Source organism: Micromonospora polyrhachis (assembly GCF_014203835.1).
Classification (GTDB): domain Bacteria; phylum Actinomycetota; class Actinomycetes; order Mycobacteriales; family Micromonosporaceae; genus Micromonospora_H; species Micromonospora_H polyrhachis.
In genome coordinates, this window is the sequence record NZ_JACHJW010000001.1 from 346,029 (window position 1) to 461,371 (window position 115,343).

A 115,343-nucleotide genomic window follows, 5' to 3' on the forward strand; every position below is an offset into this window, starting at 1 on the left:
CTCGCCGTCGCCGGGTCCGACCATGGCGGCAAACTCCAGGACGACCGGCAGCAGGTCGGGTAGTTCGCCGTCGGCGAGCCGCAGCCCGTGTGCGCGGTACCGCTGTTTGAGCACGAGCAGTGCCATGCCTCGCTTGCGGGTGTCGCCGTGCAGGTAGTAGGTGAGGTAGAGACCGCTGCGGCGGCGCAGGTCGAAGGTCTGTACGTACTCCCGCTGGACGTCGATCAGCGGGGCGGCCAGCAGCCAGTCGAGGAACTCCCCGACCTGGGCGCGTACCGTCGGGTCTTCGAGGTCGGCGGCGGCCGCGCGCAGCTCCCGACCGGCGTCCAGCAGCTCCGCGTCGGGGTAGCCGAGCAGCAGCGAGACCAGACTGAAGCTCCGGGCCCGGTCGGCCGGGGTTGTGGCGATCATGAGTGTCCCCGCAGCGGGTTGAGTGCGAGCCCGCGCCGGCCGTCGGTACGCCGGAACAGGCCGGAATCCGCGTTGGTGCCCCCGTTGAGGTGGAACTGCTCGCTCATCCCCGGGCCGCCCTCGCAGTCCAGCGAGCAGTCGCCGTGTGCGGCGGCCTGCGCCTCCAGGGCGGCGGCGTCCTTGGCGTGTGCGGCCGGGATCACGTACCGCTCGTCGTACTTAGCGATCGCCAGCAGGCGATACATCTCCTCGACCTGGTCGGCGGTCATACCGATGCCGTCCAGCAGCTCCTGTGCGACGGTGCCGTCGAGGGTGCGGGCCCGCATGTAGGAGCGCATCGCGGCAAGCTTCATCAGCACACCGGCGGCCACCTCGGCGTCGCCCGCAGTGAAGAGTTCGGCCAGGTACTCGACCGGGATGCGCAGCTCACGGATGGTGTGGAAGACGTCGTCGGCGTCGGCGTCGTCGCGGCCCGCCTGACCGACGGCATCCAGCACCGGCGACAGCGGTGGCACGTACCAGACCATCGGCAGGGTGCGGTACTCCGGGTGCAGCGGCAGCGCGATGCGGTACTCGGAGATCAGCTTCCAGATCGGGGAGCGCTTCGCCGCGTCGATCCACTCGTCCGGCATGCCAGCGTCCCGGGCGGCGCGCTCCACGGCCGGGTCGTGCGGGTCGAGGAAGACCGCACGCTGGGCGTCCAGCAGGTCGTGCTCGTCCTCGACGGAGGCGGCGGCGAGCACCGCGTCCTCGTCGTAGAAGACGATGCCCAGATACCGCAGGCGGCCGACGCAGGTCTCCGAGCAGATGGTCGGCTGCCCCGCCTCGATGCGCGGGTAGCACAGGGTGCACTTCTCCGCCTTGCCCGTGGCGTGATTGACGTAGACCTTCTTGTACGGGCAGGCCGACACGCACATCCGCCACCCACGGCAGCGGTCCTGGTCGACCAGGACGATGCCGTCCTCCTCGCGCTTGTACATGGCGCCGGAGGGGCAGGCGGAGACGCAGGCCGGGTTGAGGCAGTGCTCGCAGATGCGAGGTAGGTAGAACATGAAGGTCTTCTCGAACTCGAACTTGACCTTCGCGGCGGCCTCGGCGGGCATCTTCGCCAGGTTCGGGTCACCGTCGGCGCGCTCGTGCGCCCCACCGAGCGAGTCCTCCCAGTTGGCACCCCAGGTGACTGCCATCGGCTCACCGGTCAGCGCCGAGTACGGCCGCTTCACCGGGGTGTCCTTCAGACCGGCCGGGGCGTTGACCAGGATGTCCTTGTCGAAGGTGGCCGGCTCGTAGTAGTCGTCGATGGTCGGCAGATCCGGGTTGGCGAAGATGCGGCTGAGGCGCTTGGCCCGGCCGCCGGAGCGCAGCACCAGACGGCCCTTCCCGTCCAGCCGCCAGCCGCCCCGCCAGCGTTCCTGGTCCTCGTAGTGCTTCGGGTAGCCGATGCCTGGCTTCGTCTCGACGTTGTTGAACCAGACGTACTCGGTGCCCTCCCGGTTGGTCCAGGTCTGCTTACACGTCACCGAGCAGGTGTGGCACCCGATGCACTTGTCCAGGTTCATCACCATTGCTACCTGGGCACGGATTTTCATCAGTACTCCACCTCCTGCGTGCGACGGCGGATCACGGTGATCTCGTCGCGCTGGCTGCCGATCGGGCCGTAGTAGTTGAAGGCATACGTGAACTGGGCGTGTCCACCCGCGAGGTGGGTGGGCTTGACCAGCAGCCGGGTCATCGAGTTGTGATAGCCGCCACGCCGGCCGCTCTTCTCCGCCTTGGGCACGTTGACCGTGCGTTCCGGCGAGTGGTACTGGAAGACCGTGCCCTCGGGCATCCGGTGGCTGACCACCGCCCGGGCGACGATGACACCGTTGCGGTTGTGCGCCTCGACCCAGTCGTTGTCGCGTACGCCGACCTTCTCGGCGTCCTCGACGCTCATCCAGACCACCGGGCCGCCCCGCGACAGCGCCAACATCAACTCGTTGTCGTGGTACATCGAGTGGATCGACCACTTCGCGTGCGGGGTGAGGAAGCGTACGGTCACTCCGCCGTCGACGACCTCCCCCGGCTTACCGAAGTTGCGCGCCACGTTCAGCGGCGGCCGGAAGGCCGGCAGCTGCTCGCCCAGCTCCGCCACCCAGTCGTGTTCGAGGAAGAAGTGCTGCCGACCGGTGATCGTGTGCCAGGGCTTGAGCCGCTCGACGTTGAGGGTGAACGGCGAGTAGCGACGTCCCCCCTTCTCCGACCCCGACCATTCCGGGCTGGTGAAGACCGGCTGCGGTGCCCGCTGCGTGTCCGGGTACGTGATCCGGTCGTTCTCGTGCCCGGCGATCAGGTCGGCGAACGCCTGGCCGGTCTGCTTCTCCAGGACCTCGAAGCCGGCCGCCGACACCCGGCCGTTGGTGGTGCCGGAGAGCGCCAGGATCGCCTCGCACATGCGGTCGGCGGTGGCCAGCGACGGCCGTCCTGCGCACGGCCCGTCGGGGATGACCCCGTTCTGGTGCCGCAGGTACTCCAGCTCGGCGGTGACGTTGACGGTCAGCGCCTTGGTGGTGGTGCCCAGCTTGTCGAGCAGCGGGCCGACCGCGCGCATCCTCGCACCGATCTGCGTGTAGTCCCGCTCGATCTCGACGAGCTTCGGCATGGTGGAGCCGGGTACCGGCTCGCACTCGCCCGCCTTCCAGTCCCGCACCCGGCCGCTCGGCGTGGCCAACTCGTCGGGAGTGTCGTGCTGCAGCGGCGCGGCCAGCACGTCGCGGCGCACCCCCAGGTGGGTCACGGCCAGCTCGCTGACCTTGTCGGCCAGGGCCAGGAAGGTGTCGTAGTCGGTGTGCGCGTCAGCGGGCGGCTCGACCGCCGGGCTGAACGCGTGCACGAACGGGTGCATGTCCGTGGTGGAGATGTCGTGCTTCTCGTACCAGGTGGCAGCGGGCAACACCACGTCGGAGTGCAGGCCGCTGTTGGTCATCCGGAAGTCGATCGAGGTGAGCAGATCGAGCTTGCCCGTCGGCGCCTCCTCACGCCAGGCCACGTCGCGGGGACGTTGGTCCGGCTCGCACTCGGTCGCGCTGGCCAACCAATCCACGCCGAGCAGGTGCCGCATGAAGTACTCGTTGCCCTTGCCCGAAGAGCCGAGCAGGTTGGCCCGCCACAGGGTCAGGCAGCGCGGGAAGTTCGCCGGGTCGTCCGGGTCCTCGGCCACACCCCGCAGCCGGCCGGCCTTCAGCTCGGCGACGATGTGCTGCTGCACGCTCACCCCGGCCGCCGCCGCCTCGTCGGTCAGATCGAGGGGGTTGCGGTTGAAGGCGGGATGGCCGGGGCTCCAGCCCATCCGCTGCGCGGCGGCAATGGTGTCGGCGAAGGTCATGCCGGTCAGCCGACCGGTGCCCAGCGGCGAGGCGAGTTCGTCGGCCGGGACCGGCTCGTACCGCCACTGGTCCGTGTGCAGGTACCAGAACGGGGTGCTGGCCTGGAACCGCGGCGGCCGGTGCCAGTCGAGGGCGAAGGACATGTGCTGTTGGCCGGTGATCGGCCGAGCCTTCTCCTGCCCGACGTAGTGCGCCCAGCCGCCGCCGTTGACGCCCTGGCAACCGGTCAGGGTGACCAGCGAGATGAAGGCGCGGTAGGTCATGTCGGAGTGGAACCACTGGTTCGCACCGGCACCCAGCACGATCATCGAGCGACCCTCGCTGCGCTCGGCGTTGCGGGCGAACTCCCGGCCGATACGGGCGGCCAGCTCGGCCGGAACGCCGGTGATGCGCTCCTGCCAGGCCGGGGTGTTCGGGGCGTCCGCGTCGTCGTACCCGGTGGGCCAGTCGCCCGGCAGGTCGCCGCTGCGCACGCCGTACTGCGCCATGAGCAGGTCGTAGACCGAGGTGACCAGGTGCTCGCCGACGCGCCTGACCGGCACGCCGCGGCGCATGGTGGCTCCGCCCTCCGTCTCGCCGACGTCGAAGCGGGCCAGGTCGACCTCCACCGCTTCGTCGCTGTGGCCAAGCAGCCCCAGCGCCGGGACCACGTCACCGAGGTCGAGGTTCCAGCTGCCCGCGTTGGCCTCGCCGTAACGGAAGCCGAGCGACCCGTTGGGCACCACCAGTTCTCCGGTGCGCTCGTCGACCAGCACGGTCTTGTGCGTGCCGTTCGCCTCGCCCAGGTCGGCGGCGGTCAGGAAGCGGTCCGCGGTCCAGGCGCCGGTCGCGGTCTCGCGGAGGGTGACCAGGAAGGGCAGGTCGGTGTACCGGCGGACGTAGTTGGTGAAGTACGGCACCTGCCGGTCCCGGAAGAACTCGGCCAGCACGACGTGCCCCATCGCCATCGCCAGCGCGCCGTCGGTACCCGGGTGCGGTGCCAGCCAGTCGTCGGCGAACTTGACGTTGTCGGCATAGTCCGGGCTCACCGCGACGACCTTCGTGCCCTTGTACCGGGCCTCCGCCAGGAAGTGCGCATCCGGCGTACGCGTCACCGGGATGTTCGAGCCCCACATCATCAGGTACGTGGCGTTCCACCAGTCGCCGGCCTCGGGCACGTCGGTCTGGTCACCCCAGATCTGCGGGGAGGCGATGGGCAGGTCGGCGTACCAGTCGTAGAAGCTCAGCAGGGTGCCGCCGAGCAGGGCGTGGTAGCGGGTGCCGGCGGCGAAGGAGGCCATCGACATCGCGGGGATCGGCGAGAAGCCCACGACCCGGTCCGGACCGTACTTCTTCGTGGTGTAGACGTGGGCGGCGGCGACCATGGTGGTCACCTCGTCCCAGGTGGCGCGAACGAAGCCGCCGCGCCCCCGCTGGGTCTTGTAGGAGCGCGCCTTGAGCGGGGTCTCCACGATGTCGGCCCAGGCCAGCACCGGGTCGCCCAGGCGCCGGAGCCCCTCACGGAACATCTCGGCCAGCACACCCCGCACGTACGGGTGCCGGACCCGGGAGGGCGAATACTCGTACCAGGAGAACGAGGCACCGCGCGGGCAGCCACGCGGCTCGTAGTCCGGCGAATCCGGCCCGGTCGTCGGGTAGTCGGTCGCCTGATGCTCCCAGGTGATCAACCCGTCCTTCACGAAGACGTTCCAGGAGCAGGAACCGGTGCAGTTGACCCCGTGGGTCGACCGGACCACCCGGTCATAACGCCAGCGGTCCCGGTAGAACGCGTCCCACGCGTTGCCGTCCATCTGGTGCAGGGTGCGCCCGTGGTCGCCGACGGTCTCGCGGGTCAGGAAACGCCGCGTGGCCAGCAGTGGTGCCACGCCGGGAACCTGATCCATCGCGGGCGTCCGGGCTGCGTCCGACGGGCGTTGTGCTGACACGGCGGTCTCCTACGTGGCAACGGCGACGACCGGTCGGGTCGTCGGTGCCAGGCAGGTGGCACACCCCCATAGTCCTCAGGTAATGGATGGTTTTCGGGTGCCCTTGGCCCTCTATCGGGTGGGACCAAGGCCCCGATTCGGGCGGGTACTTCCGGACCAGGCGGATCGGCCGCCTAACCTGCCCTGCCCCGACCCTGGCGTAATGGGTCGGGTTGCGCGGTCGTACGCCCTCCTGAGCTTGGCGTCCCGTTCGTCCCCGGTCGTCGCAATCTTGCCTCGTCGCAGCCCAAGACCTGATCCGATACGTCCGCGTACGCAGGACGGCACGAGGTGTGCCTGGCGATCGGAGGCAAAGGCCAGTGCGGAACAACACCCGCCGCCGGCATTCCACCCTGGGCTACCTCAGCCCCGCCGTCTACGAAGCCACCGTCTATCCCAGCGACTCAACCAGCAGGATAGCGTGAAACCACCCCATCGTCCGCGCACCCGATGTCTCAGGTCACCAGACCGCGCCGGTGGGCGTAGACCACCGCCTGCACGCGGTCGCGCAGGTCGAGTCGTTCGTGGCTCTGGCCCGAGTGATCCGCTTGCCGGGTGGCTGACAATTGAGCGGTGATGGACACTGTCGCGCTGCCGGCCGACCCCGGCGCGTTCTCGTTGGCCGTTCCACCGCTGTTCGCCGCGCTGGCTCCGGCGCGGAGCATCCTCATCGCCGGCGCGGGTGGGGGGTTCGACGTGTACGCCGGCCTACCCCTGGCGTTCGCCCTGTGGAGCGGTGGCGCACAGGTGTACCTGGCCAGTCTGTCCTTCTCGGAGCTCGAGTTGCTCGACCGGGACGCGTGGGTGGCGGAGTCCGTCGCGGCGGTACGGCCGGACACCGGCAGCCCGGACTGGTACTTCCCCGAACGGACGCTCGCCCGGTGGCTGGCGGCTCAGGAACTGCCGTCGACCGTGTACGCCTTTCCGCCACTCGGTGTCCAGCCGTTACGGGCGGCCTACCGGCACCTGGTCGAGCAACTCGACATCGACGCGGTGGTGTTGGTCGATGGCGGCACGGACGTTCTGCTACGCGGCGACGAAAGCGATCTCGGCACCCCCGTGGAGGACATCACCAGCCTGGCGGCCGTGGCCAAGCTGGACGTGCCGGTCAAGCTGGTGACCAGCCTCGGCTTCGGCATCGACGCCTACGACGGCGTCAACCACGTCCAGGTGCTGGAAAACCTCGCCGCACTCGACCGCGACGGCGGCTACCTCGGTGCCCTGTCCATCCCCGGTGCCAGCCGGGAGGCGACGTTGTACCGCGATGCTGTCGCCGACGCCCAGGCCACCACCCCGGACCGGCCGAGCATCGTCCAAGGTCAGATCGCCGCCGCCACCAGCGGTGCGTTCGGAGACATCCGGTCCACCCGACGCACCGGCAGCGGTGATCTGTTCGTCAACCCGCTCATGGCGATCTACTTCACCGTCGACCTCGACAAACTCGCCGCCCGATGCCTGTATCTCGACCGCATCGAGAACACCGTCGGCCGGCGACAGGTCATCACCCGCATCCACGCGTTCCGCGACGAACTCCACAGCTCACGCGTCCCCCGGGCGTTCCCCCACTGAACACCCGGTCGGCGGGAAATCTGGAATGCCGCTTACCGATCGAATCCCATCCGGGCGTGCCGGACCCCCTGTCACATCGCCCGCCGGCCGGTCGCCGCCCGCGTCGGATCAGCCGGTGCCGTCAGGGATGCGGCCCATCGGGCGGATCCTCAGGCGCAACCCGTGGTCGTGTAAGAGAAGTCTGGGCTTCCCCCGACCACAGCACCTCCGGCTTCAGCTGTCCGATAAGCAGTTCGCCGAGATGCGCGCCGCCCTGGTCGAGATCATTGGCGTCGAGTGCCATGTGATCGAGGCCTGATCCCAGCCTGCGTGTGCGAGCAGACTCCGTCCGAAGGACGCCAGCAGGCCCGGCGCAGGCGGGCCACACAGGGCAGACATGACCGAGGCAGTATGGCGGTGCCCGTGGCGATGAGCCTGCGGCTTGTCGACGGGCAGGTCGTCGCGGCGTTGAGTTCGCGGCGCCACCTCCCCAGAGAGGAATCCGACATGACCATGGGCAAGGGACTTCTTGAGGGCAAGGTCGCCTGGGTGACGGGGGCCGGCCAAGGCGTGGGAGCGGCGGTCGCCGAAGGCCTGGCGGAGGCCGGCGCGGCCGTGATCCTCCAGTCGCGCCGGATGGACGCGCTGCAGGCGGTACGGGACCGAATCGTGGCTGCTGGTGGCACGGCGGACATCGTCGTCGGTGACGTCACCGACGAGTCCACTGCCGACGCCGTCGTGGCGTTAGCCCGGCAACGATGGGGTCGCCTCGACATCCTGGTGAACAACGCCGGGATCAGTCCCGCGCTGCGGCGCAGCGAGCAGCTGAGCGTCGCAGACTGGCAGCAGGTGATCGACACCAACCTGTCCGGGGTCTTCATCTGCTCCCGCGCCGCCGGGGCGTTCATGATCCAGCAGGGCGCGGGCAGCATCGTCAACATGTCATCGGTTCATGGCCAGGTTGGCTTTCCTCGACTGGCCGCGTACAGCGCCAGCAAGGGCGGGGTCGAGCAGCTCACCCGGACGTTGGCGCTGGAGTGGGCGGCCGCCGGCGTACGCGTGAACGCGGTGGCACCCGGCTACCTGGAGACGCAGATGACGGAGGGACTACGCAGCCACGACCAGTGGTCGAAACGGTTGCGCGAGCGGATCCCGATGGGCCGGTTCGGCCTGCCGAGTGAGGTTGTCGGCGCTGTCGCGTTCTTGGCGTCGGACGCTGCCAGCTACGTCACCGGCAGCATCCTGCATGTGGATGGTGGTTGGACCGCCCAATGACGACCAACCCACCTCGTTAATCGGCGTTCGTTCGCCGATCACGCGCGTAATGCAGCTAAGCATGCATTCCTAATCACTTCTTCCCAGAAAGTTAACCCTCGTTTACAGTGCTGCTATGGGCGGCGGCGCCCTCGACGACACCACGATGAGGGGTACGCCGGCCTCGACCCGAACCACCGCCAGGCCCGGTCACGGTTGAAGGAGTACCTCATGGACCCTGCCGACCAATACGCCAAAGCAGCTGCCGCCCTGACCATTCCCGCCCTCCTACACCGAAACGCCACCGAGTTCGCCGACCTGCCGGCGCTGACCATGCTCGGTCGTAGCGACACCCGCACGTGGGCCGAGCTACGCGATGAGGTTGTCGAGCTATCCGACGGCCTGGCCGAGATCGGCCTGGAGCCGGGCAGCCGTATGCTGATCATGATGTCGAGCCGGCCGGAACACTGGCTGATCGACCTCGCCGCGGTCCATCTGGGTGCGGTGCCCGCCACGGTCTACCCGACGTTGAGCGACGATCAGTTGCGGTACGTGGCGCTACACAGCGCCGCCCAGGTACTTGTGCTGGAAGGCCTCACCGAGTTGGCCCGCTGGCGCTCGATCCTGCCTGACCTGCCCCACCTGCGCCGGATCGTGCTGGTAGACGAGGGCGAGGCCAGCGATCTGACCCCGGAGACCGTGTCGCTGGCCCACGTGCGCTCCGTCGGCCAGGCTGCGCACCGGGCCGACCCGGACGCCGTTGAGCGGCGCTGGCACGCGATCCGACCCGAGCAACCGGTGACGTTGCTGTACACCTCGGGGACGACCGGTGATCCGAAGGGCGTCGTGCTCAGCCACCACAACGTGGTCTATCAGGCCGTGGTCCTGGAGGCCACCGTGTCCGTACCCGACCATGCGCCCTCGGTGGCCTATCTGCCGCTGGCCCACATCGCCGAGCGGATGTTGGGCATCTACAACACCATCTACCGCGCCGGGCACGTGACCATCTGCCCTGACCCCGCCCAGCTCATCCCGGCCCTGCGCGCGGTCGGTCCCGCCTCGTTCTTCGGCGTACCACGGGTCTGGGAGAAGATGGCGGCCGGCGTCCAGGCCCATCTGGCCACCGCGGAACCGGCGGTGCAGGCTGCCTTGAGCGCCGCGAGCACCGTGGCCCTGACGGTGTACGAGCTGCGCGCGGCGGGCCAGCCCGTGCCCGACGAGTTGGCCGATCGGTTGACGCAGGCCGAAGCCACGGTGCTGCGACCGCTCCAGTCCACGCTGGGCCTGCAGAACATGGTCTGGGCCGGCAGCGGTGCCGCCCCGATTCCGGTCGACGTCCTGCGGTTCCTGGCTGGGCTCGGCGTCTACGTGCTGGAGGTGTGGGGCATGACCGAAACCACCGGTACCGCCACCATCAACACCCCGCTGCGGTTCCGCACCGGGACCGTCGGTCGGGCCAACCCCGGCATGCAGGTGCGCCTCGCCGGCGACGGCGAGATCCTCGTACGCGGGCCGTTGGTCTGCTCCGGGTATCTGACCAGCGACGGCAGCATCGAGCCGGTCACCGACGCGGACGGCTGGCTGGCCACCGGCGACGTCGGCACGATCGACGACGACGGCTTCCTGACCATCACCGACCGCAAGAAGGAACTCATCATCAACTCCAGCGGTAAGAACATCTCGCCGGCGCACATCGAGGGGCTGCTTCGGGCGCATCCCCTCATCGGTCAGGCGGTCGCGATCGGCGACCGGCGGCCGTACGTCACGGCGCTGATCGTGCTGGATGACGAGGTCGCGCCGCAGTGGGCGCGGGCGCGCGGCATCAGCGACGCGCAACTGCCCGGTCTGGCCTCGGATCCGCTGATACTCGCCGAGATCCAGGCCGCTGTCGACGCCGCCAACACCAAGCTCGCCCGGCCCGAGCAGGTCAAGACCTTCGAGGTGCTGCCGTCGAGCTGGACGCCGGAGTCAGGCGAGCTGACCCCCACGTTGAAGCTGCGACGCCGGGTCATCGTCGATCGTTACCGCGAGAGCATCGACGGCCTTTACGGCGGATAGCCGCCGCAGCATCCGGCGTTCCGGGTCATGGTTGGTGCCGTGCCGCCGGGCTCTCTCTCCTCGTGCCCATCCTGGAGTACGGTTCACAGGCCCAGCGACCGGCCGATCACCTCTTTCATGATCTCCGTGGTGCCGCCGTAGATGGTTTGCACGCGGGCGTCCAGATACGCCCTGGCTACCGGGTACTCGCGCATGTAGCCGTAGCCGCCGTGCAACTGCAGGCAGCGATCGACGGTGCGCTGCTGCAGCTCGGTGCACCACCACTTCGCCATCGCCGCTGTCTCCGCCGTGAGGGTGGGCTCGACCAGGCACTGGTCGACGAAGACGCGGCCGAGGCGCAGTTCGGTGGCGAGTTCGGCCAGCACGAAGCGGTTGTGCTGGAAGCTGCCGATGGGGCGGCCGAATGCCTGGCGCTGTTTGCAGTAGTCGAGGGTTTGTTCGAACACCGCCTCGGCACCGGCGAGTGCCGCGACGGCGATCGACAGCCGCTCGAAGGGAAGGTTGCGCATCAGGTAGGCGAAGCCCTGGCCCGCCACGCCAAGGAGATTGGCTGCGGGCACCCGGACGTCGGCGAAGAACAACTCGGCCGTGTCCTGCGCCTTCTGCCCGATCTTGTCGAGGTTGCGGCCCCGCTCGAAGCCAGCCATGCCCCGCTCGACCACCAGCAGGCTGATCCCCCGGTGCCCCGCTGCCGGGTCGGTCCGGGCCACGACGATGACCAGGTCGGCCAGGATGCCGTTGCTGATGAAGGTCTTCTGCCCGTTGAGGAGGTAGCTGTCCCCGTCGCGCACCGCGGTGGTCGTGATGCCCTGCAGGTCGCTGCCGGCACCGGGTTCGGACATGGCGATCGCGGTGATGGCATCGCCGGAACAGAAGCCCGGCAGCCACCGCTGTTTCTGCTCGTCGTTGGTCAGCTCGGTGAGATACGGCCCGATGATGTCGTTGTGCAGACCGAACGCCGGGCCGCTGGCACCCGCTCGGGCCAGTTCCTCGGTCAGGACGGCGTTGAAGCGCCGGTCCGTCACCCCGCCGCCGCCGTAGCGTTCGTCGACGAAGAAGCCCAGCAGGCCGGCGGCGCCGGCCGCGCGCCACACGTGGCGGTCGACGATGCCGTCGACTTCCCAGCGGTCGTGGTGCGGTGCGATCTCCTTGTCGATGAAAGCGCGTACCAGTTCAGCGAACGCGAGGTGGTCGGCGGAGAAGATGGTGCGGTTCGCCATGTGCGTCATCTCCCTACTGCACGGATCCCTACCGGGCCAGGTCCTTCACGGTGGCGATGAGGTGTCGCGGCTCGGCACCCAGCGGCGTGACGTTGAGGATCGTGACGCCAGCGTCGCGATAGGCCTGGACGCGGTCTCGCACGTAGCTCTGCGGCCCGATCAGGCTGGTGCGCTCCAGCAGTTCCGCCGGCACGGCGGCGGCCGCCTCCGCCTTCCGGCCGGCCAGGTAGAGATCCTGGATACGGTCCGCCTCGGCGGCGTAGCCGTAGCGGCACAGCAGGTCGTGGTAGAAGTTACGGCCCTTGGCGCCCATGCCCCCGACGTACAGGGCGATCTGCGGCCGGGCGAGGTCGCGCAGGCCGGTGACGTCCGGGCCGATGGCCAGGGGGCCACCGGCCACGACCTCGAGCGGTCCCAGGTCGTCCGGCCGCCTACCCCGGCCGGCTGCCAGTGCCGCGCCCCAGACATCGGCCGCGCGCTCGGGTACGTAGAGAAATGGCAGCCATCCGTCGGCGAGTTCAGCGGTCATCCGCACGTTCTTGTCGCCGAGGCTCGCCACGTAGATCGGGATGCGGTCGCGGACCGGGCGGGTGAGGATCTTCAGCGGTTTACCGAGGCCAGTGCCTTCCCCGGCGGGCAGTGGCAGCCGGTAGATGTCATCGTGGACCAGCGTCTCGCGTCGCCACACCTGCCGGCAGATCCGGATCACCTCGCGAGTCCGGGCGAGCGGCCGGTCGTAGGCGACGCCGTGCCATCCCTCGATCACCTGCGGTCCGGACGCGCCCAGGCCGAGAATGGCGCGGCCACCGGAGATCGCGTCCAGGCCGGCTGCGGTCTGTGCCAGCAGCGCCGGGGTACGGGAGTAGATGGGCAGGATGGCGGAGCCGATCTGCAGCCGGGTCGTCCTCGCGGCGAGGTAGCCCATGATGGTCGGCGCGTCGAAGCCGTAGGCCTCCGACACCCAGACCACGTCGAGGCCGTCCTGTTCCCAGGCGGCCACGGCGTCCGCGCCGGTCCTGGGATCCGTGGCGTAGGCCAGCGGTGTCGCGATACGCATCAGCGAGCCCTTTCGGTCTGGCTGACGGCGCCGTTGCCCAGCCACCGTCGCAGGTGTGTGCCGAGGCCCCACTCGGTGAGTACGGTCTCGGTGTCCGCGCCCGGCAGCGGCGGACTGCCGACGATCGCCCCCGGGGTCTGCGACAGGCGGGGCGCCACCGCAGGCTGCCGGACGCCGAAGTGCTCCTCGAAGGTCGCGCGCGCCACCAGGTGTGGATGGCGCTGCGCCTCGGCGAGCGACAGTACCGGTGCCACACAGGCATCGGTGCCCTCGAAGAGCGTGGTCCACTCGTCGCGGGTGCGGTTGGCGAAGACCTCCGCGAAGCGCGTGCGGAGCACCGGCCATCCGGTGACATCATGCTGGGCCGGCAGGTCCTCGTCGGTCAGCCCGAGCAGCCGCAGCAGTTCGGCGTAGAACCGGGGTTCCAGTGCGCCGACCGCCATGTGTCCGCCATCGGCGGTGACGTAGACGTCGTAGAACGGTGCCCCGCCGTCGAGCAGGTTGCGGCCGCGTTCGGCCTGCCAGATGCCGTCGGCCAGGAGACCGGCGAACATCGTGGTGAGATGGGCCGTGCCGTCGACGATGGCGGCGTCGACGACCTGCCCGCGGCCGGTGGTCCGGGCCACGTGCAGCGCCGCCAGGCAGCCGACGACGAGGTAGAGCGCGCCACCGCCGAAGTCACCGACGAGGTTGAGTGGGATCTGCGGCGGGCCGTCCGGGCGGCCGATCGGGTGCAGCGCCCCGGCGACGGCGATGTAGCCGATGTCGTGACCGGCCGCGTCGGCCAGCGGTCCGTGCTGTCCCCAGCCGGTCATCCGTCCGTAGACGAGGCCCGGGTTGCGCTCCAGCGCGGGCTGTGGCCCGATGCCGAGCCGTTCGGCCACCCCGGGGCGCCAGCCCTCGATCACGATCGCGGCCTGGTCAACCAGTCCGAGGACCACCTCGGCCCCGTCGGGGTGTTTGAGGTCCACGACGATCGACCGTTTGCCCCGGTTGAGCAGGTCCCGCCTCGGGTCGCCGGTCGGCAGCGCGCCCGGCTCGGGTCGGTCGACCCGGACGACGTCGGCTCCCAGGTCGGCCAGGAGCATCGCCGCGAACGGGCCGGGGCCGATCCCGGCGAGTTCCACGACCCGGACCCCGGCCAGCGGGCCGCTCATGCGCCGCCCCGCGCCGCGAAGCGGGGAGCGCGTCCCTGGGCCCGGCTGGCGAGGGCCTCGGCGAAGTCGGCCCCGGCCAGGGATGCGGCCATGAGTTGGGTGGCCTCGGCAGCCGCCTCGGCGGCCCCGGTCTCCAGACCCGACCAGACCTGCCGCCGGATCACCGCGATGGACGCCGGCGAGCAGTACGCGGCGAGATCGGCGGCGTAGGCCTGTGCCTCGACCAACACCTCGTCGCAGGGGAGCACTCGCTGGACCAGTCCGATCCGGAGCGCCTCCACCGCGTCGATCTTGCGGCCGGACACCAGCAGATCCAGCGCGTTGCCGACACCGACCAGCCGGGGCAGCAGCCAGGCGCTGCCGTACTCGGCGATGAGGCCGAGCCGGCTGAACGCGGCGGCCAGGCGGGCCTGCGCCGCCAGGAAGCGCACGTCGGCATAGAGGGCGTGGACCAGGCCGAGGCCGGCGGCACCGCCGTTGACCGCCGCGACGATCGGCGTTTCCAGCGTCATCGGCAAATGTGGTTCGAAGCCGAACTCGTCCAGCAGTCGGTCGCGGTGCCGCTCGTCGAGTAGCGCCTGCAGCGCCTCCGGGTCGGCACCCACGCAGAACCAGTCGCCGACGCCGGTCACCACGATGGCCCGTACCTGCGGATCCGCGTCGGCAGCCACCAACGCCGCGTAGTAGTCACGGAACATGTCCAGCGTCATCGCGTTTCGCTGGTCGGGCCGGTCGAACCAGATCGTACGGACGCCGGCGCGGGTCGCGGCCCGCAAGCCACAACCAGCCGGTTCGGCCGCAAGCATGGATAAGCTCATCGGCGCGTCCTTTGCAGAATTTGACATTTGATAGTCTTGTCCTCGTGGTGGGACGGAGCAAGGTCCAGGACGTTTCTCATCCTCAGCTGTCCGAGACGGTGGCAAGCCTGTTGCGCGATCGGATCATGTCCGGCCAACTGCGTCCCGGGGAGCGGATCCGGCTCGAAGACGTCGCCCAGGAGACCGGCCTGAGTATCACGCCGGTGCGTGAGGCCCTGCTGATGCTGCGCGCGGAGGACATGGTCGAGCTGCAGCCACGCCGCGGCCACGTGGTCGCGCCGCTGTCCAAACAGGACATCCTGGACGTGTTCGGCCTCCAGGGCGACATCGCCGGCGAGCTTGCCGCCCGGGTCGCCGTCAGCATCACCCCCGCCCAGCTCGACGACCTGCGGCAGCAGCACGAGCGGCTGCGCCGGGCCGCCCAGGCCAGGCAGATCAGCCGGGTCGAGCAGCTCGAGTTCGAGTTCCACCGCAGCATCAACCGGCTGGCCGACGCGCGCAAGCTGTCCTGGCTGCTGCGAGCAGCGACGCGCTACACCCCGTCGCGGTTCTACGCGGCCGATCCGGAGTGGCGGGCGGACATGGTCGCCGATCACGAGGCCCTGCTTGGCGCGCTCGAGGCCCGTGACCCGGCCGCCGTCCGCCCGATCGTGGCCCGCCACTTCACCGACGGTGCCGAGCGGTTGGTCAAGCATCTCGATGGCCTGGGCGTGTGGAGCGGGTGAGTCACCGGCGACCATGACGCCACTTGAACATCGCCAGCGAGGCCCCCATAGCGGCAGCGGACGGCTGCAACGTCATCACATCGATCGGCGGACGGAACCGCTGCCAGGTGACCGACCGGGGCCGGCTGAACTCGCGCAGACCGTCCGCGCCGTGGACCCGCCCGAAGCCCGAGTCGCCGACTCCGCCGAAGGGCAGTGCCGGCACACCGGCATACCCGAGCACCGAGTTGACCGACACCGCGCCCGCCCGTAGCCGTGCGGCGAGCGCCAGTCCGTGGCGGCGATGTCGCGTGAAGATCGAGCCGGAGAGCCCGTAGTTGGTGGTGTTCGCCCGGTGCAGCGCCTCGTCGGTGTCGGCCACCGGGTTGACCACCAGCACCGGACCGAACGTCTCCTCGGTGACCGCCGTGCTGTCCTCGGGCACGTCGGCCAACAGAACCGGCTCGACGAACGGGGGCCGCACCGAACTCGCGTCACCGACCACCGCCCGGGCACCCCGGTCGATCGCGTCGGTGATGTGGCTCAGCACGATGTCGGGCTGGGCCGGGGTGCTCATCGGCCCGTACGGCGCATCCGGCTCGGCACCCGGCCGGACCTGCCGCACCAGCTCGGCCAGCTTGGCCACGAACGGCTCGTACACGGCCTGCTCGACGTAGACGCGCTCGACTCCGGCACACGTCTGTCCGGCGTTGCCCAGGCCGCCGAAGACGGCCGCTTGGGCGGCTGCATCGAGATCGGCGTCGGCCGTGACGATGAGCGCGTCCTTGCCCCCGCCCTCGATCACGACGGGGGTCAGGCGCTCGGCGCAGGCGGCCATGACCGCACGCCCCGTGGCGGCCGACCCGGTGAACGCGATCTTGTCGACCGGCGCGCGACACAGCGCGGCTCCGGTCGTGCCATCACCGGTCACGACCTGCAGAACCGGTCGATCGGGAAGTAACTCACTCCAGCGCTGCGCCAGCCACACCCCGACGCCGGGGGTGAACTCGCTGGGCTTGAACACCACCGCGTTGCCGGCGGCCAGCGCGTGCGATATCGCTCCCATCGGCGTGTAGACGGGGTAGTTCCACGGTCCGATCACGCCGACGACGCCGTACGGCACGTACTCCACCGAGCTGGCCTGGTTGAACGCGAGCAGCCCGGAGGCCACCGTCCGCCGTCTCAGTACGCGGCGGGCGTGCCGGGCGGCCCAGTCCAGGTGCTCGATGGCGAGCATCACCTCCAGCTGGGCCCCCGCGACCGTCTTACCGGTCTCGCTCCGGATGAGTTCGGCCAGCTCGTCGATGCGGCGCGCGACGAGCGTCTTGTACGCGAGCAGATGACGTCGGCGCTGCCGGGCGTCCAGACCGGTCCACCAGCCGGCCGCATCCCGCGCCTGTCGGACGGCGGCGTGTACCGCGGCTTCGTCGGCGATGTCGTAGTCAGTACGGGACTCACCGGTTATCGGGTCGACGTTGCGAAGCCGACGAGGGTGCTCAACCAGGGATGTCATCGGCAGCCTCCTGACATTTGATATTCGATACTCTAGCCTTGCTGTCAATCCCTTTGCGACACTCGCTGGAGGTACGGCCATGGAATGGAGCGACGAACAACGATCACTGGTCGCGGCAGTGCGGGACTTCTGCCGCCGTGAGGCCGGGACCCGTGAGCAGCGGCAGAAGCTCACCGACGGCGGACGGGAACCGCACAGCCCTGAGCTGTACCGCAAGATGGCCGAACTCGGCTGGCTAGGCCTGTCGCTACCGGAGGAGTTCGGCGGCGGAGGTGCCGGCATGGTGGAGCTGTGCCTCTTTCTGGAGGAAACCGGCAAGGCGCTGGTGCCGATCGGCGGCTTCACCACGTCGATCATCGTCGCCGCCACCTACGAGCGGTTCGGTTCGTCGGAGCAGAAGAAGCTCATCCTGAGCGGGGTGGCCCGGGGCGTCGTCGAGGCGGTCGCGATGTCCGAGCCCGAGGCCGGCTCGGACGTGGCCAACCTGAGCTGCCGCGCCGAACGCCGGGGCGACGAGTTCGTCATAACCGGCCAGAAGACCTGGTGTTCCAACGCCCATCTCGCCGAGCACATCCTGCTCGTCGCCCGCACGTCAGGCCGCGCTGGCGACCACACCGGCCTGACCATGTTCCTGGTCCCCACCACGACGCCCGGACTGACCATCTCCGGTATCGAGACCATGGGCGGCCGCGAGGTCAACGACCTCTACTTCGCCGACTGCGTGTTGCCTGCCGACGCCGTGGTCGGCCAGATCGACCAGGGCTGGCGGCAGCTGATGGCCGGGCTCAACATGGAGCGGCTGATCCTCGCCAGCGCGATGCTCGGCACCGCCCAGCGAGCCTTCGACGACGTCGTGGAGTACGTCAAGAACCGGCGCCAGTTCCGCCGGCCAATCGGATCGTTCCAGGTGATCCGGCACCGCCTTGCCGACCTGGCCACCGAGATCGAGTGCGCCCGGCTACTGGTCTACCAGACCGCCGCCCAGGTGGACCGATCACCGAACACGATGCTGCCCCGGGAGACTTCGATGGCGAAACTCAAGGCCACCGAGACCGCCCGCCGAGTCACCCTGGACGCGATGCAGATGATGGGCGGCTACGGATACGCGACCGAGTTCGGCATGGAGCGCCTGGTCCGTGCCTCGGTTGTGTCCACCGTCTACGGCGGCACCAGCGAGATCCAACGCGAGATCATCGCGAAGACCTACGGACTGTCCGAACAGTTGCAGTGAGGTGCTGTCGGCGAACACGTTTGCCGCCTGGATGCCCGGCCGGCGAGTGTGCCGAACACTCGCCGGCCGTACTGCTCTGAAGAATGACGACGTCGGTCGTCAGAGGCCGACCGCTCTATTCGAACCGCTCGCCCCGGTCGGCCATGGCCAGCAGCAGCGGGGGCGGGCTGAACCGGTCACCGTAGCGCTCCGCGAGCACCCGCGCGTGGGCGACGAAGCCCGGCAGGCCGCCCTCGTACTGGTTGATGTACTGGAGAACACCACCGGTCCAGCTCGGATAGCCGATGCCGAGGATCGAGCCGACATTGGCGTCGACCACCGAGGCCAGCACGCCCTCTTCGAGGCATCGCACCGACTCGATCGCCTCGATGAAGAGCATCCGCTCCTTGAGGTCATCGAAGGGCGTGGCGAGGTTCGTACCGCCGAAACTGTCCCGCAGGCCCGGCCAGAGCCCGACCCGCTTGCCGTCGCGGTAGTCGTAGAAGCCGGCGCCGCCCGAGCGTCCGGGTCTGCCGTAGTCGTCGATCATCCGGTCGATGACCGCGTCGGCGGCGTGGGGCTGCCAGGTGCCGCCGGCAGCCACCGTCGCTGCGGCCGTCTCCTGTCGGATCCGGCGCGGCAGGGTGAGGGTGAGCTCGTCCATCAACGCGAGGACCGGTGCGGGGTATCCGGCCTGGCTACTGGCCTGCTCGATCGTGCTCGCCGGGATCCCTTCGGCCAGCATCGCCACGCCCTCGTTGGTGAACGTGCCGATGACCCGGCTGGTGAAGAAGCCGCGGCTGTCGTTGACGACGATGGGCGTCTTGCGTAGCCGCCGTACGAGGCCCAGGGCCCGCTGCAGCGTGGCCTCGTTGGTCCGCTCGCCGCGAATCACCTCGACCAACGGCATCTTGTCCACCGGTGAGAAGAAGTGCAGTCCGATGAACTCCTCCGGCCTACTGATGCCCTCGGCCAGTACGGTGATGGGCAGGGTGGACGTGTTGGAGGCGATGAGCGCGTCCGGCGCGACCTGCTCGATCTCCGCGTACACCTTGTGCTTGAGCGCGGGATCCTCGAAGACGGCCTCGATGGCCAGGTCGACGCCGGCCAGGTCGGCCAGGTCCCCGGTCGGCTGGATCCGGGCCAGGATCGCGTCGCGCTCCTCAGGAGTGGTCACGCCCCGGGCGACAGCCTTGTCCAGCAGGCCCACCGAGTAGGCCTTACCCCGCAGCGCCCCCTCGACGGTGACGTCTTTGAGCACGACCCGCATCCCGGCCCGGGCGCACACATAGGCTATGGCGGCCCCCATCATGCCCGCGCCGATGACAGCCACCCGCCGCACCGGTGGATGGCCCGTGCCGATGTCGCGCGAGCCGGCGGTCTGCACGTCGAAGAAGAGTGCCTTGATCATGTTCTTGGAGATCTGCCCGGTGGCCAGCTCCGTGAAGTACCGCCCCTCGATGGTGAGGGCGGTGTCCAGGTCGACCTGCGCACCTTCCACGGCAGCGGCGAGGATGCTGCGCGGGGCGGGATAGGGCGCACCCTTGAGCTGCTTGCGCAGAGTGGCGGACATCGCCGCCAGCTGGGCGGCGAGCGCCGGAGTGGACGGGGTTCCGCCGGGGATCTTGTAGCCCCTACGGTCGTATGGCTGCGTCGCGTCGGGGTTGGCGACGATCCAGGCTCGGGCGGCGTCCATCATGCCCGCCTCATCGGCGGCGATCTCGTCGACCATTCCGTGCGCGAGTGCGTCCTGCGGTCTGCGCCGCTGGCCCCGTAGCAGCCAGCCGACCAGCGCGTCGGCCACGCCCAGCAGCCGGACGGTGCGCACCACGCCGCCGCAACCTGGCAGCAGGCCAAGGGTGACCTCGGGAAAGCCGATCTCGATGGCCGGGTTGTCGAGCACGATGCGGTGGTGGCACCCCAGGGCCAGCTCCAGTCCCCCACCGAGGGCCGACCCGTTGATGGCGGCCACGACCGGACGACCGAGCGTCTCCAGCCGGCGTACGGCGTTCTTGAGTAGACGTGTCTCGGCCGCAGATGTCTCGACGTCGGCCGGCGTCAGCCGCAGCAGGGCGGCCAGGTCGCCGCCGGCGAAGAACGTCTTCTTGGCGGAGGTGACGATCACGCCGGTGATCCGGTCGCGCTCGGCTTCGAGCCGATCCACGGTCGCCACGAGGCTCGCTCCGAACTCCTCGTTCATCACGTTTGCCGAACGCCCGGGGTGGTCGAGGGTGAGCAGGACGAGGCCGTCATCGCCGTACTCCCACCGGATTGTGTTGACCATTCGTGACTCCTCAGATTCGTTCGATGACGGTCGCGATGCCCATGCCGCCACCTACGCAGAGCGTGGCGAGCCCGTAGCGACCACCGCGACGCTCCAGTTCGTCGACGAGCGTGCCGAGGATCATGGCTCCGGTGGCCCCCAGCGGGTGCCCCATCGCGATCGCACCGCCGTTGACGTTGACGACGTCCAGGCTCAGGCCCAGGTCAGCGACGAACCGCAGGACCACGGCTGCGAACGCCTCGTTGATCTCCACCAGGTCGAGGTCCTCGACACCGAGGCCCGCCTTTGCCAGCGCCTTTCGAGCGGCCGGAGCCGGGCCGGTGAGCATGATCGTCGGATCGGCACCGCTGAGTGCGGTGGCGACGACGCGGGCCCGTGGGGTGAGACCGGCGACGGCACCAACCGCCTCGCTGCCGACGGCCACCAACGAGGCACCATCGACGATGCCGGACGAATTGCCCGCCGTGTGAACATGGTTGATGCGCTCGATCCAGTGGTACTTCTGGAGCGCGACCGCGTCGAAGCCGGCCTTCTCCCCCAGGGCGGCGAAAGAGGGACGAAGCGCCGCGAGCCCCTCCGCGGTCGAGCCCAGCCGGATGTGCTCGTCGCAGTCGAGGACGGTCAGTCCGTTGCGGTCCCGTACAGGTACGACCGAGCGGTTGAAGTAGCCGTTGGCCCACGCCTTCGCCGCTCGGGCCTGCGACTGCAGCGCGTAGCTGTCGACCACGTCGCGGTCGTGGCCGTCGAGGGTCGCGATGAGGTCCGCGCTGACGCCCTGCGGTACGAAGCCGGTGTGCAGGTTGGTCTCCGGATCCAGCGCCCACGCCCCGCCGTCAGACCCCATCGACACCCGGGACATCGACTCGACGCCGCCCGCGAGCACGAGATCCTCCCAGCCCGAACGCACCTTCTGCGCGGCGATGTTCACCGCCTCCAGACCCGAGGCACAGAACCGGTTGAGCTGGACGCCGGCCACCGTGTCGGGCAGACCGGCGACGAGGGCAGCCGTCTTGGCGATGTCGGCACCCTGGTCGCCCAGCGGGGTCACCACCCCGAGCACGATGTCGTCGATCAGCGCCGGATCCAGGCCCGGCATGCGCCGTAAGGTCTCCTCGATCAGACCGGCGACGAGTGAAACCGGTTTGACCCCGTGCAGCGCGCCGTTCGGCTTCCCCCTGCCGCGCGGTGTGCGCAGGGCATCGTAGATGAACGCCTCGGTCGTCATGGCCAAGCTCCTCGCAGCTCACCGAATGCGAATCCAGCCTAACTTTCGTTGAGCTCGCGGTTGCTTGTCAAGGAGCCTCCGCACCCGAAGCCCGCTGGCCGCCTTCGGCTCCGCCCGCGCATGGCGAGCGAGAAGGTCGACGGTCGCCGCGCCCCTCTCGCGAGGTGGCGCTAACGTGTAGGGGTGCGACCAGCAGCGAGCGGCGGGGGCCCCGTAACGACGAAGCGGCCGAAAGACCGCAAGGACCGCATTGCGCTGGCCGGCGCCGAGCTGTTCTGCGAGCGGGGCTATCACGGGGTCTCCGTCGACGAGATAGCCGCCGTCGTCGGCATCAGCGGCCCGGCGGTGTACCGGCACTTCCCGAACAAGTACGCGATCCTCGTGCACGCCACCCGGGAGGTCGTCGGCGCCCTACTCGCCGCGACTGCCGACCCGCAGGCGACCACCACCCAGGACATCCTGGACGAACTGCTCACCGCGCTGGCCGGCGTCGCCGTGAGCAAACGGCGCGTCGCCGGGCTGTACCAGTGGGAGGGCCGCTACCTCACCCCCGAGCACCAGCGGGAGTTCGTCGCCACCCTGGACACGCTGGTCGGACGCCTCGTCGGGCCGCTGCGCGAGCTACGGCCCGACCTGACCGCCGGGCAGGCAGCGCTGCTGGTGGACGCGGCGCTCAGCGCCTTCGGCAGCGTGTCCACGCATCGCGCGACGGCAACCGGTACGGAGCAACTGCTCACCCGGGTCGCCTGGACCCTGCTGCGGACCGAGGCACCCCAGTTGCCGCCACAGCGGCACGCGACCCCAGCTACCACGCCGGTACGGCCGGCGTCGCGCCGGGAACTGCTGCTGAGCGAGGCGATCCGCCTGTTCCACCGCCACGGCTACCACGCCGTCGCCGTCGAGGACATCGGGCGTGCGGCCGGCATGCAGGCCTCCAGCGTCTACCGGTACTTCCCCAGCAAGGCCGACCTGCTCGCGGCCGCCTACTACCGCGCCACCGACCGCCTCACCGGCGCCACGACTGCCGCGATCGCCGAGGCGAGCGACCCGGCCGATGCCCTACGCCGGGTCGTGCAGGCCTACGTCGCCTACGCGTTCGGCCAGAGCGACCTCGTCGCGGTCTACCTCGCGGAGAACAACAACCTGCCCGACGAGGACCGCCACCAACTACGCGGGGCGCAGCGCTCGCACGTCGAGGAATGGGTACGACTCGTCGGTACGGTGCGACCAAACCTGCCGGTCGCCGACGCCCGTGTGCTCGTGCACGCCGCACTCAACGTCGTCACCGACATCGGTCGGCTTGGCCGATTCGACCGCACCTCAGGCTACGACGCCCAGACGGCCCGCCTCGCCCTGGCGGTGTTGCGGGCCTGACCAGCGACCGAGCGTACGGGCTCCGCGACTTCGAGGGCTTCGATCGTGCTGTGATTGACTAGCAGGCATGGTCTTGTGTCCGCCCACGTCGACCCGGGTGATCCGGTGACCACCGGGCCGACCGTGGCCGCACGACCGCGTAACCGCAAGCAGGCCATCGTCGAAGCAGCCGGCCAGGTGTTCAGCGAGCGCGGCTACCACGCGGCGTCCATGGAGGAGATCGCCACCGCCGTGGGTATCAGCGCGGCAGCGCTGTACCGGCACTTCCCGAACAAGTACGCGCTGTTCGCCGCGTGCGCCAACATCATCGTGGACAAGCTTGTCGCAGCTGTCGATGAGTGGCCGCCCGAGGCGGCCCTGCGGGATGTGCTCCTCGCCCTCACCCGGGTCACTGTCGCGCACCGCGCCTCGGGCGGCCTCTACCGATGGGAGGCCCGCTACCTCGAGCGCGAGGATCGCCGGCTGCTTCGGACGAAGTTCGCGTACGTCGTGGGGCGGGTGACCGACCCGGTACGGCGCGAGTACCCACTGCCCGACGAGCGCCTGCGGGCCGTAGCGGCCCTCGGTGTGATCGGTTCCGTCACGATGCACCACACCTCGATCGCCCAACGCCGGATCGAGGATCTGTTGCTGGCATCCGCCATGCGCGTGGTCGCCACCGATCCGGCGGCGGCTGCGGGCACTTCGCGCCTGGTCGAACTGCCCGCCCAGCCCGTGCCACGCACGCGACGCGCCGAGATCCTGGCGGCGGCCATCCCGTTGTTCGCGCGGGACGGCTTCGGCAACGTTACGAACGCACAGATCGGTCAGGCGGTCGGGCTTGCCCCATCCGCGATCTATCGCCATTACCCCGGCAAGGTCGACATCCTGGTGGCCGCCTGTCTACAGGCGGCGGGACTGCTCGCCCAGGCTGTGGACCGAAGCCTTCATCAGGCTGCCGATCCACGTCAGGCCGTGGTCGCACTGGCGGCGGCGTACGTGGCCTATTGTTTCGAGCACAACGCGCTCACCAGTGTCGCCGAAGCCGAGGTCGCCAGCCTTCCGGCCGACCTGCGGCGCCCGTTGATCCACGCGCAGCGTGAGCACATCGCGGTCTGGGAGCAGCAGTTGCGGACGGTGCGTCCGGAGCTGGACCCGCGACAGGCCCGGCTGCTGGTTCATGCGGGGTTCGGTGTGGTGGTCGAGGCCGGACGCGCCCTGCGCTGGCAGGACGCCCCCGGCCACCGAGACGCGGTAACCGCCTTGGTCACCGGTGCGCTGACCCTGTGAACCGGATACCGACTCAGCTGCCGGGCCGGTTTCTGGTCGGAATGGTGATGGGGGTTTGGGTCGGCGAGCTGCCGTTGTTGAGGAACAGCATCGCCAGGCCGCGCACGAACCGGTCGAACATGGTGAAGGTCCCCGGCATGATCGGCGACGTCCCTTCGCGGAACGCGATGTACGCCGGCCAACCAACCTCGATCACGCCACGCGAGACGGGATGACGCGGCAGCCTCAGCCAGTCGCCGATCTGGTCGCTGAGCAGATAACGGGAGAACTCACGTTGGAATCCCTTGGTGACACCCAGGTCGACCGATGAGGTCAGGCTCAACAGGATGTCGGCCAGGTCGATGCCCTCCCGCGTCGGAGCGAGGAGCGGTGTCAACACGTACTCCGACTGTTCGTCTGCGGCGGCCCAGGTCGCGGGGATGAACTCGTCCCGCACGCCGAGCAGGTGCAGCGCCACCTGCCACATGTGCAGGTAGGCCTCCTCTTCCGCGGTCGACATCCGGAGGCCGTAGTTACGCCACTCGCGCAGCTTGCGGCGCACGTACGTGCCCAAACTGTGGAAGGTGATCAGGATGTCGCCGTTGCTGATGGGGATCGGGTGGTCCGTCACCGCCTGCCACGCCGGCGACTGGGGCAACAGGTGTCGTACCGCGGCATGCGTCAGACGCGTCTTGTGCGAGGTGACCATGAAGTAGCCCGTGGGCTTGAAGGCGTCGGGCGTGTTCAGGTCGTAGCCGTACGTGAAGGTCTTGGCCGCGCGCGCCTTCATGTCGGCACCGCCCTCGGACCAGTAGACGTTCCGAGCCTCCCGCGGGATCACCGTGCTCATGATTCCGCTGCCCAGGCCGTACAGCAGGAACAGGTACATACTCATCCGCTTGTTGAACTTCGCGGCGCGGTCCAGCTTGACCGGGTCGGCCCACGACGGCAGGGTGTTGACCCTGTTGAGGTAGGCGGTGAGTTCGGGGGGTAGGCCGCTGGGCAGCGGGTCGCCGTTCCTGCTCCACGACTTGAACGCCTCGTTGACGGCTGGGACCTGGTTGTTGTCCAGCAGTGAGACGAGGAGCGGGTCGGTGTCGTCGTCCCAGACCTCCCACGGGTCGGTGACCGTGTCGGTTCCGGCGATCGAGTTGGCAGACGACCATGCCCACGCCTTGGGGGTTTCCGTCGCAGCAACCAGACCCAGCGCAGCACCGAGGGTCAGGACGCTCCTTCTGCTGAGATTCTGCATTCGCGCTCCTACCAACGGTAGGCCGGATATCGCCTTGAACACCGGCTTATGCCTACGGTACGAGCTGGCTTCAAGTCATCCGGGCATGTGATTTCCTATTAACATAGAGGAGCGCGACTCGACCGGCAAGAGGCATGTTCGAGGCCGAGTCACATCCACGAACTTCGAGCCGAAGGTGCGGCTCGGCAACCCGGAAGGGCCAACCGGAGCGGTGGGTGTCTCCGACACCAGGCGACCGGCATCGAGTTGAATCGGGGCCTGGCGACCAACCAGCAGCCGGGCTGCCGGTCAGCCAAAAATGAGGACCGGCTTGATCGCGGTCTTGTCGCGCATGCCGGCCACCGTGTCACCGATGTTCTCGAACGGGAAGGTGGCCCACATCGCGTTCTCCGCTGGGCACCTCCCGCGAGCTGCCGACTGGCCGGCAGCTCGCATCATGTGCCGGCCAGTCGGCACATGATGCGTTGACGAATCAGCCCTCGGACGCCAGGGACTTCTGTGCCGTGCTCAGCAGCCAGCAGGGCGGGAGGGACGAAAGAAACCTGTCGTACCGGCATTCGCCGTGCTCTTGGGCCTCTTCACCTGCCCCGTGCCTCCTGCCACACGTGATCACGTATACCTTGCCGGGTTAGCCAGATCCTCAGCTCGGTGACGTTGCCGTCGTCGAGCAGGGTTGGGTCGACCGTGGTGCGCAACTGGTGGGCGACGTGGGAGTCGAGCAGATGGCGCAGACTTCGCAGTGCGGGGCCCGCACTGTTGGGTACGCCGGTCACATCGTCGTACGCATCTGGGGATGCCTTGATGTCGAAGCCCACCCAGTCCACCAGGCCTTGGTCCAGGATCTGTCCAAAGCGGCGCGGGTAACCGCCGCCGGTGTGCAGGCCCACCGTGTAGCCGAGGGTCCGTACCTCGTGCATCGCCTCGGCAAGACGCGGCTGCAGCAGCGGCTCACCGCCGGAGAAGACCACACCGTCCAGCAGGCCCTGGCGACGGGCGAGGTGGGTTGTCACCGTTTCCCATCGCACGGCCGGTTCGGCGCGCGGGTCGAGCAGCTCCGGATTGTGGCAGTAGCCGCAACGCCAGGGGCAGCCCTGGCAGAAGACGGTGGTGACGAGGCGGCCCGGCCAGTCGCAGGTGGACAGCCGGGACCAGCCGCCAATGCGGATCACGCGGGAACCGCCACCTTCTCCTGGAAGTGCACCCGCTCGGCATGCTCGCCCTTCTTGCCGATGTTGAAGGAGGAGACGGGACGGTGGTAGCCCATGACACGGGTCCACACCTCGCAGTCTCCGCCGCACGTCGGACAGGTGGTGTGCTCCCCAGCCAGATAGCCATGTTCGGGACAGATCGAGAAGGTCGGTGTCACCGTCAGATAGGGCAGCGAGAACCGCTCCAGTGAGCGGCGTACCAGGGTGCGGCACGCGGCCACGGTGGAGATCCGCTCGGACATGTACAGGTGGAGCACCGTGCCGCCGGTGTACCTGGTCTGCAGTTCGTCCTGCCGTTCCAGTGCCTCGAACGGGTCGTCGGTCCAGCCCACGGGTAGTTGCGAGGAGTTGGTGTAGTACGGGTTCTCGTCGGTGCCCGCCTGCAGAATCCGGGGGAACCGGCGTCGGTCCTCCTTCGCGAAGCGGTAGGTGGTGCCCTCGGCCGGGGTCGCCTCCAGGTTGTAGAGGTGACCGGTCTGCTCCTGGAACTCGACCATGCGGGTTCGTACGTGGTCGAGAAGCCGCACGGCAAGAGCATGCCCCGCCGGGGCGGTGATGTCGTACGCGTCGTGCGTGAAGTTGCGGATCATCTCGTTGATGCCGTTGACGCCGATGGTCGAGAAATGATTACGCAGCGTACCCATGTAACGCTTGGTGTAGGGAAAGAGGCCCTCGTCGATCAGATCCTGGACCGTGACCCGCTTGATCTCCAGGCTGTCGCGGGCGAGCTCCAACAGCCGGTCGAGGGCCTCTAACAGGCCCTGCTCGTCACCCGCGTACAGGTATCCGAGGCGGGCGCAGTTGACGGTGACCACACCCAGGGAGCCGGTCTGCTCGGCGCTGCCGAACAGACCGTTGCCGCGCTTGAGCAGCTCGGTGAGGTTCAGTTGCAGGCGGCAGCACATCGAGCGGATCATGCCGGGGTCGAGGTCGGAATTGATGAAGTTCTGGAAGTACGGGAGCCCGTACTTCGCGGTCATGGCGAACAGCCGCTCGGCGTTCTCGCTCTCCCAGGGGAAGTCCTTGGTGATGTTGTAGGTGGGGATCGGGAAAGTGAAGACCCGACCGGTCGCGTCACCCGTCGTCATGACCTCGATGTACGCGCGGTTGACCAGGTCCATCTCGGCCTGCAGATCCCCGTAGGTGAAGTCCATCTCCGCACCGTCGATCTCCGGTGCCTGCTCGCGAAGGTCCTCGGGGCAGGTCCAGTCGAAGGTAAGGTTGGTGAACGGCGTCTGGGTGCCCCAACGGGATGGCACGTTGAGGTTGTGCACCATCTCCTGCATGCACTGGTGCACCTCCTCGTACGTCATGGAGTCCTTGCGCACGAACGGCGCCATGTAGGTGTCGAAGGAGCTGAACGCCTGGGCACCGGCCCATTCGTTCTGTAGCGTGCCGAGAAAGTTGACGATCTGTCCGACCGCCGAGGAGAAGTGCCTCGGTGGCGCCGAGTCGATCTGACCGGGCACCCCGTTGAAACCCTCGGTCAGCAGGGTGCGCAGGGACCATCCTGCGCAGTAACCCGAGAGCATGTCCAGGTCGTGGATATGGAAGTCGCCTTCGCGATGGGCGCGGCCGATGGCCTCGGGATAGACCTGGTCGAGCCAGTAGTTGGCGACCACCTTGCCAGCCGTGTTCAGGATGAGTCCCCCGAGCGAGTAGCCCTGATTCGCGTTGGCGGTGACCCGCCAGTCGCTACGGTCCAAATACTCGGTCACCGAGTCCACGGCGTTGATCTGTGTCACGTCAGCCCTCCCACGAGGCGGTACGGAGAAGAGACCTCACCGCGCCCAGATGCGCGGGAGGTGCCGGCAGGTATCGGGCTCGGACCGTCATGCGGCCGCTCACCGTTGCGGGGCAGCCCCGGATTCCCACCGGGTTCCCTGTTGCCTCGACAGGCCTATACGACTGCCTGCCGAACCGACCGCCAAAACACTACACCTGGGGGTTGAAGCGATAAGCCGCCGCAATATGTTGAGTGACTTTCGACCTTGAGGGCAGGACTTAGGTCCCGTGATCCACCCGGAGCACATTTCCACAGAGGACCTCACCCGCAGTCAGACCGAGCGTTCTCGCTGCCAAGCAGTAGAAGTAGACGGTGCTGTGTGGTTCGTATGGGAGCCGAGCTACTCACATGGAGCGGTGGAGAGACGAGCGGGGCGGTCCAGGCCGTACCTGTGGATATCCCTGTGGTCGTCCACAGGGTGCACCTCGCCGGTTGACCACAAGCCGTGCTGGTTGCCTACAGTGATGCGCGTTTCAGCCATTCGTGAAGGTGAGGGTTGGCTGGTGGGTGACAAGGGTTCGGTGCAGGGGTTGGCGTTTGAGCGGTGGGGTGTGCGGCCGACGTCGGCGCACGCGCGCTTCACCGAGCCGGGGTGGTCGTACGAGGAGCGGGTCGGCCGGGCTTGCCCTCGCTGCGCTGGCGCGCTGCACAGCTTCCGCAAGCCGTACGAGCGGGCGGGTCGGACGCAGCGGTATGTCGCATTGGTGTGTCCGGGGTGCCCGGCGACGTTCACGCTGGCCGACCTGGGGGCGAGGAAGTACGACGATGTCCGGCAGCCGGTGTTGAGCAGGGCCGCGCAGGAGACTTCGACGGCTTCGGCAAGGCCCTTCAGGCCGTCGGCGGCGGCCGGAGAGGATGCTCAGCGGGCGCTGGTGTTGCAGTTCTGGCGGTCCGTGGAGCTGTTCGATGCGCAGAAGCTGGATCCGCCGAATCCTCGGGAACGCCGATATGAGGTGCGGCCGGGGCAGCATCTGCCGTGGGAGGCTGGGCACCCGTTGGGCCGAGAGGCTATGCGGAAAGACTTGGTCTGGCGGCATTCCGTGTACGGCGGGGTGTTCGAACTGGACCGGCTACACGGGACATTGGAGCGGGTATTCGGCGACTCGGGACCGGATACGGATGAGCGTGCGCCGCGCGGCAACAGTGCGCTGTTCGCTGCGGCGGTGACTGAGGATGGCCGGTTGCTGCTGGGGTCGCTGGTGTTGTCGACGGCCGCGTGGGCGGTGGGACGGGTGCGGCGACCCGGGCCAGGTGCCTCGGGCTGGCTGGAGGGCTTCGATGCGGCGGCGAACCAGTTCGTCACGGCGGCGTGCGAGATGGTGGCTGCCGCTGAGGACGATGCGGTAGCGCAGGCGTTGGCCGAAGAGGGGGTGGTGGTGAGCCGCCCGGTGGATCAGGCGACTCTGTTGGCCCTGGTCAGCCTGGCCGTCGGGCAGTTGGGCGTGGCCGACGTGCTGGCTCCGGCAGGGCTTCGCGTGCACAGCGAACGCGTTGGGCGGAAGCGGGCGCACGACGTACAGGTGGATTTCCTCAACAGCTTCTATATGAATGACCTGGCCCAGGTCGCCGACGCGGTCGCCGACGGCGACTATGGACCCGCGCTGGCGGACTTCCTGACTCCCAATGACGCGCTAACGAGGATTCGCCGACGCAATGTAAGAGATTCCGACGTGCAGGACGCGTTGCTGGAACAGCTGGCACCGACGCGGATCCCCGTCGGGCGGTGGCCTGCCAAGGTCAGCCATCCGCTGGCGGCAAGCCAACAGCTGGCTATCAATGCAGTGATGGATCGGCTCGGCGGGCCGGGCGGCGTCTTCGCCGTGAACGGGCCGCCTGGCACAGGCAAGACCACCATGCTGCGCGACCTGGTCGCCGCAGTAGTGGTGGATCGGGCCGTACGGCTGACGGAGTTGCCGGATCCGACGGCGGGGTTCGGCGAACAACGGCTGGCGTGGCGCACTGAGCATTGTCAGCGGTGGATTCGGCCGCTGCGAGCCGAGTTGGCCGGCTTCGAGATGGTGGTTGCCTCGGCGAACAACGGTGCGGTCGCTAACGTCACCCGGGAGATCCCGCAGCGCAAGGCAATCGACGACGCGTGGATGGACCAGGCGGGCTACTTATCCGAGCATGCCACCCGGCTGCTCGGTGAGCCTGCGTGGGGTCTGGTCGCGACGCGGTTGGGCAACAAGACCAACTGCAACGAGTTCGTTGGCCGCTTCTGGTATGGCAACCCGGCTGATCCGAGTAGGAAGCCTGGTGAGGAAGGACCCGGTTTCCACGAGTGGTTGGGCACGGTAGGTGCCGGGACCAACTCGTGCGACTGGGGCAGTGCCGTGTCGGCGTTCCGTGCCGCCGCCGCTGTGGAGCGACGGATCCGCGAGGCGCGCCAGGCGGTGCACGAGGCGCTACGACAACTATCTGCCCTGGAGCAGGCGAGTGACGTCGCCGAGCGGACGTGGCGGACCGCGGACAATGTGTGGAGGGCGGCCCAGGCGACAGCGAGGGAGGCTGATCAGGCTGTGGTTGCCGCGAGCCAGGTGGTGCAGGTCGCACGCCAGCGGCGGCAGGAACATCTCGCAGCAAAACCGGGCCTTTGGGAGATGCTGTTCACTCTCGGAAAGGCGATTCGGCGTTGGCACCGCGAGGACGAGCCTCTTGCCGAGGCTGTGCGGCGTACTGAGGCTGGCCTTGCCGCTGCCGCGAGCGCTGCCCATGCAGCGGGCCAGGCCGTTGCCAACGCCACGCACCGTGCCGCCAACGCCATGACCGACCGGGACCGGGCCGTGCAGGCCCTCTCCGCAGCACAGAACCTCATCACCGAGGCCCGGCGCGAATTCGGGCACAGCGTGCCCGATGTTGAGCGACAAGGCGAGCCGATCTGGCGGAAAACCAGCGGGCCGTGGCTCGACGAGGAATGGAACGCTGCCCGAACTCTGGTATTCCTCGCTGCCCTCGACCTGCATCAGGCGTTCATCGCCGGCGCGGCGAGCATCATGCGTGGCAACCTGCGTACGGCGATGGATGTGCTGACCGGGCAGGTGCCGACCGGCGTGTCGGAGTCGGTGGTCCGCCAGGCCTGGCAGTCGTTGTTTCTCGTGGTGCCGGTGGTGTCCACAACGTTCGCGTCGGTAAGCCGGCTGTTGGGGCGGCTTGGCCGCGAGGCGCTGGGCTGGCTGCTCATCGACGAGGCCGGCCAGGCCGTTCCGCAGGCCGCGGTCGGGGCGATGTGGCGGGCCAAACGGGTCGTCGCGGTCGGCGATCCACTGCAACTCGAGCCGGTCGTCACCGTGCTGCACACCACCCAGGTTGCCCTGGCCCGCCACCACCGGGTGGTCGACCTCTGGCTGCCCGGACGCACCTCCGTGCAGGGTCTGACCGACCGGGTCACCGCCCTGGGAACCTGGCTACCCGGCCCCGACGACAACCGGGTATGGGTCGGGGCACCGCTCTGCGTGCACCGCCGCTGCGACAATCCGATGTTCGACATCGTCAACACGGCGGTCTACGCCGGTCTCATGGTCCACGCCACCGCGCCTCGTAGTGTTTCCCTCTCGGTCAGGGACAGCACGTGGATCGACATCACTGCCAGTAGCGCCGACGGGCACTGGATTCCCGCCGAGGGCGACGCGACCCTGCAGGTCCTCGGCTACCTGGAGCGGGAAGGCATCAGCCCGGATCAGATTATGGTGATCAGCCCGTTCCGTGACGTCGCCCGCCAGTTGCGCCGCCTGCTCGCCGCCCAGTATCCGCAGTTGGTCCATGGCACGGTCCACACCGCCCAGGGCAAGGAAGCCGAGGTCGTCCTGTTCGTTCTCGGCGGGAACCCGGCAAAGCCCGGTGCCCGCCAGTGGGCCGCGTCCCGGCCCAACCTGTTCAACGTCGCAGTCTCGCGGGCAAAACAGCGCTTGTATGTGGTGGGCGATCACGATAATTGGGCTAAATTGCCATATTTCAGTGTCCTCAGCCGCGACCTGCCCGTCCGTTTACTCCGCAGCGAGATCCGCGAGACGGCCGAGTGACTACTCGAGAGACACAGCCGGCATACGTGACCATTGAACGTCCCGGATTCTGTAGAGACTTCCCCGTTTGGAAAGGATCGAGAGATGGCAGAAACAAAGCCGCATCCCGCCGGCATCAACGCCGCCATCGGCAACACCGGCGAGCGCTGAAGAACGCACTGATGAGTCCACCATCGGCCTGGACAAAACCGAGCTGATCGAACCCCGTCGACCGTGGCGCAGCCTGGTCCAGGTCGAACCGGCCACCACCGAGTGGGTCGCCTGGTACAACAACCAGCGACTGCACTCGGCGATCGGGCACCGGGCCCCCACCGAACACGAATCGATGTTCTACGCTCAGCACGAGCTCCGCGAGATGGTTGAGCCAACATCTGAGGTCTCCACAGAACCCGGGGCGGTGCACCATCACCTTGGAGCTGCCACATGCCCTGTTGTTGACCGCACCTCGATTAACGTCGGGAGTCCGTACGAGGTGCGGGGCACAGCGGTCCACCCCCTTCAGCTATCGATCACCGCCACACCGCGACCACGCCGGCGATCCACAACTCATGAAACACGTCCTAGTCACCGGCCAGGGCCCGCGCCTGCCCGTGGTGCACATCGCTCACCCACTCCCAGCCGGGCTTGGCCGAGGGGCCGATCCGCGGGTCACCGGGCTCGCGACCATCACGCAAGGCGAGCACATACGCCCGGTCGCGCTCGATCCGCTCGTGCACCTGACCGGCTCCGCAGACCGACCCGTGGCCGGGGACGACGACGTCAACGTCGGCCGCCACGCCCTCCAGCTGCCGCAACGCCGCGAGGTAGTCCTCGATCGGGTCGGCGGCACCGTCCAGATCGAGCATCGGGACTAGTACGTCGGAAAGCATGTCGCCGGCAACGAGAACCCCGCGCTCCTCGACGAACAACGCCGCGTGACCCGGCGCATGGGCTTGATGTTCGATGATCCGAACTCCGGGGCCGTCCCAGGGAATCCGCGCCGTCCCGACGGGCAGGGCGGTGACGAAGCCGTACAGGTCCAGCGAGACCTTCCCGGCGATCTCCGTCTCGGCAAGGTGGTCGGTAATGTGGGCCTTCGTGTCCGGGTCGGACAGCTGTTCCCGGGCAGCGGCCGCGCAGCGGGCGGTGCCGTAACGGGGCGCTTCGCCGAGTTGTGCGTGCCAGAGCAGGTGATCCCAATCCGGATGCGTCGAGAAGCCCGCCACGACGGTCCGGTCCGATGCGGACAGGTCGGTCGCGAGGCAAGCCAGTTCGTGGTCCTGCAATCCGGGGTCGATGAGCAACACGCCGTCGCGGCCTTGCACGACAATGGTGTTGCTCTGGAGGAATTCGCTCTCGTGAACCAGCACGCCGTCCGCAACCTGCCTCAGCACGAGCTCACCTCCCGGATGGCGTAGTGGTGCTTCGTGACGCCCTGCTTGAACCATCGCTGCTTCGGTGCGCCGCCCGCCGAGGCGACGACTAGGTCCTCTCCGTCGACCTGCATCAGTCCGAGGGGCTGGGTGCGGGGCCGGCCGGGGCGCGCCCCCGTCGTGGTGAGGATGCAAAGGGTAGACCTCGAACATCCCGCCGACTTTGCCTTCGTTGGCGCGGAACTCGTCGATTATCCCCTGCTGGAACTTGAAGAATTCCTCGAGTTGGCTCTGGTCTGACATATGGCGAGAAACCCCTGAAGGTTTGTGCCCGCCCACCGCGCACCCTGCGGAGTGCGCCGCCTGCGAGACACGGTCGGGAGCTTAACACCGACGCGCGTGGCTACAGCCAGGTCGGGCGGGGTGGACACGGCAAGCGACCAGCGCGGTCTGTCGAACGTGCGCACAGCGGGCGTTCCAGGCCGAGGAACATGGCAAGACCGATCAGCTGCGTGGCCACGGCTCGGCGGTCGGCTGCGACCGACGCGTGGCGGTCAACGACGGCCTCACGCTCATCCGCGTCAACGACCTCGCGGAGCGGATCCCCACCACCGAGTGGCAGCAGCACAGTTGCGGGCCAGGGGCGATAGGGCCCCCCGCGACTACCTGCGGGCCTGGATCACCACCGCCACGATGCTCATACAAGCGACACGCCACAACGACCCAACAAAGCACTACCAATATCGATCCCTCTCGGAAAAGCTCGACGGTGGACAACAGCGTGGAGAGGTTCCCCCACGGTTTGAGGGTTGCTCCCCCCAAAGGCACCGCACCACCGCCCGAGCCGACGAAAAAGCTTCCGGGATCGGTTCAACGGAATGCTGGAAGCATGACTGTCGGCGACAAGAATCGGCCCGGGACGAATCGAGCCCTGGCCATGCACGTGCGACCCGGCCCGGCCGCGACGCCGGACGGAGCGAACCCGCGCGCCCACCGAACGAACCCTGCCCCCTGTTCCGCGAGGTCAGGTTTCTCGGCACCGAGTCCGCCCACACCATGACGGGCACGCCTTCCTGCTCCCTGACCGATCCGTCTCCACTGCGCTGCCAAGGCGGGATCGGCGGCCATGAGTTGATCTGCGGGTGCCTGGGGACGAGCACCCACAGTCCCGCACCACCGGTTGCCGCCTGGACGAAGCCAGCAAGCTCGCCGACACGTCCGGCGGAGAGCTGCCCGTGCACCCGGTTCTCAAAGACCAGTTGAGCCCGAAAGGGCTGAAGAGAAGGGTTTACCTTGACCACTGTCGATAAAATTCATGAGCGCCGCCGCTGGTACGGATTGATACTGCTGTGCTCGGCACAGTTCATCGTCGTGCTGGACGGCTCGGTGATCAACGTGGCAATGCCGACGATCGGACAGACGTTCGATGCCAGCCAGCAAACCCTGACCTGGGTGGTCAGCGCGTACGTGCTGGCCTTCGGCGGCTTCCTGCTGCTTGGCGGCCGACTGGCCGACCTACTCGGCCGACGTCTCATGTTCATCGTCGGGCTGGTGCTGTTCGGCGTCGCCTCGTTGGTGGGCGGCTTCGCCGACTCCATCGAGGTACTGATCGCCGCTCGGGTCGTACAAGGTCTCGGGGCGGCGATCCTGTCACCGTCGGCGATGTCTATCATCTCCGTCACCTTCCGGGACGGCATCGAGCGCAACAAGGCATACGGGGCCTGGGGTGCCGTCGGCGGCGCCGGTGGCGCGGCGGGCGTCATCCTCGGCGGGGTCCTGACCCAATACGCCGGTTGGCAATGGGTTTTCTGGATCAATGTTCCGATCGTCGCCGTATGCGTGCTGCTCGTGGTTCCCATGCTTGCCGAAACCCGGGCTGCCGCGTCGGACCGCATCTTCGACCTCGCCGGGGCGACCACCGTCACCGCCGGGCTCACATTGCTGGTCTACGCGCTGGTTGAGGCCCCCGCCTGGGGCTGGGGCTCGATCCAGACGATCGGCTCATTTGCCGGCGCGATCGCGCTGCTCGCCGCATTTGTCATCATCGAGCGGCACTCACGTGGACCCCTGATCGACCTGACGATCTTCCGGATTCGCTCGCTGACCGGAGCCAACCTGGCCGGCATCGTCGCCGGGGGCGTTGTGGTGTCGATGTTCTTCTTCCTGTCGCTCTACCTACAGAACGTGCTGCACTACGACGCGATCACCACAGGTCTGTGCCTGGTGCCGATGTGCCTGGTGACCTTCGTCTTCTCGCTCACGCTCGGCTCGGCGTCGGTGACCAGGTGGGGATACAAGCCCGTCCTGGCCACAGGCATGGCGCTGCTCGCCGTGGGTCTTGCCTGGTTCGGCCAGGCCTCACCTCATGGCAGCTTCGCAGCCGATCTCCTCACTCCGGGATTGGTTGCCGGGGCCGGGCTCGCACTGGTGTTCACGCCGTTGTTCGTCGCCGCGGCGACCGGGGTCAGTTGGCAACAGGCCGGCCTGGCCAGCGGACTGATCAACACCAGCCAGCAACTCGGCGGCGCCCTCGGTCTCGCCGTCCTGTCCAGCGTTGCCTTCGCCCAACTCGACCAGGGCGACAGCACCCCGACCGTCGCGGCGCTCACCGACGGCTACACCTCCGCCTTCCTCGGCGCCGCCGTGATCGCGGTCCTCGGCCTCCTCGTGACCGTCACCGTGATCCGGACCCGCGATAGCCGGGCCCATGTGGAGCTGACCCGTCGATCCAAAGCCGCCCCCCTCCCCCCAGCACGGGCCGGCAGTCCACGGTGACGGCCCGGAATCCGGTAGCTGAGCAGTCATCCGCTCACCCGCCACCCGCAACCATCCGAAGAATGCAACCACCCGGAGACCACATTCGATCAGAGGAGATTCCATGACTGAAACCCTGCCAGGGATACCGATGTTCCCGATGGCCCGTGCGACAGGGTGTCCCTTCGATCCGTCCCCGGACTTGAATCGGCTTCTCGAAGACGCGCCGGTTTCGCAAGTGAGGCTGTGGGATGGCAGTACGCCGTGGCTGGTCACCCGGTACGAGGATGTGCGTACGCTACTCGCCGATCCGCGGGTCAGCGTCGATGTGACACAGCCCGGCTTCCCGCACACCAACGCCGTGAGCCGGGCACGCGACGCGCACATGAAGACCCTGATGCAGATGGACGCGCCGGAGCACACCGCCCAGCGGCGGCTGCTGACCTCGGACTTCACAATCAAGAAAATGGAGACGTTGCGGCCCCGGATTCAGCAGATCGTCGATGACCTCATCGATAAAGTGCTCGCCGGCCCGAACCCGGTCGACCTGGTGGAGGCGTTCGCGCTACCGGTTCCCTCACTGGTGATCTGCGAACTGCTCGGCGTGCCGTACACCGATCGCGCGTTCTTCCACCCGGGTGGCCGGTGCGCTCGTCATGGACAAAGCCGACCCGGAACAGGCAATGGCCGCCAGTGAGGAGCTGAACGTCTACCTGAAAGATCTGGTGGACAAAAAGCACAACGAGCCGGGCGAGGACCTTCTCAGCAAACTGGCGGTCGAGCAGTACCGGACCGGTGCGATGTCGCGGCGTGAGATCGCCACGATGGCTCAACTCCTGCTGGTGGCCGGGCATGACACCACCGCGAGCATGATCGCGCTTGGCACGGCGGCGCTGCTGGCGCACCCGGACCAGCTGAACGCTGTCCGCGGCAGCGACAACCCTGCGCTGGTGGCCAACGCCGTTGAAGAGCTCCTGCGCTACCTGTCCATCACGCACACCGAAGCCCGCCGGGTCGCGCGAGAAGATTTCAAGATCGGCGGCCAAGTCGTCCGCGAAGGCGAAGGCATCGTCGTAGTGAAGAGCATCGCCAACCGGGACCCTGCCGAATTTCCCACCCCAGACGCTCTCGATGTCCACCGCAAGGCCCGTCACCATGTCGCCTTCGGCTTCGGCTCACACCAATGTCTGGGCCAACCCCTGGCCCGAGTGGAACTGCAAGTCGTCTACGGCACCCTCTACCGGCGGATCCCCACACTGACCCTGGCCATACCGCTGGAACAGCTGAGGTTCAAGGAGAACGCGGTCTTCTACGGGGTGCATGAGCTACCCGTCACCTGGTAAGACACAAAGGAGAAACTCGTGAAAATCACCATTGACCAAGACGCCTGCATCGCCTCCGGGCAGTGCGTACTCAGTTCACCGAAAGTGTTCGATCAACGCGACACCGACGGTATCGTCGTGCTCCTGCAAGACAGTCCGGAAGCGGTGCTGCAGGAAAATGTCCATGAGGCCGCCCGTATCTGCCCGGCCCAGGCTATCGAGCTGACCCTGTCGTGAGCCAACCGGTTGTGGTCGTGTCGAGGTACGGCTTGGAGTGCAGAGCCAAGTAGACCATCACCGGCAAAGATCCATAAAACGCCGGATGCTGACGGATCCGTACGCCACGACCGCCGAGCTCAAGCGCGATGGCTCCCGGTGGTCGTCCACGAACCACCACCGGGAGCCACTGGTCAACTGGCCTTGCATGTGAGGTATTGGCCCTTCGGCCAGCTGTGGAAGTGGTTGAGCTCGGACGCCTGACCACTGCAGTCGGGGGTCCGGTAGTCGGAGACGCTACCGAAGCCGCCGCTCCAGGTGAGCTACCAGGTCGTGTCGGCCGGGACCCGACGGCAGACATCGTCAGGTGTGGCCTGCCTGCCGACCACTTCGGTGGGGTAGCTCGAGTGGAAGACCAGGCCATTGTCGGGGCATGGACCGGCTCGCCAGCGACTACGCTGCGCGAACCGGTGACTGCTCGACGTGTCGGGGTCAAGATGTGGCAAGGTCTCCGGTAGACAGCTCGGCGACCAAGCAGAACCTCGAAACCGGAGACCTCGTGGACACCCTAGTGGTGACGAGGCGGTTCGACCTGACCGAACCAGTGACCCCTTCCGTGTCAGCGAACGGCCCGCAACGGCCTGACCTACACGAACATGTTGGACCGCAGGTCAGGGCGAGACGATACGAGCAGCTCAGCAAGCTGGAGAGCGGTGCAGCGCCGTTGAGAGCGGCCAGCTGGTCCCAATCTGCTCTCCCAGTCACCGCCGTACCAGAACGCTTGGCCAGCGGATGCGTTCCGAGGTGGGTGAACGCGTGAATCCGCGCTCGGGACGGGGTCTACATTGGCTCGGCTCACCAGCGCGGGCGGGGCCCCGTTGTCACGGCCGCACGACGGGACTCGCGTAAAACCACTTTCTTTAGCGTTGGGGCGAATCTACCGGCCAGGCTCTATGCCGTCCTGACTGGTCTCCTGCGGCTGCGTCTTAAATAGATGATCAAGCTTATCGGAAGTATACCGATGATCAGCAGGACCGCGACGAGCACCAGGCCAGCAATCTTGAGGTACATCCGGTATTCCGGCCCCATGCCGTCGGGTGGCAGCTTGCCGGGATGGGTACGACCACTGGCGATCACGTCGTCGGCGATGTCGACACCGTGCACCTGTTCCCCGGTACCGGTGAGCAGCACCCGCAGGCCATTGCCGGTCAACGCCACCACGTCCGTCCGATACTCCGTCCATCCGCCGTAGGTGATGCCGTCCCGCACACCGAAACCGACCACCTCGCCGTCAGCCCTGGGGTAGTAGCGGGCCACCTCGGCGTCAGTCCTGGGGTGGTAGCGGGCCACCACCGCCGCCCCGTCCGGCGCCCAGCCCAACAGTCGCAGCGCGACCAGCCCCGGCTGCTCAGCGAAGGGCGTCGTCACCAGACCCGCCCCGGTGCTCGGATCCACCATCCGCAACTGCCACCTGGCCGGGTAGGCGTCACCCGTGCAGCAGCGCCGCTGGGTCACCAGCGTCAATCCCCGGCCGTCCGGCGTCCACGCGCCCTTGCCAGCGAGCTGGGTGTCCTCCGGCACGGTGAACTGGCTCCGCACCGCACCGCCGACCGCCACCACCGCGACGGTTCTACCCGACTGGTAGGCGAGAAAGCGGCCGTCGGGGCTGAACGCCGCCAGCCAGCCGTGGAAGACCGTCCGCGCATCGATGCCAATGACCGTGGTGATCCGCTTCGTAGCCAGCTCCCACACCGCCAGCACCGCCCGGGTCAGGGTGTACACCTCGTCACCATTTCGCTGCCGCACATACCGGCCGTCGAGACCGACCACCGCCAGTCGGCCACCGTCCCTGGACCAGGCGACCGGGAAGGTGTCCTCGGCACCGCCGATGGCAGGCAGCCGATAGGTCTTTCCCGTACGCAGATCCGTCAGCTGTTCGGGCGTGGCCACGAGGTTACCGTCGCCAGAGAGCAGCGCATCCTCGCCAGCCCGGACAGCCCAATTGCTGGAAAACCGGCGATAGTCGTCGGTACCCGCCGAGACCACCGCCACCGTGCCCATACTCGGGGGCTCGTACCACCAGTTCTCGGCGGTAAAGATCATCGAAGCGGCACCCAGCGGGCGACGCTGCACCGACCAACCACCCCACTGCGGCGTACCGGCCCGGTCAGGCAACGACAAATCTCCGGCCGCCTCGACCGCAGTCCCGACCGGTCCCGACTCGTCCCGCCAACCGGGCAGCCACGGTGCCACGACAACGCCGAGCAGGAGCACCAACACCACCCCCGCCGCGACGAACGCCCGACGCCGCCGGCGGCCGGCTTCAGCGACCAGACCCTCATAGGAAACGTACGATCGCACCCCGGCCACGCTTTCCCGCACCGCCTCCGTCAGTCTGCTGGTCACCCGCCCACCTCCTCGACAACCTGCCCAGAATCCTGCAAATGTGGTGCCACTAGTACTCCAGCCGGGGTTGTTGACCTTGACTGAGCTGCGGCTTGGTGTGGTGCGGGAACGAGGGCAGCCACCGACGATCATGGACGGTTGTGTGGACTGACCATGACGCAGCGGTGGCTGCCGGATACAGAGTAGACGCCCAGCGGTGGCGGATGTTGTTCGACGACCTGATGCTGACGGTCGGGAAACGTTTCCGCAGGCCCGAGCCTCGGCGTCGCGTACGCGACTTCCTCCGGGGCCTACTTGCGCCGTTGCTGAGGAAGAACTGCTGGACGATCGCAGAACATCCCGGCGACACCAGCCCGGACGGGATGCGGCGCTCTGCCTGCCGAATTCCTGGTACGACAATCCCGAGCGTCGGACCGAGGCCGGTGTCCCTGAGCAGGTACGGATCGCCACCAAGCCGCAACTGGCGTCCTGGATGATTACCACAGCGGTCACCGCCGGGCTGTCCTGTCGGTGGGTGGCCGGCGACGAAGCATACGGCAACGATCAGCGCCTGGCCGTCCGGCTGCGTCAACTACGACTGGGGTACGTCCTGGTCGTGGCCTGCTGACATCAGGTGAGCACCGGCATCGGCGTCGACACCCTCGCCGCCGACCTTCCCGCTACTGCCTGGCAGCGCGTGTCCGCCGGGCGAGGCGCGAAAGGCTACCGCTACTACGACTGGTCCTTCACCGCCCTGCCACACGCCACCGACACCCACGGCGGACACCACTGGCTACTGACCCGCCGCAACCGCCGCACTGGTGAGCTGGCCTTCTACCGCTGCTGGACACCCGAGACCGTCCCGCTACGCACCCTCGTCGCGGTTGCCGGCCGTCGCTGGAAAATCGAAGAGTCGTTCCAAGCCGCGAAGACCGGACTCGGTCTGGACCAGCACCAACACCTCCGCTGGACATCCTTGCACCGGCGGAGCCGACACCATGATCACATCCCCCGGCTGGATTACTAGACCGAAGCCTGACCGGGCGACGGTCATGGGCCAATAAAACAAGTAGCCGAAATAAGTGCATTCAAGAAGGCAAGCATTTCGAGATGGTCCTTCATGCGAACTCCTGCTCGCTCATATTTTCGGATGCCTTCGCGTGACCCGAATGTCACAATGCCGCAGTGGAGGACTTTCGGTGTGCGAGCTGCGGGAACACGCTGAGCGTCCCAGTCCGGTTGGTGGAGCTGCCGGCGGGGCCGCACTGGTCGCTCCTGGACTGCCATCACGTGAATCCGCCGCTCCTCGACCCCGGCACCTATGCGATCGACGAGGCCGCTTTTGGCCGTGACCAGGTCGTCGGCACCTTCGTCCTCTCACCGGGCGACGTACGCGGGACACGCTTCGTTCACAACCTTGTTCACACGGGCTGCTGGTCCTTGGTGGGGTGGAACCCGTGTGTGGCTTGCGAAGGCTGCGGCGCCTTGGTCGCCTCCCGGACGGATGACTGCAGGGTGGCTCAGGAGACGCGCTTCTACCCAGCGATGGTCGTCCGGGAGCCGTGTGATGATGAGCCTGATCGCGCCACGGATCCTTTTGCACTGATCGCCGACTGGGACTGCCCTGCGCCCGACACTAGACAACATGGCTGGGTGCCCAAGCCGACCCGCCCTCGTCCCGAACTCGTTGCGACCCGCTGGGGCGGCCGAGGTGTGAAAGCGCACCTCTTTCGAGATGATCCGCCAGCCTGACCGGCCGGCCGATATCGAACCTAGACGATCGACGTAAGGGATTGATCTGACAGGCAGGGCGTCGATGACGTCTCCGGGGAAGCCGTCGCTACGGCGGGAAATCGAGCGCTTGTTTTGGCGTGAGATCGCCAAAGGGCCGACCAGTGAGGACGCCGGGATCGCGGGGGGTGTGTCGCAAGCGGTCGGGGCGAGGTGGTTCCGGCAGCGTGGCGGCATGCCGTTGTTCATGGTTGCCCAGGTCGCGGGCCGGTATCTGTCGTTCGCCGAACGCGAAGAGATCGCCCTACTCACAGGCCAGGGCCTCGGGGTCAGGGCGATCGCTCGTCGGTTGGGTCGTGATCCTTCGACCATCTCCCGAGAGTTGCGCCGCAACGCGGCAACCCGGGGAGGCAAGCTTGACTACCGGGCGTCGGTCGCGCAGTGGAAGGCGGAGCTGCTCGCGAGGCGTCCAAAGGTGGCGAAGCTGGTCACCAACGAGCGGCTGCGCGAGTACGTGCAGGAACGGCTCTCGGGCAAGGTCCGGCGCCCCGATGGGACGGCGGTGCCGGGGCCGGTGGCAGCACGGTGGAAGGGACGCAACAAGCCGCGGCGTCAGGGCCGGCGATGGGCCAGCGTGTGGAGCCCGCAGCAGATCTTCTCACCGGTTGAGGCTCGACTTCCCGGATGATGACTTCATGCGCATCTCGCACGAGGCGATCTACCAGGCCCTGTTCATCCAGGGACGGGGTGCGTTGAAGCGTGACCTGGTCGCCTGTCTGCGCACCGGCCGCGCACTGCGTGTGCCACGCGCTCGGGCCCGGCAGCGTCGTGACGGCATGGTCACTCCGGAGGTGATGATCAGCCAACGGCCTGCTGAGGCCGACGACCGGGCCGTGCCGGGTCACTGGGAAGGCGACCTCATCATTGGGCTGGACAGGTTCGCGATCGACAGTCGGCCTGAATCGTATGGAGGCATCCGGCGCCATGCGGATACTGTCGGGCGGTGGGGCAGACCAGGCGCTACCGCTACGTGGGTCCGGCCGAGCTACACGACCGCGAGGTCGCGGCCGTGGACGCCGTTACCGTCGATACAACTGCTTTACTCGACGGCTGGCTCGGCAGGCGGGATCGCGGGGAACTTGTCGAGCCTTTCACGTTCGTCGTTACGCCTCGATGGCGTGCTCAGGCTGGCACCCCGTCGCAGTGAGCACGTCGCCCTCGCGGGAGGCCGGGATGTCCTCGCGGCTGGGGAGTTGATGTTCACTCCCACCGAAACCGGCTGGCGCATCACCGAGGTGACCAACCAGTCGACTGGATACTGCCCCGATCCAGACTCCTGGCCTGCTGTGGGTAGGGCACTAGACCGCCTGGGCGTATCGAATCCCGGCACCTTCACCGACAATGTCGTTTTCCGCCGATGCCCCACCTGCGGCGAGCGCAACATCGTGCGGGACAACGACTTTACCTGCGCACTGTGCAACGGTCCTCTACCTACACGGTGGAACTTCACGTCGGACTGATCAACGCCAGCCGGCACCATCCGTATCTGCCGCAAGCGATGCAATCGGTATGTAGGGCTGAGTTCGGCCGCAGTCCGCTACTCGTACTCCTGCCCGCACCGGGCCAGCTCCGCGAGATCGACCCAGCCGAGGGAGCCGATGGTGTGCTCGCCCGGCTCCGGTTCGTTCACCAACGGCACGACGGGGCCAGGAACTGCTTTCCGTAGGCCATCGTCCTCGCTCCAACCGCCCAGTGCTCCGGCCATCCCGCATTCCAGGTACGCCTGCGGGTCAAAGTTGTACCAGCGGAGGTCCGTGGCTCGCGCACATCCTGCCAGCCGGGGGGCGTCAATGCCGAACCGGGCGTACTCGTCCAGCGGGCCCTGATCGGCGAAGTCGGCCAGGTCCGTGATCTGAGACAGCACGATGGCCTCCCAGTCGGTATACGACGTTGGCTTGTCCGTGTAGCGAAACGAGGCGGAACGCCACGAAACCTGCAGTTGCGCCGGCTCGACCCTGCCCGCCGCCACGACCATCGCCGCAACCGTATCCAGGTCCAACGAGACCCGACCCGACAGCGGCCGGGCGACGCGCCACCACGCACGCAAGAACACGTCCAAACTACGCGCGGCCGCGTTCATACGTTCGCCTTCTGAAACAAGGCGTCGGTAGAGGTCGCGGTTTGTGCGGCAGACCGGATCGGACGGCCCGTCGACCCAGTAGATCTGTTTGTGCAGCACACCAGACTCCAGCACCAGGGCCCTAGCCAGCGCCTCGATTCGATCAGCGAAAACGCCCGACCGGACTCGGTTGCCGTTGTCATCCTGCCGCCAGAGCTCCCACGCCGCCATAGCAGCACCGTAGTCGTCGCCTCTCTCCGGCGAGCAGCCAATTCCCCTTGCCGCGGACCCGGCACCGCCACAGCAAACGAACTGTCACAGGTGGCGACTACCGGCCGTCCTTCCACCGTGCGGCCGCCCACGCCCGCTGAACTCGTAACGATCGTCTCCTTAGTCCGGAGTTGCGGATCGAGGAGGTCTACAAAGGGCGGATTAGAGGGCCGGTCCTCCGCGTCGATCGGCGACTGCGGAGCGGTCCGAGCGGCCGTTGTGCACCAGAGGTAGTTCGTCAGGCAGAGATGCGGAACGGTTGGTATGTTCCGTTTCGTCACTTGTGGGCTGCTGGAATGCGTAGCACCGGCGTCGGTGAGACAATCATTTCCGTCGAACTATGTTTGCTCGACGTGGAGCACCGAGCGAGAGGACAGCGATGCCCACAACGGATGTGGTCCGTGCCTGGACCGACACGGACTACCGCGCGACACTCAGCGCAGATCAACTTGCCCAGCTACCGGCGCACCCGGCCGGGGACCTGAACGCCGAACTGGCCGAGCTGGTGGAGATGTACGAGGCGTGTAGCACCTATATGACCCCTTGCAACACCGGACCAGCCAGCACCGGTCCCGCGTGCTGTGCCTGTTGATATTCCGTTGACTGGCTTTCCCGTTGATGCGGCGCAGACGCTGTCGGAGTGGCTGAACAGGTCGGTGCACGCCGGCCCGGACGAACTCATCAGGGCACGGCGGCGGTTACGGGACTGGCGCTCGGCGGTCTCATTCGATCAGGCCGGCACAAGCTCCACCGAAGGCGGGTGGCTGTGGGCCACCCGTCTTGCCGTGGCAAGGCTGGACGAGCCCACCCTCGCCCGGCTACTTGCGGCAGAGGCAGCCGCACCACCAGATTCGGCGAACGGTATGGCCGCCGGTGATCCGGACATCGAGCTGGCGGCACTGCCGTGGGTACGGGAGTTGGCCGGCTGGTACGCGGATCCGCGCAACGAACTGGCCGACTCTCCGCCATGGCGAGCAGAAGACTTTCCGTTCCTGGCCGTTGCTGAGCCGATCGCCGCAGTGATGCTCAAGAAGCTGGGTGAGCACCTGGCTGCCTACGAGACGACCTTCGCCGATCCGGCCGTACTGCCGAGTGTGCTGCTGGCCGGTGGGTTGCTGCCCCGCCTCAACGCGATGCTCTGCCGCACCACGATGCTTGAGCTCGGCGTGGCCTGGGTCACGGGGCAGTTGTCCGGTGACACGCCCGCCGAGCGGCTGCACAATTTCCTGCACCAGCTGCGTACCCCCGTGCGGCGGTGGTCTCTGCTGTGCCGCTATCCGGTGCTGGCCCGGCAACTCGTACTGGTCAGTCGGGCCTGGCTGGCGCAGACGGCCCGGCTGCTCGACCGGCTGGCGGCGGACCTGCCCGCCCTGTCCGAACAGTTCGCGGGCGGGACCGATCCGGGCCGGGTCGCGGAGGTGACCACGGGCCTCGGCGACAACCACCGAGACGGGCAGTCGGTGGGCATGGTGCGCTTTACCAGCGGGCTGCGAGTGGTCTACAAGCCCCGACCGGTCGGCGTGGACGTGCACTTCCAGCGCCTACTCGAATGGGTCAACGCGCACACCGAGGGAGTGGCGCTGCGAACGCTGCGCTATCTGGATCGTGGTGACTACGGTTGGGTCGAGTTCGTGACCGCGCGTCCGTGTCGCGACACCGTCGAACTCCACCGCTTCTACCGCCGTCAGGGCGGCCTTCTGGCCCTGCTCTACCTGGTGCGGGCCGCCGACTTCCACGGCGAGAACGTGATCGCAGACGGCGACCAGCCCGTGTTGGTGGACCTGGAAACGTTGTTTGAGCCTGGCCTGTCGACGCTGGTCATGGTCGGCGAGTCGGGGGCCGAACAGGCGATCACCCAGTTGACCAGTGGTTCGGTTCTGCAGGCTGGGCTGTTGCCCACGGGCACCTGGCAGACTGCGCAGGGCAACGTGGACCTGAGCGGTCTGGGCTGGAGCCCGGGGCAACGCTCGCCGATCCGGCTGCCCTACATACACGCCGAGGGCACCGACGCGATGCGGATACGGATCGAGCGGCAGGATCTCGGCACGCCCGCGCATCGCCCGGTGACCGGCGACGAGGAGTTACGCCTACTGGACTACAGCGACGACGTATCGGCCGGCTTCGCACAGGTGTACCGCACCCTGCTGCGGCACCGCGACGAGGTGACGGAACTGCTGCGTACGTTCGCTGACGACGAGATTCGGGTGCTGATCCGGGACACGGTGACGTACGCGATGCTGCTGGACACGTCGTTCCATCCGGATGTACTTCGCCGAGGCCTGGACCGGGAACGACACTTCGACTGGCTCTGGCGGGACGCGGTGTACCGGCCGGGGCTGGCCGGCGTCATCGAGGCGGAGCGGCGCGACCTGTGGCGCAACGACGTTCCAGTGTTCGCGGCGACCGCAGGCGGTCCGGTGCTGTACGACAGCGCGGGTTCTCCGCTGCCCGACGTACCGTTGGAACCCGGTCTGGACCGTGCGCTGGCCACACTGGCTGAGCTTAGTGAGGCAGACCTGGCCCGGCAGCTCTGGCTGGTTCGCTCTTGCATCGCCACCAACGCGCTCCAGCGTGGCGAGACGCAAATCTATACGTACTACGACTTTCGCCCCGCCGACCGGCCGACCGATCCGGACCGATTCCTGGCTGGCGCGGCTGAGGTGGCGCATCGACTGGCCGAGATCGCGGTCCGCGCCGACGGTGAGGCACTGTGGATAGGCCCGCACCGTACCCGTCCACGTACGTGGTCGGTGGGGGCACTCAGCCCGAGCATGTACGACGGTGTCCTCAGCGTCGCGTTCTTCCTCGGCTACTACGCCGAGGCCAGTGGCGACCGGCAGCTACGTGGGCTCGCCCGGGAAGCGGCGGCTGCGGCGGTTCGGCAGATCCGTCGTCGAGCGCTTCGCCGCGTACATCCCACCGCCAACGCCGACTTCGGCGGCTTGTGCGGCCTCGGTGGCATGGTGTACGCGCTCACCCACCTGGGCGAGCTGTGGGCGGATCAGGAGCTTCTCGGGGAGGCACACACGCTGGCTGCCCGGATCGGCCGCACGATCGGTCAGGACACCGAGTTCGCGGTCGCCGACGGGGCCGCCGGCTCACTGCTCGCGCTGGCCGGGCTCCATCAGGTCAACGGTGCCGGCAGCATTCTCGACCTGATCCGGAAGGCCGCCGACCACCTGGTCGACAACCAGCAGCCGTACGGTGCGGGCGCCAGCTGGTTGCCCAGGCTGATGCAGGAGAACGGGCTGGCCAGCCAACCACTGGCGGGCTTCGCCCACGGCACGGCCGGGATCGCTGCGGCGCTGACGACCGCCACCCGAGTACTTGGCGACGAACGGTACCGGGATGCTGCGGCCCGGGCGGTCGCCTACGAGCGGGAGTTGTTCGAGCCGGCCACCGGCAACTGGCGGGATGTCCGGCACGCTGTCGAGCCGGTCGCCGCAGTACGGATCGAGTCGGAGCGTGACGTGACGACCGATCGGGTGGCGTGGTGTCACGGCGCGCCGGGAATCGGCATAGCCAAGCTGCTGACCATGCCGGTGCTGGACGATCCGGGGCTGCGGATGGAGTTGGATACCTCCATCCGCACCACGATTGACCGCGGATTCGGGTACGGGCTGTCCATGTGTCATGGCGACTTCGGCAGCCTGGAACTGTTGCTGCTTGCCGCGCGGCAGCTCGCCGACCCCGCCCTGGCCGAGGTGGCCCAGCGGCATGCGAGCGGGATCATGGATGCCATCGACGAGCGAGGCTGGCTCTGCGGTCTACCACGCAATGTCGAGATCGCCGGCTTCTTCTCCGGCATCGCCGGGGTTGGCTACGGCCTGCTGCGCGCCGCCGATCCGGCGCGCTTTCCGTCCGTAACGGCACAGGAACCGCCCCGACTGTGACCAGCGTCGAGGGACTGGTTGCTCTGCTGTCTTTTGCTTGCCGAAAACCTCGTCCGCGCAGGTGACGCGTATACCGTCCCAAAACTTGCTTTAGTGGCTGTGGCCTGGTGTTTCGAAGATCATGTCAGACTGCCCGGTGGTATCCGGTGATCACTCCGCTGAGTCGTCGTCGGCGTCGTACGGACTCGAGAAGTCGACGTGGAAGTGCGTCACCAACGGGCCGTGCCAGCTGAGGTTGCCGGGCCGCTTCACCTTCGTACCGTCGGGGAGCTGGACCTCCTCCTCGGTGACGTTGTCCTGGTTGCCCATCCGGCCGTGCTCGGCGCCCTTGCCGGCCTGGGCGCGCGCGTTGAACTCGCGGGCCACCACGTAGTCGTCGTAGAGGATCTGGTACGTAAAGCCCAGCTTTCCGGCGGCAGTGTCGATCGCCTCCGAGAAGCGGAACGCGACGTCCTTGGTGAAGTAGGCCGCCGTCTTCGCGCTCTCCGGGTACATGTCCAGTGACCGGAAGCGCCCCTTGAACCCACCGCTGGCGTGTTCGCCGAACATGCCGCCATAGGTGCCGGCGGAGAAGATGCCGAACTCGCGGCCAGTTTGATCTATTAATTCCTCGGTCGCCGTGCCCGTTGCGTGCCGCCGAGAGGCATCGGCGGTCAACTCTGGACGTGCTGGCCAGTGCGCCGGGGCACGTCAAGCCAGGCCATCGAGCGGCTTCCACTCGCGTCCACACTTCCTCACCGTGCGCGATTCTGAGGACCACGTGGGGACCACACGTGATGCGCGGTGGTGGACGATGCGCGGTCAGGTGCACGCACCGCCAAACGGTTTAGGAAGTGTGGACAAGCGCGGAAGCCGTTCGGCAATGACCTGCTTGACCTGCGTCGCCATGATGGCGACCACGGCCAGAAGCTGACAATCGTTGACCCTCGGTTCCCGTACCAACGGGCACGCAACGGGCACGGCGACCGAGGAATCATGGGATCAAGCTGGGCGACCCAGCGACCTGCCCGAGTCGGCCCCTAGCAGCGGAAAGGCCTTTTCGACATCTCTCACCACTCCCCGCCGTCCGTCGACCTCTTGCGGACTGGATGCGGACTGCACGGCCAGTGTCCGGCCGGAGGCAATCCGGATCAGGCGAGTCACTCGTCGCCACGGATACGGGCGTGCAGGTGCATGTCGTGCCGGCCGTCGGAGTGGATGGCGTCGCTGCGTTTGGTGCCCTCTAGGAGGAACCCGGCTTTGACGGCGACGCGGCAGGAGGCATGGTTGCGGGTTGAGTGAACCAGGTGCAGACGATGGAAACCGGCCTCGCCGAGTGCCCAGGCGCTCAAGGCCGTCAGCGCCCGGGAGGCCACGCCTGCTCCGCGAGCGGCCGGGAGCACCCAATATGCGCACCCTGCGACACCGTCATCGAGATTCATGCTGCCCATGGCGATGCGCCCCAGCACCTCACCGCCGCCGCGCGTCACCGCCCAACTCGCGCCCGTCTCCTGCTCCCAGGCCTGGCGATACTGTTGGAACCACTCACGGACCTGGGCCTCAGATGCGGGTTGGCGAGTGTGCCAGTGCTGGATCTCGGGGTCCCGGTACGCAACGAAGAAGGCCGGCGCATCGGAAGGCCTCCACGGTCGCAAGAGCAGGCCGCCCCGGGCGGAAAGCATCGGTTGGGGACCTGCGGCGAGGGCGCCGGCGGGAATAGCAGGTGGCGTCGAAAGGGAGGACCACACCCGCCTATCCTCTCCTGGCGACGATGACCTGCGTCAAGTTCCCAGGCGTACACCGTCCATCCTCCGGAAGGTGGCCACAAGACTGCCCCCATCCCCCGGGTAGGTGCCGAGGACTGCGGCGCACGGTCGGGGTCAGGGTTGCCGTAGGCCATCGGCGTGCCGACGCGCAGCGCACTTGACGCCGGCCGGGTGGCGTAGAGGATCGGGCATTTGGGGATGTCACGCCCTGGTCCTCGTCGTCATCAAACCGCGGACGGTGCCCACCAGACTCCGGAGGCAAGCAGCTCCGCTGCGCGGCAGCGATCGCCCTGACGTCAACGGGGAGCAACCCCGCCGGCGATCGTCCCGCCTCAGTCCTCGTCTATGGTCCCGTCAGCGGACCGCGCGGCCGATGCCGTCTGGAGGCCGCCAGCAGGCCAGCGCGAGGCCGGCCGGGCGCGGCCCGCTTGCGGGCCGCCTTGATACAGAGAACGAACAACTCGGCAGATGACCCGATTAGCCACCTGAAACTTGACCAGCGGTCAAGGAGCGCTACGGACGGCGCACTTGACCGTGGTGGTCCCCATCTGGTCCCCAGGGACAGGCGCAAATGGCACCGCCACGCGGGTTAGGAATGGAGTACGGCCCAGCCGGTGTGCGGCCCTCTGACCTGCTGAAACGGTTCACGCTCAGCCGCTCGCTTACAAGATCAGTCCGTAAATAGTCCGTAGCACTCCGAGTACACGTCTTTGCAGCTCAGCGATTCACGTAGCCCGGGTATGCGGCGACTTGTCCGTTGTTTCGCTCGACCAAGAGGTAACCATCCAGGGTCCGAATGGTCTCTCCTAGCTGTACGAAGACTGGCCGGTCCAAGACGAAGTGCCCCCACCGACTGATCAGCGTCAGGCGATCCGCTTGCTCGCGCGTCTCCGCCCTCTCCCCGCTGGGCAACATGCCCCACATCTACGCGTCGCCTACTGCTGCGTCAAGGCAGACATCGAACACGCGGATTAGGAAGGCGACTGAGACACGGCAGCGGGCATGGCGGTGACGTGGGCGTTCGGGTGCCCACTTCGCCAGTCGGTCAAGATCATTGCACGTACTCTGCACGCCGTTCAGCCTGGTGAAACAGGGCAGCTTCCCGCCGTGGGCAACTCGACTCTACGGCTTTCGGCAATGCCTCGGCCCTGCCAGGCACGGTCTCCTAGCCGGGCTGTGGCCGGAGGAAGTGCGCCAGGTCGGCGGCCAGACGCGTCATCTCCTCACCGGCCTCAAGCTTGAAGACGGCTCGCGCAGACCAGCGAGTGTCGTCCAGGTAGAGGCCCGACGCTCGGAGTGTCACCCCAAGCGACACGTAGCCCCGCCGGTCGTGACATGCGTCGAGCTCAAGCTCGTCTTCGAGCGACTGCCAGCGGCGGACCCCGTCCCAGCCGGACCAGTCAGCCGCGAGCGTCTCGACGAACTTCGTCATGCCGACATGGTGTTGCCCGACAAACAGACGCTCGAACTGCGCAACGGTCGAGGCGCTCATGTCGCCATCGTGTAGATCGGTCGCGGCCGTGTAGACGTACCCCTCGCCGAACAAGTCCTCAAGAGGATAAATGGCCCATCGTGGACCGCTGGGCTGTGCGAGAACGAAGGGTGCGCTCATGGCGAGGAAGTATCGCCGGTTTCCTACGCTTCCGCTTCGGGGTTTCCCGCTCGCTGCTGGCGTCTCAGGCGCTACCGCTCGCGGCTGCACGGCGCGTACGGCTTCCCGCCCCGGCCCAGGCAGGGCCGGGGCGGCTACGCGTACCGCCGGCTCACCGCGCGCCTGTACCACATGCTTCGGTGGCAAGCCGCGCAGCGGCGCGGCAGGCGATCGCCCCGACCCTCGACTGCGGCCGACCACCCACGCGATCGTCACGGCCGGTCCCGAACCTGACCGTCTGGCTCTGGCTGTTCGCTGACGATGTCGCCCGACGCCTCGATCGCGTCGATGAAGCGCTTGAAAACTGGCCAGGGAAGTGTCCATTCGCCATGCGCAATGAGGGTGACGCGGGCGGCTGGCTCGGGGATGAAAGGTCCGCTACTCGGAGAGGCGTCGGGGATGCGGACCTCGAATGTAATCGTTGCTCTCGGCTTGGGCATCGCCCTTGTGCAGCTCGTAGCACCAGGCGCCATGGTCGCCGAGGTGGAACGAGTTGACCTCGAACCGCTGGCCGTTATGCCACCAAACGTTGTTTGACAGCGGTAGCTCAGCGCTCTCGGTCGGTCCGGGCTGGCTGTCGACGATGTCCCCTGACGACTCGACCAGGTCGAGGAATCGGCGCAGAATGGGCCAGGGTGCCTGGCCCTCGCCGACATAAACCACGGCCAGGTGGGCGGGCTGTGGTTTGAAGGGACCGCCGTATGGGGTCGCGTCGGGTATGGCGACGGCGGCATGCGGGCCGGTAATAGCAGCTCCGCAGCGCCCTGTCAGCTCGTAGTGCTATGCGTCCTCGGGCAGACAGTAGAGCGAGTTCACCTCGTAAAGCTTGCCCTCGTGTGACCAGACTTCCACAGCACGATGATCACAGAACGTCTCACTGTGAGCATCTGAGATCTGGTGGGGCCGGACCGCGCGGGCCGATGCCGGCCGGAGGCCGCCAGCAGGCCAGCGCGAGGCCGCCCGGTGCGCCGCGCTTGCGCGGCGCCTTGATACAGAGAACGAACAACTCGGCAGATGACCCGATTAGCCACCTGAAACTCGACCAGCAGTCAAGGAGCGCTACCAGATGGCGCACTTGACCGTGGTGGTCCCCAGAAACCCGAGAAGGCCGACTCGATCTACTCGAATCAGCCCTCTGACCTGCAGTTATACCCTGTCGGGACGGCGGGATTCGAACCCACGACCCCTTGTTACCAACCGTAGCCAAACTTAGCTTGCCAATGCTTGCCAATCATTGGCGCTGAGCTGCACAGACATAGCCAGACGCTCGCCACTTCTTGTCACTCGTCGTCAACGATTCGCCGGGTTTTCGGGGGGTAAACGGGGGGCTTGTGCACAGAACGGCGATAGGTCTCACCGCCGGCCGCTTCCCCACGGCGGAACCACGGCCTTCCCGCCGAGTGGCGGACGGACCGCGACGATCGGCAGACCAAGTGGCGAGGGCGTGTATGGGCCGACGCGGACGCCGTCGGGTTGCTCGCGGGCGTTGAATGGGTTCCGTGATCGTATGGCTCAACGGAACCCACGGCGCAGGCAAGACGACGACCAGCGTGCTCGTGCAGCAACTGATTCCAGACTCCCGGGTGTTCGACGCCGAGAAGGTCGGCGAGACACTCATGGACATCACGCCGGGACTACCCGCCACAGACAACTTCCAGCACTGGCCACCGTGGCGGCAACTCGTTGTCGAGACCGCCCGGCGGGTCCTCGACTACACCGGCGGCACCCTAGTGGTGCCCATGACTGTCCTGATCGAACCGTACTGGCGCGAGATCAGCACAGGTCTCGCCCACCACGGCATCCCGGTAAGACACTTCGTACTCCACGCCGACCAGGACACCCTCCGCGCACGCATAGCAGGGGCACACCCCATCCCCTCCCCGTTCCGCCTCAAATACCTCCAGCCCTACGCCGAGGCGGCCCGCACGTGGCTACACGCCGAGGCCGAGGTCGTCGACACCACACACCTCACACCGGCCCAAGCCGCCCGCCAGATCGCCCTCCGACACTCCGCTGGCCGCGGAGGGTAAGCCCTCACTGAGCTGGCTCGTCCGATCGTGACCGCCGAGGTCCACGACCTCCGTCCGGCGCACCTCGGAAGTCACCGCGAGCTACGACTCGCCGCCGGACGTCGCACTGGCTGCTGGGATTCGACCCCTTCCGCAACCAAGAAGGGGTCTTCGCGCTGCTCCCAATCTGCTCTCAGAGTGCGGTGCATCTGGTTCCAGCCGCATCACAACTCGCCTACTGCCAGCACCCCGACCTGCGACAATGCGAGACAACGCCACTTGACCAAGGACAGCTGACCTCTTCCGTGTCAAGGAACGGTCCCCAATGGCCTGACCAGCACGAACGTAGCGGGCCGCAGGTCAGGGCAAGACGATACGAGCAGCTCAGCCCTGTTGAGAGCCTTTCAGCGCGGTTGGGAGCGGCCGACCGCTCCCAACCTGCTCCCACCGCCGCCCCTCAGAAGAACGGTTGCCAGGAAGCTCCGGCTTGGCCCTCCTCCGACATCAAATCCGGCTCGGCCGAAAGGCACTCTTCCGTCACCACCGATAGCGAGCCAGAGTCGAATGTGAGCCAGAGTCGAATGTGAGCCAGAGCCGTTCGGATGACAGACCGGGGCAGGCGGTCAGCTCCGGTGGCTGACCTTAGCGGTCCCCGACCCGTGCGGCGGAAGCGGGGACCGCCACGGTCAACGGCCGGCGAGCGCCTTCGCCGCCACCGCCGCCACCTGGGGCAGCAGCTCCCGCGCGTCGGCCTGCTCCGAGGTACGCACCCGGACCTTCGAGACGATCTCCGCTCGGGCCAGGTACACCGTGCACGCCTGGTAGGCCCGGTCGGCCGAGCGGGCGATCCGCTCGCAGAACGCCCACTGCGCGTCCACGCCCGGCAGGGCGGGCAGGACCAGCTCGCCGGTCAACCTCGGCGTACCTTCACGCGAGTCGTACGTCCGGCAGGTGGTCCGCCTCTTCACCTCGGCGACCACCTGGTTCCCCGGAATGACCTGCTCGTCGCGAAAGAAGGGCATCGTGTACTGCTTGACGTAGGTCCACGCGGGCGTGTCCTGACCCGACTCCCACTCCCGCAGGTAGCCCAGCCCGAGCCACTCGAACAGGGGCTCGGGATCACCACAGGGAGACAGCCGGTCGCTGCCGGCCGAATCCTCGCCGACCCGCAGCCCCAGGCCGAGCAGCCCATCCGGTGCGATGGTCCTCCGCTCCATCCCCTCCGCCGGGCCACTGTAGGTGTACCCACTGGGCGCGGGCGAGGGGCTGAACAAGGTCCCGGGACCGGCCGGCGATGCCACCCGACCAGGCTGCCGCCCAGCAGTGGTCTGACAGCCGGCCAACCCGGCCAGCACCGCCGCCGCCACGACGACAAAATGGATACGCCGGGTCACAGGCACAACCTCTGACATCTGTTGCCCTCACTCTGGGTCCGACCGGGCGCCGGCGGCCCCTGCACCGTCGGCGGAGTGGAGCCACCGAGCGAGAAAGTGATCTCGCGGGTGATGCTGCCGCGCAGCGTGTAGTTCTTGGCCAGGCCCACCACCGACAGCCTACCGAAGTACTCGTCGGGGATACCCATGAACGTGCCGCCGTTGTTGAAGTTCCACCGGTCCACACCGTGCATGGTCACCTTCATGGTGACCTTGTCGCCGTCCACTGTGACATCCGCGCTGCTCCACCGGTTGTACGAACCCAACGCGGCCTGCCAGTTCCAGGTCTTCGCCCCGCCATCCCAGCGGTGGTTCTCTCCGGTGATCTGGAACGAGGTGAGCCCGGTGGTCTTCACCAGCTCCGCAGCTCCACGCTGGAGCGCGGCGAGTTCCAGGTCCACGCTCTGCCGGATCAGCGGGTCCTCCCGGTACGCCTCTTCGAGGTTGAAGTGCCAGTCCGACCCGTCACCGTCGAGGTAGTGGTTGAACTCCTCGTTGTTGTCGTCCATGTCGGAGCAAACCGGGTCACCGATTGCGAAGGCCCCACGGCAGGCACCGAGCATGAGGTGTGCCAGCGCCTTCCGCCGGTAGTCCTCCGCCGTCGGCTTCTGCTTCGGGTCGTAGGGGAAGTCGTCGTTCATGTCCTCCAGTGTCGGTTCGCGTGGGCCGCCGACGCAGTACCCGTTCCGGGTGCAAGTCTTGCGGCTTTTTATCGTTTTTCGGACGTTCCGGATGATCTTCTTCATCAGCTTGCCGATGTTGAACAGACCCGTCGGGTCGGTCATCCCGACCGGGTTGTTGCTGGCGTAGGCGTACCTGTTGATCTGCTGCGGATCGGTGAAGTCGATCTGCGGGTCTACGCTGAGGAACCGTCCGGTTGCCGGGTCGTACTCCCGTGCCCCCAGGTGCACCAACCCTGTGGTGCTGTCCCGGGTACCGCCGACGAAGCCCTTCTCGTCCGGCCAGGTGGTCGCCTGCGCGCCCCGGGATCCGCCGTACGGGGTGGTCCGCCGCCAGTTGATCGCGCCGGTGGTGGCGTCGATGGTGCAGGTGGCGGTGTCATGGTGGTCAGCGGCCTGGAAGTGCACCCCGCCCGAGTTGCGCACGGCCACGGTCCGGCCGCCGAACGCGTAGAACCGGGTGCCGCTGACCGTCTTGCTGGCCAGGTCCAGCCGTAGTTCCATGCCGGGCAGGTAGAGCGTGGTGGCGTTGGGTTCCTTGCGCAGCATGCGGGAGCCGCTGGCGTCGTAGACGAAGGAGGTCGCTTGCCCGCCCTCAGTCACCGAGGCGACGTGTCCCTCCGGATCCCAGGTGAGCACCTGGGCCTGTACCCGGCTGGCCACCCGCCGCGCGATCGTGTTGCCGGCCGCGTCGTAGTCGTACTCCGACACCGTGTTCCCGGTCGGTCCGGACTCCTCCACCCGGCTCACCGCGTGCGGTCGGGGCGATCCCGTCGGCGCGTAGGTGTAGGTACGGACCGTGGGCGCGACGCCGGTCGGGCCGTACTCGGTTTCCCGGGTACGGTTACCGGCCGCGTCGAACTCCCAGCTCAGGTGGTACGGCGCTGGTCCGCCAACGCCACTGGTCTGCGGCCCGCCCATGCACGGGTCGGCATCCGCCGAGTCGGTGGCCCAGGCGGAGGAGAGCCGCCGCTGGTGGTCGTAGGTAAAGCACTGGATGTCGCGCGGGCCGTTGGCCGGGGTGTCGGCGACCGAGAGCAGGTTGCCCGCAGCGTCGTAGTGGTAGCGGGTGTCCAGGTCGATGGTCGCCACGCCCTGCCGTTCGAGCCGCATACCGGCGAGCCGGTTGGTGCCCCGCTCGTGGCTGTACGTTAGCCAGGTCTTCTTACCACCCGTGTTCAACTCCAGTTGCAGCAGCTCACCGGTGTCGGCGTAGCTGGTGGCGTTCGCGTACGGGGTGGCCCCGGCCACCGTCGTCGGCCGGCCCAGGCTGTCGTACGAGGTGACGACCGCCTCGCCGGCGAGGCCACCGGCGGCGGGCAGCCCGACGCTCTGCACGGTGCCATCGGAGTTGTAGACGGTGGTGAAGTCGTACGTGCCGGCGAGTCCGGCACCGGCCTCGGTCGGGATGACGTAGCTGGTCTTCAACGGTCGGTAGAGCGCGTCGAGCGTGGCGTTGACGACGCCGTACGTCTTGCCGCCGATGTAACGGGCGTTGTAGTACAGCTGTCCCTTGGCCACCGTGTCGTACACCCATTCGGCCAGCTTGGTGCCGCTGCCGACCGCGCCCTGCCAGGTCTGGGTCTTGCGGCCCAGCTTGTCGTAGACGTGCGAGACGGTACCGCCGCGCGCGTCCACTGTCGAGGTGACCTGGCCCAGGTCGTCGTAGCCGTACACGGTGGTGCCGGCGTCCGGGTCCTCCGTGCGGATCTTCTGCCCGCGCAGGTCGTAGCTGGTCCGCCAGAGGTTGCCGGCCGGGTCGGTCACGGTCGCGAGTAATCCGGTAGGCGTGTAGGTGTAGCGGGTCACGTCGGCCGGCCCGGTCGGCATGGTCCCGTGGTGGTAGTAGATGGCGGTGGGCTTGCCCTGGGCGTTGGTCACCGTGGTGACCGGGGTGGCGCCGGCCGGCGGGTCGACCCGCACCTGGTCGCCCTCGTAGCTGGTGGTGGTACGCCAGCGCTCGTCGCCCGCGACGAAGGTAATCTCGTTGGTCGGCCGGTCGGCGGCGTCGTACACGTAACCGGTCTGCCCGTTGACTGAGCCCTCAGGTACCACGATCGGCAGGTCACCAGGGGTGCCGAGAGCGAAGTAGGCGTCGTTCTTCTTGGCGATCTTGCCGGTGGCGCTGTGGTAGGTGTCCGTGAGTAGCCAGCCACCCCGAGGCCCCTGCGCCTGCGTCTGGCGCGGCCGGAGCAACCCGTCGAAGAGCTGGTAGCCCACGCCGTAGGTGCCGTCGTTCTTGATCTTCTCGGTCTTGATGACGACCGGCTTGTCCTTCCGGATCACGTACTCGTACTTCACGTTCGGGGTCTGGCCGGCGTCCTTGGACCGGTCCGGCTGCCAGACCCGGACGAGCCGCCCCAGCGCGTCGTACTCGGTGTCGGTGATTTTGAGGTTCGGGTCGACCACCCGGGTCGGGTTGCCGAACCCGGGTTCGATCGTGGTCACCGTCTCGTGGTCCAGCGGGTTCTTGACCTTCGTCTGCGTGGTCAGCCCGTTGGTCTCCAGATACTCGGTCCGGGTGACGTGTCCGAGCGCGTTCTTCGCGCTGGTCACCCGCCCGTACCCGTCCACCACGGACTCCGAGGTGGTCACGTAGGTCGCGGTGGTGCCGTCGTGGCTCTTGATCTCCTCGACCCTGGTCGGGCTGCCGGCGGTCGGCGCGGCGCCCCAGGCCAGCCCGTCGTAGGAGGTCTTCTTGTCGCTGACCAGTTGGGTTGCCCGGTTCGGACTGGTCACCGAGCAGCGGACCGAGACGGTCTCCGAGCGGGACTCCAGGGAGTAGAGGTACCGGCCGGGCGCGTCCACGTAGGTCGGGCGGGTGCACTTGTCGTCGTCCGGGGTGCTGATGTCGCCGAGGTCATCGACCTGGGTGACCCGCCCCCAGGTGGTGTCGTGGCTGGTGACCGTTTTCTTCTCGCGCCAGCGCAGCTGGCCCTGCGCGTCCGGGCTGAGCTGCTCCAGCGTCCGGGTGGTTTCGGTACCGCCGAGGTAGGCACGTCGGGTACCCCAGGACTCGGTCTGCGTGGCGGTATGGTGTAGCCACGGCATATTGATTGTTTTGGACAGGACCGACTCGCCGTTGTGGACGGTCGTTTCCAGCTCGTGGCCAGCCCACTCGTCCCGGTCCACGTAGTCGGCTCCGGTCGAGTCCTTCACCGTGACGTCGCGGGTGCCGCCGCTGGACGTCTTGTCGCCGTCCATACCACGCAGGAAGACGTGGTCGGTCCGGGTGTGCAGGGTCTGCACGTCGCCGGTGCGAACCGTGACGTTGCGGTAGCCACGCCACTCCGCCCAGGTCAGATCCTCGGACTTGGTGATCCCGTCCGGCGGCGTCTTGCGCCAGGCGGCGTCGCCATCGTAGTCGTACCGGGTGACCATGTCCGGGTTGCCGCCGGTGCGGTCGGTCTGCACGACCTCTCCGACGACGTACTTGTGGAACCAGTCGTTGATCGGCTCGTCGGTGCCCAGCGGGTTCCAGCGGACCGGGAAGCAACGTTTGGTCGACTCGCCCGGCTTGGGTAGGGGGCCGGAGGAGCAGTCCGTCGGCTTGTAGTTGATGTCGATCTGAGCACCGGAGTCGGTGTAGATCGTACGCAGCCGGTACCGGATCAGCGGCGAGATGTTCGGGTCGGTCTCGATCCGGTTTGCCATCTGCCCGCCGACGAGGTCCACCGACGGCAGGGTGATCGTGGTTCCGTCCTGATGGCCCTTATGCGCGATGTTGGCGAGCCAGAGCGAACGTGAGGCGTCGCCGTTGTTCTTGAACTCGTGGGTGAGTTCCCACGACTCGATCGGCGACCAGGCATCGCCCGAGCGGATTTCGGTGGTGATCTGGGTCAGCCGCTTGCGCGTCCAGAAGCTCGGCGCGGCCTGCTCTGGCTTGCAGTGCGTCTGTGCCGCGCAGTTTAGGTCGAACGGCACGTCGGGCCAGGACGCTGCGGTCTGGTCGTTCAGGTCGGCCGGGTCGCAGTCGACGCCGCCACCGGGCAGGCACCGCTCGGCGGTGTCGAAGCGTACCCGCACCGGCGCGTCGGTCGTGTAGACCGCGTTGTCCCGCTCGCCGTAGTCGATCCGCCGCAGGTAGCCACCCCGGTGGTAGGCGTCGCCGTCGACGTCGGTCTTGAAGCCCCGGGCGTAGTGGTTCGTCTCCCGCTCGTAGAAGTAGGAGATCACGTTGCCCCGAATGTCCTTCACGTAGTCGAGGTTCCAGCGCCACGCCTGGTCGCAGTACGAGTCGGTGAACCCGGAGGTGCGGTTGCACGGCTCGTTGGCGTCGTCGCCGTACACCGGCATGGTCCACACCGATCGGGTCTCCTCCTGGCCAGTCGCCCCGGTCCAGCCGGGCAGGCGGTTTTGGCCGAAGTAGTACTCCGTACCGTCGGTGGTGGTGACCTTCCAGTACTCGCCGTCGTTGTCGCCGTTGGTCGCCCCGGTCAGCCGCTCGATCTTCGAGCCGTCGTCGTCCTGGAGCTTCCAGAGGTTTTCGTTGATCTTTATCAGTTCACCGGAGCGGCCACCGAGCATGATGGTGGCGTTCGGGTGCGACCAGCAGTTGCGACGCTGAAGCTCGTCGTAGCCGTACCACAAGGACTCCGCCGGTAGGTCACCGCTGACCGGCGAACTGCTGCCCTGCATCGTGCCGTCCGGGTTGTACGTCGTGGTGAACTCGTAACTTCCGGCAAGCTTGCCTTCGCTGGCTGGCACGACGTACCTCGTCGTTGTCGGCCGGTACGCATGGTCTCGCAGCGGGTAGACGATGCTGTAAGTGCTCCCGCCGTCGAAGCGTTGAGAGTACGAAAGCTGCCCCTTGTGGCAGGTGGCATATGTCCATCCAGCGAGCTTTGTGCCCTTATCGCCGTCGCCGAGGTAGACCGCGGTGCGCCGGCCGAGCTTGTCGAATGTGGTGTACAGGTGGTCGCCTGTGGCGGTCTTCATCCGGGTGAGCCGGCCTACCTTGTCGTACTTGTACTCGCTTGTGCCGGCGTCCGGGTCAACGGCCTTCAGTTTGCGACCGAGAAGGTCGTAGGTGAACGACCACGTGTTGCCAGCCGCGTCTACCACGCTGTTCAACTGTCCAGAAATGTTGTAACCGTATTTGATCTTGTCGTACCCAGTCGTGCGTCGTGGGTCCCGCGCCTGCCACAACTCGGCGGTATGCCCTTGGACGTCTTGCAGCGTGGTGGTTGGTGTACCGCCAGCAGGTGGGTCGACGTGTACGCGGTCACCGCCGTAGCGGTTCGTCGTTCGCCAGCGTTCCTCACCGGCCACGGCGAAGATCTCCACCGTTATCCGGTCGGCGCCATCGTAGACGTAGAGTTGCTGTCCGTCGACCTCGCCGCTGCGGATTTCGTCCTCATCAAGGATCACACCCGAGGCCAGGCCAGCCGCATAGTAGTTCTCGTTCTTCCGCTTCACCTGGCCGGTGGCGGTGTAGAAGGTGTCAGTAACCAGCCGGCCGTTGTTTGGGCCAGGCTGCTGTGTCTGCCGAGCCCGCAGCAGGCCGTCGAAGATCGCGTACTCGGAACGGTAGCTACCGTCGTTTGAGATGCGGTCGGTACGGATCCATGTCGCCTGCGACTTGGTAATGGCGTAGGTGTACCTGATACTCGGATCGGTGGTGGTTCGCCGGTCCGGGAACCATATCTTTGCCAGCCGGCCGAGCGAGTCGTATGCGTTGACCGTGACCTTGCCGTTGGGATCTGTTTCCTCCAGTGGAAGGCCCCACTCTGGGGCGTACGTGACCGACGTCTTCTGGTTGAGCGGGTTAAGGGTGTCGATCCTGGTGGTCAGTCCGTTTGTCGCGCCCTTAACGAAGGGCCGAGGCTAACATCCTAAAACAATAAATAAAATCAGGGGCGTCCCCGCTTACCGGATGGCCATTTTTGGTCAGCCATTATTGCAGCCTCGCAGCACCGCTGGCACGCGTTCGAACTATCCGGGTCCCAACTTTAATCCTCCCTAATCATTCGCCCAACCCGAGCGCGACAAACTGTCATACCCCTGAAGACCAACGCATGCTCTATGAGGACTCGCCGCTCAATCAGGGTCGTCCACCGCCGATTAAGAGGCATGTATTTCGGACGCAATGGCGGCGACCCCTCCGCAACGATCTGAGATGCCAAACAGGACTGACAAGCCCACCACAGGCCCCAACCCGTGTCCGATTCACCGAAATTGGCACCATTTAGCATGACGCCCCCGCAAACATCACATATCACAATCAAGAACCTTTATCAACAGCCAACCATTGGGAAATTCAAGAGAGGGGCGACTCGAACAAACCATCCCGGAACCTGACGCCTGTACCGTTTCAAAATCCCGTTCATACCTGTGACCTAGCCTTTGAAGATCTGGTCAGGCTGCCCGATGGTATTCATTGACCACCCCGCCGAGCCGTCGTCGGCGCCGTACGAGGGCATCCATCGAGATGACGACAGTCGGGTCGTGGTTGGGCGGCAACTGTTGCAGGCCTTGATGCGGGCGATCGTCCAACCAGGTCGCGTGAGTCCATCTGTTCGCGGTCAGGCCTCCGCTTCAGCGGGATGGCGTCCCGCTGAGTCCATGAAGCGCCGGCCCTGTCCATCACGCCGGAGCACCCCCAGAGCACCCGCGAAACGCCCTACAGGTGATGACCCATAAGGCATCGAGTCCATAACCTGACCGCCGGATCTCGGCGACCCCGTACATCAACTCGACCACGTCTTCGCCCGGCAATCGACGCTCCTTCGGTTTTTGCTGCCGATGCTCGGCCGGCGAGGCGAACACCGCTGCAAGTGGGTGACGCCGGCAGACAGGGCGTCTGGCGCACCATCGGGACCAGCACCCTCGAACTGCTGCTCAACACGCTCGTGGACCGGCCGGAGCAGCTTTACGACTTGGCCTGGTCGGACAGCGAGGCCCGCATCAAGGGCATCGACCAGGGTGCTGCGCTTGGAAATGTTGGTTGACCAGCCGGCGAGCCGGCTGGCGATATCGGTGATGGTGGCCAGATGCAGCCATCCGTACTCAACCGCCGGCCATGAGGCGACGGAACAATCGCCGAAGGAGGGAGTCTGGCCGCGACAACATCGCGATGAACGCCACCGGGGAAGTCACCACCTCGAACCGAGCCAGATCAAACCAGGAGATCCAGCCGCCTGTCAGGAAGACGAGATCACCCGGGTTGAGCATAACCGCATACGGCGTCTGCCAAGCCGACATAAGGTCTCTGCGGTGCAAGGGGTGCATATGAATTAAGATTCGGCCGTCAAGCACTAGTCGGCTGACAATTGTCCACGGCCCGTCCAAAAGCGGCGGGTTGGATATGCTGTCAGATAAACTGGTTGCCTGAGCTGGACTCATCCATCTGCGGCTAGCCGGGTACCCGGTCGCGTTTGGTGCAGATGCGGCTCGGGACGGTGGAGATGAGGACACAGCGGCGGGATGCGGGGGGCGGCTTGGGACGACACCCGATGTCGTGATGCACGGATGCTTGGGCCAAGGCGGCCCCAACTCATCGAAGTAAACCTTGCTTCCCCGCTCATTAGCATAGAAGTAGGTAGCCGCCCCACATATGGGGCATCGAGCATTGGGGATGACACGCCCCTGGGAGTAACGCGGAGGGTTGACTTGCGGGGACAGCCTTGATTGGCGGGGAGAAGCAGAAATCCAACTCGTACGCTTCCCTGCGGAGTAACCGACACTGCGGTTGACGTAATGCGTCGAAACCCAGTGGCGCCGCCCGTCACGTCCGCGACGCCAATGGCCCCGACGTCTATACCTAGCCACCGATCATCTTCCCAAACCCGCCTTTAGGACAAGACGAAGATTACCCAATTCACTATGACACAAGTTCGCCCACTCGCGATGGCATCGTCACGGCGCAGTGGTTTGGCGTAGTTTGCGGAGGCGGTTGAGGAGCCCAGAAGGCGCGGCCCCGGGAGCATGTCGCTGCCGGGCGAATCGTTCAAGCACGGCGACTTCGGCGGCGGGGTCACGCAGTCGGGCGAAGATGATGGCAGCCCTCTCATAGAACCAAGGAGCCACCCCACATCCACTGGTTCGTGAGTCGTTCTCCACCGCGTCGATGCATCGGACGGTCAGGAGCAGCGCCGCGTGGACATCGGTCTTCTGCATCGTCGTGATCTGGTCCACGAGAGTGTGCGGTTGATGGCCGTCGACCAGTCCATCTGTCGTGGGCGCACACCACAGCGATAGGCCGGTGCTGTCTGACCACGTCCGGCCGTCTCCGCCGCTGACCTTCTCGGTCCAGCTCTGGCCATCCCAGAAGCGGTAGGTCCACCGCCCTGACGGGTCCAGGTACCAGCCAGCGATGACCTGCGGTACGCGTTGAGTGGGACCGGGCACCGTAGCGGCCGATGTCGGCTCGGTACGGGAGCAGGTCGGTTCGACGCCCACGGCGGCTGTGCTGTCGGGCTGCTGGGATGCCGAGGAAGACGCGGCGGTGGTACCCAGCATGTCGTCGAGGGCCATATCGGAGCGGATCGGTATGGCGAGTTCGCGTGCTCGCGCGACCTTCGTGTTGTCTCGGTCGGCGGCGGCGACAATGGCGGTGACGACGTTGCGGGTCAGGTTCAGCGCCAGGACGAAGCCAGCCTGGGTAAGGCGGCCACGGACGTCGGCGGCCACGGACGGGCTGCACCAGACGCGCTGTCCCTTCTGCTTGGCGGCCTGGGTGCGGTCCGTGCTCTCTTCCTTCGGCGCGGTGAGGTCCGCGAAGTAGTCCGGTTCGCCGAGAAGTCGTGCGGCTGTGACGAGCTGTTGGTACTCGGTGCCGGTCAGGATGTCGTCGGCGAGTGCGACGTCCCGCAGCCCGTCGAGGTAGCGGTGGTGCAGGTCCCGCACCTGCTGGGTGCCCATGCCGGACTGTCCCGCCAGCCGTGCCAGTACCTTGGCTTCGGCGCCAGTCAGTCGACCGTCGCTGAGTGCGCTCCCTACGGCGGCGAGGTACGCCTCGGCGGACGCCGGGTCGGCGTCACTGGTGGAGTAGGGCAGTTTCCCCAGCAGCGACTGGATCCAACCATCCGTGCCCTTGCGCAGGCCGGTGACCCTGGTACGGGGCTGGGCGAGGCGGGGGTACCGCGGCAGCGGGACAGGGGCGGAGGGGGAGGGAAACCGCAAGGTGGGCGCGTTGGCCAGGAGTCTGTTGAGGAGCTGGGCGGTTGCCCGGGTGTCACCGAGAGCGGTATGGGCGTCGTGCAGCTCGATACCGCACACAGTGCAGCAGGACACGAGCTGGAAGTTCGGCGCGGCCAGCACCTGTCGGGCCAGCCGCTGGGTGCACACCGCTGGCAGGGGCGCGGTGCTGATGCCGACCCGGGCGAACTCCTGCGCGATGAATCCCTCCTCGAAGCGGGCGTTGTGCGCTACCGCCACGGCCCCGTCGAGTCTCGACAGGATCTCGCCCGCCGCGTCGGCGAACGTGGGCGCTCCGGACAGCATGTCGGCAGTGATGTGATGGATGAAGGTTGGACCGGGGTCGCGTCCAGGGTCGACGAGGGTTGCCCACTCGTCGACCACCCGGCCTCCTTCGACGCGAACCAGGGCGATTTCCACGATCCGATCGGACTTCGGCGACAGCCCGGTCGTCTCCACGTCCACTACCACGAACGGCACCTCACCCAGGTCGACACCTGCGCTGCCGCCCGTTGACCCGTAGGCGAACAGTCCGACCGACGACATACGTATCTCTCCAACTCAGCTATCCCACTTGATCATGGCCAAAGCGGCTGGCCCGCTGGCGACCGTTGCTGATGACAGTCGTCAGAACGGCTGCGGGCGCGACTGATCCGTTGGACCCACGGGCTCAGTGGGCACCGGCCGTCCAACCTCTGCATGTCATGTGGTCGTGACCGGTTGCTCCTGGGCCTGAGTGAGGCTCTGCCGGTACTCGAGGGCTTCCGGGACCTCCTCGTACTGCAGCAGGCTGCCAGTCAACGCCAGCAGGTGTTCCTTGGCCTCCTCCGGCGTGGCGTAGAAGAACTCGCGACGGCGGTTGACCAGGTTGACCCGACGGTCAGCCAGCCGTGCGTGCATCTGCGCCTCGATGCCGACAGCGTCGTCAGAGAAGAACAGGGCGTGGACGTCGAAGTTGAATGGCACCGAGGCGTCACTGAGTTCGCGTACCCGGTCCAGCGGGTCCAGGCGACGGGTCATGCCGACCTTGACCATCTTCTCGCCGAACGCGCCGAGGTTGGAGATCACGTACACGTAGCCGGCTCGGACGTTGGCGGCCCGCCGGTCAACGTCCTCAATCGCGGTGTCGATCTGGGTCAACCGGTCCTGCATCTGGGCGGCACCGTCAGCATCGCCCTTGGCCTGCAAAGCGGCCAGGGCATTGGCGTAGTGCTGGCGTTCCTTGTCGAGGCGGGCACGTTCGCGTTCGATTTCCTGCTGGGCGCGTCGCTCTTCGCGCAGCCGGGCCTTCTCTTCCCGTTCCCGTTCCTTCTCCTCGGCCAGCTTCTCCTGGTAGTCAGCGGTGAGTTCCAACTCTTTGATCCGCAGCCGGTGGTAATCCTCGGCGATCCGGATCTGCATCGTCTTGCCGAGCTTGGCGATGGCGGCCGCCACCTTCCCCAGCCGGTCGACGGCCGACTCGAGCTTGTACGGCTTCAACCCACGTACCAGGTTGTCCGCCTCGGCGTTGTAGGCACGGAGCATCAGCTTGGAGAAATCCCGGACCATCACCCGGCCCTCGGCGAGCGAGCCATTGACCGTCCACCCGGTGGCAGCCTTGACCGCTCCCCCGTCCTTCCTGGTCATAGCCTTGATCTGGTCCTGAAGCCGGCTGAGCTGGCTCTGGTAGGCAACCGCGTCCGACAGGGGATGCCGGTACCGATAGACACCAGCTTCCTGTAACAGTGCGGTTTCCTCGGTGACCACGATCTGCTGCCGAAGCCCACGCAGTTGCCGGTCGAGCTCGGCCTTCTGGGCTTCGCCCTTAGCGGTCAGGTCGGCGACCTCACGACTGAGCCGGTCCCGGTGCTGCTCCAACTCCATCGCGGACAGCACACCGAGCCGTGACATCTCTGCCCGCAAGCCCGTCAGCTCGACGCGTACCTGGTCCAACTCGGCGCGGAGCTGCGCACTCTCTACGGCCAGTTCACGCGCCTTGCCTCGGGCACCGAACAGCGGAATGTCCGGACTTCCGTTGCGCTGCTGTGGGACGACGGCAGCACCAGCAGCCTGCGCGACGGCCGTGACGGGTGCCGCCGGGGCCGGAGCCGCCGAGTCCGGAACCCACAACTGCCATCCAGGCGGAGGAGGACCCCAGGCGGGATCCGGTGTCCAACCCGAAGGCGGCACCCATCCAGCAGGCGGTGCCGGCCAGTTAGGTGGTGCGTTGAAGCGGTATCCCATTGTTCTCCCCAGCATCATCCCTGCTCGACGAAAGTAGCGCCGTAGCCGTCGACCGGATATCGACGACTCAGATCAGCAGGGCAGCCGTCCAGACGGCCACGGATGGCCAAGCGGGGACTTCAGTCTGGTTGCCGACAGAAATCGGCGTCGCACTACCGGCCGTGCCCGGGAGAGCCGAAGGTAAACGCCACAACGCCGCCCTCATCTACCTCGCCCGAGAACGCTGCGACGTCCTGTTCGCCATGCTCCGCGACAAGATCCCCTACCAACCCCGCCCGACCACGCCGATCGCTACTTGAAAAACCCATAGAGATACCCCCTCAAGCCGTACCCCGACAGCAGCCGCAACAGCAGCCTGACCCCCCTGCCCTGGACTGGGTACCGAATCAAGTACCTGCCAGCGGTGCAGGGGTGAGGTCGGCCAGCAGGTCCGGTAGCCTCGATTCCTCGTAGACGCCGTCAGCTGCGGCCAGCCATTCGACCGCGCCGGGCAGGCGCAGGAGTTCCGTGAGGAACTGCTGCCCGGCCGTGTCGCGGTCACAGGTCATCAGCAGACGGACCCCGGCGGCAGCCAGACCCTCCAGTAGCAGCCATGCCGCGATCGACGGGCGCCCGTACACGCAGATCAGCGGCAGAGCGTGGGGGCCTAGCCGTGCCGCCGCGGTTTCGACCACGACCGGGTTCTCGCACACCCGGACAGTGTGAAGGCCGGGTCCGGGTTCCCACGCGCGGCGCAGCGACCGGGCGGTCAGCCAGACTGGCTCACCGGTCTCGGCGGCTGCGGCAGCGATTGCCGCTGGAGCGCCAGATCCGGCCAGAGGCAGGTTGAGGACGAGGACGGTCGCCGAGACTTCGTCGCAGCTGACGCCGACGCTCGCCCACAACTGCCGCCACGCGTCGGCGCTCAACGCGGTGCCCGCCGCAGCCGCCGCAGCGCCGGGGTCCGTGGCGTGTGCGGCGGCGAGCAGGCGGGCGGCGAGCCGGCCGAGGTCGGCATCCCGGTCGAGATGGTGCGGGTTGCCGAACAGCGAGTTCGCGAGCTCTGGCAGCGGGCGGTCGGCGGCGGGCAGGTGCTGCCATAGCAGGGCTAGAGCCTGGGCGCGGCTTTCGGCCAGATCGGGGTTGGTGTACTCGAGCCAGCGCCGGGTGCGCGCGAGCGCGACCGCATGCTCAGGGATGCCCACACTGGTCAAGACGGCGTAGGCGTTGTTGAGATGGTCCTGGGCGGCTTTCCGGTCCAATTCACGCTTGGCGACCCGGTCGTCGAGTGGACCGCCGAGCCGGACGAGGAGGTCTTCCAGGGTGTCGTCCAGGCCGTGCAGGGCTTTGCGTAACCGGCCGAGGGTGACCGGAACAGTGGAGGCTTCCCAGGCCATACCGAGGATCCGTCCGACCTGGTCGCGTTCAGCCGCGTCGAGGGTGACCCGGACGGTGACGCCAGGTCCGGTCTTGCCGTTCTCTAGCAGTTCTCGGGCGGCCGCGAGGACTTTCGTCGGGCCGGGGAAAGCGGCCCAGCGGTCCGCGGCCGTGCTCACCGCATCTCCTGGCTGCCGGGGGCCGCAGCATCGGCGGTGAGCGTGGATAGTAGGTCCGGGCCGTCCTGTTCGGCTGGTCGCGGGGTGGCCAGCAGCGGCGCGGCAGTGTCGGCGACCGGCACGATCTGCAGTGTGTTCCCGGCCCACAGCATCAGGGATAGGTCGACGCCGGGCAGCGGCGCCGGCGCCCGGGTGATGGTCCAGATCGCGGCGGCGGGGACCTGGGCCGCGGCGACGAGGGCACCGGGGCCGGCGAGCAGGAAGTCGAGGTCGAAGTCGCACAGCATCCGCAGCATGATCGCCCGGTTGTTGGGATCGACGCCTTCGAACGCTTCGTCGAGCCACAGCGGGCGGGGCCCGGCCGGGTTGTCGGAGTACAGGGCGACGAGGGTAGCCAGCAACGGCTGCATCAGGGTGACAACTTTGCCGCCGCCGGAGTCAACCGCGTGGACCTGTTTCGTCAGCGGTTTCCATTTCGGGTCGGGGGCGGTCCCGACCCGGAATTCGCACACGACGTCGAACCAATCACGGTAGTCGAGCAGGGTGGCGAGCCGGTCGGTCCAGTCGTCGACGCCAGGCAGGCCGGCTTCCTGAACCTGCTGGAGCCGTTCGATGAGGAAGGCCTGTAGTTGCTCCTGCGCAGCGTCGGATTCGAAGCTGCCGGACTCCAGAGCGCGCAAGATCTTGTAGCCGGCCTGTTGTTCGTTGCGTGGGTGCCGGCGCAGCCGCAGCGTGGTTCGGTTCGCTCCGGTCGGGTGCCGTTCGAGGACGTCGTTGACGGTGCTCAGCAGGCTCAGGACACGCTTGAGACGGTCGCGCAGGTGGTTGATGAATGTCGATGACAGAATCTGCGCGTACATCTGGTGCAGCTTCTCGTCATGGGTGGCAGACAGCTTCGCGATCTGGTCGTCGAGGTGCGCGATCGCCGCGGCCGGGGTGAGTTGCTTACCGGAGGCTTCCACCACCATGGTGATCTCCGGCAGCGGCCGGGCGTCGTCGGCTTCGGCGGCGTGCACGGCGCGGCCGCCTTTGGCTTCGAGGCTGGTCTGCAGCTCGGTGTAGGGGCCGGCGAACAGCCGGGCGGTCACCTGCCGGACTCGGTCCTCGCGTCCGGTGCGCGTCGCCGGCCAGCTCGCTGGCCGCAGGTTGGCGATTGCGGTGCGGGCCTGCTGTAAAGCGTCGTCGACGGTGCGCCCGCTCGGCTCGGGTAGGTTGCGGGCCGCAGCGAGCCCCGCGTCGACTGGAATCCACCAGCTGACGACGGCGACGCCGCGATCCTGTTCGGCGGTGGCCTGCTCCCGGCGGCGTTGTTCCCAGTCACTCTGCGCGGTGGCGGCGGCCCCGGCTAGGGCGAGACCGTCACGGTGGGAGGCGGCGATCGCCGATTTGAGCGCGTCGGCCTCACGATCGAGTTCGGTGGCCCGGTCGAACAACTCTTGGTCGCCACGCCCGACAGCCTTCTCCGCCTCGGTGGCCCGCTCGTCGAGCAGTGCCGCCTCGGCCGCTGCGGTCCGTTCTGCCTCGACGCCGGCGTCAAGTTGGGCTTCGGATTCGATGGTCTTCGATTCTGCTGCGGCGCTGGTCTGCTCGGCGGTGTCGCGGCCCTGGACGGCGAGTCGGAGCCGGCCGGTCGCGGCTGCGGCATCGTCGAGCGCTTCGGTGACGTTGTCGAGGTGCTCGTCGGAGTTCGGCAGCCGGTGTTCGAGCGCGTGAGCGGTTGCGTCCGCGGTCGCGGTCTCCCACACCTGGCGGGCGGCGTCGGCTTTGCCGGCCAAGGCCATGTGCTTGCGCTGGGCGGTGTCACGTTCGCGGTTGGCGGCCGTCAACGCCAATGCGGCGGCGACCGTGTCGCCGTCAGACGGTGCCTGCTCCGCCGCGGTCCGCAGCGCGGCGATCTCATCGATCACGGTGTCCGCGGCCTGGTTTGCGTCATCGGCCTGGGCGCGGTGCTGCTCGGCCAGCTCGTGCAACTCTGTGATCCGGCGTTGCCGGGCGGCAGCGCGGGCGGCAGCGCCGATCAGCTCGGCGCCGTGTTCGGTCGGACCTGCTTGTCCGGCGGCGGTCGGGGTCTGCCAGCGGCCGTCGACGGCGACCGCGACAGCGCTGGCGTGCGGCTGTCCGGCCGGGGTGAACCCGATTCCGTCGAGGATTGTCGTGATCGTCGCGGTCAGCGGGCCGCTGTCGCCGGCTGGGACGAGCACCCTCGACAGCGCCGGACCAGTCGCTGTGGGCAGGCTCGTGGCGACCATGTCCGTGCCGTCGCGGCCGGCGGTGTACACCCCGTCGACGGTGACCCATGCGTCGAGCAGGCCTGCGGCGGTCAAGGCGGCCTCAACCTGGTCCAGCACGTCCCGCTCGACCCCGTCGGCCGGGTCGACCAGCCGCCACAGTGGCGCCCCGTCTGCGGACGGGAACGGTGGCCGCGGGCGGCGGGTCCAGCCGGCCGGAGCCGGCGGGACCGGGTCACCGTGCATCGCTAGCTCGTCGGCTTCCCGGTCAGCGGCCGTCGCCGCGGACTGCTGCTGTTCGGCTTCGGTACGTAGCTGCGCGACTCGGGTGGTGCGCGGGTCGACGGCTGGGGTGAGCCAGTCCCGTATGAGCATCTGCTGCAGCACCTGACGCGGGCTGGCGGCGATCGACTCCGTCGTGACCTGCTCGAGCCAGCGCTGCTGAAGGGCCGACTCCGGTGCGGGTCCGGTCAGTGAGGCGGCCCACCGTTCCATGTCGTCGGACAGCTGCTGTATCGCGTCGCTGAGCCTGCCGGCGGCGGCCTCCGCATCGGCGTTACGGGTGTTGAGGTCTGCTTTTGCGGCGCTCGCCAGGTCGTCGGCTGTGCGGTACTTGGCAGCCAGCTTGGTCGTCTCCCGCAGCAGGTTTCGCAGGGTGGCTACCGCGGTCCTGCGAGCGGCAACGGCCGCGTCCAGCCGGGCAGTATCCGCGTCGGCGGCCCACTGGGCCGCCAGGTCTCCGAGCATCGCCGTGCCGGCGGCGGTGACGGTGGCGGTCACCGCCGCCTGGTAGCCGGTGCGGGCGGTCTCCAGGTCCGCTTGCGCCTTGGTCTGCTTGGCCAGCGCCTGCTCGTACAGGCTGCCCAGCGTGACCAGCGCCGCCTTGGCCTCATTGGCGCGGGTGGCGGCTTGGTTGGCGGCGCGGCGGGCGAACGTCGCGGCTTCGGCCCGGCTGGTCGCGCTCTTGTACGCCGCGGACTCCAGCAGCTGCTGATGCGCTCCGCGGTTACGCTCGGCGGCGTTAGTGAGCTGCTGGGTCTTGGTCGATTCGGCGTTGAGAGCCTGCCGGGCCTGATCCAGCGTCGCGGCGGCGGCGTCCACGGCCGCCGACGCCGCGCTGAGCGCGGCGTCGGCTTCGGCGAGGGTGTCGGCGTGCTGGCGCAGAACGGCGTCCGCCCACGGCCGCCACGCCTTGGTGACGTAGTCCACGATCGCGGACCGGGCCTCCTCGGCGTCGGTGCGGTCGGCGCCGACCTGCTCGACCTGCTGCCAGCCAGAGGCGAGTCCTTCGATCTCGTCGCGGGCCAGCGGTGGCAATGCCGAGCGGATCTGGTTGGTGAACCAGTCCGGATTCAGTTTCTGCCCTAGATGCGGGGTCCGCAGGGTCTTGAGCAGCTCGAGCACGGTCGCGTACCGGTCTTCATCGGTGAACCCGAACAGTGTGGTGGTCAGCTTGCGCCGGTAGTGCGTGCCGGTGGGAAAGACCTGGACTCCGTCAATGCCGTCGAGGTGTTTCGGTTCGGTGACCGCCTGCCCGCTCACCAGGTCGAGGCCGGCGCGGACCCGGGCGGTGCCGTGGCAGATCATCCAGGTGCGGGTCAGCTGCGACACGCCCCGTTTGGCTTGCGCGTACAGCAGCGTGGTGAAGAACTCCGAGGTGCCTTCGTCACGGATCCGGCCGTACTCGACCCACGCCCAGCCGCGATGCGCGGTCGCGGAGTCGTCGCGGCGGTCCTGGTCGTTGCCGGACGGCTCGACGTAGTACCGGAAGTCTTTGCCGGAGTCACCGAAGGTGTCGATGTTCTGCCGTTCGAGGTTGCCTGCGAGCATGATCAGCGTCGTCAACGTCATCAGCGTCGACTTGCCGGACTGGTTCGCGCCGACGAACTGGGCGCGGCCGTCAGCGAACACGTACTCGGCGACGTCGAACTCCCACAAACCGATGACCCCGGCCCGCAGGATCTGCCACCGGCTGCGGACCGGATCCGGCAGCCGGCCGTGCGCGACGGCGTCGCGCCATCCGGCGAGCTGGGCGTCGGACAGGTGCGGGCCCGGTGACGGTACGGTCGGGCCGGCGAGGGCGCTCATCAGGCAAACTCCACAATGGTCATCTCAGCGGCGGACGAGGTGCGGCTGGTGGTTTCGGGATAGAGCACGTCCGGGTCGCGGTAGCGGGCGACGGGCGGCAGTAGCACCCAGCCGCCGTCACCGGTGACTCGCAGCAGGCCGAGCTCGGTCAGGACCCGCTGCGCGTCGTCGAGGACGACCTGTGGGTCGGCTTTCTGCCGGTCGTTCATGTACGCACCCCGTGAGCGGATCAGGTCGTCGATCAGCTCGTCGACCAGGACCCGGGTCAGGTGGACCGTGCCGTCGTCGTGGCGGACGCCGTCGCGGCCGGCCTGGTCGGCGGCGAGCAGCGCGACCCAGTCCGCGGCTTTCGCCCGCGGCCAATCGGCGACCGTCGGTGGACGGCCGTCGCCGTCGTGGAGGACCAGCAGGATCCCTTCCTGTCGGGCCTCGATCGCACCGCCGGTCATCTGCGCCAGATAGCTGGCGTATCGGGACCGGTGTCGGCGCAGCGTGTCCGCGTCGGGGGGATCGAGGTCGGCGTAGAGCACTGCCGGGGTTTCGACCAGGGCCCGCAGTAGCCGGATCGTGCGGGTTGCGTCCGCGTTCGCCGGCTCCGGCTGCAACGCGGCGGCGAGCACGTCCGGGCTGGTCATCAGTAGGAGCGCGTCCCGGTCGACTTCGTAGCCGGCGCCGGGGCCGGACCCGTCCTCAGTCCATTCCTCCAGCATCTTCTCGTCGCTGGTCCGCCGGTTCAGCACACCCCAGCGGGCCAGCAGCGCCGCCGCGTCCCGCAGTTGCCGGCGCTCGGACTTGATGTCTGGGTCGTAGTGCGACACCTGCACGCCGGGGGCGGCACACACGTCACGGACCATGTCGGACAACCGTTGCAGGGTGACCGTCCCGGACACCTCCTCGCAGCACGCCGCGATCAGGCACATCAGCGCCAGCAGCCGCCGAGACGGGGCGTCCGACGGCCGGGGCGGAACGGTCGCCGTTCCGCCGACCGGTACCCGGATCAGTCGGGCCGCCTGACCGACCCGCTGGATCCGATACCCGAGCCGGCGCGCTGCCTCCGACAGCGGCTGCTGATGGCGAACCACCAGCCGGAGCAACTCCCGGTTCGTGGCAGGGGTGATCATCGGCTGGGCGAGCAGGCCGACGAACGCGTGCTGCGCCGCGACCTGCTGCGCCGACGTTCTGGCGCTCATCCGATGCTCCCGGTCGTGGTGGCGGAGATGTGCAAGATCAGATCCGGGTGCACGAGCCGGCCCGCCGGTGTGTGGATCACCGCGTCCACGCCGCCGGGAACCGGTTCGGCCCGCAACGACCAGCGGCCGTCCCCGGTGGTCGCGGTCCGCGTCCCGGCCGCCGCTGATCTGCCCCGCAGCATCGCGGTCAGGAACTGCAGCAGCAGCGTGGTCTCCGCCTCCGAGATCGGCGGCCAGTCCGACAACCGCATCCCCGAGCGGGCCATGACCGCCGCCTCGGTCTGTGCCGCCAAGGACTGCTGCGCCACCGCGTTCGCCCGCGCGATCTTCCGGTTGCCGGTGTTGTCGGCCAGCCGCGCCGGTGCCCCGGTCGTGCCGCGCGGGCCCTGCTTACGCAGCCGGGCTTCGACCGGCACCGTGTCGGATTCCCACCATGACGACGCGGACGGGTTACCGGCCGGTGCCGGCGCCACCCCTGGCAGGTGCCGGGCCGCGTACAGGCCGGTCGCGTTGCACCACACCTGCCAGCCCGCCTCGTCATCGCCAGCGGCCTCAATCCGGGCCGCCAAAGCGAGCAGCTCGGCGCGCCGCGACATGTGCCCACCGATTGCGGCTAGAGTCCGCTGCCCACGCAACAGCGGACCGATCGTGTCGCGCATCTGCCGCCGCAGCCGCCGGGCCTGACAGTCCGGGCCATCGAACCAGGAGCGCAGCGTCTCCAAGGTTTGCCGGTACGTCCCGACCAGGTCCACGATCGCCGGGTCGTCGACGTTCGGCCCGAGCATGCGGGCCGCGACCGCCCGCCACACCCCGTCCGAGACCGCACTCAGTTCGTTCACCCGGCGGGTGATCGTCTCCGAATGCACGTCAACGCCGGCACCCCACATGTCGACGTACCGGCGCAGGGTCTCCTGCACCACCGTAATCTTGTCAACGGTCGGTGTGCCGGCCAACGCGGACGCCAGCCGAGCCTGCCACCCGGCTGCAGCCCGCGCCATCGACTGGTGGGTATTCAAGATGATCGACCAGGCGTTCGCCGCCTCGCCCGGATCTGGTTCGGCGAGATCACGCAGCTGCGTCAGGTTCGCGGTCAACACGCCAGGTGCCAGCGTGGCCGCAGCCGCCGTCGCGGCGTCCTGCCCGAGAGTCGTAACCGCCTGATGCAGCTGCGCGGCGATTTCGGTCAGCTGGTACCGGTCCAAGTTCCGGATGAAGTCCGCGTCCCGCAGCGCTCGGTCCTGGAACCGGTCGACGACACCCCACCGCTCCAGGCTTGTCATCCGAGCCGGCAGGTCGAACCCGACCTCCTCGACCAGGGCGGGGTCCGCATCCGAGGCGGCCAGATGCGCCCGGATGAGGTCGGGAAGATCCGCAGCGGCGACACCGGTCAGAGTGTGCTGTTGCTGCGCGAGCAACACGTCGACTATCGCCCGGTACTGGGCGGCGTACCTGCCCGGCGTCAGATAGCTGGCCTGCAGTAGGCCGCCGGGCATCCCGCCCAGCTGCCAGGCATCCGCGCCAGCGACGTCCTCCTCCGGACCCGTTCGCCGCACCCGCGAACTCCTCTCAGCGCCGGACCATTCCCCGTCTGCCCAAGCGCTTCACACGACAGCGCCGTCCCGGCCGGGGCCCGCAGCATATGCGAACCGTCCGACACCTTGACCAGGCGGCATCCCTTCGAGTAACCGGTTCGTCACCATCCCAAAGTTGACATCGCGGGAACAACTCCCGGTTCCAGGGCATCTCCGCGAGCGAGCTGGCCAGTCAACTCGTCATGGTCGGCATGGCCAGCGGTCAGGTGGTTTCGGGGAAGTGAGGCTGTTTGCCGCCATTCTTAAGGAAGGTGGCTGCTATCTGTATGGCCGTTGCGGGCCGGAGCCGTAGGTTCTCGGCGCCGCATTCGGTGGGTATCCCGCCGAGGTCGAAGCTGATGTCCTCGTCGGGTGTCTGGACTGTCGGGTCGTTGAGGTAGCCGCCGTCATCGGCGATGTGTACCGCAAAGGCGTGGGTGGGGTGGCCGAGCCCGATCTGCAGGCCGGGTGGCAGTTCATCGGGATCGTCGGTGGTGTCGCTGAAGATGGTGACCGCGACGGGCTCACCGGCCTGATGGATCTCGTGGAGAAGTGCCTCCAGGACAGCGGGGTCGGTCACGTCGGTCTCGTGGTTGTCGCGGTGGTCGCCTCGGTCGTATGCCCACGTGGCCTTCATGCGATCGCCTTTCCGTTGCCTAGGTAGGTGCGCCAGAGACATACCTGATCGTCATCATCGCGTACGTACACGCTCAGCTGTGCGCTGGCGGGCAAAAGCCGGGAGAGGATCTTCTCGCATCCGTAGGGCTCGTAGTCGCACGGCGGGTTGTTCGTCAACACCTCGGCATGCATGACCTGGTCGCGGCGCATCCGGGCGGCGAGTTTGGCCTCCAAGTGGTCGGTCGTGGTGGCGATGAGTTTGTAGGCCGGCTTGAGATCGGCAGCGGCGGCGGGGTCCCGGCCGGATCTCATGGGTATCCGCTCACCGTTGATCAGCGCCACACCGGATGTGGGGTCCTTCGCCTGTCGTCGAGGCAGATCGCGGGCGGCCTCTGTCAGCCAGCCAGGGAGCCACTCCGGCGGATTCGGTGCGCGCGTGAGGTTCGCGGCGCCGTCGCGCGTAGCGGGCGGCCGGCTCGCGCCGCCGCCCGCAGCCATTTTCCCACGTCACCGACTTGCCGGGCCTGCGCAAGTGCCGCTTCGACACGGTGCCGCGCCTGGTTTCCTCGGGCGCTGACGGCCGAGAGCCCTTGGCTGAGCTGATGCAGGCGCGCCAGTGTCGGGCCGGGTTGGCCTCCCCGCAGCGCCACTGTGACGAGCCGCTGAGCCTCCTCGATCCCGCCTGCCGCCGCCGCGACTTCGGCATTGACCCGGGAGAGGACGGTCAGCAGCGGCGCGAGGGCGCTGATCGTCTCCTGAGGTGACGGTTGTTGCGCAACGCTGGCGACCGGGCGCGTTGCCTCCCCCAGGATTGCGCCGATCGCTGTCAGCCGTGCGCGGGCTCGCCCGACCACCTCGCCCACCTGCGCCAGCCCCGCCGCGATACCCGCGAAGCCGACCGCGACGGCCCGAGCGGCGATTTGCGCGATGACCTGCTCGGCCGCAGCAGCCTGCCGCTGCGCCGCGCCGACAACTGCGGTCATCGCGCGCAGGTCGTCACTGATGCTGTCGGTCAGCGACACCGGCTCCTACCTCATCCTGACGCTGCTGTTGAACGGTGACAGTCTAAAGCGAGCACTACGCCCGTAATCCTGTCAGCCAGGCACTCCAACGAATCGACCGCATCTTCAAGGACCGCCGGACCATCGACTCGTCGACCCCCATCTCCGGAACCACCGCAGGGATCTCGCGACTGGCAAACGCGCTCGGCTCGTTGCTCGATACCCAGGCCGGGGGCACCGACTCCCGCATCCCGGCTCCGGGGAACACTGCAACACCACGCCCACCGGCTCCGGCGGGAGCGGGGACACCTGGAACAGCGCACGCCGGTACGCCCGCACCCTGCGGCATCAACACGAACGGCTGGGGGAACCGGCAGGGGTCTCCTGGTCGCGCTCCGGGCTCCGCACGAGGCTTGAGCTTCAGGTTCCATCCGCGGCCACGGCCAACGGTGCTACCCGACGGCAGACGCGCCGTCGAGTTCGACATCGACCTCGCGAAGCGCCCCGACAACGGCGAAGGCCTCATGCTCATCGCTCAGCCGCTGGTCGCGGTGGTGGACGGGGCACCGGAAGCGGCCGACGAGACCACACCGGTCGAGGTGCTGCACTGGCGGAACCGGGACACCCGCGCCCTGACACCCGGCCCGTGCCTGACGCTCGCCGCCGATCCGCCGGAACACTGGACCGTCACCCTGACACAACCCATCGACGCTGCCGTTACTCTACGCATTCGACAGGAGGCGACGCAGGGGTGACCGCGCCCATCAGCACCGGCTACCTGACCCCGTTCGAGGAGCGGATCCGGTCCGTGGCCGTTACCCTCACCGGCCTGCACGGCCTGCCCGTCTCAGAAGGCGAATCGGTTCCCGACTGGGACTACTTCACCGACCTCAATACGACCTGGACAGCCCACGTCGACCTCCCCGGTGTGCTACAGGACTGCGGTCTGTCTGCCGCCACCGCCTTGAGTTGTGTTCTCACCTGGTACAGCAGTAGCACCAACCGTCGTGGCAACTCACCACCAGTCATACTCGTCGACGGTGAGAACCTGATGACCGCGATGGTCCCGGGTACCGAGGTCGGTGGGACTCTCACCATCACCGCACGCATCGTCCTGGCCGTACCGGATTCCGCACCGCTCTCTCCGCTGGCACCCAACCTGCCCAGCGCCATCCTGTGGCAGGACCGACGACGCTTCAGGCTGGAAGGCGGCGGCAGCCGGTTCCCTGTCGTGGGTACCAGCTTCGCCGAGAGCGGACTGGCCGAAGGCCGCCGCTCCCTGTGGTACCTCTCCTGCACCCCGGATCTGGACGCATCCGACACCGGAAGCATCCGGCTGTACCTCAACACCGACCATCCCGCGATCATCAGCATGCTGCAGCATCCGGAGGCGAAGGACTCGATGACCCTCTCCGAGATGCTCCGACACGACGTCCTCCGTCAGCTCATCCATACAGCGCTACGTTGCGAGGATCTCCAGGACAGCCACGACTACGGCGAAGGGACCCTCGGAGAACTGTTCGTCAACCTCATCCGCCGGTACTTCCCCGACCGGTCCCTGTCTGACCTGCGCAGCCAACACGACAACGACCCAGGTGAGCTCGAGGCCGTCCTCCAAGGCCTCGACGAGGTCCTCGTATGAGCCCTCTCCAGGTCTACCCGCGCCTACCTGCACATGTCGCCGAGCAGCGGTTGGCTGCCCACACCGGCCAGGCCGTCGAGGATCTGCGTCGGCTGTCCGCCACCACCGACCTGCGCGCCAGCTGGTACCCGACCGCGCCGTACCGGGTGGCGGAGAACGACCTCCGAACTCTGCAGGAGACCGTCCGCGCTATCTCTGCAGAGGCAGGCTGGCCGGCGCCTCCGACGAAGACGAAGGGCACCGCCTTCGACCGGAAGCTGGCACCGGCCCTGTACCGCCAGATGGCCATCGTGCCTGCCGACGCGGCCAGCGAGGACGTATGGTCATTCCTCAGTCTGGTCCTACTGCCGGACATCGCATTCTGGCGGTGGCCCAACGAGCAACGCCGCCCAGGATACGAACGCATCATCGGACGCCCCCGCAACGTTTTCCGACGTCTGTGGACCCGGATCCACAGCCTGGGAGAGGACCTGGGCGCCCAGCTCTACGAAGACGAGGCCGTCGCCATCCTCGAACGTCCCACACTGGGCGCGCATCCACGTGTCGCCCGCGCTATAGCCCAGGGCCATCTGGGCATGGCCGGCGAATCCGGCACCGCACGGACCGAGATTCTACGGATCACCGCACGCAGACTCCGACGGCTGGCCGTCGTGGTCAGCCTCGAAACGCTCGATGATGCCCAACTCGCGGATCTCGTAGAGAGATACACGAAGGAAGCCATCGACCAGTCGCGGTCCCCAACCGACCAGGTCCTGTCTCGCGGATCATGAGTGTCGTTCGTCGGGGCTGGTATGGCGCGAGGAATCGGCACTAGCGAATCCCAGTACCCGGTGGGATGCTCTGGTAAAACCAGCGAGCCGAGCCGCGAGTACTTCAGTCCATCTTCGGCTCCGGATCGACCGCCGGCAGCCGGACGGCAGGCACTCGCTACCGCGGGCTGGGCACGGAGCACTCCGGCAGCCCTCGACTCCGAGCAGACGTCCGCCGACGGTTAGGGTGAGCTCGGGACTGATGTTCTCCAAGCTACCGGGTGGCCTCAGAGCGATCGGGACAAGGACGCGGAAAGCCTTCCATCCCGGCCAGGTCAACGAGGGTGACAGGATTGTGGAACCTCGCAGGCTAGGACAGGCGCGGCCGGCCACGGATCTGCCGGCGCAGGACGGCTACCTCATGCCGCAGCGCGAGGACCTCGGCCATCAGCGCTTTGTCACTGCGGATCAGCAATCCCAGTCCGGTGAACAGGCGATCACCCCCCAGATACAGCAGCCGTACGACCATGCCGACGATGGTCAGCCCGATTGAAGAAACGCCAGTTCACAGTCTGTGCGATAGGTTTTGGCGCGCTACAGCGGTTGCGGCGATGGCCTCCAGCGCCGCGCGTAGTGTCTCACCGACCAGTTCGAGGCGTTCCAGGCTGCGGACCGCGCCAAGCACATGGGTCGAGTCGGTACGTGCTCGTCCGCCCGGCGTGAGCAGCTCCGCTGTCTTGAGTCGGTCGAGCACCGAATCGGACAGTAGCGCCTCGGTGCAGCCGGATTCGACCAGACGGCCCCGAAACTCCGACAGCACCGAAGAGTCGAATCCCTGATCGGTCAGTTCCAGTCCCAGCAGGTACTTCCAGTCAGTCCGACCGCGAACCGCATCGGCGGCCTGCGCATCGGTCAGCCCTTCGACGAACTGCAGGACACTGACGATCGCCAGCATTCCCGGCGATTCGGCCGGCCGGCCACGCCCGGAGAACAGGCCGGCGAACGCCTCGTCGGTAAACAGCGGACCGAGCACGTCGCGCACCCGCATGCAGAACGTCGCGTTCGGAAACGCCGCCCACGCCACCCGCGCGGTCTCCACAGGTATCCCACGATCCGCACGCGGCCGCAACGACATCTCCACCACTCCAGACCATCGAACCCTGCCGTCTGTCGACAACAGCGTCCGAACCCAGAGCCGACCAGCCCGGCAGCGACACGCGACGAATTCGCCAGCAGAGTCCGAGCAGGCCGCTCAGCAGCGGTGCGTCCTGGAAGAACAGGTAGCCCAAGCCCGTACGACGGCTCCTAACCACCATCGCGGACCGACACTCCGAAGTCCCGGCTATCAGCCAGCGAGAACCCGGTTCGCGCAGGGTTACGCCGCCTCGGACGGTTCGGGCAGGGGGGCGAGCTTGATCGTCGCCTCGGCCGCGGCCTCGATCAACTCCGCCAGAACCGGGGTACAGGTGCCGGCGGTCATCTTGTAGGAGAAGCCGCCGAGGGCCGTCCCGGCCACCGCTCCTCAGGGAAGGAGTCCCATGACCGCCGCTGATTCGCTGCTCGGTAGCGTTCCTGAGCGTTACTACGTCCACAACGAGGACCGCGGGGAGACCCTGCACCGCTCTGCGGCCGAGGCCATCCACCGCGACGTAGTCGCCCTTGACGTACGCGAAGGCGACCACGTGCTGGAAATCGGCACCGGCACGGGATACTCCGGGGCGCTGCTCGCCACCCGAGCCGGCGCGTCCGGTCGCGTGACCAGCGTCGACATCAGCGACCATCTTGTCGGATGGGCGAGTCGGCTGCACTACCAACGCGGTGTCACCACCATCACCTGCCACGTCGCCGACGGCGTGATCGGCTACCCGCCGAACGCCCCTTACCAGCGAATCGCGGCCTGGTGCGCGCCGCCAAGGCTGCCCCGGGCGTGGACGGATCAACTCACCCCGGACGGACGGATCGTCGCCTGCCTGCCCATCGCCGCACAGCCGTCCACCACCCTGACCGCCAGACAGCCGCACGTCGAGACGGTCACCTTCGGTGGCTACGCCCAGAGCACCACCATCGCCGTGGATGACGCCTTGACCATCCCCGGCCGATGGGTGGACCACCACATCGACCGCCCTCATCCGGCATGGATATCCATCGGCTGGCGCGACCACGACGATCCGCAACGCACCGGTGCCCGTACAGCCCTCAACCTGCTGCTCAACCCCGGCCACACCGAGACCTACCACCGCGCGCCCCTGGACTGGCTGTCATGGACGGCCTACTCCGTTATCGTCGGCGGGCCACAACGCAGCATCGCCGCCCTGGGCACCGGCAGGCGCGGCATCGGACACACCACCGCAACTTCCGCCGCCGTAATCCTGACCGACGGCACCATCCTCGCCGACAGTGTCGGCTCCGCGTCCCTGCCCGCGTTACGGACCTGGTTGCAACGATGGGAACATGCGGGACGGCCCGACGCCACCCGCTTCGGAACAAGGCTCGTGCCCAACGGCGAAAAGGGCCTGCCGGGCTGGGACCTACAGGTCTTGTGCCCCAGGGGCGCATGACGCCCGCTCATGGGGCACCTCCGCCTGCTCGTACTCGCGCCGTCACACTGCACCAGCCTTCGACCAGGAACGCAGACGCACTGGCAGAACCGCCCGCGTCCTATGGCGGGGCCAAGCGATGAGCGCGAGAGATAGAAGAGCCGCACTTCGTTCGCAAGGGGCGGATGCTCTACACCCGCGACGTTGGCCAGTGCCTAAGAACGAGGGCACCAGACCATGGTCGACGCGGGGCGGCTCGGGCGTGACCAGCCACCCAGCCGCTGGCCGGGAGGCGATGATCCGCCACCCGGCCGCCCACAGGCTGGCCCTGCTCTCCGGCGAGGACGTGACGATCCGGCTCGATGATCCACCGAGTCCCGTGCCGCAGCCGTTCGCCGCGCTGCTGCTCGAGCTGCGCGCGAACCGGGACAACCTCACCGTGGCGGCGAGCGCATCCTGCCGGTGGCTGTTCCCAGGACGAGGCCCTGGCAGCCGGTCGGATACGAGGCGCTGCGGCGGTGGGTGACCGGCGTCGGCCTCCACGTCGGCCACGCCCGGGTCACGGCCTTGCGCCAGTTGGTGCTCGACGTGCCGGCACCGGTCGTGGCAACCGCGCTCGGCTTCGCCCACTTCACCACCCACCGCCACGTCACCGCCGCCGGTGGAGTCTGGAACCGCTACGCCGCGCCTGGCAACACATCGTGACGACTAAAGAGGCAGCGGCCCGGCCACGCGCGGCGCTGGTGCCGCGTCAGGCAAGGTTTGCCCCGTTCCTGTCAGACTGCTGCGGTGATCGTCAGACTTGCCGGAGACGATAACTGAGGGTAGTTGCCTTGGCGCACAAGCCGCCGCGCGATCGCGGCATGACCGTGCGCTCCGTTGTGCTCTGCTCGGCCGATGGGCTTACGTCTCGGTTCGGTGGTGCCGCGGTTGGGCGAGTTCCTACGTCGGTGTGGTGGGTCTTGGGGCGACGGTGGGGATCGATGGAAGTCGGCGCAGTGCCCGGATGGCCAGTACGGCGAGCGGTACGCCTACCGCTAGGACGGCGGCAACCTCTACGGAAGCGATCGTGGCGAGTGTTGTCCGCTGTGCCTGGTTGCTGTAGTCGGGCAGGGTTGCGGTTCGCAGGGCGAGCGCGGTTACGGCGAGTAGGGTGAGCGCCAGTGACCATGGCAGCCTCCGAGATGGACGACTGGGTACTCGACCGGCCAGGTGGACCACCATGGCGACAGTGACCACCGCGCAGGACAGGCCCGGCCAGTCCAGCAGCCTCAGCGCCGGTCTGGTCGCCTGGATGGTGAACAGCGGCACGGGGACGAGGAAGATGCCGATCGGCAGCGCGAGGAGCCAAGGGCGGCGCGGCACCGGTGGGGCGCCGTGGTGAAAAGCCGCCATCGCGAGTAGCAGGAGCACGTCGATGAGCCGCATCGCCCAGGGTGACACGGACAGCGGTACGTCACCGGCGGCTTGTTCCACGGCGGTGGTGATGGCCGGAGGCACGATGGCGAGCAGGGCGACCGCTTGGGCCACGCGCCGGTGTCCGAGGACGAGCGCGACGTAGGCCGGTAACCAGGCGTAGCCGGCGAGATTCCACGCGGTGTGCCAGATGTTCGACGGCGGGCTGAGTGGCCATTCCAGTGCAGGCGTCGGCAACCAGGCGATCTTCCCGGAGAGCCACAGTGTGACGGCGATGCTGGCGGTGACCATGACGGCGTGGGCCAGCATCGCCATCAGGGTCGCCAGTCGCACGGCATGCCCCCAGGCGAACGAGCGGGGTGGCGCGTCAGCCCCGCCGAGACGCAAACGAACGGCGAGAGACACGATGCTGGCGACCTCGGACAGGCTCGGCCGGCCGTAGTCCGTGACATACGCGGTGGTCTCGGAGTCGCCGGTGTCCATGCTGTCCAGGAAGGCGGCGACCATGTCGTCTTCCCATTCCTGCCGGTAGGCGGCGGGCAGCAGCCGAAGAAGGAACCGGTAGCGCTCCTCCAGCCGGCTCACGACGGCGTCCCCGTGATCGGGTTCCGCCGCTCGCGCAACCGGGTCGAGGCGAGGCGTGCGTTGGCGGCCAGCCGTTGAGCCTCTGCGTCGAGGGCATGGCGACCCCGCTCGGTCAACCGGTAGTACCGGCGTAACCGTCCTTGCCATGCCTCCTCGCGATCCAGTTCGACCAGGCCATCACCGACGAGTCGGTCCAAGACCCCGTACAAGGAGCCAATCTTCAGCTGCACGCGGCCCCGCGACAGTTCCACCACCTCCGCGACGATCCCGTAGCCGTGGCGCGGAGCGTCGAGCAGCGCGGTGAGGATGAAGAAGGCTGGTTCCGTCATCGCCCGAGAACTCATCCACTTAATATAGTGGAAGACAAGATATGCTGTGTACCGGAAGCCGAGCTGGCATCGACGGGTTCACCGGCCCCTGGCACGCGCGGAGCCCACGACAAGAAGGAGTGATCATGGGTGACGGTGACACGGCGGACGCCGGAGACCTGGGCGGGCCGGATTTCGCTCCTGCGATACCAGCGGTGGAGAGCAGCGTCGTCGGCGCCCCGCCCACCAACGGGGCGGCCATCGTCCTGGGCCCCGGATACAGCGGTCATGTCCTACTGCCCCGGACCCCGCAACGGGTTCGGCCGCTGCCCCTAGTCGCAAGTGACCTTGGCGGCGGAGCTGGAGAGGATTCACGGGCAGCGCCGGCGATCTCGTAACGGGGCCGGAAGCTAGCGAACGACCGCGTCGGAACGTCTGGACGTCGCAGACCGGTGCCGACGTCACCTTCGGTGACGAGCGCTTCGCGGCAGAAGCGGATGCGCCTTATGACGCCGCCGCGCCGACCGCGACCAGGGCCTTCACGAGGTTGTGGCCAGCAGTCAGATGCGCCAGACGAAGGCTGCGCCGGTTGAGCAGTGCCCGCCGCGCCGGGCTCGGTGCAGCGCTGGTCAAGGCGCTCGCCGCGCCACCGCTGGCGTGTCTGCGCCGTAGCCGGGGCACAACGCCACTGCGGAACCGGTCGCCTCGAGCATATCCTCGGCAGCCGCCAGCATGTCCATCAGCTCCAGGCGGGCCAGCGCATAGAACGACTGCCGGCCCTGCACCCGGTAATCCACCAGACCACGGTCCCGCAAGCACGCCAAGTGCTTCGACACCGTCGACTGGGCCAGACCCAGTTCCTCGGTCAGATCCACCACCCGCGCCTCACCGGCCGCGAGCCGCGACACGATCCGCAGCCGGGTCTCGTCAGCCAACGACCGGAACAGAGCCACCGCCGGCGTCATCCCCGCGGCCCCCGCCGCAGTAGCGCACCCATCCTGACCCATCGCCAGCTGCGATGATGACTTGATTCGGCGATGGGCCAGGTCGAGGGGCAGACGTTCCTCACGGAACGTGGTCAAGGTTGCGGTCAGCCGGGCAGCACTCGATCAGATCGAATACGCACGGCTGCCAGTCCGCGCGGTGGCCGGTGCTGCCGATGCCAATCCTCGACGAAGCGGCAGGCTTGCACGAAGGCGACCGGCACGGTCCGCAGGCTCACCCGGCGTCCTCCGGGGTGGGATCGGTCATGTTGGCACCTGCCACCGGTGCGGGCACAGCAGCAGTCGCGGCGCGATGGCTGTCTGCTGGGGAACGACGCCGTTGCCGAGGACCCGCAGCGCGGCGGTACGCGGCAACCCCAGCCCTGGGTCGGTAACCCAGTGCTCATCGAGGCCCATGAGCCACTCCACGAACGGTGGCGCCAGCACGGGCTTGCCGTGCCGGCCGGGCTGGGTTGGCTCCGGCACGGGACGGCCGAGCAGCAGCTCCCAGCGGGCCACCGCGTCGGCGTAGACACCCCATCGGTCGGCATTCGGCTGGCCAAGTCCTGCCACGGTGGTGCGCAGGTCCATCCCGCCGTCGCTGTGTCGGCCCGGCCCTCGTGTGTCTGAGGCGCGTGGAGTGGGCGGGGGCTGGGCCGGTACCCGCACCGCCGCCGACGGGAGCGTGAGATCACCATGCGACCCGCGCTGCCCGGGGCAGCCCCTCGTGCCATCGGTCGCTCTCGGTGTGGGCAGCAGTACCTGCGACAGCGGTGGACGCCACCCGGCCCCGGCCCGCCGCCCTGGGGTCCCGGTGTCACTGGCCCTCGGCGTCGGCAGCAACCGAGCCCCGTCGGTCAATGTCCGCCCCGCAGCCCCGGTGGGGACGGGTGCCTGCGGACCGGGCGGCTTGCCGCGGGGATGCGGTTGGTAGCCCTGGACGGCGGATTCCAGGGTGGGCCGCCAGGTGTCTCGGTTGTTGCCGCTCATGTAGCCGGTGCCGCCGCTGGCGGTCGGGGTCGGCAACAACCGCGTGGCGACGCCGGCCAAGCTCGGCCGGCGGGTCGCTCCGGGCGACGGGGACATGTTCGACCCGTATGCCACCGCGGTAAGTATGGGCAGAAGGCCGTGGCGGGTTCCGGTCGGTTCGACCAGGTCCGGCAAGCCGTACTGATGGCCGGGGCCCTTGCCGTCACGAGCGCACGGCGTCGGCAACGTCCGCACCCCCTCGGTCTGCGGGAGTGGCCAGCAGGAACAGCCGGTCTCTGCGGTGGGCCGCGCCGACGTCGGATGCGCGTAGGCATAACCAGCTCGTGTCGTACCCGATTTCGGCCAGGTCGGTGTGGACGACGTCGAGCCCTCGTCGCAGGAGGGCGGCGACGTTCTCCACGAAGAGGAGCGGCGGTCGAAGTACGCGAACGGCTGTGGCGACGTGCTTCCAGACGCTGGAGTGCTCGCCGGTGATACCAACGCGTCGTCCCGCGTTGGAGATGTCCTGGCAGGGGAATCCCGCCGTGAGGATGTCGACCGGCTCGACACGAGTCCAGTCGACGGTGCGGATGTCCCCAAGGTTCGGGGCGTCGGGCCAGTGGTGGGCGAGGACGGTGCTGGCGTGCCGATCGGTCTCGGCGTACCGGGCGAGCCGGCCGCCGAGCACCAGCTCGACGGCCAGGTCGAGTCCGCCGTACCCAGTGCAGACGGATCCGATCCGCGGGCCGGTGGTGTGCCCAATGGTCACGCCACCTCCCCGTACCAGACGTCCGTTGTCGCCGGTTCGTCGTGCGGGCAGGTCCACGGTCCGCAACCAGGCATATCAGCCGGCTGGGGGCGTGGACGCAGCACCACCTCGTCGAGCGGCACCCGCTGCCGGTGTAGGAAGAACTGACCCCGCAGCGGCGTCCGCCCACTCCGTCGGGCTGTTGGCCTTCAGCTCGGCCCAAAACCGGTCATCGTGAAACGGGCACGGATGCCCCTCGGCGTTGGCTCGCGCGGAGCCGTTACGGATCGCGTGGTCGAACGCGACCGGGTGCATGTCATGGCTCCTTGTGAATGGTGGAGACGAAGACGCCGGCCGCGGATCGCGGCGGCGTCGAGTTCTGTTGAGCTGTGGGGCCGTTTGGCTGGGGTGATGAGCGGCGGTTCGATGTCGCCTACGCCGTCGGCGGCGTGGCGGCTCTGCAACGTCTGCGACGGCGGCGGCCGTGTGTGGCGAGCGGCGCGGTCAGCGTCGGCGGCAGGACAGACGAGCCGCTGGGCGGAGCGTGACGGCGTGCCTGCAACTGGCGCGCCTGCTCGCGGCAAATACGGAGGCCGGGCAGGGGATTCGGCGCCATGATGGCGGCTGTGATCGCGACTTCCCGCGTTGCTCGGCAGACCAACCGTTGGGTCCGGTTCGCCGCAGTGACTGTGCAGGTGTTTCCCGCAGTAGCCGACGAGGTCACGGTCGCGCCGGGTGTTCTTCACGACGAGGCGCAGTGGCAGGAGGCCGTGTGCGGGGCGCATGAGGCGCTACGTCACGTGCCGACCGGTCGGGGCCGTCATCGGGTGACCGTCGTAGACGCCCTGACTACCGAGGTCGACACGGGTGCTGGTGACGTGTACGAGGCCACCGCGCAAGCGGTGCGGCTGGCGCTGTCTCTCGACCCTTCGCCGTTCGCCAGTTTCAGCGACCCACGGATGGTGACCAGCTGGCTGCGGGATCGGATCGGACGACGGCTGGTCGAGGTGACCGAGGCCCGCTACTGGAACAACGGTGAACGCGATCCGGACACCGCGGCGAGTCTCGTTCACTCCTGGCTGCACTTCGACCACCGGCCGCCGACCCAGCTGCACGGCTGTGGTGACGACGTTCAGCTGAGCATCGCCGACCCGTACCTGGGCTATGAGATGGGTCAGTTCGGTGAGGTGCGGGTCGCCTCGGCGGCCGTGCCGGACCTGCTGGCCGGGGCGGTGGGACGACGGCTGACCGACGCCGCGATCATCCTCGGGCCCCACGACCGGCCAGCCTGTGCCGGATTGCTGCTACGCCTGGACGAAGTCAAGGTCGCCATCGGAACGTTCGGCGACGAGTGGGTCCTCGCCCTCGACGAGCCGCCGACCCGCCTCGCGCCGTACTGGCGTTTGCAGCCCTGGATCATGCAGGCATGAAGGCTGCGGGCCGGCACACGTTCATCGACACGTCCGAAGCCGACTTGGGATTCGATAACGCTATGTAGCGATCGACTCGCGGCAGAAGCGGATGCCCCGCCAGAGCGGATCCAAGTGAGGATCGTTGTGACGTACGCGGGCTGGCCGGTAGCCGAGTCGGCGGTCGAAGGCCGGCGCAGACGTGTGTAGCCGTCCAGCTCCGGGTTGTAGGTCTCCGACCCGACCCGGAACCCGTCGTTCGGCAGGTCCGGGTGCCGCTTCTGGGCGCTGAAGGCGGAGCAGGACGGCAACCACTCCGTTGAGGTCGCCCTGGTGGCCCAACAGCACGATCAACTCGTAGGCAGCGTCCCGGTCCCCGGCGTCGCCGCGGCGATGGAACTCGTCGAGGTCGTCCTAGGCGGATCATCTGATGTTGTCGGAGGGTCGGCAACCGCAGACGGCGACTCGGAGCCGACCGAGGCTTCCACGGCCAGCGGCTTGCCACGCAGCGGCGACGGCTTACGGGAAGCGGGCAGCGCCGGAGCAACCGGCGACTGTACCGCCACCGTCACCGACGGAAAGGCCATCAGCTGGACGACGACCACCAAGCCAGGCAGCATGACCGAGAGGAGAGCGGCGGCGATGAATACATCCGGCGAGACGCCGTCCGTCCAGTAGCTCCGGTCGGCAGCGGTCAACAATCCGAAGATGACGGCACAGCTGAAGGCGTAGGCAATCCCAAGGTAGGCCGCGTGGGTCACCGCCCGATGCGCCCCGTAACGGAGTCGGGGAGCACACGCGTGCCCGACGATGACCAGCGCAACCAGTGCCGACCATGCTCGAATCAGCCAGTCGAGCCATGGGTACGTGCCCTCAGGCCGGACATCCCTCAGATAGTCGTGGGCGGTCACCGTCAACTGCCCGACTATTACCAGGGACAGACCGTACGCGGTCACCCGGATGAACCGGAGCGGGGATTCGAACTCGCTGCGCCCGGCGATCAGCCACGCTAAGCCGGTGAACAGGGTGAGCGAGCCGACCCCGAGCAGCCCGGCCGCCACCGTGGTCTGCGTCCAGACTCGGGGGCAGGTCCGTTCACCGGCGATGACGCCGAAGAAAAAGCTGTCCAGCGCGAACGTGACCAGGCCGGCGATGAACATGGTCAACGCCTTGGCCGAAGAGGCTCTCGACCTCTGCCTGTCGATTAGCATGACTATGCCAGCGAAGACGAGGCCAGCGACCACACCGGCCAGTTGGGAGTGTGCCCCGGCCGAGCCGACCGGATCCCAATCTACCGCCTCACACCCTTCACCCACCGGTACCTCGCTCAAGTCCTTGGCGATTGGGCTACACCGTCGACGATATCGATACAAGTTCCACTTTAGAGGACGAAGGCAAGGATCTCCGGGCACATCACCGTCGGGCTGTCCACATCAAAATCTACGACGGACGATGCAATGACTTAGGTGGACCAGCCCCACTCGCCCGAGACCTCGTGCCAAGCGTAGCGGTGACGAGGCGGCATGACCTGACCGACAGGCAGGGGCTGTTCTGGTCCCTCTACTGCCTGCCACACCGACGACAGGTCGTCCGCCGAAATGGGAGAAACGACAGCTCATCGACGGGATCCGGTGGCGGATCCGGATCGGTATCCCACGGCGGGCGTGGATAACCATCCGTGCTGGACGGGTCTACATTGGCTCGGCTCGCTGACGGGAGCGGGCATTGTTGTCACGGCCACACGACGGGCCTCGCGTGAAACCATTTGCAGTAACGTTGGGGCGAAATTTTACCGGTCAGGCCCTCTATCATCCTGGCTTTTCTTTTGCGGCGGCATCGCACCAAAACCACCCCGGCCTCGATGATCGTTTGATTCCGCCACCGGCGAGCTGCCAGGGGTTGGGAAAGTCCGGTCGGCGATCGGGCTGCTAGCGTCAAGCGACCCCGGGCCGGGACTACTACCAGCGCAAACGAGCCGCAGGAAAGACCCACAAAGAAGCCATGCGCTGCCTGAAACGCCGCCTCGCGGACGTCGTCTACCGGACCATGGTCCACGACACGGAGACCTCTCTGCTGCCAACACCTTGACACAGAGAGGTGCCGTTAGCGAGATAGCCCCTCCTGCCTCGACAGCCAGCAGAAGGAGCGTCGAACTCTGCACGCCCACTTCTCTCGGGTGTTCGTGACTGTTGTAGTTGGTGTGCCGAGGGATTCGCAGTTGGCTGAAGCAAGTAGTGGTTCCTCTGGTCGAAGTTGGACATGAAGAAGGCCCGGCGAGCGCCGGGGCCTTCTTGGTTCGGTGTTGCCTTGTTCGGTTGTCGTGGGTCGTGGGCTGCTGTTGGCGTACAGGTTTCAGCGCAGAGTTGGGTATGCCAAATCTGCTGTGGTGATCGTCCATGCCACACCCGTCGAGGGCGGATTGGCTGGCGGCGGGCTCGTAGAGCTGTGTGAACAGCGACATCTCTATGATGCGGAAGCAACGATCCCTGCCCGTGCGGCTCAGGACGGCGGTTTCGCCGGTGCTGCTGCGCCAAGGGCCGGTTCGACGACACCAACGGTCACTACTACGTACGGGACTGACGGAACCATTTCGATGGACATGCTGATCGGTTGTCGGCTGGCCACGGTCACGCGGCTGGCCTGGCACTGGCCCGGTGACCCGGTCGATCTCACCACCGGGCCGGTCCACCTCGTCGTTGACGACGGCCGTGGGCTGCTGTTCGACGGGCGCAGTGACTGGTCCCTGACGATCGTGCCGACGGCTCCGGGTGACGAGAGCTGGCGGTCGGCCTACGACTTCGACGGTGGTCGCTGGGCCGGGCGGGATGCCTCCGGCGAGGAGCCGTTCGCCTCCGTGATCGCGGGAGTGCTGAGCGGTTGGGACCCGGAGCGCGACGAGGCTGGCCAGCGGGTCGGCGGCACCCTGCACGTCGGCGACCGGGCGGTGCGGCTGGGGCTGTGGGAGGGCGAGGTGATCTCGTACGCTGCCGGGCGTGGGTAACTTCCTCAAGACGACGCTGGCCCGGGTGCCGGACGGATTCGACCTGCCGGAGCCGCTGCGCCTGCTCTTCGCCTGGGTCGACGAGCAGGGTTTCGTGGTGAAAGGGCACGACGGGGATCTGTACGGCTCGTTGAGCGACAGCGGCTGGGTGGGCACCTCGATCGAGTTGCGTGGCTACACCGCCAAGCAGACTCTGTCGTACGCACGGTCCTGGTTCGACGAGTCGGTCAGGGATACGGCCGCACGGTTGTGGCCGTTCGCACAGACCGGTGGCGAGGGTTCGATGGCCGCGCTGTGGCGCGACGGTGAGGGGCGGGTCAGGATCGTTCATCTCGGTTCGGGCAGCGGTTCGATCATGACGTGTGTGCTCGCCGACGATGCGGTCGACTTTCTGCGGCTGCTGGCGATCGGTTACCGGGAGATCTGCTGGAACGAGGAGTTCGGCGCGCCGCCCGAGCCGTGGGACGCCGATCACGAAATCGTCAATGCGCCCTACCGGGACTGGCTGCACCGTACCTTCGGCGTCACCGCCCCGGCGACCGGGCTGGAGATCGTGGCGGAGCCCGCCGAGATGGGCGACGAGGAGACGACGGACCCGTTCTGCCGCTGGGTCGACAATAAGGAAGCCTGAGCCCGTTCCCGGCGCAGGACGCTCCGGCGATCTCCGGCTACAAGATCTTGCCAGAGCCACTTCAGGGCGTACACCGACAGTTGCGGTCGCAGCGAGGGCTTACCAGTCGTCGGAGCCGAATGTCTCCGGGTCATGGGTGCTGTTCCAGATCGCGTTGTCGATCGCGGCTTGTTCTCGGTCGTGTTGGACGGTGCCGTCGAGCCAGGCTCGTTCGCTCGCGAGCGTGGCCAGTTTGCCGCGGACCCGCTTCTCCGCAGGGGTCACTTTCGCCGGCTTTCGTTTGCCCCGTGGTGCGGCGAAGCTGCTTCGGTTGCGGTCCAGTTGACTTTGTTCGGCTCGTAGCGTGGTTTCTTCCTGCCGCACTTGGGCCAGTAGAGTTGCCCGCTCGGCGGCGAGTTCCTTCAACTCGCGGCGGACCTCGCGCAGCTCAGGTGACTGTCGAGTGCCTTGGGGCGCACGCCGTTGCAGGTCGGTTTGCCGGGTGCGTAGTGCCGTTTCCCGTTCTACGATGTCCATCGCTCGGCGCTTTCGTGGCGTGGATGCGGCGTCTGATCGGGCATCGTTCATGGTTCGGCGACCCTTCTTCTCCGCAGGGGCAAGAGGTATGTCTCGATACTCGGTCCGGGAGGCGATCCAGAGAAAGGGGTGTTTTCGTCGTTCCCCCAAGCGGTTCAAGTCGGTGGGATGCCGGGTCGTGGGTGCAAGGCCCGGACGTTGTCCGGCAACGCCGTCTGTGCTCGCAGGGTGTCGATTTCGATGCTCAGAGCGCGGATGACCTGGGCGTAGGTGTCGATTCGTTCGGTCAGTTCGGTGTTGTTCTCCCGGAGGCGCTTGTTGGCGGCTTCGAGATCTGCGAGCTTGCCGTGTAGGTGTTGGAACGCTGGTGGGATGCCGTTGACGGCCCGCCGCTGTTGCTCGAAGGCTTGACGCAGGTCGGGATGTTTGTGGGTTAGTACCCACCGTTTGACGCCGGCTTCGGCGGCCAACTGCAGGACGGTCAGCGCTCCGGTGGAGCGGGTGGGGGTGCCGGCCAGGAGTCGGCGGGTGGCGGCTTGGATGGCGTCGCGTTCGGCTTGCCGGTCGGTGGTCATCGGGTTCGTCCTGTGTGGTGTCGGGTGATGATGTGTTCGAGGCGGGCGAGTTCGTGTCGTTCTCGGGCGTGACGCACTGGTGGGGCTGCGGGGTCGTTGACCACGGCTCGTAGGTGCGCGGCCTGTCGGCGCAGGATGTGGATGTCGCGGTCGGTGCGGGCGATGTTGGCGCAGTTCGGGCGGCAGTCGTCGATGTCGGGGGTGTGGCGGGTGCCGCGTTCGTCGGCGGCGACGCGGCAGGCGGCGCGGGCGGGGTCGAGCACGCAGGTCATGCCCTTGCCGGTGAAGATCTGCAGGTCGGGGTTGGCCAGCAGGGTGGCGGCTTCGCGGTTGGTGCGGAGCGTCCGGCCGGCGAAGCGGGTGGCCGCTGATACACGGGTGCGGTAGGTGTCGGCGGCGGGCCCGGACACGTGCTCTCCTTCGGTGAGCCGGTGGTGGGCGTCGGCCATGGATTCCAGCCGGGCAAGCCATTCTTCGAAGGCCAGGTCGTCGGGGAAGCCGGAGGCGTAACTGCCGAAGTAGCCGAGCGTCATCTTGACGCTGACATGTCCGTACTGAATCGCGGCGGCGACCAGGCCGCGGGGTCGGCGTGCGATGAACCAGGCCAGCGTCCGCCGTCAGTGGCGCCAGGCCCGCGCCGACACCAACCTCGCCTGGGTCACCCCCCACACCTTCCGCAAAACCGTGGCCACCCTCATCAAGAACGAGGCCGACACCAAGAGCGCCGCTGCCCAACTTGGACACTCCAGCGAAGAGGTCACCGACACCTACTACATCGCCAAACCCGTCCAAGCCCCCGACGTCTCCAGCATCCTGGAACGACTCGGCACCAGCCCGAACAGGCAATACCCACTCACAACGAACAACGACGCACACCGAAGACAAACCTGGTTGCCGCACCCGGTAAACGGGGGGTTTTCGGGGGGAGGTTCAAAACTCTATAGAGGAAGATTAAAGCCCTGACCAGCATTTCCGCTGGTCAGGGCTTTTTCTCTGTCGGGACGGCGGGATTCGAACCCACGACCCCTTGACCCCCAGTCAAGTGCGCTACCAAGCTGCGCCACGTCCCGCTGCTCGCAGCGCCTTACCCTGCGACAGCCGCTATAGCGTAGCGCAGACCGATCATGCCGCGCACACAGGCCTCCCCCGGCAAGCCACATCTGCAACTCCCATCACGCCCCCTACAGCGTCCTAGGAGGATAGGTGGCAGGCAAAGAGAAAGCAGGGCAGCGAGGAGATCGCCGCCCTGCTTTTTGTACGCCGAAAGGGGTTAGCCGTGCGCCTTGCCCCGGTTGCCCGGACCGAGCTTCTTGCGGGGCCGTACGGACACCTCGACTGGGCTGCCGGCGAAGCCGAACTCCTCACGCAGTTTGCGTTCGACGAACCGCTGGTAGCCGGCGTCGAGCGGGCCGGTGGTGAAGAGCACGAACCGGGGTGGGCAGGTGCCGGCCTGGGTGGCGAAGAGGATCCGAGGGGCGCGACCGCCCCGTACCGGGTGTGGGGTTTCCTGCACCAGGGCGGTGAGCCACTGGTTGAGGTGCCCGGTCGGCACCCGGGTCTCCCAGCTCGCCAACGCGGTACGTAACGCCGGGGCGAGCTTGTCGACGGCCCGGCCGGTTCTGGCCGAAACGTTGACCCGGATCGCCCACGGGATCCGGCGTAGCTCCCGCTCGATCTCCTTGTCGAGGTAGTAGCGCCGGTCGGCGTCCACCAAGTCCCACTTGTTGAAGGCGATGACCATGGCCCGGCCGGCTTCGGTGACCATCGTCAGGATCCGCTGGTCCTGCTCGCTGATCGGTTCGCTGGCGTCGAGCAGTACGACCGCCACCTCGGCCGCCTCGATCGCGCCGGCGGTACGCAGGCTCGCGTAGTACTCCGTACCGCTGGCCTTGCCCACCCGTTTGCGCAGGCCTGCGGTGTCGACGAGCTGCCAGGTCTCGCCACCGATCTCCACCAGGCTGTCGACTGGGTCGACCGTGGTACCGGCGACCGAGTCGACCACCGCCCGGTCCTCGCGGGCCAGCCGATTGAGCAGGCTGGACTTGCCGACGTTCGGGCGGCCCACCAGCGCCACCCGACGGGGTCCGCGCGGGCCGCCCTCGGTGACCGGTGGTGGTTCCGGCAGCGCCGCCAGGATCGCGTCGAGCAGGTCGCCGGAGCCCCTGCCGTGCAGGGCGGAGATCGGGAACGGCTCCCCCAGGCCGAGCGACCACAGCGAGGTGGCCTCGATCTCGACGGCAGCATTGTCGGCCTTGTTCGCGATCAGCAGCACCGGCTTGGCGCTACGCCGCAGCATCCGTACCGCGGCTTCGTCGACGTCGGTGGCACCAACGGTGGCGTCGACCACGAAGAGCACGACGTCGGCGGTGACGACCGCGGTCTCGGCCTGGTTGGCGATCGCCGCCGCCCGGTCCCGCGCGTCCGGTTCCCACCCGCCGGTGTCCACCACGGTGAACCGTCGGCCGGACCACTGGGCGTCGTATGGCACCCGATCCCGGGTCACGCCGGGAATGTCCTCGACGACGGCCTGCCGCCGGCCGATGATCCGGTTCACCAGGGTCGACTTGCCGACGTTGGGCCGGCCGACGACGGCGACCACCGGCACCGGGCCGCTCTGTTCAGCTTCCAGGTCCGGCTCGTCCAGTTCGATCCAGCCGTCTTCCACGCTCATGTTGCTGCCTCGTTTCGCTCACCGGCGCCATGAGGCTTCACCACGCCGAACCGATCAATCCACCCACGCCGACTGGTCATGTCCCCACCCGGCCGTCGAGCAGGGTACGCAGCTGGGTGACGACCTCGTCGATACCCAGCTCGGTGGTGTCGAGTACGACCGCATCCGCCGCCTGCGTCAGCGGGTCGGCCGCCCGGGTGGAGTCGAACTTGTCGCGGCGGGCCAGGTCGGCGGCAGTGACCAGCAGGTCGACGGCGTACTCGGTGCTGCGTCGTTGCGCCCGCGCGTCGGCCGAAGCGGTCAGGTAGACCTTCAGGTCGGCATCGGGTGCCACCACGGAACCGATGTCCCGACCCTCGACCACGATTCGTCCGGCCTCGGCGATGATCTCACGTTGCCGCGTGACGAGTAGTTCCCGTACCGCTGGGACGGCGGAGACCGCGGACACGGCGGCCGTCACCTCCGGCCCCCGGATCTCCCGGTCGACGGCGACACCGTCAGCGCTGATGTGCGGAGTCTGCGGGTCGACGCCGATCTGCAGCTCGATCTCACCGGCTACCTTCGCGACCGCCCCCTGGTCCTGCGGGTCGACGCCGGAGCGCAGCACCGCCCAGGTGATCGCCCGGTACATGGCACCGGTGTCGAGGTAGCGGGCGTCGATCTGGCTGGCCAGCCGACGGGAGACGGTGGACTTTCCCGAACCGGACGGGCCGTCCACGGCCACCACGCATCGTCCGGTCCGCACCTTTTCCGCCACCGTTCCTCCTTCATGCTGGATAGCGCATACCGCAGGTATCAAGGTCACCCACGCGCAAGGGTGCCTGGGTCTGGGCAGACTCCGGCCACTTCCCGCGTCTATTCTGCCCGGTCGGCTGGACCACTCCGCGCCCGCCATCGGCGGGGCGATCCGTACACGCGGGTACTCCCAATGCGCACCATCGCCCAGCCAGGCCCGGGCGGACACCCGGGCACATCGCACAGCTGGGCCCGGGCCGGCACTCCCCTCGGGCACAGTCGCCGGGTGTGCCGGAATGCCGGTTGGGCCGGATGGTCAGTCGTCGACGGCCTTGAAGAGGGCGGCAATCTCCGCGTTGGTCAGCCGACGGGTACGCCCGGCCCGCAGGTCACCGAGCCGGATCGGGCCGATCGACGTACGCACCAACCGGGAGACGGGGTGGCCCACCTCGTCGAGCAGTCGACGGACGATGTGTTTGCGTCCTTCGTGCAGCGTCAGCTCCACCTGGGCGGTACGCCCCAGCGTGTCTACCACCCGGAAAGAGTCGACCTTCGCCGGCCCGTCCTCCAACTCCACGCCTGCCAGCAAGCGTCGGCCGACGTTACGGGGCAGCGGTCCCGCCACCTCACACAGATAGGTCTTGGGTACGCCGTACGACGGGTGCATCAGCCGGTGGGCGAGGGTGCCGTCGTTGGTGAGCAGCAGCAGGCCCTCACTGTCGGCGTCGAGCCGGCCCACGTGGTAGACGCGCTCCTCCACCCGGCCGAGAAAGTCGGCCAGGGCGGCCCGTCCCTTCTCGTCGGCCATGGTGGAGACCACCCCACGGGGTTTGTTCATCGCCAGGTAGACCAGGCGGGTGTCGGCAACCACCCGTTCACCGTCGACGAAGATGACCGCCGAGGCGGGGTCGACCTTGTCGCCGAGTTGCGCGACCCGCCCGTCGACGGTGACCCGACGCCGGAAGATCAGGTCTTCGCAGGCGCGTCGGGAACCTACGCCGGCTGCGGCGAGCACCTTCTGCAGGCGTTCGGCGCCGACATCGTCGGACGGACCGGGTGCCACCCGGGGGACGCGGCTGTTATCGCGGGGCATCTACCATCTCTTCCACATCGTCGGGCAGGAACGGAGCCAGCGACGGCAGTTCGTTGACCGTGTCCAGCCCGAGTTTCTCCAGGAACAGGGTCGTCGTCCGGTAGAGGAAGGCACCGCTGTCCGGCTCGGTGCCGCACTCCTCGATCAGGCCGCGCGAGACCAGGGTACGGATGACCCCGTCGCAGTTGACACCCCGGATGGCCGAGATCCGCGACCGGGTCACCGGCTGTTTGTACGCGACCACGGCCAGCGTCTCCAGGGCGGCCTGGGTGAGCCGTACCGACTGCCCGTCCAGGATGAAGCGTTCCACGTAGCCGGCGTATTCCGGGCGGGTGTAGAGCCGCCACCCGCCGGCCGCCCGGCGCAGTTCGAAGCCGTGGCCGGTGGTCGTGTATCCCTCGGCGATCCGGTGCAGCAGGCGGGTGATCCGGTCGGTGGGCTGCTCCAGCACCTGGGCGAGGACGATCTCGGTGACTGGCTCGTCGACCACCAGCAGGATCGCCTCCAGGGCCCCGCGTAGCTCTTCCTCGTCGGCGAGGGCCAGGGTGGTGCCGCTCAGTTTGGCTGGCCCGGGCTTCGGGGCGCTGACGGGCGGGCTGACCTGGCTGGACTCGGCCTCGACTGGCTCGGGGGTAACGTCAGGTGCGGTAGCGTTTCCAGCCGATCCGGCGGCAGCCTCGACCGGCTCAGGGGTGAGATCAGGTTCAGGGGCGAGATCAGAGTCGGGGGTGAGATCAGAATCGGGGGCGAGGTCAGGTTTGGCAGCCTCCTCCAACCTTGCGATGCTCTCCCCAGGTTCAGCAGTACCCGCAGGCTCAGCGGCCACCTCGGGAGCCTCTTCGACGTCCGGCCCAGGACTCGTTCCCGCTGACTCCAGCGGCTCCAGCAGCTCCGGACCCGCCATGTCGACCTCGTCCGGAGCAGTCGTCGCCGTCGGTTCCCCAACAGCCGGAGGCGGGGATCCGGAAGGCACCGGGTCGGTACGTCGCTGCCGGGCCCAGGGTGGTACCCAGGCAGCCGCCTGTTCGGCGAGGGAGTCTGCCCGCTCGTCGCTGGTCACCTCGGCTGCTCCTTCGTCGTCGCGGGGGTCGGGGTCGTGGCGGAGGTCGAGGTCGTGGCGGAGGTCGAGGCCGTGGCGGGGGTCGAGGCCGTGACGGAAGGGCCGGTTTCGGGTGGCGGAGGCGAGCCGGCGTACTCGTCGATGTCGAGTTCGGCACCACCGTCGGCCGGCCCGGTCCACCGTACGGTCAACTCCCCCAGCGCCTGCACCTGGGCGAAGCCGACAAGCCCCTCCCGGTAGAGCTCCAGCAGGGCCAGGAACCGGGCCACCACCTCGAGCGTCGACTCGCAGTCGACACAGAGGGCCCGGAAGGTGGCCGTCCCGATCCGCCGCAGCCGGTCCCGCAGAATGGCGGCGTGCTCCCGGACACTGACCCGTACCTGGTGCACGTGGTCGATGGAGACCGTCGGGGGCGTCTTGGGGGTCATCGCCTTCACCGCCAGCGCGGCCAGCCGCTCCGGGCCGATGCCCAGCACCAGGTCCGGCAGCGCCTCGGCGTATCGGGGCTCCAGGGTGACCGCCCGCGGGTAGCGACGGGAACCGACGGCCTCCAGGACGGCGATGTGGGCGGCGGCCTCCTTGAACGCCTTGTACTGCAACAGTCGGGCGAAGAGCAGGTCCCGGGCTTCCAGGAGCGCGAGGTCCTCCTCGTCCTCGACCTGTGCGGCGGGGAGCAGCCGGGCGGCCTTGAGGTCGAGCAGGGTCGCGGCGACGACGAGGAACTCACTCGCCTCGTCGAGGTCCCAGTCGTCGCCCATCGCCCGGATGTAGGCGATGAACTCGTCGGTGACCTGGTGCAGGGCGACCTCGGTGACGTCGAGCTTGTGCTTGCCGATGAGTTGCAGCAGCAGGTCGAACGGGCCGGTGAAGTTGGCCAGTCGGACGGTGAAGCCGCCCGCCGGGTCGGTGCCCTCGGCTACGGTCGTCGCCACCGCCGCGGAGTCACCCGCCACCGCAGCGGGGTCGGGTACGACCTCGGCGGCATCGGCGGTGTCCGACGGTGCCGGATCGGGGGGCGGGGCGGTCACCCGCTGACCGTAGTCGACGGGCTCGGGGGCAGGGTGCACGCGGGCTACCGGTCGGCCTGCGCGGCGATCACCTCACGGGCCAACTGCCGGTAGTTACGCGCGCCCGACGACGCGGGGTCGAGCGTGGTGATCGGCGCACCGGCGACCGTGGACTCGGGGAACTTGACGGTCTTGGTGATCACCGTCTGGTAGACCTTGTCACCGAACGCCTCCACCACCCGTTGCAGCACCTGCCGACAGTGGGTGGTCCGACTGTCGTACATGGTGGCGAGGATGCCTTCGAGTTCGAGGTCGAAGTTGAGTCGTTCCCGCACCTTGTCGATGGTGTCCAACAACAGGGCCACCCCCCGCAGGCTGAAGAACTCGCACTCCAGCGGGATGAGCACCCCGTGGGCCACGGTGAGGGCGTTGATGGCGAGCAGCCCCAGCGAGGGCTGGCAGTCGATGAGGATGTAGTCGTATTCCTTACGGATGCTGCGCAGCACCCGCGCCAGGGCCATCTCCCGGGCGACCTCGTTGACCAGCTGGATCTCGGCGGCCGACAGGTCGATGTTGGCGGGCAGCAGGTGCAGACCGGCCACATCGGTCTTGATCAGAACGTCCTCGGCGCTGATGTCGTCCTGCATGAGCAGGTTGTAGACGGACAGGTCCAGATTGTGCGGGTTGACCCCCAGACCAACCGAGAGCGCGCCCTGCGGGTCGAAGTCGACCAGCAGCACCCGGCGGCCGTACTCGGCCAGCGCCGCCCCGAGGTTGATGGTGGTGGTGGTCTTACCCACGCCACCCTTCTGATTGGCCATCGCGATGATGCGAGCCGGACCATGCCGGTCGGTGGGCATCGGATCGGGAATGGGTTTACGCGCCGTGTAGGCGGCCGGATCCGCCGGACCCAACTCAGCGCCGAGGTTCAGAGCGGACTGCTGCTCGCGGAGCGTCGAGGTCCACGCCTCGGCACGGTCACCGTTACCAGCCATGTCCTTGTGCGCCCCCTCCCGACGACTGGCTCGACGTCGGAGCCGATTGGCGTCCTGTGCGGCGCCGCTGCGAACCTTGGTTGCCGCTCCACGAGGCCCGCGCCACCGCCGACTCTACGCCACCCTCCGCCCAGGGAGCCGACACCACCTCGGCGTGTCGACACGGCAGACGACCACGGTAGATTACCCGGCCCGGCCCAGTGCCCGAGGGTGGGCCGTCGCGTACACCTCCCGCAGCCGTTCCACCGTAACCAGCGTGTACACCTGGGTGGTGGTCACCGAGGCGTGACCGAGCAGTTCCTGCACCACCCGTACGTCGGCACCGCCGTCGAGTAGGTGCGTGGCGTACGAGTGGCGCAGGGTGTGTGGGGAGACCGCGCGGGGCCCGTCGACCGGCAGACCGGCGCGGGCGGCGGTCCGGCGCAGCACGGTCCAGGCGCTCTGCCGGGACAGCGGGCCACCCCGGGCGTTGAGAAACACCACGGGGGTGCCTCGACCGGCGGCGACAAGGGTCGGCCGGGCTCGCACCAGGTACGCCCGCAACGCGTCGACGGCGTACCCGCCGATCGGAACCGCCCGGGTACGGCCACCCTTGCCGTGCAGCACCGCGGTGCCCTCGGTCAGGTCCAGGTCGTCGACGACCGCGCCGACGGCCTCGGAGATCCGGGCCCCGGTGCCGTACAGGAACTCCAGCAGGGCCCGGTCGCGCAACGGCAAGAGGTTGTCCGGGCCGGTCGCCTCGATCGGCGGTGCCACCGTCTCCAGCAGTCGCGCCACCTCGGTGACGTCCAGCGCGCGGGGCAGCCGGCGCGGTGGCGTGGGTGGGCGTACGTCCCGGCTTGCGTCGTGGGCGACCAGCCCTTCGCGCATGGCGAACCGGTGCAGGCCCCGGATGGCGCTGGCCGCCCGGGCGGCCGACGCCGCCGACAGTGGTGGGTGCGCGCCGTCGCCGGTGCGCAGGCGGGCGACGTGCCCCGCGACGTCGGCGGGCATCACCGCGGTAAGGCCGTCGATACCGGCGGCGGCCAGGTCGGCCAGGTAGCGGCCCAGATCTCGGCGGTACGACGAGAGCGTGTTCGCGGACAGGCCACGCTCGACGGTGAGGTGGTCGAGGTAACCGCGCACCGCCCGGAGCAGGACAGGCGACGGCTCAGGCAGTCCGGCACCTGCACCGGCTCCGTCCAATGCTCGCTCGACCGCGACCGTCGTCCTGTCCGCAGCCATTGCTCCTTCTCGCGACCGTTCCCCTCCGCTCAGCGGAGGATGTCCTCCAGCGCGACGCTCGCCATGCCGTGCGCCTCGGCCACCGGACCGTAGGTTACCTGCCCGTCGTGGGTGTTCAGCCCCAGCGCGAGCGCGCGGTCCCGGCGGAGCGCCTCCCGCCAGCCGTGGTTGGCCAGTTCCAGGGCGTACGGCAGGGTGACGTTGGTCAGCGCGTACGTACTGGTGTGCGGCACCGCACCGGGCATGTTGGCGACACAGTAGAACAGCGAGTTGTGCACCGGGTAGACCGGATCGGCGTGGGTGGTCGGGCGGGAGTCCTCGAAGCAGCCCCCCTGGTCGATGGAGATGTCGACCAGCACGCTGCCCGGCTTCATCCGGGAGACCAGCTCGTTGGAGATCAGCGTCGGGGCCTTGGCCCCGGGCACCAGCACCGCGCCGATGATCAGGTCCGCGTCGAGCACGGCCCGCTCGATCTCGTACGCGTTGGACGCCACGGTCTTGAGGTGGCCCCGGTAGATGGCGTCGGCCTGCCGTAGCCGGGCGACGTTCTTGTCGAGCAGCAGCACCTCGGCCTGCAGGCCGAGCGCGATCGCCGCCGCGTTCATGCCGGAGACGCCCGCGCCGATGACCACGGTCTTGGCACCGTAGACGCCGGGTACGCCACCCATCAGTACGCCTCGACCCCCGCCCTGGCGCATCAGGTGGTACGCCCCGACCTGCGCGGCGAGCCGCCCGGCGACCTCGGACATGGGGGCGAGCAGCGGCAGTGTCCGGTCGGCGGTCTCCACCGTCTCGTACGCGATGCCGGTGACCTTCCGGTCGATCAGCGCATCGGTGCACTCCTTGGAGGCCGCCAGGTGCAGGTAGGTGAAGAGCACCTGGCCCGGCCGCATCCGGTGGTACTCCTCGGCGATCGGCTCTTTGACCTTGAGCACCAGTTCAGCCGCGTCCCACACCTCGTCGGCGGTGGCGAGGATGGTCGCGCCGGCCGCGGTGAACTCGTCGTCGGTGATGCTCGAGCCGGCACCGGCACCGGACTCGACGAGGACCTGGTGGCCGCTGCGGGTGAACTCGTTGACGCCCGCTGGCGTGATCGCCACGCGGTACTCGTGGTTCTTGACCTCGCGTGGGATTCCGACCTTCACGATGCAGCCACCTCTCTCCGGCAGTTCGACCCGACCGGCCCCGTCGCCGTCGTGGTCTTCCAGCCCCAGGGCCGCAGTCTAGGGCCGCTGTCCGGGTCGGACAGCCGCCATAGTGACAGCCGGTGACGGTCAGGCCTGACGATGTGTCAGGTGGCCAGAGATCGACCAGGAGCCCGATGACACATAGTCCAGAAGTACAGTGTTGTCACACAATCGTCCCGCCATCCGGACCCGTTACCAGACAGGACGGGGCGAAGTCACTAAGGTGGCCCCTCATGACCACTCCTCACTACCCGGGCGCTGCGGGCGTCTCGGACAAGAGCAAGCTAGTCGCCGGACTTCTCGGCATCTTCCTCGGCAGCTTCGGTGTCGGCCGGTTCTACATCGGAGACACCAAGATCGGCGTCCTCCAGCTCGTCGTCTCCGTCCTCACCTGCGGCATCGGCGGCATCTGGGGATTCATCGACGGGGTCCTGATCCTGGTAAAGGGCGGGGTCGACGGTCAGGGTCGGCCGCTGCGCGACTAGTTGTCACCCGATAACCGAAAGGGGCCCAGCGCCACGGCGCCGGGCCCCTTTCCCGTTTCACCTACCCGGCTGGCCGGGCGGCGGCGGGGTCGGTCTCAACAACGGCGCGTCGGCCGCCCGCAGGGTCGCAAAACCCTCGTCGCGGACCCGCGCGGCGGCGAGGACCCCCGCCACACAGGCCGCGTTGGTGACCTCTCCGGCCAGCGCCATCGCCACCGCCTGGTCGAGGCCGACCCGGACCACTTCCAGGTCCGCCTCCTCGTCGCGGCGAACGTGGCGCTTTTCGGCCGGCACCTCGGCCAGGTCCCGGGCCAGGAAAATCCGGATCACCTCGTTCGACCAGCCGGGCGAGGTGTGCAGGTCCACCAGCAGGTCGATCCGGCCGGCGGTGAGGTCCACCTCCTCGGCCAACTCCCGCAACGCCACCGCGGGCAACGGCTCAGCCGCGACGTCGACCAGGCCAGCGGGCAACTCCCAGATCGCCCGGCCCACCGGATGGCGGTACTGCCGGATCAGCACCACCCGTCCCTCGTCGTCGAGGGCCACCACGCCGACCGCGCCGACATGGCGCGCGTAGTCCCGCGTGGCCACCCCACCGCCGGGCATGGTGACCTCGTCGCTGACCACCGAGAAAACCGCCCCGGCGAAGCGCTCCTGGCGGGAACGCACCTGGTAGACGTGCTCCCCCGGCCCTCCGGTCACGACGACCGCGCCTTGGTCGAACGGGAGCTACCGTTACGGGCCGCCCGTCCGGACGCCTCAGCCGGCCCGACCGGGTTCGCCTCGCCCTCGCTGGGACCCCTCTCCGGCTGCTCCGTTCCGGCCGGTGCGGTCAGCTCGACCGGCAGCTTGTCCGCGGCCGAGTAGGCGACGACCGCCTTGACGAAGGCGGCGAACAGCGGGTGCGGCCGGGTGGGCCGGCTCTTCAGCTCGGGGTGGGCCTGGGTGGCCACGAAGAACGGGTGCAGTTCCCGGTCCAACTCGATGAACTCCACCAACCGGCCGTCCGGGGAGGTGCCGGAGAACCGCAGCCCCGCCTTGCTCAACGCGTCCCGGTAGGCGTTGTTCACCTCGTACCGGTGCCGGTGGCGTTCGCTGACCTCGGTGTCCCCGTACGCCTCGGCCACGATCGACCCCTCGGTCAGCCGCGCCGGGTAGGCACCCAGCCGCATCGTCCCGCCCAGGTCACCCCGTCCGGCTACGATGTCCTCCTGGTCGGCCATGGTGGCGATCACCGGGTGCCCAGCCTGGTCGTCGAACTCCAGCGAGTTGGCGCCGTCCAGGCCAGCCAGGCTCCGGGCCACCTCGATGGTCATGCACTGGAGGCCGAGGCAGAGGCCGAGAATCGGCACGCCGTTCTCTCGGGCGTACCGGGCCGCCCCGATCTTGCCCTCGATGCCCCGTACGCCGAAGCCGCCAGGGATGAGCACCCCGTCGACGCCGGCCAGCGCGGCGGCCGCGCCGGAGGCTGTGACGCAGTCGTCGCTGGGCACCCAGCGCAGCTGCACCCGGGCCCGATGGCCGAAGCCGGCCGCCCGGATCGCCTCGCTCACCGACAGGTACGCGTCGGGCAGGTCGACGTACTTGCCGACGACCGCGACCTGAACCGTGTGGATCGGGTGGTGCACCCGCTCCAGCAGGTCGTCCCAGCGGGTCCAGTCGACGTCCCGGAAGGACAACCCCAATCGACGTACGACGTAGGCGTCCAGCCCTTCGCGGTGCAGCACCTTGGGGATGTCGTAGATGCTCGGCGCGTCCGGGGCGGCGATGACCGCTTCCCGGTCAACGTCGCAGTAGAGCGACAGCTTGTGCTTGAGTTGGTCCGGGATCTCCCGGTCGGACCGGCAGACTATCGCGTCGGGCTGGATACCGATGTTGCGCAGCGCGGCCACCGAGTGCTGGGTCGGCTTGGTCTTCAGCTCACCCGAGGGTGCCAGGTAGGGCACCAGGGACACGTGCAGGTAGAAACAGTTGTCCCGGCCGATGTCGTGGCGGACCTGGCGGATCGCCTCCAGGAAGGGCAGCGACTCGATGTCACCGACCGTGCCGCCGACCTCGGTGATCACCACATCCGGGATGCGGCCGTCCTCGCCGGGGTCGGCCATCGAGCGGATCCGGGCCTTGATCTCGTTGGTGATGTGGGGGATCACCTGGACGGTGTCGCCGAGGTACTCCCCCCGACGTTCCTTGGCGATGACCTCCGAGTAGATCTGGCCGGTGGTGACGTTCGCCTTACCGGACAGTGCCCGGTCGAGGAACCGCTCGTAGTGGCCGACGTCCAGGTCGGTCTCCGCGCCGTCCTCGGTGACGAAGACCTCACCGTGCTGGAACGGGTTCATCGTGCCCGGGTCGACATTGAGGTACGGGTCGAGCTTCTGCATCACGACCCGCAGGCCGCGCGCGGTAAGCAAGTTTCCAAGGCTGGAGGCGGTCAGGCCCTTTCCCAGCGAGGAGGCGACGCCTCCGGTGACGAAAATATGCCTGGTCGTCCGTGCTGAAGGGGCCAACGCCTGCTCCCGTGGTCGTCCATTGCGGTCGTGCAGACCGGCGTGCCGATCAAGAAAATGATCACGCGATCCACGGGACTCCACGGTAACACCTCCCGCGACCGGGGCAGGGGCCGCACCCGACGTCCGGCGGGCGGGCGAACCCGAAATCACCCCGCTGTAGCAGCTACCGTCAGGTGACGGTGGTCTCGACCGATGTCCCGGCCTCGACCGTGTCCTCCGAGCCGGTGACCGCACCGGATCGACCAGGACCGTCACCACCGCAGCCGGATCCGCCACTGGTCAGCGCGGACCGCGCGGTTGGCACCTTCCCCGAACCGGCAGCGCCCGAACCCGCGCCAGCCAACTTGGTGCCGTCCGAACCGGTACTGTCGGCCGTTATCGACGAAACCGGGACATCCGGCACGGCGGCCGGCTGGGTGCGGTCGGCGGCGTGGTCCAACACGCGCAACGCGGCCAGCGCCGCCATCGGAATCGCCACCGTCGCCGCCGCTCCGGCGAAGTTCAATGCGGAACCGCCGAGCACCCCACCGATCAGGGCGGCGACGACAATCCCGGCCATACCGGCTCGAATCGCCGGATAGATCCCGAACAGCCGCTTCAAGCCGCCCCACGGTTGCAACAGGGCGAACCACACCAGGGCCATCCCGGCCAGCGCGATGATGGTCAACGGGCTACCGACCAGAGCCTCGAAACTGGACGCCCCGGACCGGTGCATGGTCAGCCCACCCGTACCCTCGCGGAGAGCAGCAAGAAAACGGCCCAGGCTGCCCCGCTCCGGCTCCGGACGAGTCATGTCCAACACGGCGAACCCAGCCGTCACCGCCAGCCCCGCGATGGTCGCCCAGGCGACCCGGCCGAAGGTCAGCCACCCGCCGGTACTCATCGCCGAGGCGACACACACACCGGCGGTCAACGCCACCGCGCCCACCGGGTCGCCACCCAGGTAGGGGCTGCCGACGAGCAGAACACCCACCGCCCCGACCAGCGCCATCACCGCCGGGCGCCAGCTACGTCGTACCCGCTGCGCCAGCCAACCCGCCGACAGCAGCGTGCCCGCCACGAACACCCCCAGACCCACCACCCCGACACCGGTGTACCGCCCACCCGCCAACGCCGAGTAACCCGTGACTCCGTTGAGTTGCAGTTGGGCTCCGGTCGCCACATCGGCCCCCACGGAGAGCGCCGCCAGCCCGGCCACCAACCCCAGCGGGCCGAGCGTGTTCGCGTACCCCCGATGGAACCGGACACCGACGGTGGCCGCACCGAGTAGCAAGACGGTGACCAGGGCGAAGTAGAGACCAGCCTGGTCCCCCCGCCACCAGGGCACCAGGTCGGCGAGCAGCGCGGCGGGAACCGCCAGGGCTGCGGCCACGAGCAGTGCCTCGACGACCGCCACCACCCGTGGCGACACCGGCACCGGGCCGCCCGGACCGGCATGCCGGCGAGCGCGGCGCAACAGGGGCAACACGGCGAGCGCCAGCAACACCTGGAACCCGGCCAGCAACCCGAAGAACCAGGTCGTCACCCCCCGCTGCGCGTGCACCTCCCGGTCCGCGTCGGCGGGTGCCGTGACAGCCGCCGGCAGGCTCGTCGGTCGCCCCTCGACCGACGTCGCCGGCTGGCCGATGAAGAGCCGCTCGGGCATCGGCCGACCAAGCGCGGTCAGCGCCGTGGGGGCCAGGTCGATGAGCTGGACGTAACCCTCCCGCCCGGTGCTGGCCGAGGTGAGCCAACCGCGTTCCCAGCCGGGACCGTCAGCCACGGCCACGTGCAGCCGGGACACCGGGTCAGTGTCGGACACCCCGGCGACGATCACCAGGGAACGCTCGGGCCGGGCGGCCAGCAGCCGCGCCAGTCCGGCGTCGGCGACCCGGGCTGCCTGCGCCCGCACCGCCGGCTCCTCCCCCGCCACCATGCCGAGATCCACGATGCTCAACGCGCAGGACGAGAGGAGCCCAGCCGGATCTTCCGGCATTGTCGGCTCGTAGCGGTCCACCCGCCCGAACGGACGTGCGGCGGCCACCGCCGCACCGGGTCCGACCGCAACCGCGCACCGGACCGATTCGGCCAGCGCCCCGGGCACCGCACCCCAGGACAGCTTCTCCTTGTTGAGTTGTACGGTCGACCGCTGGGCCGGCAACTGGGCACCCGTCCCGTCCGGCTGTTCGACGGCGACATCCAGTTCAGGACACTGCCCAGCGACCGGCTCGTCGTCCCATGCCGCGTAGTTGCCGGCACCGAGCGTCAACCACCCGTCCACCGGACAGGTGGGCTGACGAGCCGAGCGGACCGAGAGCGACCCAATCGACCCCTGCTCAGCCAACCGCCACAACGTGGGTGTGTCCTGCTGGTTGACGTCCTCCCAGCGCAGCCCGGCCACACCGACCAGCACGACGTGGTCGGCAGTGCCCTGAGTCGCGGCGGCAGCAGGACCGGCGGCCGACACCACCATCCCGAATATCATTACTAGGGTGACCAGCAGGGCAGAAATCGCCCGGCCCGATCCGACGGAGATCGACCTTCGTTGCATCAGCCTCGCCCCGCTGGCGGTCCGGTCTCTCGGTTGGCAGCCGGCCCGGACGGCACAAGCTCGGCGTAGACGGCGGCCACCGCAGCGACCGTGTCGTCCTCGGTCGGCCAGGCAGCGGCCTGTGCCGCACCACGCCGCACCAGGTCCGTCCGCCGCTCGTCGTCAGCCAACAACTCCCGCACCGCCCGGTCGACCGCGTCCACGTCGTCCGGCGGCACCAACACCGCCGCGTCGCCCACCAGGTCGGGCACGCCACCCACAGCGGTGGCGACCAGGGGTACGCCGGCACGCAGCGCCTCCTGGGCGAACAGTTGCCGCGCCTCCCAGTCACTGGTCACCACCGCCAGGTCCGCACCGGCGAGCAGATCTGCCACGTCTGTCCGATGCCCAAGCAGGGTGACCGGCGCGCGGGCGGTCGAGATCCGGGCGGCCAACTGCAGATAGCTGGGACCGCTGCCAGCGATCACCACGACCGGCGGTGGATCCAGGTCACGCCATCGGGCGGCGGCGTCCACCAGCAGATCGTAACGCTTCTGCGGATGCAGCCGCCCGACTGACAAGACCAACTTCTGGTGTGGGGTGACGCCGAACTCCGCCCGTACCGCGGCCCGGCCGCGCCGAGGCTCCGGCAACGTCGGCGCGGCCACCGGTCCCAACCGAGCATCGGTGGCACCGAGCGCGGCCGCTCGGTCGACCAGGTCGGCGGAGGCACCGAGGGCGACCCTGGCCCGACGGGCGACCACCCGCTCGGCCAGCCGAGAGACCCGGCCGCGCAGACCGGCGGCAAGTACCGCGTTGTGCCAGGTGACGACGAGCGGGGCCGTCGGACGGGCCAGCGCGGCCACCAGACCGGCCCGCAGTCCGTGCGCGTGTACGACATCCACCTGCTCGGCGAGTACCCGCCGCAGGGCGCTGATCGCCCGACCGTCGGCCGGGGTCGGATTCGCCGGAATCGGCACCGCTTCGAACCGGGCGCCGGTACCGGCGAAGTCGAACTGCTCCTGCGTCGCGGCCGGGCCGCACACGGTCACCGACGCACCACCGGCGACCAACCCCCGGGCCAGCGAGGTGACATGCTGACCGACCCCGCCCGTACTGGAGGCCAGGAGCAGAACCACTGTGCCGGTCCACCCTGTGGTCGCCCCGGAACGCTCACTCCTCGCGCTCACCCTGCTCGCCTCCCGTTCGCGAATGCGGGGCTCACAAGCTCACTCCTCGCGCTCACCCTGCTCGCCTCCCGTTCGCGAATGCGGGGCTCGCAAGCTCAACTCGCATTCCGGCCCGGCCGCGTCCCACGCGAGCCACCCCGGAACGCTCACTCCTCGCGCTCACAGATGCTCGCCTCCCGTTCGCGAATGCGGGGCTCGCAAGCTCAACTCGCATTCCGGCCCGGCCGCGTCCCACGCGAGCCACCCCGGAACGCTCACTCCTCGCGCTCACCCTGCTCGCCTTCCGTTCGCGACTGCGGGGCTCACTCGCTGCGCTCGTTCACTCCTCGCGCTCACCCCGACACCGTCTCCTTTCCGACCCCCTGGTCGGGACCGTCGTCCCGATCAGGACGGGCTCCGTCCGGGTCACGCGGACGACCCCGGCCAGACAGGCGGCGGATCCGCCGACCGAACGTCGCGATCATGGGGCGTACGTCGTGTCGGTCCAGCGGATAGGCCACCGCGAGGAAGACCGCCCCCACGGCAATACCGGACAGCATGCCCTGTAGGAGCGAACCGGCAACCTCCGGGGTGCCACGCCAAGCATCACCCAGCCACTCCGCGACCACCAGCCCCGCGACCGCCCCGAGGGTCCCGGCGAGCAATCCGACGCCACCGGCCCGGCCCAGCCCGGCCAGCGCCGGCCGCCCGGCTCGACGGACCACCACGACGATCAGCAACGCGCCGAGCACCAGCATGCCAACGGAGTTGGCCGAGGTCAGGGCAAGCACCCGGTCGTCGACCGGGAGACCAATGGCGAGCAGCACCGCCATGACCGGTACGACCAGCCAGCCGGCCGCCGTCGCGCCAGCCGCCGCCCGGGTCTCCCCCCGCGCGTACAGGGCCCGGGACAGCACCGCGAACAACCCGTAGCCGAGCAGGCCGGGTGCGAAGCCGACGATGCCGGCGATCGCCGCCGCCGAGCCCTGGATGCCGGGAAATACCCCGGCCACCGGCCGGGCGGTCGCGATCAGCACCGCCGCACCGAGACAACTGAACAGCAGCACACCGCGAGCGGTCGGGGCCAGGGTCCGGCGGAAGGCGTCCTCGTCGCCGGTGGTGTGCGCTGCGGCCAGATTCGGGTACGCCGCGGCGGCCAGCGGCACCGCCAGTACCGCCCAGGGCAACAGGTAGACGGTCTGCACGGCGTTGTAGATCACGACCGAGCCATCCGGACCGCCGTCCGCAAGCTTCACGGTGACCAGCAGGGCTATCTGCTGGCCCACGACGGTGGCCGCCCCGGCGAGAGCCAGTCCACCGATCTTCCGCCGGACGTCGGCGGTGAAGGTATACCCGGGGCGCAGCCGTAGTCCCAACTGCCGCACCGGGATGAGCAGGCACAGCGAGAGCACCACCACGCCGAGCGTGGTGCCGATCGACAGGATCAACTCGCCGGTGAGGCTGAGCTGGGCCAGCCTCAGGTTACGGCCCTCCACCACGACGAAGGTCAGATAGGCGGCGATCACCGTCAGGCTGGACAGCAGCGGTGCGATGACCGGCCAGGCGAACCGGCGGTGGGCCTGGAGTACCCCGGTGAGCACGATCCCCACGCCGTACAGGGGAAGTTGTGGCGCGAAGACCCGCAACATCCGGCTACCGGTGGCGAGCTGCGCCGGGGTCGGATCGTCGGCGATGACCGACAGGATCGGGCCGGCGAAGACGGCAACCACGATCGCGAGCGGCACAAGCAGCAGCAGCGTCCAGGTGAGCAGCGCCCCGCTGGTGGCCGCGACCGCCGCCCGGTCCCCCGCCACCACCGCACCAGCCAGCAACGGTACGACCAGGCTGGCCAGCGCCCCACCGGCCACGATCTCGAAGACGATGTTGGGCACCGTGTTGGCGATCAGGTAGATGTCGCCCAGGTCGCTGCGGTCGCCGACCGTCCAGGTGAAGACCGCCGTACGCCCGAAGCCAGCCAAGCGGCTGACCACGGTGAGTACGGCGATGAGTGCGGCGGCACCGGCGACGCGCCCGGCGCCGGCGAGGGGTGCCGGAGTGCTCACGTCAGGAGGTTCGCCGTCCCCACTCGTCCAGCTCCCGCAGTCCCCGGGTGTTCTGGATCACCTTGGTGAAGCTGACCTTCTCGCTGGCGGCGGTCAGCGCGGCGACTGCCGCCAGGATGCCGGCCCGACCGATCGGGCTGGTACGGGCGGCGAGCGCCACCCCGAGCAGGGCGCCCAGCGCGTTGGCCCCGCTGTCGCCGAGCATGACCCGCTCGTCGAGGTCGTCGGAGAGCAGCCCGATCGCGGCGCCGACCGGCCCGGCGGCGAGCCCGCCCGTCCGGCCGCCGGCCAGCGGCGCACCGAGTAGTACCCCTGCCTTGAGGGCCCGGCCGGGGCGCAGGTCCAGCAGGTTGACCAGGTTGGCGGTGCCGGCGACCACCCCGGCGCCGAGCAGCACGTCGGTCAGCCGGCCGAGGTTGCCCTGCCGGTGCCGACGCCGGTGGGATCGGACGTCCGGGTCGACCGCGAGTAGCGCGGCGGCACCCAGGCCGGCGGCACCCACCCCGGCGATCTTGATCAGACCGCTGGTGACCCGCCCTTGGCGTAGCGCCGCCAGGTGACCGGCGAAGCCCTTGGCGGCTTTCTGCTCCGGCCGGGACCCGACCACGTCGTCGTAGAGCCCCACTGCGCCGGAGCCGAGGCCGGCGACCAGCGCGGCTGCTGCGGCGGGACGGCTCGGCGCGCCGAGGGCACTGGCCACGGCGGCACCGGCGGACAACGCCGGGCCGGCGGTGAGGGTCACCGTACGGCCCCGGAAGTTGGTGCGTTCCAGTGTTGCGGCGTCCGGGTGGGCGGTCACGGTGCGCAGCGCCACCCGTGCCGTCACCGCCCCCAGGCCCGCGACCAGTAGGCGGCTGGCGATTCCGCGCCCGCTCACGCCGGGGCCTTGGGTGGAATCAGGGCGGCGGCACCGGTATTCAGGCCGTAGTGTCCGACCCGGCGGCCGATGACCTGCTCCACGGTGGCGAGCGCCACGGCCAACTGTCCCTGGGTGGTGTTGGAGTTGTCGACGGTCGAGATGGCCTGGGCATAGGTGGGGTTGCCACGGACCGAGGCGACCAGGTTGCCCTCGGCGGCACCCCGACCGGCCACCACGACGGCGGCTGCCTTGTCGAACTGGGAAACCATCTGCAGCACGGACTGGTCCTTCTTCGCGGCGTTCTTGTCGGTGTGCGACTGCCCGCTGATCACCACCACCGCCTCGGCTACCCCGTTGACCTTGTCGGCGACGGTCAGGTAACCGGCGTTGCCGTACGCGGTGAGCAGTGTCCGGCGGTCCGCCTCGGCGACCGGCGGGCCAGTACGGTCGAGCAGGGCGCTGGAGAGCAGGGCGCTGGAGGTCTCCACACCGTCGCTGTTACCGGGCAGCGCGGAGGTGGGCAGGATCGGCTGAGCGCTACTCTCGGCAAGCTCGAGCAGCGAGTCGTTGTTGTCTGGTTCAAAGAACTTGTCCAGAATGTCGATCCGGCCGGTGATGGTGGCCCCGGTGCGCCGCAGCATCTCCGTGACGCCCTCGATGTGCTCCCGTCCGCTGGGCAGGGTCAGCAGCAGGATCCGGCGACCGGTCAGCGTGTTCGGCAGTACGACGTGCGATATCTCGGCAGCGAAGTCCTCCTCCAGTTTGAGTTCCTTCTCCAGACTGGAGACGTTGTCCCGCAACTGTTCGTTGTTCTTACGCAAGCCGGTGACCTGCTCATTGAGCGAATCGGCGACCGGGCCATTGAGGGCAGCGGTCCCGACTATCAAACCGATGGCCAGGGCGAGGAAAACCGCAGTGAGGGACACCACGTGATACCGGAAATTAATCACACCTACAGCCTCTTGGGTCGGTCCGGGGGGTCAGAAGAGCTGGCCGAGCTGGAAGACTAAATTGTTCCACCATTCCGAGACCACTCCGAGGTAGGCCTTGCCGACGGTGGACACGGCCACGGCGGACGCCATCGCCGCCACGGCCGAAAGCACCAGCAGCAGCAGCGACGATCCGGAGATGCTCTGCCGGTAGAGCCGGCTCACCCCCTTGGCGTCGACGAGTTTGCCACCGACCTTGAGCCGGGTGAGGAACGTCGAGGCCATTCCGCCCCGGCCCTTGTCCAGGAACTCGACCAACGTCGCGTGGGTGCCCACCGCGACGATCAGCGAAGCTCCCTTCTCGTCGGCGAGCAGCATGGCCAGATCCTCGCTGGTAGCGGCGGCGGGAAAGGTGTCGGCCGGCACCCCGAGCTGCTGGACCCGCTCCAGGCCGGGTGCGCGCCCGTCGGGATAGGCATGCACGATCACCTCGGCACCGCACCGCAGGACGTCGTCGGTGACCGAGTCCATGTCACCAATGATCATGTCGGGGGTGTAACCCGCCTCGACCAGCGCGTCAGCACCGCCGTCGACGCCGATCAGCACCGGCTTGAACTCCCGGATGTATGGGCGAAGAACGTCCAGGTCCTCCTTGTAGTCGTAACCGCGGACCACGATCAGGCAGTGCCGGCCCCGGACGTGCGTATCGATATCGGGTACGCCCACACCATCGAGCAGCAGATCGCGTTCCTGCTTGAGGTATTCCATGGTGTTGGCGGCAAATGCCTCCAGCTGGACCGACAGCCCTTCCCGGGCATCGACCATCGCCTTCGCCACGGTCTCGGCGTCCTGAAGGCTGCCGTGCGCCACCGGCTCGCCGTCGACCAGCACCGTGTTCCCGTCGATCCGCACGGTGTCGCCCTCGCGGATCTGCTGGAAGACACTCTCCCC

General features: G+C 68.1%; 88 protein-coding genes, 1 tRNA gene, 6 pseudogenes and 1 riboswitch (2 of these 96 cut by a window edge). Of the genes and pseudogenes, 35 read left to right on the forward strand and 60 right to left on the reverse strand.

All coding sequences use genetic code 11. The features are described 5' to 3' along the window. The 3 genes in view from narJ to FHR38_RS01295 are tightly spaced (each overlapping or abutting the next) and all read right to left on the reverse strand, a layout consistent with a single transcriptional unit that may run on beyond the window. Window positions 1-411 carry the 5' portion of a nitrate reductase molybdenum cofactor assembly chaperone gene (gene narJ, locus FHR38_RS01285; protein WP_184532045.1) on the reverse strand. It extends 267 nt beyond the left edge of the window, so the window shows 411 of its 678 coding nt (coding positions 1-411); it begins with the start codon at window positions 409-411; its stop codon lies off the left edge, out of view. Continuing rightward, on the reverse strand, window positions 408-2,000 hold the full coding sequence (gene narH, locus FHR38_RS01290) for a nitrate reductase subunit beta (protein WP_184532047.1): 1,593 nt from the start codon (window positions 1,998-2,000) through the stop codon (window positions 408-410). Before narH ends, narJ begins: the two co-directional genes overlap by 4 nt. Then, window positions 2,000-5,659, reverse strand: a complete 3,660-nt coding sequence (locus tag FHR38_RS01295) for a nitrate reductase subunit alpha (protein WP_221449294.1) — start codon at window positions 5,657-5,659, stop codon at window positions 2,000-2,002. The genes narH and FHR38_RS01295 overlap by 1 nt, the downstream gene beginning before the upstream one ends. 657 nt (window positions 5,660-6,316) lie before the next feature. Here FHR38_RS01295 and FHR38_RS01300 point away from each other — a divergent pair. The 3 genes from FHR38_RS01300 to FHR38_RS01310 all read left to right on the forward strand — a co-directional run bounded on the left by FHR38_RS01300 (window position 6,317) and on the right by FHR38_RS01310 (window position 10,600). Beyond that, the gene (locus FHR38_RS01300; protein ID WP_184539089.1) at window positions 6,317-7,309 is read left to right on the forward strand and encodes a DUF1152 domain-containing protein; all 993 of its coding nucleotides are present in this window, start codon (window positions 6,317-6,319) and stop codon (window positions 7,307-7,309) included. Between the two features lie 486 nt (window positions 7,310-7,795). After that, window positions 7,796-8,563: an SDR family NAD(P)-dependent oxidoreductase gene (locus FHR38_RS01305; protein WP_184532051.1), complete on the forward strand. Its 768-nt coding sequence runs from the start codon at window positions 7,796-7,798 to the stop codon at window positions 8,561-8,563. Window positions 8,564-8,773: 210 nt separating this feature from the next. After that, a complete protein-coding gene (locus FHR38_RS01310; protein ID WP_184532053.1) occupies window positions 8,774-10,600 on the forward strand; it encodes an AMP-dependent synthetase/ligase in 1,827 nt (608 codons plus the stop codon). Window positions 10,601-10,683: 83 nt separating this feature from the next. Here FHR38_RS01310 and FHR38_RS01315 read toward each other — a convergent pair whose 3' ends face one another. From FHR38_RS01315 to FHR38_RS01330, 4 genes are read right to left on the reverse strand one after another with little or no spacing between them, the layout of a single operon-like run. Next, a complete protein-coding gene (locus FHR38_RS01315) occupies window positions 10,684-11,820 on the reverse strand; it encodes an acyl-CoA dehydrogenase family protein (RefSeq protein ID WP_376771370.1) in 1,137 nt (378 codons plus the stop codon). Between the two features lie 28 nt (window positions 11,821-11,848). Beyond that, the gene (locus FHR38_RS01320; RefSeq protein ID WP_184532057.1) at window positions 11,849-12,877 is read right to left on the reverse strand and encodes an LLM class F420-dependent oxidoreductase; all 1,029 of its coding nucleotides are present in this window, start codon (window positions 12,875-12,877) and stop codon (window positions 11,849-11,851) included. Further along, a complete protein-coding gene (locus tag FHR38_RS01325; protein WP_184532059.1) occupies window positions 12,877-14,034 on the reverse strand; it encodes a CaiB/BaiF CoA transferase family protein in 1,158 nt (385 codons plus the stop codon). The genes FHR38_RS01320 and FHR38_RS01325 overlap by 1 nt, the downstream gene beginning before the upstream one ends. Further along, a complete protein-coding gene (locus FHR38_RS01330; RefSeq protein WP_184532061.1) occupies window positions 14,031-14,852 on the reverse strand; it encodes an enoyl-CoA hydratase-related protein in 822 nt (273 codons plus the stop codon). Before FHR38_RS01330 ends, FHR38_RS01325 begins: the two co-directional genes overlap by 4 nt. A 44-nt stretch (window positions 14,853-14,896) precedes the next feature. Between FHR38_RS01330 and FHR38_RS01335 the strand changes: the two genes are divergently transcribed. Continuing rightward, window positions 14,897-15,577: a GntR family transcriptional regulator gene (locus tag FHR38_RS01335; protein WP_184532063.1), complete on the forward strand. Its 681-nt coding sequence runs from the start codon at window positions 14,897-14,899 to the stop codon at window positions 15,575-15,577. 1 nt (window position 15,578) lies between these two features. On the opposite strand, the gene FHR38_RS01340 is transcribed toward FHR38_RS01335, so the two are convergent. Next, window positions 15,579-17,069 carry an aldehyde dehydrogenase family protein gene (locus FHR38_RS01340; protein WP_184532065.1) on the reverse strand — a complete coding sequence of 497 codons (1,491 nt, stop codon included), beginning with the start codon at window positions 17,067-17,069 and terminating at the stop codon, window positions 15,579-15,581. A gap of 79 nt (window positions 17,070-17,148) precedes the next feature. On the opposite strand from FHR38_RS01340, the gene FHR38_RS01345 reads away from it, so the two are divergent. Then, on the forward strand, window positions 17,149-18,300 hold the full coding sequence (locus FHR38_RS01345; RefSeq protein WP_184532067.1) for an acyl-CoA dehydrogenase family protein: 1,152 nt from the start codon (window positions 17,149-17,151) through the stop codon (window positions 18,298-18,300). Between the two features lie 115 nt (window positions 18,301-18,415). Here the strand turns inward: FHR38_RS01345 and FHR38_RS01350 are convergent, their stop codons facing one another. Further along, window positions 18,416-20,563 carry a 3-hydroxyacyl-CoA dehydrogenase NAD-binding domain-containing protein gene (locus tag FHR38_RS01350; protein ID WP_184532069.1) on the reverse strand — a complete coding sequence of 716 codons (2,148 nt, stop codon included), beginning with the start codon at window positions 20,561-20,563 and terminating at the stop codon, window positions 18,416-18,418. A 10-nt stretch (window positions 20,564-20,573) separates the two neighbouring features. Further along, window positions 20,574-21,788, reverse strand: a complete 1,215-nt coding sequence (locus FHR38_RS01355; RefSeq protein WP_184532071.1) for an acetyl-CoA C-acetyltransferase — start codon at window positions 21,786-21,788, stop codon at window positions 20,574-20,576. Between the two features lie 183 nt (window positions 21,789-21,971). On the opposite strand from FHR38_RS01355, the gene FHR38_RS01360 reads away from it, so the two are divergent. Further along, window positions 21,972-23,162 (forward strand): TetR/AcrR family transcriptional regulator, encoded by a 1,191-nt coding sequence (locus tag FHR38_RS01360; RefSeq protein ID WP_184532073.1) that lies wholly within the window; start codon window positions 21,972-21,974, stop codon window positions 23,160-23,162. 105 nt (window positions 23,163-23,267) lie between these two features. Then, entirely contained in the window at window positions 23,268-24,431 is a 1,164-nt protein-coding gene (locus FHR38_RS01365) for a TetR/AcrR family transcriptional regulator (protein ID WP_184532074.1), read from the forward strand. Between the two features lie 13 nt (window positions 24,432-24,444). On the opposite strand, the gene FHR38_RS01370 is transcribed toward FHR38_RS01365, so the two are convergent. The 3 genes from FHR38_RS01370 to FHR38_RS01380 form a co-directional block, all read right to left on the reverse strand. Then, window positions 24,445-25,662, reverse strand: coding sequence for an oxygenase MpaB family protein (locus FHR38_RS01370; protein ID WP_184532076.1), 1,218 nt, complete (start codon window positions 25,660-25,662; stop codon window positions 24,445-24,447). Window positions 25,663-26,240: 578 nt separating this feature from the next. Beyond that, window positions 26,241-26,831: an anaerobic ribonucleoside-triphosphate reductase activating protein gene (locus tag FHR38_RS01375; RefSeq protein ID WP_184532078.1), complete on the reverse strand. Its 591-nt coding sequence runs from the start codon at window positions 26,829-26,831 to the stop codon at window positions 26,241-26,243. Next, window positions 26,828-28,615: a ribonucleoside triphosphate reductase gene (locus tag FHR38_RS01380; protein WP_184532080.1), complete on the reverse strand. Its 1,788-nt coding sequence runs from the start codon at window positions 28,613-28,615 to the stop codon at window positions 26,828-26,830. Before FHR38_RS01380 ends, FHR38_RS01375 begins: the two co-directional genes overlap by 4 nt. Window positions 28,616-28,663: 48 nt before the next feature. After that, a riboswitch (cobalamin riboswitch) is annotated at window positions 28,664-28,808 on the reverse strand. A 351-nt stretch (window positions 28,809-29,159) separates the two neighbouring features. Between FHR38_RS01380 and FHR38_RS33040 the strand changes: the two genes are divergently transcribed. Together FHR38_RS33040 and FHR38_RS33435 are read left to right on the forward strand one after the other, a co-directional pair. Further along, window positions 29,160-32,675, forward strand: coding sequence for a DEAD/DEAH box helicase (locus tag FHR38_RS33040; protein WP_184532082.1), 3,516 nt, complete (start codon window positions 29,160-29,162; stop codon window positions 32,673-32,675). Between the two features lie 67 nt (window positions 32,676-32,742). Beyond that, window positions 32,743-32,991, forward strand: a pseudogene (locus FHR38_RS33435) (integrase core domain-containing protein); the annotation flags it as partial. Between the two features lie 244 nt (window positions 32,992-33,235). On the opposite strand, the gene FHR38_RS01395 reads toward FHR38_RS33435, so the two are convergent. Then, entirely contained in the window at window positions 33,236-34,330 is a 1,095-nt protein-coding gene (locus FHR38_RS01395; protein WP_246446222.1) for an MBL fold metallo-hydrolase, read from the reverse strand. Between the two features lie 211 nt (window positions 34,331-34,541). Here FHR38_RS01395 and FHR38_RS33690 point away from each other — a divergent pair. The 5 genes and pseudogenes from FHR38_RS33690 to FHR38_RS01415 form a co-directional block, all read left to right on the forward strand. Then, a pseudogene (locus tag FHR38_RS33690) lies at window positions 34,542-34,720 on the forward strand (IS701 family transposase); the annotation flags it as partial. A 600-nt stretch (window positions 34,721-35,320) separates the two neighbouring features. Next, on the forward strand, window positions 35,321-36,802 hold the full coding sequence (locus tag FHR38_RS01405; protein WP_184532086.1) for an MFS transporter: 1,482 nt from the start codon (window positions 35,321-35,323) through the stop codon (window positions 36,800-36,802). A 103-nt stretch (window positions 36,803-36,905) separates the two neighbouring features. Then, window positions 36,906-37,478 (forward strand): cytochrome P450 family protein, encoded by a 573-nt coding sequence (locus tag FHR38_RS31795; RefSeq protein WP_246446225.1) that lies wholly within the window; start codon window positions 36,906-36,908, stop codon window positions 37,476-37,478. Next, window positions 37,438-38,124: a cytochrome P450 gene (locus tag FHR38_RS31800; RefSeq protein WP_246446227.1), complete on the forward strand. Its 687-nt coding sequence runs from the start codon at window positions 37,438-37,440 to the stop codon at window positions 38,122-38,124. Before FHR38_RS31795 ends, FHR38_RS31800 begins: the two co-directional genes overlap by 41 nt. Window positions 38,125-38,142: 18 nt before the next feature. Continuing rightward, window positions 38,143-38,340 carry a ferredoxin gene (locus FHR38_RS01415; protein WP_184532088.1) on the forward strand — a complete coding sequence of 66 codons (198 nt, stop codon included), beginning with the start codon at window positions 38,143-38,145 and terminating at the stop codon, window positions 38,338-38,340. A 930-nt stretch (window positions 38,341-39,270) separates the two neighbouring features. Here FHR38_RS01415 and FHR38_RS01420 read toward each other — a convergent pair. Then, complete coding sequence (locus tag FHR38_RS01420; protein ID WP_184532090.1) at window positions 39,271-40,725, reverse strand: beta-propeller domain-containing protein; 1,455 nt, start codon at window positions 40,723-40,725, stop codon at window positions 39,271-39,273. Between the two features lie 196 nt (window positions 40,726-40,921). On the opposite strand from FHR38_RS01420, the gene FHR38_RS33445 reads away from it, so the two are divergent. From FHR38_RS33445 to FHR38_RS01430, 3 genes and pseudogenes are all read left to right on the forward strand, one after another. Beyond that, window positions 40,922-41,332, forward strand: a complete 411-nt coding sequence (locus tag FHR38_RS33445; protein WP_376771372.1) for a transposase — start codon at window positions 40,922-40,924, stop codon at window positions 41,330-41,332. A 6-nt stretch (window positions 41,333-41,338) separates the two neighbouring features. Continuing rightward, window positions 41,339-41,731 (forward strand): hypothetical protein, encoded by a 393-nt coding sequence (locus tag FHR38_RS33450; protein WP_246446229.1) that lies wholly within the window; start codon window positions 41,339-41,341, stop codon window positions 41,729-41,731. 789 nt (window positions 41,732-42,520) lie between these two features. Next, window positions 42,521-43,397, forward strand: a pseudogene (locus tag FHR38_RS01430) (transposase); the annotation flags it as partial. A 635-nt stretch (window positions 43,398-44,032) separates the two neighbouring features. On the opposite strand, the gene FHR38_RS01440 reads toward FHR38_RS01430, so the two are convergent. Continuing rightward, window positions 44,033-44,785, reverse strand: coding sequence for a hypothetical protein (locus tag FHR38_RS01440; protein ID WP_184540501.1), 753 nt, complete (start codon window positions 44,783-44,785; stop codon window positions 44,033-44,035). Between the two features lie 418 nt (window positions 44,786-45,203). Here FHR38_RS01440 and FHR38_RS01445 point away from each other — a divergent pair, with 418 nt between their 5' ends. Together FHR38_RS01445 and FHR38_RS01450 are read left to right on the forward strand one after the other, a co-directional pair. Next, window positions 45,204-45,416 carry a mersacidin/lichenicidin family type 2 lantibiotic gene (locus FHR38_RS01445; RefSeq protein ID WP_184532092.1) on the forward strand — a complete coding sequence of 71 codons (213 nt, stop codon included), beginning with the start codon at window positions 45,204-45,206 and terminating at the stop codon, window positions 45,414-45,416. 193 nt (window positions 45,417-45,609) lie between these two features. Beyond that, window positions 45,610-48,717, forward strand: coding sequence for a type 2 lanthipeptide synthetase LanM family protein (locus FHR38_RS01450; protein WP_184532094.1), 3,108 nt, complete (start codon window positions 45,610-45,612; stop codon window positions 48,715-48,717). A 150-nt stretch (window positions 48,718-48,867) separates the two neighbouring features. On the opposite strand, the gene FHR38_RS01455 is transcribed toward FHR38_RS01450, so the two are convergent. From FHR38_RS01455 to FHR38_RS31815, 4 genes are all read right to left on the reverse strand, one after another. Beyond that, a complete protein-coding gene (locus tag FHR38_RS01455; protein ID WP_184532096.1) occupies window positions 48,868-49,374 on the reverse strand; it encodes a hypothetical protein in 507 nt (168 codons plus the stop codon). Window positions 49,375-49,856: 482 nt separating this feature from the next. After that, the gene (locus FHR38_RS01460; protein ID WP_221448877.1) at window positions 49,857-50,378 is read right to left on the reverse strand and encodes a GNAT family N-acetyltransferase; all 522 of its coding nucleotides are present in this window, start codon (window positions 50,376-50,378) and stop codon (window positions 49,857-49,859) included. A 1,249-nt stretch (window positions 50,379-51,627) separates the two neighbouring features. Then, window positions 51,628-51,954 (reverse strand): DUF6228 family protein, encoded by a 327-nt coding sequence (locus FHR38_RS33455; protein ID WP_184532100.1) that lies wholly within the window; start codon window positions 51,952-51,954, stop codon window positions 51,628-51,630. A gap of 537 nt (window positions 51,955-52,491) precedes the next feature. After that, window positions 52,492-52,776 (reverse strand): hypothetical protein, encoded by a 285-nt coding sequence (locus FHR38_RS31815; RefSeq protein ID WP_246446232.1) that lies wholly within the window; start codon window positions 52,774-52,776, stop codon window positions 52,492-52,494. Window positions 52,777-53,612: 836 nt separating this feature from the next. On the opposite strand from FHR38_RS31815, the gene FHR38_RS01475 reads away from it, so the two are divergent. Beyond that, window positions 53,613-54,143 (forward strand): AAA family ATPase, encoded by a 531-nt coding sequence (locus tag FHR38_RS01475; RefSeq protein WP_184532102.1) that lies wholly within the window; start codon window positions 53,613-53,615, stop codon window positions 54,141-54,143. A 665-nt stretch (window positions 54,144-54,808) separates the two neighbouring features. Here the strand turns inward: FHR38_RS01475 and FHR38_RS01480 are convergent. Beyond that, window positions 54,809-55,516 carry a hypothetical protein gene (locus FHR38_RS01480; protein WP_184532104.1) on the reverse strand — a complete coding sequence of 236 codons (708 nt, stop codon included), beginning with the start codon at window positions 55,514-55,516 and terminating at the stop codon, window positions 54,809-54,811. Continuing rightward, window positions 55,513-61,653 carry an RHS repeat-associated core domain-containing protein gene (locus FHR38_RS01485; protein WP_184532106.1) on the reverse strand — a complete coding sequence of 2,047 codons (6,141 nt, stop codon included), beginning with the start codon at window positions 61,651-61,653 and terminating at the stop codon, window positions 55,513-55,515. The genes FHR38_RS01480 and FHR38_RS01485 overlap by 4 nt, the downstream gene beginning before the upstream one ends. A gap of 1,358 nt (window positions 61,654-63,011) precedes the next feature. On the opposite strand from FHR38_RS01485, the gene FHR38_RS01490 reads away from it, so the two are divergent. Then, a complete protein-coding gene (locus tag FHR38_RS01490; protein WP_184532108.1) occupies window positions 63,012-63,185 on the forward strand; it encodes a hypothetical protein in 174 nt (57 codons plus the stop codon). A 907-nt stretch (window positions 63,186-64,092) separates the two neighbouring features. Here the strand turns inward: FHR38_RS01490 and FHR38_RS01495 are convergent. After that, window positions 64,093-65,919 (reverse strand): exonuclease domain-containing protein, encoded by a 1,827-nt coding sequence (locus FHR38_RS01495; RefSeq protein WP_184532111.1) that lies wholly within the window; start codon window positions 65,917-65,919, stop codon window positions 64,093-64,095. A gap of 156 nt (window positions 65,920-66,075) precedes the next feature. Continuing rightward, window positions 66,076-67,482, reverse strand: a complete 1,407-nt coding sequence (locus tag FHR38_RS01500) for an SNIPE associated domain-containing protein (protein WP_246446235.1) — start codon at window positions 67,480-67,482, stop codon at window positions 66,076-66,078. Window positions 67,483-67,769: 287 nt separating this feature from the next. Between FHR38_RS01500 and FHR38_RS01505 the strand changes: the two are divergent. Next, a pseudogene (locus tag FHR38_RS01505) lies at window positions 67,770-67,895 on the forward strand (IS110 family transposase); the annotation flags it as partial. 87 nt (window positions 67,896-67,982) lie between these two features. Here FHR38_RS01505 and FHR38_RS01510 read toward each other — a convergent pair. From FHR38_RS01510 to FHR38_RS01540, 7 genes are all read right to left on the reverse strand, one after another. Beyond that, window positions 67,983-69,131 (reverse strand): TIGR02679 domain-containing protein, encoded by a 1,149-nt coding sequence (locus FHR38_RS01510; protein WP_184532113.1) that lies wholly within the window; start codon window positions 69,129-69,131, stop codon window positions 67,983-67,985. Beyond that, complete coding sequence (locus tag FHR38_RS01515; RefSeq protein WP_184532115.1) at window positions 69,128-73,447, reverse strand: TIGR02680 family protein; 4,320 nt, start codon at window positions 73,445-73,447, stop codon at window positions 69,128-69,130. The genes FHR38_RS01510 and FHR38_RS01515 overlap by 4 nt, the downstream gene beginning before the upstream one ends. After that, on the reverse strand, window positions 73,447-74,637 hold the full coding sequence (locus FHR38_RS01520; RefSeq protein WP_184532117.1) for a TIGR02678 family protein: 1,191 nt from the start codon (window positions 74,635-74,637) through the stop codon (window positions 73,447-73,449). The genes FHR38_RS01515 and FHR38_RS01520 overlap by 1 nt, the downstream gene beginning before the upstream one ends. After that, complete coding sequence (locus FHR38_RS01525; RefSeq protein WP_312881714.1) at window positions 74,634-76,190, reverse strand: DUF2397 domain-containing protein; 1,557 nt, start codon at window positions 76,188-76,190, stop codon at window positions 74,634-74,636. Before FHR38_RS01525 ends, FHR38_RS01520 begins: the two co-directional genes overlap by 4 nt. A 241-nt stretch (window positions 76,191-76,431) precedes the next feature. Beyond that, a complete protein-coding gene (locus FHR38_RS01530; RefSeq protein WP_184532119.1) occupies window positions 76,432-76,845 on the reverse strand; it encodes an Imm1 family immunity protein in 414 nt (137 codons plus the stop codon). Continuing rightward, entirely contained in the window at window positions 76,842-77,324 is a 483-nt protein-coding gene (locus tag FHR38_RS32720) for a DddA-like double-stranded DNA deaminase toxin (protein WP_184532121.1), read from the reverse strand. Before FHR38_RS32720 ends, FHR38_RS01530 begins: the two co-directional genes overlap by 4 nt. After that, a complete protein-coding gene (locus FHR38_RS01540; protein WP_184532123.1) occupies window positions 77,222-77,848 on the reverse strand; it encodes a DUF6244 family protein in 627 nt (208 codons plus the stop codon). The genes FHR38_RS32720 and FHR38_RS01540 overlap by 103 nt, the downstream gene beginning before the upstream one ends. A gap of 503 nt (window positions 77,849-78,351) precedes the next feature. Here FHR38_RS01540 and FHR38_RS01545 point away from each other — a divergent pair. From FHR38_RS01545 to FHR38_RS01555, 3 genes are read left to right on the forward strand one after another with little or no spacing between them, the layout of a single operon-like run. Continuing rightward, entirely contained in the window at window positions 78,352-78,582 is a 231-nt protein-coding gene (locus FHR38_RS01545; RefSeq protein WP_184532125.1) for a hypothetical protein, read from the forward strand. Further along, a complete protein-coding gene (locus FHR38_RS01550; RefSeq protein ID WP_184532127.1) occupies window positions 78,579-79,469 on the forward strand; it encodes a hypothetical protein in 891 nt (296 codons plus the stop codon). The genes FHR38_RS01545 and FHR38_RS01550 overlap by 4 nt, the downstream gene beginning before the upstream one ends. Beyond that, a complete protein-coding gene (locus FHR38_RS01555) occupies window positions 79,466-80,239 on the forward strand; it encodes a DUF6339 family protein (protein WP_184532129.1) in 774 nt (257 codons plus the stop codon). Before FHR38_RS01550 ends, FHR38_RS01555 begins: the two co-directional genes overlap by 4 nt. A gap of 349 nt (window positions 80,240-80,588) precedes the next feature. Here the strand turns inward: FHR38_RS01555 and FHR38_RS01560 are convergent, their stop codons facing one another. The 3 genes from FHR38_RS01560 to FHR38_RS01570 form a co-directional block, all read right to left on the reverse strand. After that, on the reverse strand, window positions 80,589-80,747 hold the full coding sequence (locus tag FHR38_RS01560; protein WP_184532131.1) for a hypothetical protein: 159 nt from the start codon (window positions 80,745-80,747) through the stop codon (window positions 80,589-80,591). Between the two features lie 36 nt (window positions 80,748-80,783). Beyond that, the gene (locus tag FHR38_RS01565; RefSeq protein ID WP_184532133.1) at window positions 80,784-81,317 is read right to left on the reverse strand and encodes a transposase; all 534 of its coding nucleotides are present in this window, start codon (window positions 81,315-81,317) and stop codon (window positions 80,784-80,786) included. Window positions 81,318-81,593: 276 nt separating this feature from the next. After that, window positions 81,594-81,734, reverse strand: coding sequence for a hypothetical protein (locus tag FHR38_RS01570; protein ID WP_184532135.1), 141 nt, complete (start codon window positions 81,732-81,734; stop codon window positions 81,594-81,596). Window positions 81,735-81,756: 22 nt separating this feature from the next. Between FHR38_RS01570 and FHR38_RS01575 the strand changes: the two genes are divergently transcribed. From FHR38_RS01575 to FHR38_RS01585, 3 genes are all read left to right on the forward strand, one after another. Next, window positions 81,757-82,776 carry a methyltransferase domain-containing protein gene (locus FHR38_RS01575; protein WP_184532137.1) on the forward strand — a complete coding sequence of 340 codons (1,020 nt, stop codon included), beginning with the start codon at window positions 81,757-81,759 and terminating at the stop codon, window positions 82,774-82,776. A gap of 241 nt (window positions 82,777-83,017) precedes the next feature. Next, window positions 83,018-83,281 carry a hypothetical protein gene (locus tag FHR38_RS01580; protein ID WP_184540503.1) on the forward strand — a complete coding sequence of 88 codons (264 nt, stop codon included), beginning with the start codon at window positions 83,018-83,020 and terminating at the stop codon, window positions 83,279-83,281. Further along, on the forward strand, window positions 83,278-83,460 hold the full coding sequence (locus FHR38_RS01585) for a hypothetical protein (protein WP_246448072.1): 183 nt from the start codon (window positions 83,278-83,280) through the stop codon (window positions 83,458-83,460). The genes FHR38_RS01580 and FHR38_RS01585 overlap by 4 nt, the downstream gene beginning before the upstream one ends. A gap of 237 nt (window positions 83,461-83,697) precedes the next feature. On the opposite strand, the gene FHR38_RS01590 is transcribed toward FHR38_RS01585, so the two are convergent. The 5 genes from FHR38_RS01590 to FHR38_RS01610 form a co-directional block, all read right to left on the reverse strand. Further along, a complete protein-coding gene (locus FHR38_RS01590; RefSeq protein WP_184532139.1) occupies window positions 83,698-84,756 on the reverse strand; it encodes a hypothetical protein in 1,059 nt (352 codons plus the stop codon). Next, on the reverse strand, window positions 84,753-85,085 hold the full coding sequence (locus tag FHR38_RS01595; RefSeq protein WP_184539098.1) for a PadR family transcriptional regulator: 333 nt from the start codon (window positions 85,083-85,085) through the stop codon (window positions 84,753-84,755). Before FHR38_RS01595 ends, FHR38_RS01590 begins: the two co-directional genes overlap by 4 nt. Window positions 85,086-85,693: 608 nt before the next feature. Beyond that, complete coding sequence (locus FHR38_RS01600) at window positions 85,694-86,071, reverse strand: ArsR/SmtB family transcription factor (RefSeq protein ID WP_184539100.1); 378 nt, start codon at window positions 86,069-86,071, stop codon at window positions 85,694-85,696. Window positions 86,072-86,311: 240 nt separating this feature from the next. Further along, complete coding sequence (locus tag FHR38_RS01605; protein ID WP_312881716.1) at window positions 86,312-87,151, reverse strand: hypothetical protein; 840 nt, start codon at window positions 87,149-87,151, stop codon at window positions 86,312-86,314. An 88-nt stretch (window positions 87,152-87,239) separates the two neighbouring features. Continuing rightward, window positions 87,240-87,785, reverse strand: coding sequence for a DNA cytosine methyltransferase (locus tag FHR38_RS01610; protein ID WP_184532144.1), 546 nt, complete (start codon window positions 87,783-87,785; stop codon window positions 87,240-87,242). Between the two features lie 605 nt (window positions 87,786-88,390). Between FHR38_RS01610 and FHR38_RS01615 the strand changes: the two genes are divergently transcribed. Continuing rightward, window positions 88,391-89,194, forward strand: coding sequence for a hypothetical protein (locus tag FHR38_RS01615; protein WP_184532146.1), 804 nt, complete (start codon window positions 88,391-88,393; stop codon window positions 89,192-89,194). 329 nt (window positions 89,195-89,523) lie between these two features. Here FHR38_RS01615 and FHR38_RS01620 read toward each other — a convergent pair whose 3' ends face one another. Next, on the reverse strand, window positions 89,524-90,333 hold the full coding sequence (locus FHR38_RS01620) for an RAD23 family protein (protein ID WP_184532147.1): 810 nt from the start codon (window positions 90,331-90,333) through the stop codon (window positions 89,524-89,526). A 335-nt stretch (window positions 90,334-90,668) separates the two neighbouring features. Here FHR38_RS01620 and FHR38_RS31825 point away from each other — a divergent pair. The 4 genes and pseudogenes from FHR38_RS31825 to FHR38_RS01635 form a co-directional block, all read left to right on the forward strand. Next, window positions 90,669-90,835: pseudogene (locus FHR38_RS31825) on the forward strand (transposase); the annotation flags it as partial. Window positions 90,836-91,651: 816 nt separating this feature from the next. Next, window positions 91,652-91,753 (forward strand): annotated as a pseudogene (locus tag FHR38_RS33460) (SEC-C metal-binding domain-containing protein); the annotation flags it as partial. A 13-nt stretch (window positions 91,754-91,766) separates the two neighbouring features. Beyond that, complete coding sequence (locus tag FHR38_RS01630) at window positions 91,767-92,174, forward strand: hypothetical protein (RefSeq protein ID WP_184532149.1); 408 nt, start codon at window positions 91,767-91,769, stop codon at window positions 92,172-92,174. Beyond that, on the forward strand, window positions 92,167-92,805 hold the full coding sequence (locus FHR38_RS01635; protein ID WP_184532151.1) for a hypothetical protein: 639 nt from the start codon (window positions 92,167-92,169) through the stop codon (window positions 92,803-92,805). The genes FHR38_RS01630 and FHR38_RS01635 overlap by 8 nt, the downstream gene beginning before the upstream one ends. Before the next feature lie 99 nt (window positions 92,806-92,904). Here the strand turns inward: FHR38_RS01635 and FHR38_RS01640 are convergent, their stop codons facing one another. From FHR38_RS01640 to FHR38_RS01650, 3 genes are all read right to left on the reverse strand, one after another. Continuing rightward, window positions 92,905-93,372 (reverse strand): hypothetical protein, encoded by a 468-nt coding sequence (locus FHR38_RS01640; RefSeq protein WP_184532153.1) that lies wholly within the window; start codon window positions 93,370-93,372, stop codon window positions 92,905-92,907. Between the two features lie 104 nt (window positions 93,373-93,476). Beyond that, a complete protein-coding gene (locus FHR38_RS01645) occupies window positions 93,477-93,896 on the reverse strand; it encodes a hypothetical protein (protein ID WP_184532155.1) in 420 nt (139 codons plus the stop codon). Then, a complete protein-coding gene (locus FHR38_RS01650; protein WP_221448880.1) occupies window positions 93,893-94,429 on the reverse strand; it encodes a hypothetical protein in 537 nt (178 codons plus the stop codon). Before FHR38_RS01650 ends, FHR38_RS01645 begins: the two co-directional genes overlap by 4 nt. A gap of 61 nt (window positions 94,430-94,490) precedes the next feature. Here FHR38_RS01650 and FHR38_RS01655 point away from each other — a divergent pair, with 61 nt between their 5' ends. Further along, window positions 94,491-94,859, forward strand: a complete 369-nt coding sequence (locus tag FHR38_RS01655; RefSeq protein WP_184532157.1) for a tyrosine-type recombinase/integrase — start codon at window positions 94,491-94,493, stop codon at window positions 94,857-94,859. 33 nt (window positions 94,860-94,892) lie between these two features. Here FHR38_RS01655 and FHR38_RS01660 read toward each other — a convergent pair. The 9 genes from FHR38_RS01660 to ald form a co-directional block, all read right to left on the reverse strand. Then, window positions 94,893-94,966, reverse strand: a tRNA-Pro gene (locus FHR38_RS01660). 200 nt (window positions 94,967-95,166) lie between these two features. Continuing rightward, window positions 95,167-96,567, reverse strand: a complete 1,401-nt coding sequence (der, locus tag FHR38_RS01665; RefSeq protein ID WP_184532159.1) for a ribosome biogenesis GTPase Der — start codon at window positions 96,565-96,567, stop codon at window positions 95,167-95,169. Between the two features lie 76 nt (window positions 96,568-96,643). Continuing rightward, complete coding sequence (cmk, locus tag FHR38_RS01670; protein ID WP_184532161.1) at window positions 96,644-97,324, reverse strand: (d)CMP kinase; 681 nt, start codon at window positions 97,322-97,324, stop codon at window positions 96,644-96,646. Between the two features lie 294 nt (window positions 97,325-97,618). Continuing rightward, a complete protein-coding gene (locus FHR38_RS01675) occupies window positions 97,619-98,395 on the reverse strand; it encodes a pseudouridine synthase (protein ID WP_184532163.1) in 777 nt (258 codons plus the stop codon). Next, complete coding sequence (scpB, locus tag FHR38_RS01680; protein WP_184532165.1) at window positions 98,382-99,455, reverse strand: SMC-Scp complex subunit ScpB; 1,074 nt, start codon at window positions 99,453-99,455, stop codon at window positions 98,382-98,384. Before scpB ends, FHR38_RS01675 begins: the two co-directional genes overlap by 14 nt. Next, the gene (locus tag FHR38_RS01685; RefSeq protein ID WP_184532166.1) at window positions 99,452-100,483 is read right to left on the reverse strand and encodes a segregation and condensation protein A; all 1,032 of its coding nucleotides are present in this window, start codon (window positions 100,481-100,483) and stop codon (window positions 99,452-99,454) included. The genes scpB and FHR38_RS01685 overlap by 4 nt, the downstream gene beginning before the upstream one ends. A 44-nt stretch (window positions 100,484-100,527) precedes the next feature. Continuing rightward, window positions 100,528-101,457 (reverse strand): ParA family protein, encoded by a 930-nt coding sequence (locus FHR38_RS01690; protein ID WP_184532167.1) that lies wholly within the window; start codon window positions 101,455-101,457, stop codon window positions 100,528-100,530. 183 nt (window positions 101,458-101,640) lie between these two features. After that, the gene (locus tag FHR38_RS01695; RefSeq protein ID WP_184532168.1) at window positions 101,641-102,681 is read right to left on the reverse strand and encodes a site-specific tyrosine recombinase XerD; all 1,041 of its coding nucleotides are present in this window, start codon (window positions 102,679-102,681) and stop codon (window positions 101,641-101,643) included. A gap of 29 nt (window positions 102,682-102,710) precedes the next feature. Further along, window positions 102,711-103,826 carry an alanine dehydrogenase gene (gene ald / locus FHR38_RS01700; RefSeq protein ID WP_184532169.1) on the reverse strand — a complete coding sequence of 372 codons (1,116 nt, stop codon included), beginning with the start codon at window positions 103,824-103,826 and terminating at the stop codon, window positions 102,711-102,713. Window positions 103,827-104,101: 275 nt separating this feature from the next. Here ald and FHR38_RS01705 point away from each other — a divergent pair, with 275 nt between their 5' ends. Further along, complete coding sequence (locus tag FHR38_RS01705) at window positions 104,102-104,353, forward strand: TM2 domain-containing protein (protein ID WP_184532170.1); 252 nt, start codon at window positions 104,102-104,104, stop codon at window positions 104,351-104,353. Window positions 104,354-104,410: 57 nt separating this feature from the next. On the opposite strand, the gene FHR38_RS32725 is transcribed toward FHR38_RS01705, so the two are convergent. From FHR38_RS32725 to steA, 8 genes are all read right to left on the reverse strand, one after another. Beyond that, window positions 104,411-105,055: an NUDIX domain-containing protein gene (locus FHR38_RS32725; protein ID WP_312881717.1), complete on the reverse strand. Its 645-nt coding sequence runs from the start codon at window positions 105,053-105,055 to the stop codon at window positions 104,411-104,413. Next, on the reverse strand, window positions 105,052-106,860 hold the full coding sequence (pyrG, locus tag FHR38_RS01715) for a CTP synthase (RefSeq protein WP_184539104.1): 1,809 nt from the start codon (window positions 106,858-106,860) through the stop codon (window positions 105,052-105,054). The genes FHR38_RS32725 and pyrG overlap by 4 nt, the downstream gene beginning before the upstream one ends. Window positions 106,861-107,032: 172 nt before the next feature. Then, window positions 107,033-109,393, reverse strand: coding sequence for a hypothetical protein (locus FHR38_RS01720; RefSeq protein WP_246446246.1), 2,361 nt, complete (start codon window positions 109,391-109,393; stop codon window positions 107,033-107,035). Next, window positions 109,393-110,562 (reverse strand): glycosyltransferase family 4 protein, encoded by a 1,170-nt coding sequence (locus FHR38_RS01725; protein ID WP_184532174.1) that lies wholly within the window; start codon window positions 110,560-110,562, stop codon window positions 109,393-109,395. Before FHR38_RS01725 ends, FHR38_RS01720 begins: the two co-directional genes overlap by 1 nt. A gap of 332 nt (window positions 110,563-110,894) precedes the next feature. Next, complete coding sequence (murJ, locus tag FHR38_RS01730) at window positions 110,895-112,604, reverse strand: murein biosynthesis integral membrane protein MurJ (protein WP_184532176.1); 1,710 nt, start codon at window positions 112,602-112,604, stop codon at window positions 110,895-110,897. A 1-nt stretch (window position 112,605) separates the two neighbouring features. Then, window positions 112,606-113,481 carry a hypothetical protein gene (locus tag FHR38_RS01735; RefSeq protein WP_312881720.1) on the reverse strand — a complete coding sequence of 292 codons (876 nt, stop codon included), beginning with the start codon at window positions 113,479-113,481 and terminating at the stop codon, window positions 112,606-112,608. Then, the gene (locus FHR38_RS01740) at window positions 113,478-114,413 is read right to left on the reverse strand and encodes a copper transporter (RefSeq protein WP_184532178.1); all 936 of its coding nucleotides are present in this window, start codon (window positions 114,411-114,413) and stop codon (window positions 113,478-113,480) included. Before FHR38_RS01740 ends, FHR38_RS01735 begins: the two co-directional genes overlap by 4 nt. A 30-nt stretch (window positions 114,414-114,443) precedes the next feature. Then, a protein-coding gene (gene steA / locus FHR38_RS01745; RefSeq protein WP_184532180.1) for a putative cytokinetic ring protein SteA crosses the window boundary here: on the reverse strand, window positions 114,444-115,343 show its 3' portion. Its footprint extends 306 nt past the window's final position; only the last 900 of its 1,206 coding nucleotides appear in the window; its start codon lies beyond the right edge, outside the window; the stop codon is at window positions 114,444-114,446.

Bases quoted from the DNA above. Each gene is read 5' to 3' on its own strand.
- narH (WP_184532047.1), bottom strand. From the start codon at position 2,000: ATGAAAATCCGTGCCCAGGTAGCAATGGTGATGAACCTGGACAAGTGC.
- FHR38_RS01295 (WP_221449294.1), bottom strand. From the start codon at position 5,659: ATGGATCAGGTTCCCGGCGTGGCACCACTGCTGGCCACGCGGCGTTTC.
- FHR38_RS01300 (WP_184539089.1), top strand. From the start codon at position 6,317: ATGGACACTGTCGCGCTGCCGGCCGACCCCGGCGCGTTCTCGTTGGCC.
- FHR38_RS01305 (WP_184532051.1), top strand. From the start codon at position 7,796: ATGACCATGGGCAAGGGACTTCTTGAGGGCAAGGTCGCCTGGGTGACG.
- FHR38_RS01310 (WP_184532053.1), top strand. From the start codon at position 8,774: ATGGACCCTGCCGACCAATACGCCAAAGCAGCTGCCGCCCTGACCATT.
- FHR38_RS01315 (WP_376771370.1), bottom strand. From the start codon at position 11,820: ATGGCGAACCGCACCATCTTCTCCGCCGACCACCTCGCGTTCGCTGAA.
- FHR38_RS01320 (WP_184532057.1), bottom strand. From the start codon at position 12,877: ATGCGTATCGCGACACCGCTGGCCTACGCCACGGATCCCAGGACCGGC.
- FHR38_RS01325 (WP_184532059.1), bottom strand. From the start codon at position 14,034: ATGAGCGGCCCGCTGGCCGGGGTCCGGGTCGTGGAACTCGCCGGGATC.
- FHR38_RS01330 (WP_184532061.1), bottom strand. From the start codon at position 14,852: ATGAGCTTATCCATGCTTGCGGCCGAACCGGCTGGTTGTGGCTTGCGG.
- FHR38_RS01340 (WP_184532065.1), bottom strand. From the start codon at position 17,069: ATGACATCCCTGGTTGAGCACCCTCGTCGGCTTCGCAACGTCGACCCG.
- FHR38_RS01345 (WP_184532067.1), top strand. From the start codon at position 17,149: ATGGAATGGAGCGACGAACAACGATCACTGGTCGCGGCAGTGCGGGAC.
- FHR38_RS01350 (WP_184532069.1), bottom strand. From the start codon at position 20,563: ATGGTCAACACAATCCGGTGGGAGTACGGCGATGACGGCCTCGTCCTG.
- FHR38_RS01355 (WP_184532071.1), bottom strand. From the start codon at position 21,788: ATGACGACCGAGGCGTTCATCTACGATGCCCTGCGCACACCGCGCGGC.
- FHR38_RS01370 (WP_184532076.1), bottom strand. From the start codon at position 25,662: ATGCAGAATCTCAGCAGAAGGAGCGTCCTGACCCTCGGTGCTGCGCTG.
- FHR38_RS01395 (WP_246446222.1), bottom strand. From the start codon at position 34,330: ATGTCAGACCAGAGCCAACTCGAGGAATTCTTCAAGTTCCAGCAGGGG.
- FHR38_RS31795 (WP_246446225.1), top strand. From the start codon at position 36,906: ATGACTGAAACCCTGCCAGGGATACCGATGTTCCCGATGGCCCGTGCG.
- FHR38_RS31800 (WP_246446227.1), top strand. From the start codon at position 37,438: ATGGACAAAGCCGACCCGGAACAGGCAATGGCCGCCAGTGAGGAGCTG.
- FHR38_RS01440 (WP_184540501.1), bottom strand. From the start codon at position 44,785: ATGGCGGCGTGGGAGCTCTGGCGGCAGGATGACAACGGCAACCGAGTC.
- FHR38_RS01445 (WP_184532092.1), top strand. From the start codon at position 45,204: ATGCCCACAACGGATGTGGTCCGTGCCTGGACCGACACGGACTACCGC.
- FHR38_RS01460 (WP_221448877.1), bottom strand. From the start codon at position 50,378: ATGCTTTCCGCCCGGGGCGGCCTGCTCTTGCGACCGTGGAGGCCTTCC.
- FHR38_RS33455 (WP_184532100.1), bottom strand. From the start codon at position 51,954: ATGAGCGCCTCGACCGTTGCGCAGTTCGAGCGTCTGTTTGTCGGGCAA.
- FHR38_RS01495 (WP_184532111.1), bottom strand. From the start codon at position 65,919: ATGTCGTCGGTCGGACTGTTCGCCTACGGGTCAACGGGCGGCAGCGCA.
- FHR38_RS01515 (WP_184532115.1), bottom strand. From the start codon at position 73,447: ATGAGCGCCCTCGCCGGCCCGACCGTACCGTCACCGGGCCCGCACCTG.
- FHR38_RS01520 (WP_184532117.1), bottom strand. From the start codon at position 74,637: ATGAGCGCCAGAACGTCGGCGCAGCAGGTCGCGGCGCAGCACGCGTTC.
- FHR38_RS01530 (WP_184532119.1), bottom strand. From the start codon at position 76,845: ATGAAGGCCACGTGGGCATACGACCGAGGCGACCACCGCGACAACCAC.
- FHR38_RS32720 (WP_184532121.1), bottom strand. From the start codon at position 77,324: ATGGCTGCGGGCGGCGGCGCGAGCCGGCCGCCCGCTACGCGCGACGGC.
- FHR38_RS01545 (WP_184532125.1), top strand. From the start codon at position 78,352: ATGCTCATCGCTCAGCCGCTGGTCGCGGTGGTGGACGGGGCACCGGAA.
- FHR38_RS01555 (WP_184532129.1), top strand. From the start codon at position 79,466: ATGAGCCCTCTCCAGGTCTACCCGCGCCTACCTGCACATGTCGCCGAG.
- FHR38_RS01560 (WP_184532131.1), bottom strand. From the start codon at position 80,747: ATGGTCGTACGGCTGCTGTATCTGGGGGGTGATCGCCTGTTCACCGGA.
- FHR38_RS01575 (WP_184532137.1), top strand. From the start codon at position 81,757: ATGACCGCCGCTGATTCGCTGCTCGGTAGCGTTCCTGAGCGTTACTAC.
- FHR38_RS01595 (WP_184539098.1), bottom strand. From the start codon at position 85,085: ATGACGGAACCAGCCTTCTTCATCCTCACCGCGCTGCTCGACGCTCCG.
- FHR38_RS01600 (WP_184539100.1), bottom strand. From the start codon at position 86,071: ATGGGTCAGGATGGGTGCGCTACTGCGGCGGGGGCCGCGGGGATGACG.
- FHR38_RS01620 (WP_184532147.1), bottom strand. From the start codon at position 90,333: ATGTTCATCGCCGGCCTGGTCACGTTCGCGCTGGACAGCTTTTTCTTC.
- FHR38_RS01630 (WP_184532149.1), top strand. From the start codon at position 91,767: ATGGACATGCTGATCGGTTGTCGGCTGGCCACGGTCACGCGGCTGGCC.
- FHR38_RS01640 (WP_184532153.1), bottom strand. From the start codon at position 93,372: ATGAACGATGCCCGATCAGACGCCGCATCCACGCCACGAAAGCGCCGA.
- FHR38_RS01645 (WP_184532155.1), bottom strand. From the start codon at position 93,896: ATGACCACCGACCGGCAAGCCGAACGCGACGCCATCCAAGCCGCCACC.
- FHR38_RS01650 (WP_221448880.1), bottom strand. From the start codon at position 94,429: ATGACGCTCGGCTACTTCGGCAGTTACGCCTCCGGCTTCCCCGACGAC.
- FHR38_RS01655 (WP_184532157.1), top strand. From the start codon at position 94,491: ATGAACCAGGCCAGCGTCCGCCGTCAGTGGCGCCAGGCCCGCGCCGAC.
- der (WP_184532159.1), bottom strand. From the start codon at position 96,567: ATGAGCGTGGAAGACGGCTGGATCGAACTGGACGAGCCGGACCTGGAA.
- FHR38_RS01675 (WP_184532163.1), bottom strand. From the start codon at position 98,395: ATGCCCCGCGATAACAGCCGCGTCCCCCGGGTGGCACCCGGTCCGTCC.
- FHR38_RS01690 (WP_184532167.1), bottom strand. From the start codon at position 101,457: ATGGCTGGTAACGGTGACCGTGCCGAGGCGTGGACCTCGACGCTCCGC.
- FHR38_RS01695 (WP_184532168.1), bottom strand. From the start codon at position 102,681: ATGGCTGCGGACAGGACGACGGTCGCGGTCGAGCGAGCATTGGACGGA.
- FHR38_RS01705 (WP_184532170.1), top strand. From the start codon at position 104,102: ATGACCACTCCTCACTACCCGGGCGCTGCGGGCGTCTCGGACAAGAGC.
- FHR38_RS01720 (WP_246446246.1), bottom strand. From the start codon at position 109,393: ATGCAACGAAGGTCGATCTCCGTCGGATCGGGCCGGGCGATTTCTGCC.